Annotated in this window: 105 protein-coding genes and 1 tRNA gene (1 of these 106 running past the window's edge); 47 read left to right on the top strand and 59 right to left on the bottom strand. The window is 60.0% G+C overall.

Translation table 11 applies throughout. The features are described 5' to 3' along the window. Positions 1–148: 148 nt before the first annotated feature. The gene (locus HDE77_RS01920; protein WP_255482480.1) at positions 149–1,315 is read right to left on the bottom strand and encodes a serine kinase; all 1,167 of its coding nucleotides are present in this window, start codon (positions 1,313–1,315) and stop codon (positions 149–151) included. A 130-nt stretch (positions 1,316–1,445) separates the two neighbouring features. Between HDE77_RS01920 and HDE77_RS01915 the strand changes: the two genes are divergently transcribed. The 4 genes from HDE77_RS01915 (at position 1,446) to HDE77_RS01900 (ending at position 5,934) form a co-directional block, all read left to right on the top strand. Beyond that, positions 1,446–2,960, top strand: coding sequence for a radical SAM protein (locus tag HDE77_RS01915; protein ID WP_184415440.1), 1,515 nt, complete (start codon positions 1,446–1,448; stop codon positions 2,958–2,960). Beyond that, positions 2,935–4,158: a nucleotidyltransferase family protein gene (locus tag HDE77_RS01910; protein WP_184415439.1), complete on the top strand. Its 1,224-nt coding sequence runs from the start codon at positions 2,935–2,937 to the stop codon at positions 4,156–4,158. Before HDE77_RS01915 ends, HDE77_RS01910 begins: the two co-directional genes overlap by 26 nt. Positions 4,159–4,226: 68 nt before the next feature. Then, positions 4,227–5,009, top strand: a complete 783-nt coding sequence (locus tag HDE77_RS01905; protein WP_343206037.1) for a class I SAM-dependent methyltransferase — start codon at positions 4,227–4,229, stop codon at positions 5,007–5,009. 79 nt (positions 5,010–5,088) lie between these two features. Beyond that, positions 5,089–5,934 carry a flavin reductase gene (locus HDE77_RS01900; RefSeq protein ID WP_343206036.1) on the top strand — a complete coding sequence of 282 codons (846 nt, stop codon included), beginning with the start codon at positions 5,089–5,091 and terminating at the stop codon, positions 5,932–5,934. A 126-nt stretch (positions 5,935–6,060) separates the two neighbouring features. Here HDE77_RS01900 and HDE77_RS01895 read toward each other — a convergent pair whose 3' ends face one another. The 22 genes from HDE77_RS01895 to HDE77_RS01790 all read right to left on the bottom strand — a co-directional run bounded on the left by HDE77_RS01895 (position 6,061) and on the right by HDE77_RS01790 (position 29,676). After that, positions 6,061–7,179, bottom strand: a complete 1,119-nt coding sequence (locus tag HDE77_RS01895; protein WP_184415438.1) for a T6SS immunity protein Tli4 family protein — start codon at positions 7,177–7,179, stop codon at positions 6,061–6,063. Between the two features lie 32 nt (positions 7,180–7,211). After that, positions 7,212–8,222 carry a T6SS immunity protein Tli4 family protein gene (locus HDE77_RS01890; protein ID WP_184415437.1) on the bottom strand — a complete coding sequence of 337 codons (1,011 nt, stop codon included), beginning with the start codon at positions 8,220–8,222 and terminating at the stop codon, positions 7,212–7,214. Positions 8,223–8,360: 138 nt separating this feature from the next. Further along, positions 8,361–9,440 (bottom strand): T6SS immunity protein Tli4 family protein, encoded by a 1,080-nt coding sequence (locus tag HDE77_RS01885; RefSeq protein ID WP_184415436.1) that lies wholly within the window; start codon positions 9,438–9,440, stop codon positions 8,361–8,363. 32 nt (positions 9,441–9,472) lie between these two features. Further along, positions 9,473–10,294 (bottom strand): hypothetical protein, encoded by an 822-nt coding sequence (locus HDE77_RS01880; RefSeq protein ID WP_184415435.1) that lies wholly within the window; start codon positions 10,292–10,294, stop codon positions 9,473–9,475. Then, positions 10,291–10,659, bottom strand: a complete 369-nt coding sequence (locus HDE77_RS01875) for a hypothetical protein (protein WP_184415434.1) — start codon at positions 10,657–10,659, stop codon at positions 10,291–10,293. Before HDE77_RS01875 ends, HDE77_RS01880 begins: the two co-directional genes overlap by 4 nt. Positions 10,660–10,714: 55 nt before the next feature. Beyond that, positions 10,715–13,201 carry a type VI secretion system Vgr family protein gene (vgrG, locus tag HDE77_RS01870; protein ID WP_184415433.1) on the bottom strand — a complete coding sequence of 829 codons (2,487 nt, stop codon included), beginning with the start codon at positions 13,199–13,201 and terminating at the stop codon, positions 10,715–10,717. A 221-nt stretch (positions 13,202–13,422) separates the two neighbouring features. Next, entirely contained in the window at positions 13,423–14,523 is a 1,101-nt protein-coding gene (locus tag HDE77_RS01865; RefSeq protein ID WP_184415432.1) for an acyltransferase, read from the bottom strand. Further along, a complete protein-coding gene (locus HDE77_RS01860; protein WP_184415431.1) occupies positions 14,504–15,640 on the bottom strand; it encodes a glycosyltransferase family 4 protein in 1,137 nt (378 codons plus the stop codon). Before HDE77_RS01860 ends, HDE77_RS01865 begins: the two co-directional genes overlap by 20 nt. Next, on the bottom strand, positions 15,637–16,770 hold the full coding sequence (locus HDE77_RS01855; RefSeq protein WP_184415430.1) for a glycosyltransferase family 4 protein: 1,134 nt from the start codon (positions 16,768–16,770) through the stop codon (positions 15,637–15,639). The genes HDE77_RS01860 and HDE77_RS01855 overlap by 4 nt, the downstream gene beginning before the upstream one ends. A gap of 2 nt (positions 16,771–16,772) precedes the next feature. Beyond that, positions 16,773–18,284, bottom strand: a complete 1,512-nt coding sequence (locus HDE77_RS01850; protein ID WP_184415429.1) for a radical SAM protein — start codon at positions 18,282–18,284, stop codon at positions 16,773–16,775. Between the two features lie 24 nt (positions 18,285–18,308). Then, on the bottom strand, positions 18,309–19,013 hold the full coding sequence (locus tag HDE77_RS01845; protein WP_184415428.1) for a class I SAM-dependent methyltransferase: 705 nt from the start codon (positions 19,011–19,013) through the stop codon (positions 18,309–18,311). After that, positions 19,013–20,245, bottom strand: a complete 1,233-nt coding sequence (locus HDE77_RS01840) for an amidohydrolase family protein (RefSeq protein WP_184415427.1) — start codon at positions 20,243–20,245, stop codon at positions 19,013–19,015. Before HDE77_RS01840 ends, HDE77_RS01845 begins: the two co-directional genes overlap by 1 nt. Before the next feature lie 4 nt (positions 20,246–20,249). Then, positions 20,250–21,053 (bottom strand): class I SAM-dependent methyltransferase, encoded by an 804-nt coding sequence (locus tag HDE77_RS01835; RefSeq protein ID WP_255482479.1) that lies wholly within the window; start codon positions 21,051–21,053, stop codon positions 20,250–20,252. A 300-nt stretch (positions 21,054–21,353) separates the two neighbouring features. After that, complete coding sequence (locus HDE77_RS01830; RefSeq protein WP_184415425.1) at positions 21,354–22,175, bottom strand: Wzz/FepE/Etk N-terminal domain-containing protein; 822 nt, start codon at positions 22,173–22,175, stop codon at positions 21,354–21,356. A 10-nt stretch (positions 22,176–22,185) separates the two neighbouring features. Continuing rightward, positions 22,186–23,376 carry a hypothetical protein gene (locus tag HDE77_RS01825; RefSeq protein WP_184415598.1) on the bottom strand — a complete coding sequence of 397 codons (1,191 nt, stop codon included), beginning with the start codon at positions 23,374–23,376 and terminating at the stop codon, positions 22,186–22,188. Positions 23,377–23,384: 8 nt separating this feature from the next. Further along, on the bottom strand, positions 23,385–24,332 hold the full coding sequence (locus HDE77_RS01820; RefSeq protein ID WP_184415597.1) for a glycosyltransferase: 948 nt from the start codon (positions 24,330–24,332) through the stop codon (positions 23,385–23,387). A gap of 2 nt (positions 24,333–24,334) precedes the next feature. After that, positions 24,335–25,585 (bottom strand): O-antigen translocase, encoded by a 1,251-nt coding sequence (locus HDE77_RS01815; protein WP_184415424.1) that lies wholly within the window; start codon positions 25,583–25,585, stop codon positions 24,335–24,337. Continuing rightward, positions 25,582–26,694, bottom strand: coding sequence for a DegT/DnrJ/EryC1/StrS family aminotransferase (locus HDE77_RS01810; protein WP_184415423.1), 1,113 nt, complete (start codon positions 26,692–26,694; stop codon positions 25,582–25,584). Before HDE77_RS01810 ends, HDE77_RS01815 begins: the two co-directional genes overlap by 4 nt. Before the next feature lie 14 nt (positions 26,695–26,708). Continuing rightward, positions 26,709–27,641, bottom strand: a complete 933-nt coding sequence (locus HDE77_RS01805; RefSeq protein WP_184415422.1) for a GNAT family N-acetyltransferase — start codon at positions 27,639–27,641, stop codon at positions 26,709–26,711. Further along, positions 27,628–28,581, bottom strand: a complete 954-nt coding sequence (locus HDE77_RS01800) for a hypothetical protein (RefSeq protein WP_184415421.1) — start codon at positions 28,579–28,581, stop codon at positions 27,628–27,630. Before HDE77_RS01800 ends, HDE77_RS01805 begins: the two co-directional genes overlap by 14 nt. Positions 28,582–28,588: 7 nt before the next feature. Further along, positions 28,589–29,254, bottom strand: coding sequence for an acetyltransferase (locus tag HDE77_RS01795; protein ID WP_184415420.1), 666 nt, complete (start codon positions 29,252–29,254; stop codon positions 28,589–28,591). Beyond that, entirely contained in the window at positions 29,239–29,676 is a 438-nt protein-coding gene (locus tag HDE77_RS01790; RefSeq protein ID WP_184415419.1) for an FdtA/QdtA family cupin domain-containing protein, read from the bottom strand. Before HDE77_RS01790 ends, HDE77_RS01795 begins: the two co-directional genes overlap by 16 nt. A gap of 337 nt (positions 29,677–30,013) precedes the next feature. On the opposite strand from HDE77_RS01790, the gene HDE77_RS01785 reads away from it, so the two are divergent. From HDE77_RS01785 to HDE77_RS01745, 9 genes are all read left to right on the top strand, one after another. Further along, positions 30,014–31,219: a DmsE family decaheme c-type cytochrome gene (locus HDE77_RS01785; RefSeq protein ID WP_255482478.1), complete on the top strand. Its 1,206-nt coding sequence runs from the start codon at positions 30,014–30,016 to the stop codon at positions 31,217–31,219. 25 nt (positions 31,220–31,244) lie between these two features. After that, positions 31,245–33,878 carry an MtrB/PioB family outer membrane beta-barrel protein gene (locus HDE77_RS01780; RefSeq protein ID WP_184415418.1) on the top strand — a complete coding sequence of 878 codons (2,634 nt, stop codon included), beginning with the start codon at positions 31,245–31,247 and terminating at the stop codon, positions 33,876–33,878. 13 nt (positions 33,879–33,891) lie between these two features. Continuing rightward, the gene (locus HDE77_RS01775) at positions 33,892–34,599 is read left to right on the top strand and encodes a c-type cytochrome (protein ID WP_184415417.1); all 708 of its coding nucleotides are present in this window, start codon (positions 33,892–33,894) and stop codon (positions 34,597–34,599) included. Between the two features lie 373 nt (positions 34,600–34,972). Next, positions 34,973–35,809: a hypothetical protein gene (locus HDE77_RS01770; RefSeq protein ID WP_255482477.1), complete on the top strand. Its 837-nt coding sequence runs from the start codon at positions 34,973–34,975 to the stop codon at positions 35,807–35,809. Between the two features lie 77 nt (positions 35,810–35,886). Next, positions 35,887–36,471 (top strand): sigma-70 family RNA polymerase sigma factor, encoded by a 585-nt coding sequence (locus tag HDE77_RS01765; protein ID WP_184415416.1) that lies wholly within the window; start codon positions 35,887–35,889, stop codon positions 36,469–36,471. After that, the gene (locus tag HDE77_RS01760) at positions 36,468–37,103 is read left to right on the top strand and encodes a zf-HC2 domain-containing protein (RefSeq protein ID WP_184415415.1); all 636 of its coding nucleotides are present in this window, start codon (positions 36,468–36,470) and stop codon (positions 37,101–37,103) included. Before HDE77_RS01765 ends, HDE77_RS01760 begins: the two co-directional genes overlap by 4 nt. Beyond that, positions 37,100–38,404, top strand: a complete 1,305-nt coding sequence (locus HDE77_RS01755) for a S8 family serine peptidase (RefSeq protein ID WP_184415414.1) — start codon at positions 37,100–37,102, stop codon at positions 38,402–38,404. The genes HDE77_RS01760 and HDE77_RS01755 overlap by 4 nt, the downstream gene beginning before the upstream one ends. Positions 38,405–38,535: 131 nt before the next feature. After that, positions 38,536–39,480, top strand: a complete 945-nt coding sequence (gene folE2, locus HDE77_RS01750; RefSeq protein WP_184415413.1) for a GTP cyclohydrolase FolE2 — start codon at positions 38,536–38,538, stop codon at positions 39,478–39,480. A 127-nt stretch (positions 39,481–39,607) separates the two neighbouring features. Then, positions 39,608–40,273: an SGNH/GDSL hydrolase family protein gene (locus HDE77_RS01745; protein ID WP_184415412.1), complete on the top strand. Its 666-nt coding sequence runs from the start codon at positions 39,608–39,610 to the stop codon at positions 40,271–40,273. A gap of 107 nt (positions 40,274–40,380) precedes the next feature. On the opposite strand, the gene HDE77_RS01740 is transcribed toward HDE77_RS01745, so the two are convergent. After that, positions 40,381–41,841: a cyclic nucleotide-binding domain-containing protein gene (locus HDE77_RS01740; protein WP_184415411.1), complete on the bottom strand. Its 1,461-nt coding sequence runs from the start codon at positions 41,839–41,841 to the stop codon at positions 40,381–40,383. Positions 41,842–42,478: 637 nt separating this feature from the next. On the opposite strand from HDE77_RS01740, the gene HDE77_RS01735 reads away from it, so the two are divergent. Beyond that, positions 42,479–44,389, top strand: a complete 1,911-nt coding sequence (locus tag HDE77_RS01735) for an AI-2E family transporter (RefSeq protein WP_184415410.1) — start codon at positions 42,479–42,481, stop codon at positions 44,387–44,389. 7 nt (positions 44,390–44,396) lie between these two features. On the opposite strand, the gene HDE77_RS01730 is transcribed toward HDE77_RS01735, so the two are convergent. Together HDE77_RS01730 and HDE77_RS01725 are read right to left on the bottom strand one after the other, a co-directional pair. Beyond that, a complete protein-coding gene (locus tag HDE77_RS01730) occupies positions 44,397–45,173 on the bottom strand; it encodes an SDR family oxidoreductase (protein WP_184415409.1) in 777 nt (258 codons plus the stop codon). 54 nt (positions 45,174–45,227) lie between these two features. Further along, a complete protein-coding gene (locus HDE77_RS01725) occupies positions 45,228–46,268 on the bottom strand; it encodes a LysR family transcriptional regulator (protein ID WP_184415408.1) in 1,041 nt (346 codons plus the stop codon). 271 nt (positions 46,269–46,539) lie between these two features. Between HDE77_RS01725 and HDE77_RS01720 the strand changes: the two genes are divergently transcribed. The 3 genes from HDE77_RS01720 (at position 46,540) to HDE77_RS01710 (ending at position 48,540) form a co-directional block, all read left to right on the top strand. Continuing rightward, the gene (locus HDE77_RS01720; RefSeq protein ID WP_184415407.1) at positions 46,540–47,019 is read left to right on the top strand and encodes a carboxymuconolactone decarboxylase family protein; all 480 of its coding nucleotides are present in this window, start codon (positions 46,540–46,542) and stop codon (positions 47,017–47,019) included. Between the two features lie 85 nt (positions 47,020–47,104). Continuing rightward, positions 47,105–47,530, top strand: coding sequence for a cupin domain-containing protein (locus HDE77_RS01715; protein WP_184415406.1), 426 nt, complete (start codon positions 47,105–47,107; stop codon positions 47,528–47,530). 110 nt (positions 47,531–47,640) lie between these two features. Further along, positions 47,641–48,540 (top strand): RNA polymerase sigma-70 factor, encoded by a 900-nt coding sequence (locus HDE77_RS01710; protein ID WP_184415405.1) that lies wholly within the window; start codon positions 47,641–47,643, stop codon positions 48,538–48,540. A gap of 180 nt (positions 48,541–48,720) precedes the next feature. Here HDE77_RS01710 and HDE77_RS01705 read toward each other — a convergent pair whose 3' ends face one another. Next, positions 48,721–50,019, bottom strand: a complete 1,299-nt coding sequence (locus HDE77_RS01705) for a PAS domain-containing sensor histidine kinase (protein WP_184415404.1) — start codon at positions 50,017–50,019, stop codon at positions 48,721–48,723. Between the two features lie 81 nt (positions 50,020–50,100). Between HDE77_RS01705 and HDE77_RS01700 the strand changes: the two genes are divergently transcribed. Then, positions 50,101–50,469 carry a response regulator gene (locus tag HDE77_RS01700; RefSeq protein WP_184415403.1) on the top strand — a complete coding sequence of 123 codons (369 nt, stop codon included), beginning with the start codon at positions 50,101–50,103 and terminating at the stop codon, positions 50,467–50,469. A gap of 234 nt (positions 50,470–50,703) precedes the next feature. On the opposite strand, the gene HDE77_RS01695 is transcribed toward HDE77_RS01700, so the two are convergent. Further along, positions 50,704–51,732, bottom strand: coding sequence for a phospholipase D-like domain-containing protein (locus HDE77_RS01695; RefSeq protein ID WP_184415402.1), 1,029 nt, complete (start codon positions 51,730–51,732; stop codon positions 50,704–50,706). Positions 51,733–52,129: 397 nt separating this feature from the next. Beyond that, on the bottom strand, positions 52,130–52,573 hold the full coding sequence (locus HDE77_RS01690) for a polyhydroxyalkanoate granule-associated phasin (protein ID WP_184415401.1): 444 nt from the start codon (positions 52,571–52,573) through the stop codon (positions 52,130–52,132). Between the two features lie 173 nt (positions 52,574–52,746). Between HDE77_RS01690 and HDE77_RS01685 the strand changes: the two genes are divergently transcribed. Further along, a complete protein-coding gene (locus HDE77_RS01685) occupies positions 52,747–53,853 on the top strand; it encodes a hypothetical protein (RefSeq protein ID WP_184415400.1) in 1,107 nt (368 codons plus the stop codon). A gap of 5 nt (positions 53,854–53,858) precedes the next feature. On the opposite strand, the gene HDE77_RS01680 is transcribed toward HDE77_RS01685, so the two are convergent. Then, positions 53,859–54,320 (bottom strand): hypothetical protein, encoded by a 462-nt coding sequence (locus tag HDE77_RS01680; RefSeq protein ID WP_184415399.1) that lies wholly within the window; start codon positions 54,318–54,320, stop codon positions 53,859–53,861. Between the two features lie 145 nt (positions 54,321–54,465). Here HDE77_RS01680 and HDE77_RS01675 point away from each other — a divergent pair, with 145 nt between their 5' ends. Continuing rightward, positions 54,466–54,927, top strand: coding sequence for a hypothetical protein (locus HDE77_RS01675; RefSeq protein ID WP_184415398.1), 462 nt, complete (start codon positions 54,466–54,468; stop codon positions 54,925–54,927). Here HDE77_RS01675 and HDE77_RS01670 read toward each other — a convergent pair. Both HDE77_RS01670 and HDE77_RS01665 read right to left on the bottom strand, forming a co-directional pair. Beyond that, positions 54,924–57,752 carry a TonB-dependent receptor gene (locus HDE77_RS01670; RefSeq protein WP_184415397.1) on the bottom strand — a complete coding sequence of 943 codons (2,829 nt, stop codon included), beginning with the start codon at positions 57,750–57,752 and terminating at the stop codon, positions 54,924–54,926. The two genes, HDE77_RS01675 and HDE77_RS01670, sit on opposite strands and share 4 nt — an antisense overlap. 268 nt (positions 57,753–58,020) lie before the next feature. Beyond that, positions 58,021–60,426 (bottom strand): GH92 family glycosyl hydrolase, encoded by a 2,406-nt coding sequence (locus HDE77_RS01665; protein ID WP_343206035.1) that lies wholly within the window; start codon positions 60,424–60,426, stop codon positions 58,021–58,023. Positions 60,427–61,200: 774 nt separating this feature from the next. Between HDE77_RS01665 and HDE77_RS01660 the strand changes: the two genes are divergently transcribed. The 9 genes from HDE77_RS01660 to HDE77_RS01620 all read left to right on the top strand — a co-directional run bounded on the left by HDE77_RS01660 (position 61,201) and on the right by HDE77_RS01620 (position 71,024). Beyond that, positions 61,201–61,656: a VOC family protein gene (locus tag HDE77_RS01660; protein ID WP_184415396.1), complete on the top strand. Its 456-nt coding sequence runs from the start codon at positions 61,201–61,203 to the stop codon at positions 61,654–61,656. Between the two features lie 288 nt (positions 61,657–61,944). Further along, positions 61,945–63,513: a DHA2 family efflux MFS transporter permease subunit gene (locus HDE77_RS01655; protein ID WP_184415395.1), complete on the top strand. Its 1,569-nt coding sequence runs from the start codon at positions 61,945–61,947 to the stop codon at positions 63,511–63,513. Positions 63,514–63,594: 81 nt separating this feature from the next. Further along, a complete protein-coding gene (locus HDE77_RS01650) occupies positions 63,595–63,945 on the top strand; it encodes a hypothetical protein (RefSeq protein ID WP_184415394.1) in 351 nt (116 codons plus the stop codon). Between the two features lie 59 nt (positions 63,946–64,004). Further along, a complete protein-coding gene (locus HDE77_RS01645) occupies positions 64,005–65,489 on the top strand; it encodes an efflux transporter outer membrane subunit (RefSeq protein ID WP_184415393.1) in 1,485 nt (494 codons plus the stop codon). A gap of 10 nt (positions 65,490–65,499) precedes the next feature. Continuing rightward, positions 65,500–66,687, top strand: a complete 1,188-nt coding sequence (locus HDE77_RS01640) for an efflux RND transporter periplasmic adaptor subunit (protein WP_184415392.1) — start codon at positions 65,500–65,502, stop codon at positions 66,685–66,687. A 296-nt stretch (positions 66,688–66,983) separates the two neighbouring features. Next, positions 66,984–67,163: a hypothetical protein gene (locus HDE77_RS01635; protein WP_184415391.1), complete on the top strand. Its 180-nt coding sequence runs from the start codon at positions 66,984–66,986 to the stop codon at positions 67,161–67,163. 11 nt (positions 67,164–67,174) lie between these two features. Then, positions 67,175–67,675 carry a TolC family protein gene (locus HDE77_RS01630; protein WP_184415390.1) on the top strand — a complete coding sequence of 167 codons (501 nt, stop codon included), beginning with the start codon at positions 67,175–67,177 and terminating at the stop codon, positions 67,673–67,675. A 415-nt stretch (positions 67,676–68,090) separates the two neighbouring features. Continuing rightward, positions 68,091–70,190, top strand: coding sequence for a TonB-dependent receptor (locus HDE77_RS01625; protein ID WP_255482476.1), 2,100 nt, complete (start codon positions 68,091–68,093; stop codon positions 70,188–70,190). Between the two features lie 552 nt (positions 70,191–70,742). Beyond that, entirely contained in the window at positions 70,743–71,024 is a 282-nt protein-coding gene (locus HDE77_RS01620; RefSeq protein ID WP_184415389.1) for a hypothetical protein, read from the top strand. Positions 71,025–71,095: 71 nt separating this feature from the next. Here the strand turns inward: HDE77_RS01620 and HDE77_RS01615 are convergent, their stop codons facing one another. Further along, positions 71,096–71,335 (bottom strand): hypothetical protein, encoded by a 240-nt coding sequence (locus tag HDE77_RS01615; RefSeq protein WP_184415388.1) that lies wholly within the window; start codon positions 71,333–71,335, stop codon positions 71,096–71,098. A gap of 209 nt (positions 71,336–71,544) precedes the next feature. Here HDE77_RS01615 and HDE77_RS01610 point away from each other — a divergent pair, with 209 nt between their 5' ends. Continuing rightward, positions 71,545–72,867, top strand: a complete 1,323-nt coding sequence (locus HDE77_RS01610; RefSeq protein ID WP_221444072.1) for a DUF4157 domain-containing protein — start codon at positions 71,545–71,547, stop codon at positions 72,865–72,867. 541 nt (positions 72,868–73,408) lie between these two features. On the opposite strand, the gene HDE77_RS01605 is transcribed toward HDE77_RS01610, so the two are convergent. Continuing rightward, the gene (locus HDE77_RS01605; RefSeq protein ID WP_184415386.1) at positions 73,409–75,043 is read right to left on the bottom strand and encodes an oleate hydratase; all 1,635 of its coding nucleotides are present in this window, start codon (positions 75,041–75,043) and stop codon (positions 73,409–73,411) included. Positions 75,044–75,597: 554 nt separating this feature from the next. On the opposite strand from HDE77_RS01605, the gene HDE77_RS01600 reads away from it, so the two are divergent. Together HDE77_RS01600 and HDE77_RS01595 are read left to right on the top strand one after the other, a co-directional pair. Further along, a complete protein-coding gene (locus HDE77_RS01600) occupies positions 75,598–76,581 on the top strand; it encodes a zinc-dependent alcohol dehydrogenase family protein (RefSeq protein WP_184415385.1) in 984 nt (327 codons plus the stop codon). A 127-nt stretch (positions 76,582–76,708) separates the two neighbouring features. Then, the gene (locus HDE77_RS01595; RefSeq protein ID WP_255482475.1) at positions 76,709–77,416 is read left to right on the top strand and encodes a Crp/Fnr family transcriptional regulator; all 708 of its coding nucleotides are present in this window, start codon (positions 76,709–76,711) and stop codon (positions 77,414–77,416) included. A gap of 49 nt (positions 77,417–77,465) precedes the next feature. Here the strand turns inward: HDE77_RS01595 and HDE77_RS01590 are convergent, their stop codons facing one another. Further along, on the bottom strand, positions 77,466–77,699 hold the full coding sequence (locus tag HDE77_RS01590) for a hypothetical protein (RefSeq protein WP_184415614.1): 234 nt from the start codon (positions 77,697–77,699) through the stop codon (positions 77,466–77,468). A 33-nt stretch (positions 77,700–77,732) separates the two neighbouring features. On the opposite strand from HDE77_RS01590, the gene HDE77_RS01585 reads away from it, so the two are divergent. Further along, positions 77,733–78,590 (top strand): HAD-IC family P-type ATPase, encoded by an 858-nt coding sequence (locus HDE77_RS01585; RefSeq protein WP_221444071.1) that lies wholly within the window; start codon positions 77,733–77,735, stop codon positions 78,588–78,590. 155 nt (positions 78,591–78,745) lie between these two features. Here the strand turns inward: HDE77_RS01585 and HDE77_RS01580 are convergent, their stop codons facing one another. Then, positions 78,746–78,958: a hypothetical protein gene (locus tag HDE77_RS01580; RefSeq protein WP_184415383.1), complete on the bottom strand. Its 213-nt coding sequence runs from the start codon at positions 78,956–78,958 to the stop codon at positions 78,746–78,748. A gap of 188 nt (positions 78,959–79,146) precedes the next feature. Between HDE77_RS01580 and HDE77_RS01575 the strand changes: the two genes are divergently transcribed. Both HDE77_RS01575 and HDE77_RS01570 read left to right on the top strand, forming a co-directional pair. Next, positions 79,147–80,028: a Crp/Fnr family transcriptional regulator gene (locus HDE77_RS01575; protein WP_343206034.1), complete on the top strand. Its 882-nt coding sequence runs from the start codon at positions 79,147–79,149 to the stop codon at positions 80,026–80,028. Between the two features lie 51 nt (positions 80,029–80,079). Then, on the top strand, positions 80,080–81,393 hold the full coding sequence (locus tag HDE77_RS01570) for a glucoamylase family protein (RefSeq protein WP_184415382.1): 1,314 nt from the start codon (positions 80,080–80,082) through the stop codon (positions 81,391–81,393). A gap of 38 nt (positions 81,394–81,431) precedes the next feature. On the opposite strand, the gene HDE77_RS01565 is transcribed toward HDE77_RS01570, so the two are convergent. From HDE77_RS01565 to HDE77_RS01515, 11 genes are read right to left on the bottom strand one after another with little or no spacing between them, the layout of a single operon-like run. Then, on the bottom strand, positions 81,432–82,364 hold the full coding sequence (locus tag HDE77_RS01565) for a F0F1 ATP synthase subunit gamma (protein WP_184415381.1): 933 nt from the start codon (positions 82,362–82,364) through the stop codon (positions 81,432–81,434). After that, positions 82,361–83,926 carry an alternate F1F0 ATPase, F1 subunit alpha gene (locus HDE77_RS01560; protein WP_184415380.1) on the bottom strand — a complete coding sequence of 522 codons (1,566 nt, stop codon included), beginning with the start codon at positions 83,924–83,926 and terminating at the stop codon, positions 82,361–82,363. Before HDE77_RS01560 ends, HDE77_RS01565 begins: the two co-directional genes overlap by 4 nt. Continuing rightward, the gene (locus HDE77_RS01555; protein WP_184415379.1) at positions 83,923–84,741 is read right to left on the bottom strand and encodes a F0F1 ATP synthase subunit delta; all 819 of its coding nucleotides are present in this window, start codon (positions 84,739–84,741) and stop codon (positions 83,923–83,925) included. Before HDE77_RS01555 ends, HDE77_RS01560 begins: the two co-directional genes overlap by 4 nt. 3 nt (positions 84,742–84,744) lie before the next feature. Further along, positions 84,745–85,026, bottom strand: coding sequence for a F0F1 ATP synthase subunit C (locus HDE77_RS01550; RefSeq protein WP_184415378.1), 282 nt, complete (start codon positions 85,024–85,026; stop codon positions 84,745–84,747). Positions 85,027–85,056: 30 nt separating this feature from the next. Then, positions 85,057–85,764: a F0F1 ATP synthase subunit A gene (locus HDE77_RS01545; RefSeq protein WP_184415377.1), complete on the bottom strand. Its 708-nt coding sequence runs from the start codon at positions 85,762–85,764 to the stop codon at positions 85,057–85,059. After that, positions 85,761–86,069: an ATP synthase subunit I gene (locus HDE77_RS01540; protein ID WP_184415376.1), complete on the bottom strand. Its 309-nt coding sequence runs from the start codon at positions 86,067–86,069 to the stop codon at positions 85,761–85,763. The genes HDE77_RS01545 and HDE77_RS01540 overlap by 4 nt, the downstream gene beginning before the upstream one ends. Beyond that, positions 86,062–86,400 carry an AtpZ/AtpI family protein gene (locus tag HDE77_RS01535; protein ID WP_184415375.1) on the bottom strand — a complete coding sequence of 113 codons (339 nt, stop codon included), beginning with the start codon at positions 86,398–86,400 and terminating at the stop codon, positions 86,062–86,064. Before HDE77_RS01535 ends, HDE77_RS01540 begins: the two co-directional genes overlap by 8 nt. Next, positions 86,390–86,770 (bottom strand): F0F1 ATP synthase subunit epsilon, encoded by a 381-nt coding sequence (locus HDE77_RS01530; protein ID WP_221444069.1) that lies wholly within the window; start codon positions 86,768–86,770, stop codon positions 86,390–86,392. The genes HDE77_RS01535 and HDE77_RS01530 overlap by 11 nt, the downstream gene beginning before the upstream one ends. Position 86,771: 1 nt before the next feature. Next, positions 86,772–88,262: a F0F1 ATP synthase subunit beta gene (gene atpD / locus HDE77_RS01525; RefSeq protein ID WP_184415373.1), complete on the bottom strand. Its 1,491-nt coding sequence runs from the start codon at positions 88,260–88,262 to the stop codon at positions 86,772–86,774. Positions 88,263–88,271: 9 nt separating this feature from the next. Next, positions 88,272–90,692 (bottom strand): phosphoketolase family protein, encoded by a 2,421-nt coding sequence (locus tag HDE77_RS01520; RefSeq protein ID WP_343206046.1) that lies wholly within the window; start codon positions 90,690–90,692, stop codon positions 88,272–88,274. Next, complete coding sequence (locus tag HDE77_RS01515) at positions 90,682–91,875, bottom strand: acetate/propionate family kinase (protein WP_184415371.1); 1,194 nt, start codon at positions 91,873–91,875, stop codon at positions 90,682–90,684. The genes HDE77_RS01520 and HDE77_RS01515 overlap by 11 nt, the downstream gene beginning before the upstream one ends. 540 nt (positions 91,876–92,415) lie before the next feature. Between HDE77_RS01515 and HDE77_RS01510 the strand changes: the two genes are divergently transcribed. Beyond that, positions 92,416–92,982 carry a GNAT family N-acetyltransferase gene (locus HDE77_RS01510; protein ID WP_184415370.1) on the top strand — a complete coding sequence of 189 codons (567 nt, stop codon included), beginning with the start codon at positions 92,416–92,418 and terminating at the stop codon, positions 92,980–92,982. A 108-nt stretch (positions 92,983–93,090) separates the two neighbouring features. Next, the gene (locus HDE77_RS01505) at positions 93,091–93,483 is read left to right on the top strand and encodes a hypothetical protein (RefSeq protein ID WP_184415369.1); all 393 of its coding nucleotides are present in this window, start codon (positions 93,091–93,093) and stop codon (positions 93,481–93,483) included. A 411-nt stretch (positions 93,484–93,894) separates the two neighbouring features. Here the strand turns inward: HDE77_RS01505 and HDE77_RS01500 are convergent, their stop codons facing one another. Next, the gene (locus tag HDE77_RS01500; protein ID WP_184415590.1) at positions 93,895–94,290 is read right to left on the bottom strand and encodes a helix-turn-helix domain-containing protein; all 396 of its coding nucleotides are present in this window, start codon (positions 94,288–94,290) and stop codon (positions 93,895–93,897) included. Between the two features lie 28 nt (positions 94,291–94,318). On the opposite strand from HDE77_RS01500, the gene HDE77_RS01495 reads away from it, so the two are divergent. From HDE77_RS01495 to HDE77_RS01475, 5 genes are all read left to right on the top strand, one after another. Continuing rightward, positions 94,319–94,942: an NAD(P)H-dependent oxidoreductase gene (locus tag HDE77_RS01495; protein WP_221444068.1), complete on the top strand. Its 624-nt coding sequence runs from the start codon at positions 94,319–94,321 to the stop codon at positions 94,940–94,942. 258 nt (positions 94,943–95,200) lie between these two features. Further along, positions 95,201–95,863 (top strand): class III extradiol ring-cleavage dioxygenase, encoded by a 663-nt coding sequence (locus HDE77_RS01490; RefSeq protein ID WP_221444067.1) that lies wholly within the window; start codon positions 95,201–95,203, stop codon positions 95,861–95,863. A gap of 84 nt (positions 95,864–95,947) precedes the next feature. Beyond that, positions 95,948–96,856 (top strand): SDR family NAD(P)-dependent oxidoreductase, encoded by a 909-nt coding sequence (locus HDE77_RS01485; protein WP_184415368.1) that lies wholly within the window; start codon positions 95,948–95,950, stop codon positions 96,854–96,856. Between the two features lie 641 nt (positions 96,857–97,497). Then, a complete protein-coding gene (locus HDE77_RS01480; protein ID WP_221444066.1) occupies positions 97,498–98,052 on the top strand; it encodes a TetR family transcriptional regulator in 555 nt (184 codons plus the stop codon). Positions 98,053–98,114: 62 nt separating this feature from the next. Beyond that, positions 98,115–99,584 carry an FAD-dependent monooxygenase gene (locus HDE77_RS01475; protein ID WP_184415367.1) on the top strand — a complete coding sequence of 490 codons (1,470 nt, stop codon included), beginning with the start codon at positions 98,115–98,117 and terminating at the stop codon, positions 99,582–99,584. Between the two features lie 136 nt (positions 99,585–99,720). Here the strand turns inward: HDE77_RS01475 and HDE77_RS01470 are convergent, their stop codons facing one another. The 4 genes from HDE77_RS01470 to tpiA all read right to left on the bottom strand — a co-directional run bounded on the left by HDE77_RS01470 (position 99,721) and on the right by tpiA (position 101,675). Beyond that, a complete protein-coding gene (locus HDE77_RS01470) occupies positions 99,721–100,029 on the bottom strand; it encodes a hypothetical protein (protein WP_184415366.1) in 309 nt (102 codons plus the stop codon). Between the two features lie 340 nt (positions 100,030–100,369). Continuing rightward, positions 100,370–100,454, bottom strand: a tRNA-Leu gene (locus HDE77_RS01465). 48 nt (positions 100,455–100,502) lie between these two features. Beyond that, positions 100,503–100,901 carry a preprotein translocase subunit SecG gene (gene secG, locus HDE77_RS01460; RefSeq protein WP_184415365.1) on the bottom strand — a complete coding sequence of 133 codons (399 nt, stop codon included), beginning with the start codon at positions 100,899–100,901 and terminating at the stop codon, positions 100,503–100,505. 24 nt (positions 100,902–100,925) lie between these two features. Next, the gene (gene tpiA, locus HDE77_RS01455) at positions 100,926–101,675 is read right to left on the bottom strand and encodes a triose-phosphate isomerase (RefSeq protein ID WP_184415364.1); all 750 of its coding nucleotides are present in this window, start codon (positions 101,673–101,675) and stop codon (positions 100,926–100,928) included. 124 nt (positions 101,676–101,799) lie between these two features. On the opposite strand from tpiA, the gene HDE77_RS01450 reads away from it, so the two are divergent. Next, positions 101,800–102,624, top strand: coding sequence for an SDR family oxidoreductase (locus HDE77_RS01450; RefSeq protein ID WP_184415363.1), 825 nt, complete (start codon positions 101,800–101,802; stop codon positions 102,622–102,624). 198 nt (positions 102,625–102,822) lie between these two features. Here the strand turns inward: HDE77_RS01450 and HDE77_RS01445 are convergent, their stop codons facing one another. The 4 genes from HDE77_RS01445 to orn form a co-directional block, all read right to left on the bottom strand. Then, positions 102,823–103,755 (bottom strand): isopenicillin N synthase family oxygenase, encoded by a 933-nt coding sequence (locus HDE77_RS01445; protein ID WP_184415362.1) that lies wholly within the window; start codon positions 103,753–103,755, stop codon positions 102,823–102,825. After that, on the bottom strand, positions 103,752–105,119 hold the full coding sequence (glmM, locus tag HDE77_RS01440; RefSeq protein ID WP_184415361.1) for a phosphoglucosamine mutase: 1,368 nt from the start codon (positions 105,117–105,119) through the stop codon (positions 103,752–103,754). Before glmM ends, HDE77_RS01445 begins: the two co-directional genes overlap by 4 nt. Before the next feature lie 251 nt (positions 105,120–105,370). Further along, positions 105,371–106,279, bottom strand: coding sequence for a dihydropteroate synthase (gene folP, locus HDE77_RS01435; protein WP_184415360.1), 909 nt, complete (start codon positions 106,277–106,279; stop codon positions 105,371–105,373). 81 nt (positions 106,280–106,360) lie between these two features. Then, positions 106,361–106,930 carry an oligoribonuclease gene (orn, locus tag HDE77_RS01430; RefSeq protein ID WP_184415359.1) on the bottom strand — a complete coding sequence of 190 codons (570 nt, stop codon included), beginning with the start codon at positions 106,928–106,930 and terminating at the stop codon, positions 106,361–106,363. A 104-nt stretch (positions 106,931–107,034) separates the two neighbouring features. Between orn and sbcB the strand changes: the two genes are divergently transcribed. Continuing rightward, on the top strand, positions 107,035–108,483 hold the full coding sequence (sbcB, locus tag HDE77_RS01425; RefSeq protein WP_184415358.1) for an exodeoxyribonuclease I: 1,449 nt from the start codon (positions 107,035–107,037) through the stop codon (positions 108,481–108,483). A 268-nt stretch (positions 108,484–108,751) separates the two neighbouring features. Further along, complete coding sequence (locus HDE77_RS01420) at positions 108,752–109,438, top strand: DUF2461 domain-containing protein (RefSeq protein ID WP_184415357.1); 687 nt, start codon at positions 108,752–108,754, stop codon at positions 109,436–109,438. Between the two features lie 19 nt (positions 109,439–109,457). Here HDE77_RS01420 and HDE77_RS01415 read toward each other — a convergent pair whose 3' ends face one another. Beyond that, positions 109,458–110,762 (bottom strand): MFS transporter, encoded by a 1,305-nt coding sequence (locus tag HDE77_RS01415; protein WP_184415356.1) that lies wholly within the window; start codon positions 110,760–110,762, stop codon positions 109,458–109,460. A 212-nt stretch (positions 110,763–110,974) separates the two neighbouring features. Between HDE77_RS01415 and aqpZ the strand changes: the two genes are divergently transcribed. Continuing rightward, a complete protein-coding gene (gene aqpZ / locus HDE77_RS01410) occupies positions 110,975–111,676 on the top strand; it encodes an aquaporin Z (protein WP_255482474.1) in 702 nt (233 codons plus the stop codon). A gap of 35 nt (positions 111,677–111,711) precedes the next feature. On the opposite strand, the gene epmA is transcribed toward aqpZ, so the two are convergent. Both epmA and ligA read right to left on the bottom strand, forming a co-directional pair. Continuing rightward, positions 111,712–112,665 (bottom strand): EF-P lysine aminoacylase EpmA, encoded by a 954-nt coding sequence (gene epmA, locus HDE77_RS01405; protein ID WP_184415355.1) that lies wholly within the window; start codon positions 112,663–112,665, stop codon positions 111,712–111,714. After that, positions 112,665–115,073, bottom strand: a complete 2,409-nt coding sequence (ligA, locus tag HDE77_RS01400; RefSeq protein WP_184415354.1) for an NAD-dependent DNA ligase LigA — start codon at positions 115,071–115,073, stop codon at positions 112,665–112,667. The genes epmA and ligA overlap by 1 nt, the downstream gene beginning before the upstream one ends. 130 nt (positions 115,074–115,203) lie before the next feature. On the opposite strand from ligA, the gene HDE77_RS01395 reads away from it, so the two are divergent. Continuing rightward, positions 115,204–115,343, top strand: the 5' portion of a protein-coding gene (locus HDE77_RS01395; protein WP_184415353.1) for a phosphatase PAP2 family protein. Its footprint extends 487 nt past the window's final position; the window shows 140 of its 627 coding nt (coding positions 1–140); the start codon lies at positions 115,204–115,206; its stop codon lies beyond the right edge, outside the window.

The following is a 115,343-nucleotide window of genomic DNA, read 5'->3' as shown; positions in this document are numbered from 1 at the left end:
CCAGATGCTTCGCCACCGACTTGCCAATCGTTACCTGTCCGATGCGATATGACGATCCGGACCATCAGCCGCGAACGACGCCTTACCGCAAAAGGTCCCTGCTCCAGGGTGGCATGCCCCAATGTGACATGGGTCGCGATCGGCTGCATCAGTCGAGCAGCCAGCGCAGCGCATCGACAGAGTCCCGTGGATGACGCCCCCGGCGCAGCAGGTGAACGCCCTGCTGCGTCAGCCGCTCTACGAAACGATGCCAGCCTGGCTGTCCGGCCGCATACAACTGGTCCGCGAACAGCCGGGCGGCGATTTCGTCCGCAGGGACCGGGCCCAACAGGACATCGGGACCTTCGGCCGCCTCGCTGGAAACGAACACCGCGCCAACCAGCTCCAATGGAGCCGCCGCGAGCCGGCCACGCTCCTGGCGCAAATCGACTTCGAACTTCTCGACCCCACTGCGGCGACGGATCACGGGGGCCTGGCTGATCCAGCGTCGGGTCTCCTCGTCGTCGACGAAACGCAGTGCATCGGCCTGCACGTGCAGGTAATTGGCGACGCCGGTGGCGAGCAGGCTCTCGGGCTGCACGAAGACGGCATCTTCGGCCAGAAAATCCAGACCCTGCAGCAGGCTGTGCAAGGCCAGTGTCGATTTCCCTGAGCCGCTGGCTCCCAGCAACAGGATGCCGCGTCCCTGTCGGCCGACGCAGGCCCCATGCAGGGGAACCAGGCCCAGTCCGCGCGTCGCCAGGGTGAAAACGGCAAATTCGATGAGCTCGTAGCGCAGATAGTAAGGGTGATCGAGCATGTCCTGCGAGGCCACCACCAATGCGCGTTGCTGTTCGGGCGCCAGCACCACGTAGTTCGACGCATCCATCACGCCGCAGAGCAAGCCAGCGCCAGATTGCACCCGCACAGGTGGCGGCTCGGCGGCGTGCGGCGAAATCTGTCGCGGCAGCAGGCGCAGTTCGATACGAAACTCTGGCGCGATCATCGGCAGTTGATGTGACGGCAGGTCGGCGTAAGCGGCCTCGACCAGATCCAATAGCGCCTCGCTGCTGCTTTCGAAGCAGAAGAGTCCGCCCAGGATCTGCCGGCTCATCGAGAAGTGATGGCTGGATCGCTCGCAAAAAGGATCCGCCACTGCGTCGCTAACGCTGGCGCGAAAGCCAAGGCCATTATCTTCGGTCAAAAGTTTCAGCCGTCTTGATTGCACAGCGCAGCACTGCACGAAGCCCCATAGGTTGACCAGTGAGTGCGGATCAAGCGGGAAATGGTTGCGCTTGCGCAACTGGCGCAAGCGATCCAAAAGATTTTGCCGCATGACGCAACCGAAGCTTCGCGCCTTGGCACTTACGTCCAAGCAGCATTGAACGCTGGAGCCGGCACGCCGGCAGCGCGGACGCCGATGCGTCGCCGCAGTTTGTCCCCATGGCTTACGAGGCCCCTTCGAGATGCTAAAGATTCAGGTCGGCCACTCTTATTTCCTGAGTTACGACCGGAAACAGTGGGAACGCGGCAAGCCCTATCCTCCGCTCGCCACGATCCAGGTCGCTGCACTCCTCAGGCAGATGGGACATGAGGTCGCACTATTCGACGCGATGCTTGCCGAAGGCGTTGAGGACTATGCAGGCTCTCTGCAAACCGCTGCGCCCGATGTGGTTGTGATCTACGAGGACAACTTCAACTACCTGACCAAGATGTGCCTCGGCCGCATGCGCGAAGCGGCTTGCCAGATGATTGCCGAGGCGCACGCTGACGGCGCCCGCGTGATTGTTGCAGGCTCGGACGCTTCCGACCATCCGGATGCCTTTCTCTCGGCGGGTGCCGATGCCGTGCTGATCGGCGAAGGCATTGCGGCCCTGATCGAATTGACCAAGCGGCTGGAACGCGATTCGGCTATCGACACACTGGACTGGGTACACGGGATTGCCGGCGTCGCCACGCTGGCGGGCGGGCAGACGCAGCTGACCCGCGTTGGCGTGATGCCGCCGGATCCACGATTGATTGGCCATCCCGCATGGGATCTTGTCGATATCGAACGCTACCGCACGATGTGGCTTGAACGGCACGGCTACTTCAGTCTCAACATGGCGGCGTCGCGTGGCTGTCCGTTCCGCTGCAACTGGTGCGCCAAGCCGATCTGGGGCAACCACTACAACCAGCGCAGTGCGCAGGACGTGGCCGCAGAGATGACGTATCTGAAGCAGATGTTCAAGCCTGATCACATCTGGCTGGCGGACGACATCTTCGGCTTCCACGTCGACTGGGTGACAGAGTTCGGCACGCGTCTTGGCGCGGACGACGGATCGGTCCCGTTCACCATTCAAACCCGCGCCGACCTGATCAGCGAGCGGATGGCCACCGCACTTGAACATGCCGGGTGCGCGGAGGCCTGGATAGGTGCCGAGAGCGGCAGTCAGCGCGTGCTGGACTCGATGAACAAGGGCACAAAAGTCCCCGACCTTGTCGCCGCCCGGGTACGGCTGGGGGAGCACGGCATCCGCGTGGGCTTCTTCATCCAGCTGGGCTATCTGGGCGAGCAGCTGGACGATTTGTTGGCGACCCGCGAGCTCATCGCGCAGGCCGTTCCCGATGACATCGGCGTCAGCGTTTCGTATCCGCTGCCAGGCACGAAATTCTACGAGCAGGTCAAGGCACAGCTTGGCGCAAAAACGCACTGGCAGGACAGTGGCGATCTGGCCATGATGTTCCGCGGCGCCTACGACTCGGACTTCTACCGCCGTGTGCGCGACCTGCTGCATGAACAGGTCACGTTGCAGCAATCGAAGGCCGCCGAGCCACCGGAGCGTTACGGCAAAGCCCATTCGGCGCTCGATGCGCGATGGGATGCGCTGGTCGCCAGCGAGCATGCGCACCGTAGCAAAGACGCCACCGCGCCACCGCCCACGACGACGCTAGACGATGCCCAGACGGCCCGCCATGTTGCCACCGCTCAAAATCGTTAGGGCCGGCCTGCGCCGCACCACCGAAGCGCTCGCCGCGGAGCTGGCGCTGGCACGACCGAACGGGGCGACGCCGCAGTGGAGCGATCTGGAATGGCAGCTGGCGTCGGCCGCTGCCGCCGCGCACGGCGTGTCTCCCCTGCTCTGCACATTCTCCACTTGGGAAAATCCCGAGTGGAGGTTGTTCCTCACCACTCAGCGCGCACACGTCGAGCATCGCCATCAACGTATTGCTGCGTTGCTGGAGCGCATTGACGCCGACGCCCGCGCGGCTGGGTTGGCGATCGTTCCGCTTAAGGGTTCTGCGCTGCATGCCGTGGGAATCTACGTGCCGGGTGACCGTCCGATGGCCGACATCGACCTGCTGGTCCGCGAGGACGATGCCGCGCGGGCGGGCGAGCTACTGCTGAATCTCGGCTATGTGGAATCGTTCGTCGCATGGAAACATCGTGTCTTCAAGCCGGCGATGGGGGAACCCGTCGGGGGGCTGGGTGAGCACCGCGACACACCAGTCAATATCGAGCTGCATACGCGCATCCAGGAACGGCTACCGGTATCGGCGATCGACATCACCGAGCGCATCTATCCGCAGCAGCCCACGCCCGGCCTGAATCCCTATCCGTCGAACGGCGCCTTGATGAACCACCTGCTGCTGCACTCGGCGGGCAACATCTGTGGTCGCAGCCTGCGCCTGTTGCACCTCAACGACATCGCGTTGCTCGCCCAGCGCATGACCACTGCCGACTGGGACGTCTTGTGGGATGAACATGCCGCCGACTCTCCCTGGTGGGCGTTACCGCCCCTCCGTCTGCTCGCACGCTATTACCCGAGCGCTATCCCCGACGCGGTGCTCAACCGACTTGAGCACGAATGCCACCCTCTGTTGCGGACGATTTCGCGGCATCAGACGCTGACCCAGGTTTCGAGCTCGGAACTTTGGTTGCACGCGCTCGCAGGCATTGAATGGTCCCGCTCGCTTGGCGAAGTGGTGGAGTACGTCAGGAATCGTGTCAGGCCACCGCAAGAAGCCATCAAGGAGCGTGCCGACATGGTGCGGACACAGTTATGGCTGCAGGGACAAATCTGGGTCAAACAAAAGCAGGGCCGGCGCATCCTGACCTTGCTCACCCAACAAGTGCCACGGCTCGATACTCTGTACGCGGTGCGCGCTGCCTTGGAACTCCCGGCTTCCGCGACTTAGCAGCGGCCCGCCAATGATTAGGTTCGCATCGGGGGAGAGATCAGCGACAGACGCGCGGTGCCCTTGTCGTGCCGCCGAGAATCTATCGCAGCCATGCATCCGGCCGCGCCCAACACTGCGGAAGCAGCAACGCCTGGCTCCGTTTCGTTTTCGGACAAGTAATTGAAAGTTGTGCACGTAAGACATCAGACAGCGAGCTTCCCAGCAAGGTAATCGACGACGTGCATACCGGAGAGCAGTACCACAACTTCATCCTTTCCTCGCGGCGAAACCGACGGGTGCGCGACAGGTTTCAGAAGATCGCGCTGGATCTATTGCCCGAAGGAGCCGACGTGCTCGATTTTGGTGCTGGAACCGGGATCGATGCGAAGGCCTATGCCGCCAAGGGACACCCGACTTTCGTCTATGAGCCGTCCACAGCGATGTGCGAATACCTGGCGCAGTACTGCCGCGACGAAATCGCCCGTAAAACCATGATCACGGTTACCTCGCCGCTCACCTGCAAGGTTCAGGCAGTCACGGCCAACTTTGCAGTCCTGAACCATTTCGCGGATCACACCCTGCTTTTTGAAGAGCTGTCGCACGTGGTCCACCAGGGCGGTTTTGTCCTGGCCAACATGCTCAATCCGTATTACCTCGGCGATGCGCGTTACAGCTGGTGGCGGTCAAACGTGATGAACCTTTTGCGCCGCGGTCATTACGCCATCGAAAGTGAAAGCCGCATCCATCGTTTTGCGCCACGCGTCGTGACGCGAGCAGCAGCGCCACACTTCCGGCTGGAACGCCTCATTCCGCGTGGCTTCGGACTGGCCTCCGATCCTTATATGTTTTTGCTATTTCGGCGGACCTGAGATGTGGAAGGACTGGGTAAGGCCGTTCATACGCCCACTGCCGCAATGGTCGACAGTTGCCGTTGCTCCCGGACAGCAGGTGGTCACTGCCACCTTGCATGGGGATGGCAAATCGATGGATGTCACGGAGGACCACACCGTGGCCTCGCTCGTACCGCTCATGATCGCGACCAGTCTCGATGCCGGCCAACGTCCGGTGCTCCAGTACCGCGAAAGCGCTACGGGCAAGCTGCTGGGCGTTTTGCGACTGACTCGGTCGGCGTCAGTCACTACCGAAAAGGCAACGATCACCCTCTACTACGTCACGGCCGGGGAACACCACTGTCTCGGCCAGCCGCTGCGCGCGTGGAGCACGCGGCTTCAAAACCGCGTCATGCTGAAAAATCGCGCACCGCACCACTTCTCCCCGGAGCCTGCCGCGGTACAGCAACTCATGATCGCGTACTTGTGTCCGCGGCCGACCATCCTTGTCTCTGTTGCCGCGCCAGGCCACCAGAATATCTTCCCGATGGATTTGATCGGCCCACTGGAGCGGAGCGGACTCTTTTCCCTCGCGCTACGCAGCACCAGCATTTCCGTGCCCATCATGCGCGAAACACGCAAGGTTGCGCTGTCCAGCATCCCTGCGACGATGAAGGCAGTCGTCTACAAGCTCGCCGAACAGCACAAGCACCCACTAGCGGACTGGAATGCACTTCCGTTTCCTGTGCGACCGTCGCGGGAATTTGGCATTACTGTCCCCGCTTCAGCGTTGCGCATTCAGGAATTGGACATCGTGCATAGTCAGGAAGTCGGCTCGCACACGTTGTTCATTGGCCGCATCGTTTCTGAAGAAAACCTGGCAGAAGGCACCCAGCTGCATCACACCGCAGGCTTTCATCAAGCGTATCGTCGGCGAAAGGGCGTGCCGTTCGCGGAGGTCTAGCCCGCGTAGCGCGCGAGCGGCGACAACCAACCCTGCCTGACCGGCAAACCACTGAGGCGTTCGTCTTCCGCGTTTACGATCGCATCAATCACGGCTCTCATCTCCGAGTCGTGTCTGCGCGATTCGTCAGAAGCCGTTCGGCCGAGGACGCAAGGTGTCGGTGATGGCATCCCATAGGGCTACGGCCTCCCCTTCGGTGAGCGAGGCTTTGGCTATCGGTGGCGGGCTGTCCAACGGGATGGAGCCGGGCGGACGCTTGTCGGAGGTGCCTATGCGATCACCATTTCGAAAGTCGATATTGAGCAACGGCGTCTTGGCGCTACCGATCCTGCTATTGGCTTCCAGCGTGAACATGTGGCCTTTGACATGGTCGTCGGTATTGGCCTCCATTAACCACTCATCGAAAGCAAGTCCGTCATGCGATTGGCGCTTGCCCTTCCGTAGCGTGTGGCCATCGGCAATGCGCAAATTCGCATCGATATCCTTGCCGCGATCAAGCAGCGTATTTTCCGAAACCAGATTGCTGTTGTTGTGGATCGATATCGACACATCCGGCATGTCCGTGAACACGTAGCTCATATCGAGGTTTTCTTCGTCGGTCGCTGGGCCTTGCACGAAGCCTCCGTGAAAGCACAGGCCCTGATCGCTCGGCATCTCGTTGTCGGCTCGGCCGCGTATGCGCGCGAATACATCCAACAGGAGTGCTTGCATTTGCGGGACATTCGTACCTATCGCCTTGTACTGCTCGTCAAGGTTATCTGCTGAGTAGCTGACATCACGTGCCTTGATCCACATCTTGATGGCATATCCATCTCGCCAAGCATGGAGCTCCAGAGTTCGACCTGCGTTCACCAGTGCGTTGTCATCCGCCCGGTTAAAAATGCCGCCCATAGCTCCACGTAAAGGCACAATTTCCTTAAGCGACGGCTGATCGGGCTGACCATCAAGATGCGCCGCGCGCAGCTCGGCTTCACGCTGCTCATAACGCCACCGGAACAGTGATTCGTTCAGGGGCGCCACTTCGATGTTCACACCCTGCGCCTTCAGACCGCCCCAGCCGCTAGGCACCATGCCCGCAGGTAGATCAATCAGGTAGCGCCCGATGCAACGTGGCGTCATCGCGTGAGTGAGGGTTTGCATGATGGCCTGTTCCTGGGGCGTGAGCGGGGGAAGTGAGGGCTGACAGCCGGCGACGCCTAGCGTCAGTGTTGCGCAGACGAAGAGGCTTCTTGGAAGTCGTTTCATCGCTTGCCACCCACGATCACGCCGCATGTCCCTCAAAACCCCTTTGGCCGAGGACGCAAGGTGTCGGTAATGGCATTCCATAGGGCGACGGCCTCCCCTTCGCTCAACGAGGATTTCGCTAGCGGCGGTGGACTGTCCAACGGCAAGGAGCCGGGAGGGCGTTTGTCGGGGGTGCCGATGCGCTGACCGTTATGAAAGTCGATATTGAGGAGCGGCGTCTGGGCGCTGCCGATCTTGCTGTTGACCTCCAGCGAGAATAAATGGCCTTTGACATGGTCGTCGGTATTTCCTGCCAGAAGCCACTCCTCGAAAGCGAGTCCGCCATGCGATTTGCGCTCGCCTTTCCGCAGCGTGTGGCCATTGGCGTCCCGCACATTGGCCTCGACACTTTTGCTCCGGTCGAGCAGCGTATCGTCCGAAACAATATTGCTATTGTTGTGGATCGATAGCGATACATCCGGCATGTCCGTAAATACGTAGCTCATGTCGAGGTTTTCTTCATCAGTAGCGGTGCCTTGCAGGAAGCCTCCGTAAAAGCACAAGCCCTGATCGCTCGGCATCTCGTTGTCGGCTCGGCCGCGTATGCGCGCGAATACGTCCAGAAGGAGTGCCTGCTTTTGCGGGACGTCGGTGCCGATCTGAGCTGATAAGAGATCATCCTTATATTCGGGATACCTGCTATCAGCGGCGTTTACACACATCTTGATGGCGTAGCCATCTCGCCAGGCGTGCAACTCAAGGGTGCGTGATCCGTTGGCCCCCCCATTTTCGGAGCGATTAAAAATTCCCCCAATCGCGCCACGAAGCGGAATGATTTCCTTGAGTACCGGCTGATCAGGGTGCGCATCGAGATGCGCCGCGCGCAACTCGGCTTCACGCTGCTCATAACGCCACCGGAACAGTGATTCGTTCAGGGGCGCCACTTCGATGTTCACACCCTGCGCCTTCAGACCGCCCCAGCCGCTCGGCACCATGCCCGCAGGTAGATCAATCAGGTAGCGCCCGATGCAACGTGGCGTCATGGCGTGAGTGAGGGTTTGCATGGTGGCCTGTTCCTGGGGCGTGAGCGGGGGGAGTGAGGGCTGACAGCCGGCGACGCCAAGCATCAGCGCCAACAAACTAAAGCTGCCTCCCGTCAACGGCCTGATCGATCGCCATACGCCATTGCACCTACCCATCGCTCAAAACCCATTCGGTCGAGGAAGCAAGGTGTCGGTGATGGCATCCCATAACGCCACGGCTTCCCCTTCGGTGAGTGAGGCTTTGGCTAGCGGTGGCGGGCTGTCCAACGGCAAGGAGCCGGGCGGGCGCTTGTCGGGCGGGCTGAATCGCTGGCCGTTTTGAAAATCGATATTGAGGAGCGGCGTCTGGGCGCTGCCGATCTTGCTGTTGGCTTCCAGCGTGAACATGTGGCCTTTGACATGGTCGTCGGTATTGGCCTCCATTAACCACTCATCGAAAGCAAGTCCGTCATGCGATTGGCGCTTGCCCTTGCGTAGCGTGTGGCCATCGGCAATGCGCAAATTCGCATCGATGTCCTTGCCGCGATCAAGCAGCGTATTTTCCGAAACAAGATTGCTATTGTTGTGGATCGATATCGACACATCCGGCATGTCCGTGAACACATAGTCCATATCGAGGTTTTCTTCGTCGGTCGCGGGGCCTTGCACGAAGCCTCCGTGAAAGCACAGACCCTGTTCGCTCGGAATCTCGTTGTCGGCTCGGCCGCGTATGCGCGCGAATACATCCAGCAGGAGTGCTTGCTTTTGCGGGAGGTCTCTCCCGACCTCTGCTGCCCATTTTTCGTTCTTGTATTCGGGATACAAGTTGTCAAATGCATTGATCCACATCTTGATCGCGTAGCCATCGCGCCAGGCATGCAACTCCAAGGTCCGCGACCCGTTGGTCCCTCCGGTTTCGGAGCGATTAAAACCCCCCCCAATAGCGCCACGAAGCGGAATGATTTCCTTGAGTACCGGCTGATCAGGGTGCGCATCGAGATGCGCCGTGCGCAACTCGGCTTCACGCTGCTCATAACGCCACCGGAATAGTGATTCGTTCAGGGGCGCCACTTCGATGTTCACACCCTGCGCCTTCAGACCGCCCCAGCCGCTCGGCACCATGCCCGCAGGTAGATCAATCAGGTATCGCCCGATGCAACGTGGCGTCATGGCGTGAGTGAGGGTTTGCATGGTGGCCTGTTCCTGGGGCGTGAGCGGGGGGAGTGTGGGCTGACAGCCGGCAATGCCCAGCATCAGCATGGCGCTGGCAAGAAGAGCTTTCATGCGTCCTTTCATAAGTCGGGATACGCCATGGCGGTGCCTTTGACGGCCTGCGCGATCTTGACGATGGCACGCAGGGTGAAGTGCTTGGCGGGCTCGCATTCGCGGTAGGCCGGCTCGTGACCGCAAACCACCTGCAGCAATGAGCGCACGTGCCGCTCGGGCGCCATGCCCGAACGCTGGGGCACGGTGCCATCACCCGCCTCGTCGGGGTCGCTGATGGTGTAGCCCTGGTTGACACCTTTTTTCCAGCCGGGCCCTTGCACGGGTGTGGCCACGGTGCGCGTGGTGCTGATCTCGCTAGGGTCGAGGGCCGTCGCCTGCCAGGGGTCGGTGGTGCGGTGACCGGTGAGCTTGGCTTCACCCCAGCGCGAACCGCCCTGCCAGGTGACATTGCCATAGGCAAGATGCCCTGCATCGGCGCCATAGAACGCATGGGTGTTGGTGTGATATTTGCCAGCGGTGTCCTGATGAAAGATCTTTACCTTCTCATTCATCATCGTTGCGTAAGTCTTCCAATCCTGATCGATCTGCGCCTGCCTCTTGGCGGGATCACTTTCCGTATTCAGCGGATTGATCAGCTGGTCATCAATCAGGCTCCACCACCCGCCGCGTACAGTGTAGATCTCGTTGTAAGGGTCGTTGTGCTGCGGTAACGCCGGCACCCAGTTGCCGCCGTCCTGTTGAATCTTCAACCAGCCGTTGCCGTGCTCCGGTGTGGGCAGCAGCTGCAAGGGGCCGGGGGCACCCGACATGACGGCGGTGTTTGCAGCGGCGTTGGCCCCCAGTATTCCACTGGTGACGACGTCGCTCGCCCATACCTTCGGGCTCACGAGACCGCCTGGCCTTTCCGTACCGGACTTGATGCGCCGATAGGTAGCAGGCCGCCGTCATCGACGGTCATGGCTTGCGGGTTCAAATTTTGCTTGCGGTACGCAGCATCCTTCGTAAACCAAGGCAATGCACTGGTCTTGGTATCCATGCGCCATTTGACACTTTTATCCTTTATGCCCTTGAGATTGCTCCCCATCACCCCGGGCACAAAGATCACCGGGATCACCCGCAGGGAGACCATCATGCAGATGCCCACCGAGCTATCCGGTGGCGAGGTCACGGTGTGCCACTGGGGATTGCCGTAACGGTCGTAGCTCACGGGAATGTGGCGATCGGGCGCGTATTTCTCGTCGGTGTTTGTCATGGGGTGGGTTGGCCTGTTCGAGTCGATGGCGGGTGTTGCATGCGTGCCTGTGTGCCTAGGGGTCCAGAAGCAGATGCATGCCTTCCACCCAGAGGCTTTTTTGCAAGCCGGTATTTCCGTCGCCATCGGTCGTGTCCCGGATAACACTCTTGTCCGGGCGCACCAAGGCGAATTTCTGATGGCGCATGGGCGCGCCGTCATACGGCCATCGCAAACTCAGTTGCTCGTCGAAGGTGGCGTGTTTCCATGTATTCATGGCCCCTGCCAGCGAACTGGGCCCCTGACGGCTGAACGCAACCGACTTGATAGTCCGCTCGCCACGCGTTCCCTCTTCGATCCCGGTCGATTTCATGAGCAGGTACGAGCCGCCACACTTCAGCAGCAACTCATCCTTAGCTTCGATCACGACGCGTCCGTTGGCGCTGGTAATCGTCACGTTCTGGTCTGCCAGCAGACGCATCTCGTCGCTCTGTGCCTGTATCTCGACCTTGCCTTTGGCCGCGAACAGCTTGATGCCGAGTTTCTGCGCGAACACGGATACCGCTTCGCCAGCCGCCACCGTGAACCGCTTGAGCACGCTGACATCGGCGTGGCCGCCCGCGGTGGCGATCAGGTTCTCCTTGGCACTCAGTTGCAGATCGGCGCCCGAGGCCAGCGCCATACCTGCCGGCGCACTGACCAGGAGGCCGGCCTTGCGGAGTTCCATCAGCGTGTCGTTGAGCAGCGCTTTCTGCCGGCCGTAGTCGGCGGCGACCGCCTGCGCTTCGCTTTGCTGCAGGGCCTGCTCCAGCAAGCCTTGCGCCGCCTGCATGTCCAACTGCTTGCCGCCCGCGTTGAGCTGGTCGTCGGCGCTGATGAACAATCCCTTGCCGCCGCGGATCGCGCCGTGCCCCGAGCTACGCAGCTCGAAGCCTTCGCCGCGGGGCTGCTTCTTGTTGTCCACCAGGTGGCCGAGGTTGAGCTGGCTCTTGCCGGAGTGCTCGGTCGACAGCTTGATGTGTTCCTGGCCCTTCCAGTCCTCCATGCGCAACTTGTTGTTGCTCTGCGTGCGGATGACGTTGCGTGAGAGCCAGCGGTCCTGGTTGGTGACCAGGTCGATGGCCTGGCTGTGGTGGTGGAACTGGGCGATGTAGGGTTTGTTTGGGTCGCCGTCGCGAAAGGCGATGACCGCCTCGGCACCATCCAGTGCCGGGAAGTGGAAGCCAGTCTGCAGGCTGCCGGCGAACGGTTTGGCCAGGCGCAGCGGTACGCTCTCGCCGCCGGGATTCCACGTGTCGAAGTCGAAGTCGCAGTCGAAGCGGACCGTGTAGTAGCCCTGCACGGTCAGGTACGCGTAGGTGTACTGGCCTGGGGAGGTGACGCGTGCGCTCAGTGTGCCGGGGATTTTCGGCCAGTGGGCTTCATCCAGTTTCAGCCGGAAGCGCCGGTCGGACGGGATGGCCGTGTAGTGGTTGCGGTAGCTCGCGTCGCGCGCGCCGCGGTGGGTCACGGCCACGATCAACTGGCCGTTCGGGGCGTCGGCCAGCGCTGTGTCCATGCGCAGGATGCGCGCCGGGCAGAGTTCCAGCACGCTGCTCTCGCCCTCGTACTGCACCTGCCAGGCAACGGCCGCCTCGTGGCGCAGCTGCGCTTCCCACGCTGCGCCGGACGCATCCAGGTGATGGGTGCCGTAGACGTACGGCTGGCCGTAGGTAGTGACGTCTTTACTCGCGACGTTGGCCTCGGCGCGCAGCCGCTCGTAGGCCTGCTCCGGGTTGTAGTCGGCTACCGCAAACGAGGCCGGTACGGTTTGCGCATGCGTCTGCAGGGCGAATACCGACGCTTCGCCGCTTTGCAGCCCGGCCACTTCGCGGTACGGCACGGTCAGTGCCGGCTTATAGAGGTAGTGATCGATGTCGTCGGCAAACACCACCACGTCGCCGAACTCGCCCGGGATGATGGTGCTGTAGATACCTTCCTGCTGCATCAGCAGGTGGATGTACGGCCAGTCGGCGAGCTGGTACTGGAAGCGGAACGCGTGCGTCGGATAGGTGCGGCGCAGCGTGAACGAAAACTGGTGGCCCTTGAAGCCGTGGCGGCGCAGGATCGCTTCGATGATCTGCGGTGCGCTCTGCTGCTGGTAGATGCGGCTGCTGCGCGTGAGGCTGAGTCGTGCGATGTGCGCCTCGACCACGATGCGGTACGCGCTGAAGTCCCGCGTCGTCTTGATCTGCGAGAAGCCGGTGATGCAGCCGCTGAACGTGCGGGGTGCGGTCATGGCCGAACTATCGATCAACGCATCGGCAACGGCCGGCGCGATCGTGAAGCGGGCATCGCGCCCCAGGTAGTCCTCGCGCGCCAGCGCCTCGGGATGGGTCAGCTCGATCACGATGCGATACGGCTCGCCCATCCGCTCCACCGCCTCGAACGACACTACCGACAACGCCTTCGCGTTGGCCGGGCCGGTGACGTCGAGGAAATACGATTGCCGGCCGGGCGCGTTCGCAAGGAGCGGCGTCAATGCTCCCGTGTGTACCGACGCATCCTTGGTCGAATCGCTCATGGCTCTCATCCTTGGGAACGTGCGCCCGATCCATCGGGCCTGGGTGTTCGTTGCTCAGTCGCGAGGCCTTCGAGCAACTAACGCCCTATAGCCATAGATAGCGATTGTGGCAAAGCTCCACTCTAGCCACTTTTTATTTCGACGTGAATTGCAGCGCTGCGTGTTACTGCAAAATTTTATTTTGCTACCAGCGATTGCAATTTAAATGCGTAGGCGCTTTCCTACGCGATTCCCGCAACGCCTTGCACGTGCGTAGGCAACGTGTCGCCGCGCCGCAACCTCTTGCGCAAACGAATGAAGGGGCGTTCGATCAGGAAATAAGATGTGAGCGCTGCGAAAAAAGCGAGCAGCATGTTTTGCGGAAACGCATTTACCCACGCGTCGGATCGGTGATTGAAGAACGGCGATTGCCACAGATACAGCGAGTAGCTCAGCACGCCGAGAAAGACCACGGGTTTCCAGTTGAGGAAACGCCCAGCCAAGGAACTCGCATGACGCGTGCTCGACTCGAGCAGCAACGCGATGCACACGTTCATCAGCGGCGACCCCAGCAGGATCACCATGGTGTGGCTGCCCATGCGATTGATCAGCAACACCAGCGGTACTGCCAGCGCCAGCCATGGACTGGCGGTCAGGCGCAGGTACCACGTGCGGGTCAGCAACCATGGCCGCAGCAGCGCCAAGGCACAACCCGCGGCCAGGTAGTCGAACGTTGCAGGAAAGCTCGTCGACATCCCATTGAGCGCATGCGGATCGACATGGAAAATCCATTCGCGAATAGCCACGCGCACCAACGGACCCGTGAAAATCGCCGCGACGGCGACGATCAGCGCGCGACGTTCCCGCAAGAGCAGAAGCGTCAGCGGCCACAGTAGATAAAACTGCTCTTCGACGGACAACGACCACAGATGCCCGAACGCCAAGCCGCGGTTTTGCTCGAAGTTGATCGTGTAAGTGAGGGCGTAGACAAAATCCCGGCCCGTCAGATGTACTGCACCCAGCAACACCGCGATGGCCATGACCAGAATGAACGCATAGAACGCGGGGAAGATGCGCACTATCCGACGCAAGTAGAACCGCTTCAGCGAGATGCCCCCCGTCAATTCGCGCTCGCTCATAAGCAACGAGGTGATCAGAAATCCGGAGATCACGAAAAACACCAGCACGCCGAGATGGGCGACATCACCGCACCAACGGCCGTATTCCGCGATTGAAACGGGAAAATTCCGCGTGCCACAGAGGTGTCCGTAGGCCACCATCAGGATCGAGATCGCCCGGCAGCCGTCCAGTGACGGAATGCGCCTAGCCGTCAAGTTCGACATGCTTGCTCTGCCCTGCCACGAAAAGGGAATGCTGCGGATACAAAGCCTGAAATGCCTGCGCGGTGTAGTCGGCATCCTCCAGCATGGCGAGGCGCTGCGCCTCCCTGGCCAGTCGCAGCCGAAGTCCCTCATTGGTAAGTACTTCGCCGATGGCGTTCGCCAACTCCTCCCAGTCCCTGACGGGCACGGCCAGGGCCGCTGAAGGCGACCATTCCTTGAAATGCCCGACCGCTGTACCAACCGCAGGCACGCCAGCCACCGCGGCTTCCAGCAAGACCAGCGGGCCAGCCTCGTGCAACGAAGACATCACCAGCAGATCGGCGGCCTCCATCATCGGGCGCAATTCACGCTGCGTCTTGAATCCATGAAAGCGCACGTGGCGCTCCAATCCGAGCTGGTCGGCCAGTCGTTGCATCTCACCCTGCAGCGTGTCCTCGCCGACGATGTCCATTTCAAATTCGAGCCCCATGTCGACCAGGGCGGCCAGCGCCCGCAGTAGGGTCGGCTGGTCCTTGACGCGGTTGAGGCTGCCGACGTGGATCAGCCGCGCCGGCTTCGCGCTGCGCTCGCGCGGCGCGAGCGGCGGCCATGCCTGCAGGTCGACGCCGAGCGGCAAACGCCGCGCCTTGAGGCCGAGCGCCTGCAGTGAATCGATGATCGGCGTACTGGCCGCTGTGATGGAATCGGCGCCACGCAGCACGCATGCCTCGCGCAAGCGCCCTTTCCAGGTCCGTCGTCCGCCGTAGTCGATTTCGTGCAACGCGACGAGCTCACCGCCGGCCACATGCACCAGGCTCGGCAACCACAGCAGCTTCGCCGCGACCACGGCCACCAGACTGCAGGGACCGGCGAAGATCGCGTGAACCAGACCGAACGGCGCATGGCGATGCTCGGTGCGGATCGCTGCGATCGCACGCAGTCGGGTCCAGGGGTCGCCGATGTTATGGATCGTGGCGCCGGCGAGCTCCCAGCGACCCGCGACGGCTTCCTGATGCAGCGCGAAGACATGCACTTCATGCGCTCGTGCCAGCCGCTCGATCAGGGCCAGCAGCACCGGGATCACCCGGAACTCACCGCTGCGATCGACGCCACCGGGAACCACGAGCGCGATCTTCACGATGCCCTCCGTTGCCGATCGCCGTGAACTTGCGCATACGCGTCGGCCCAACGGCGGCCCACCGCGGCGAATGACAGTGCAGCGTCAAAATGGGCGCGTACCTGCTGCGACGACGGCCTGCTGGCTGCGAGATCGACCAGCGCCTCGGCCAGTCGCGTTGCATCACCGCACGGCCACAACTTGCCGACACGGCCGTTGTCGGTCAGTGCGCGAAACGATGGAATATCCGTGACTACTGGCACCGCACCGCAAGCCAGCGCCTCCAGAAGTGCATAGCCGGAACCTTCGTGGTGGCTGCCCGAGACGAACACATCCGCCGATTGCATCAAGGCCTCGACATGCGTGTGCGCCACCTTGCCCAACAGGTGTACCCGTCCGCGGAGCTGCGGATCCTGTTCGATGCGCTGTTCCACCTCGTCGAACAGCGGTGCACTGCCGAAGGCACACCAAAGCTGCAGGTCAGGCAGTTCCGACGCAGCCCGGGCCACACCGTCGAGCACGGTCAGCGGGTCTTTGCCGGGACTCAGGTGTCCCACCCAGAGGACACAGGGATCACCGTACAGCCCAGTCTCGACGCGGGCATCGGCGCGATTGCCCGGAGCGAAGCGGCTGCTGGATTCGGGGATGGCGAACAGCCGCAGCTGCGGCCCGAACAAACCGGCGGCGCTGAATGGCTGCGCCTGTTCGAGCGCAGTGAAGGCCACGCCCGAAACGGCCGCATACCAGCGCCGCCACCGCGGCCGTCGCCACCAGCGCGGCGGCCGGCTGGCGTGGTCCTGAACAAGGATCGGAAGTTGCGGCAGGCATTGCGATACGGCAAATGCATCCCCGACAAAGTCGAGACCGTTCGCGTGCAGGACATCGGCCTTGATGTCGGCGAGCAGACGGGCGAAACGGCGACCGCGGCCCGCCGCCCCGAGTCCTCTGATATCGATGAAGTGGTAATCGATGCCATTTCGCGTCAGCACGTCATCGCGCGCCGACGCCTGGACCACCGTGACCCGGGTTCCGCCACTGGCAGCTACTTCAGCGATGTCCACCAGCGAATGCCATCGCTCGAGAACCTCGTCATGCGCGAGGCCCGCTGGTGCTTGCAGGAAGTTGATCTGCGCCACGTGCAAGGCCGCCATCGCTACGCGCCCGTGATTTGCGGCTTGCGCAGTTGCACGAAACGGTTGGCGATGTTGAGTTCCCACGGATGGTTGTAGCGCCGGTGGCGATAGCGCCACGATGCCATCGCGCTCATGCCGCGCTTGGCCCAATGCGGAGCACGCTGGTCCTGCACGGTAGGAAAGCGGCAACGCAGCACGGTAACGAAATCGTAGATGCGCTTGCGCAGTTTATCGGTGAGCCAGGGCGCATCGGCGTGGCAGGCATAGTCCACCCATTTACGCTCCGTCCATTCGTCCGGCGTCGAGGGAAACACCACCAGCTCACCATTCACGTCGAGCAACGGCATCGATTCACGCTTGCCGCGATCTTTTTCGTGCTTGCTGCCCTCCGGCAAGGGCGTGTAGATATAGGTGATGATTTCCGAGGCGGGATTGATGCGCTTCAATTCGCGGATGAACTCGAATGTCAGCTCGGTTTCCTGTTCGGTATTGACCGGTGGCGCCAGCATGAAGGAGAACTCGGGGATGACCCCATGGCGCTGACACAGCTCGGCCACGGCCAGTGTTTGATCCGGGCGCGTGCCTTTACGGATTTCCTTGAGCATCGCGCCGCTCGGCGACTCGGCCCCGATATACGCCATGCGTAGTTTGCTTTTACGCACCAGCTCCCAGGTGCTTTCGGAAAGATTGAGCAGCGCATCCGCGCGCGCAAAGCACCACCAGGGCATTTCCAGTTTGGCCATGATCTTGAGCATCGGGATCATGTCCTTCTCGCGATCAAAAAAATTGTGATCGTAGAAAAGGATGGAGTCGGCGCCCAGTTCGTACTTCAGATAGCTCAGCTCGCGCTCAAGGCGTTCGGTCGGCGGCAGCGAAGTCGCTCCGCCAAACATGGCCGCCACGCCGCAGAACGTGCAGCGGAAGCGACACCCGATCGACGCCTGGTGCGCCGCCGTGCGGTGCCCAAGAAAGGTCTTGCCAAGATACTTGTCCGGGTTGCCCACCTTTTCATACGGCAGCACCAATGCGGCGTCGTCGCGATGGAAGCTGCGACTGGGGTTGTGCACTATCTCGCCATGGCGGCGCCAGGACACGCCACCGATCTTTGCCAGCGCATCGTCACCGCCGCCGCGGCCCAGCGCGGAAACCAGCTCAACAAGGCTCTCATCACCCTGCCCGCGTACTGCGTAGTCCACATAGGGCGCCGCCAGCGTGGTGTCGGTATACAGCGTTGGGAAGTAACCGCCCCAGATGATCGACATCGACGGATACCGCTCGCGGATCGCCTTGGACACGGCGATCGCCGGTGCTACCTGCGGACCGCCCATGATGCCAATGCCGACACTGTCGAAGTGCTGTTTCCCGGCGGCGGCCAAGGTCGCGCTCACCAGATCCCGATCGATGTTGCCATCGACGATATGGCTGTCACCGAAGCGATCCAGCGTCGCCGCCAGGTTGAGCAACGCCAGCGGAAAACGCGGATTCGTGGTGACGGTCGGGTTGACCAGCAGCGTGTTTGGACGGTAAGTCATAGGACGTCTTCAGGTACTCGTGGATCAGGCCAGGCGCCGCAGCTGGAACACCAGCGCTACCGGCACTTCCAGCGCCATGCGGTCGAAGCGCGCGCCGGCCGGGATATCGGCCGGATCGAGCATGGGTTCCAGTACCCGCTCGATCTGCAAGCCGAGCGTCGCGCAGGCGGCATGCCAATCGCTGTAGAGGTGCTGCGTATGCCGCACCGCGTAGCGCTGGTTGCCGAACTTGAAATCTCGCAGCCAGCCAAGCGCATGCCCGATCGGATGTACGTCGCTGCACAACAACACGCCGCCGGGTCGGGTCACCCGGCGCTGCTCGGCCAGCGCCTGTTGCAGATGCTCGAGGTGTCCAACGACCAGGCCGCAGATCGTCAGATCGGCCAGTGCATCCTGCATCGGCAAAGCCGCCAGACTCCCCTGCACCAGCTCGATCTTGGCGTCGGCGTCGGGTGGCAATGCGCTCAACTCCGCACCGGCCCGTTGCAGCATCTCCGGCGAAAGATCCACGCCGGTCACACGAGTCGCGCCACGTCGCAGTGCATGCAACATGTAGCGTCCACTGCCACAACCGACGTCGAGCACGGTTTGACCCTTCAGCGTGGCCGGCATCAGTCCGAGCATGGCGCGCTCTTCGGCTTGCATGACAGGATTGTGTGCATACGCCGGATAACTACGTGCCCACAACGCGTAAGCCTCCGCAGGATTGAGAGTCGATGGGCGTGACATCAGTAGCTCCGCGCTTCAATGCCCAGATCACGTTCGCGCGCGTTCCGGTCAGCGATCAGTTCGAGCCCGGGTTCGAGCGCGACCAACGCTGGTTCGGCCAGCGTTCTGGCCAGCAACTTCGGCTTACCGTCCAACGTCACCGGCACGGCTTCCATGCCGGCGGCGGCAAACCAGTCGGCAAAATCGGTATCGGCAATACAGGGGACGCCGTTGCGCACCACGGCGCGGATCTGGCTGCGTTCAATGTCAACCAGACTGCGTTCCTTATCGCCACCCCGGTCCTCGACAATCACCAGGTCTGCAGGTACGCCCGGGGCGAGACTGCCGCGCGCAGGCAGACGCAGGATGCGGGCAGCCTGCGTCGTGACCAGCTCCAATATTTGCTTGGGACTGAGCTCGCCGCGCGCCGCGACCCCACGCATTTCCTTGAGCAGGTCGCGCGCACCGCTGAGCCGTGAGTCGCTGCCCAGCGCAAGCCGGCCAGCCGCAAACAGGCGCCGCGGATCGAGCGACCGCCCAAGCAGGGCATGGTTGCTGGTCGGACACCAGACCACCGCGGCATCGCTGGCGATCACACGATCGATGTCCTGCTTGAGCAGGCCCACGCCATGGACCAGCACGCTGTTGGCGGCCAGACATCCGAGTCGGTCGAGCTCGGACAATTCTGCTTGCGCGATCGCATCGGTGCCCTCGGCCAGATGGATCATCCAGGGATGCTCGGTGGGCGTGGCAGCAAAGCTCTCTTGCACCGACGGACCGTAGCCTGGCCATCCCAGCGCGTAACTCCAGCCGTAGTCGCGCAGCAGTGCGATCGGAAAATTCATGGAGTCGAGCGTGGCATGCCATGGGTCGTGATGCGCCACGCAGGTGGTACCGGCGAGCAAGTTCTTCAGCGCACCATGCCGCAGCCGCAACTCCTTCGGCACCTTCAGCGCGGCGATGACGGCAGGGTCCTCGAAATGCGCCTGAAAGGCAGCAATCCAGGCGTAACTATTGGGAAAGGGTTTATCGCTTTTCAGCGGCGGAATGGCGTTCACGTGCAAATGCTCGTGCGCGTTGATCAACCCGGGGAAGATCAGATGGTCGCGAACATCGACCCGATAAGCCCGTGCGGCCAGCGATGAGCCGATCCGCCCTGCCCTGATCGGTAACGGCGCACGCGAGGTGCCGTCAGGGGTCACCGTGACCGCGCGGCACAAGCTGAGATCCACCGCTGCCTGAAGAATATCCATGAGCTCAGCGCCGTTGCATCACGATGAGAAAATGATCACCCATACCGCGCAGTAGCGGCAGGCCGCCCAAGCGATCGTCGAGTCGACCCAGACGCTCGCACCAGTTGCGATGGCGTCGGTAGTAGTCGACCAGATAAGGCGGCGGCATGAACAAGCTCAGCGCACGATAGCTCTCCAGTGAAAAGTGTTCGGCGAAGGCTGCGTAGAACTCGCGTGGCAGGTAGTAATAGGTCCAGATCGTATGGCGATTCATGCCGACCGCCGTCGCGCCTCGCGCAGCCCGCACGCCAGCCCGTTTGAAGCGACCGCGCAGTGCGTAATGCCCCAGCTCCCACGGGCAGATTCGCCCCATCACCGAAAAAACCAGCCTGCCGCCGGGGCGCAGCAAGCGAGCGCATTCGTCCGCCACCGCACGAAGGTCCGGCGCGCAGTTCAGGGGGCCGAAGTTCGAGTAGATACCATCGAACTTGCCGTCGAGCTGATCGAGTTGCTGGACGCCTAGATGCGCGGCCGTTACACGAGACCCCAGGGCGGCAGCTGCAACACGGGACCTCGTACGCTCGACCATCTGTGGCGACCAGTCGGTGGCGACGACATGGAAACCCCGCCTTGCGAATTCGAGGGCATCGATGCCCGTACCGCAACCCAGGTCGAGCAGGCGAGCTCCCGCCGGAAGCTGGCTATGCACGGTATCCCACAGGGTAAGCCGCATGCGCTGAATCAGCTCGTTATTGCCTCGCGGACCGTCATAGTCGGCGGCAACACTGTCGAAGGCACGCTGCGTATCGAGCAGTTGCGCTTCGTCCAAGGGTGCATTTCGTCCGCGCTGATGAACGTTCCGCGCGGGCAGCGCGTGGACCTCAGTTTCAAGCTTGTGCTGCCCATCCATATCAATCTCCGTTCCAGCGCAAAACAACTTCATCAATCTTCAGAACCAAGGCATTCGCAGGCCGGTTCGAGACACCCGTCCTGCCACTCGGATCGGCCTATCAGGTAAGTGCCTTTGCGGCCCGTTTTGGTTGAATGGAACCTGCGTGGATACCTATCTGCGTAGCGCCAGCCGTGACCTGGATGTGCGCCCTCTTTCCAATGGCAACACCAGCCTGCCCTACGCTTGACGCCGTGCAACACTTCTCGTGGTGGCTGCGAATAGCCCCAGGACAATACCCAGCAAGAGGCCTATACCCCACATCAACGCCGGATTGGGGAACGCCTGTCTATCGGGTACATAGACCGGCCACGGCAGCGACGTTTCATAGGTGTAGGTAGGGCTGAGACGATCGATGAGATCGCTTCTCGCCTCCTGCAACTTGCGGATTTCTTCGTCCTTGCTGGCGAGCGAAACACTTGCAAGACTCTTGCTTGCCGCATCGCCCTTGTTCTCCGGGGCAAGGATCTGCAGCAACCGGCTGCGATCAGCCAAGGCGCTTTGCAGATCAGCCTGGATCTCGTCAAGACGCGCACGGGCCAACTTCAACGGCACCTCGTCGAAGTGCTGATGGACAGCGTGCAGTTCGACGACCGTTGCCGTGGCAAATTGGCGCGCTTGCTGTGGCGAGTGTGCCCGTACGCTCAACCGGATGAGCGGGCCCGCATACGGGAGAGGATCCAGTTTCAAGCTACCGCGGTAAAGCTGGGCTTCCGGCGAATCCGGTGAAAGACCGATCCCTTTCAAAACGTCGTTTTGAAATGGCACGAGTTGCAGGCGCTCGAGGACACGCTGAAGCGGCTCGGTCTTTTGATCCTGGCCTGACGGCACCTGCCCAACCTGGCCGATCAGGATCCAGGCAGTTGCTTCCCATTGGCGCTTCACCAGATGCGTGAAGGCATAGGTGCAAGCCAGGGTCACGATCAGCACCGCAGCGAACCATTTCCACTCACGGAACAACGTCCGCCAGAGGTCGATCAAGTAGATTTCATCTTGTTCCATGGTTCTGTACTCACTGGAAAGAATGTGGAGACATGGTTTGCAAGGGCATCGCGGAGGCATCGCCCCGCCCGTTGCCTATCGGCTTTCGCCACTTCCTGTTCGGCAGCCATGCCGCGAGTACCTGCATCAAAAGACACAGGCCGATGAAGCCAACGTTCGTCCACGTAAAGGCCTGTGGCGCAAAGGGCGACATGACGCACACGTAGGAAACGCGCAGGAAAATCAGGAATGAAAACAGCGGAACGGTTGGGCAAAGGCGCCGCACGCTCCACCGAAGCAAGCCGTACAAAACGAACACCGCAGCCACCGCAGCCACCGGACCCCACGCCAGCAGGAAGGGAAAGAACTCCGTGCCCACATTGATCGTCGGTGCGTCCAGCGGAATATCCGTCCCGGCTGTCGCGACGGATCCACTCATGGGGATCACCTGATTGATGAGAAAGCTGGCGTTCGAGTAATGCTTGGCCAGCATGGCGCTGAAGTTGTATGGCCCAGCGCTCCCATAAAGAAGCAGCCACTTGATGCCCACCGGCGAAGCCCGGTACATGGCACTGAAGGGGAGCGTGATCTGATCCAGTGGACCGGACCGAAGGATGCCGAGGATCGAGAAAATGCTGGTGCCCGCGAGCGCGAGGAAACCAACGCTTTTCCACGGCAGAGGTCTTGTCTCGTCCCGTCGCAACAAGATGACGAGCGCAAAAGAAAACACCGAGGCAAACAGTCTGTTCCGGTCGATCACCAGTACGGGAAACAAAAAGCCAATGGCTATAAGCATGTTGCGAAGCCACCTGCTCCTGACACAGAGCAGTGCGATCGGGGGAAGCACCCAGCAGATATCGGAAATGTGTCGGATGTGCTCACGACCACCTTCCATCGAAGCATAGGCCGAGGGTTTGTCAAACAGTGGAATGGGAAAGAACGTGAGATCGATCACGCAGAAGAGAACGATCAGACCTGCAAAACCCAGTGCAACGAATGAATCGCGGGTACCGGCGTAATGACGTGCACGGAATCGCGCAGCCTCGGGGATCCTGACTCTCGCGTGCACGTCCAGCAACACCACGGCCAATGCGGTCACGGCCAATAGAAGCAAGCCTTCGATGTAATCGGCAGGAAGATCGTACGTGAGCAAGGTCAGCCCGCACGCAAGCAGAATCGGTAGCGCGAGATAGGTTGAGGGAAGACACAGCAATCCTTTCATGTGGCTGTTCATACGGCCTCCGCACCGGGGCTTGCGGATACAGGTCGGACCTTTGCCAGAATTACCAGCGATACATAGGCCAGCATGTGCAGTACCAGCGGCAAAAACTGTCTCTGCAGGAACGAAATCTTGGCCCCGATGTAATGCGACTGCGCCCTGAGCAGGGTCCGATAGGGCTCATCAAAAAGACATGCCCGACGCAGCGCAACCTGCCTCGACTCGGCAAGATTGATCACACGGGTCGCCGTATGTCGTGTCGCGCTGAGGTTTTTTCCGTGGACGCGGTACGCGCAGACACTGACGTCGATGAAGCCAAGCGCACCACGGGCTGCCAGCCGAAGAAACAGATCCCAGTCTTCGATGCGCAGGCCTTCGCTCCAGCGATCGACGGTATCGAGTGCGCTCCTTCGCATCAGGGCGACCGGTCCACCAATGGCCCAGTGGCTGATCACGGCACGCCGGATGCCATCATCGGATCGATAGAGATTTTTGTTCGCCCCGTGCAGACCGTGCATACCGCTGTCATGCACCTTGTTCCCGTCTTGATCGACGACAACTGAATCACCGATCACGGCCCCCTTGTTCGGATGCTCCAGCAGATAGCGAACCTGGGCATCCAGACCTCCGGGCAACAAATAGTCATCGCTGGCGCCCGGCCGCAGGAACTCTCCATTCGCACGCGCCACCAGTTCGTTCAAGGTCGCAGCAACTCCCCTGTTCTCCCGGCGCACGTATTCGATCGGCAGATCCATGCAATGTATTGCTACCCAATCAGCAATCATCCTGGCGGTGTCGTCGGTCGACCCGTCGTCGATAATAATGAGTTCCTTGGCCGGATACGGATCTTCCAGCACGCTGTCCAGGCAGCGCTGCACAAAGCGCTCGTGGTTGAACGCAGGGACAAGCACGGATACCAGCGGCATCGCCGCTTCGTTTTTCGATACGTCGAAGGTCATCGTCATAACCCTTCCAGGTAACGTCGCACGACCAGCACATTGAATGCGAGGTAGATGAGATAGTTGATGGTGAATGCGTACATCGCGCCGACCAGGCCGAAGTGCGCTGTAAGCACATAGACCAGCACCAGATAGCTGGCCGCAAACACGCACTCGGATATCACGAACAGCCGCGTCATGGCCTTGGCCAACATGACGTAGGACAGAACGAAGGACGCGATCTTGATGACATCGCCTGCCAACTGCGGTCCGTACAATGCATTGGCGGATGCGAAATCCGCACTGAACAGCAGGCGCGTCACCCAGCCTCTCAAGACATAGACCACGGCCGCCAGTGCAACGACCGCGGGCATAAGGTAGCGATAGGCATTGCGCAGTTCGAGCACCAGGGATGCGCGCTGATGCGTCGACGCCAGCTTGGGCAAATAGTAGATGTTTATCGCTGTGGTGAGAAACAGCAGATAGGCATCCGATACCTTGCTCACGGCCTGCCAATAACCGACCTTTTCCCAGCCAAACTGCAGCGCGAGATGATCGCGCACTGCGATATTGATCAAGGGGGGCAGCAAGGCGGAGCTGAGTGTCATCACCGAAAAAGCCGTGAGACGCAAGGTCATTTCGCGGTCGAAATGCATCCTCAGCATGCTGCGCTGGAAGTATGGGCTACGCCACCAAACCGGCACACCGACAAAAAGGCACAGCACCTGGCCCAGGACCAAAGCCAGCAGCGCTCCGTACAGATGCAGCCAGCGCGAAAGCCAGAGCACCAGCACAATGCTGAAAGCCGATCCCAGCACCTGGATGAAGGCAAGCCGACGCACGTCCATGAAGCCGTTGATCACGGCGAGGATATAGTTGACCAGAGCAATGCCGAGTTGAGCGACGGCGAGTACACGAATCAGGCTTTCATAACCCGGGTCACCCAGAAGCCAGAGCGCAATTGGCCGACTGAACAACAGCGCGACTGCGCCCATCAGGCACGATGCACAGAGCGCATACCAGAGTGCCGCGGCAAGCAGACGCGACAATTTTTGCGCGTCGTGCCGGTATTCGGCGACGTACTTCACAACGCCTGCGCTGATGCCGCCACCGGCAAGCACGGCCAGCAACGACATGAGGCTCATGAACTGGCCCAGTTTGCCTACACCCGTGGGCCCGGCAAACCATGCCACCAGCTTGATCACGACCAGACCCGCGAGCAACCGCGCAGCTGTGGCGATGGTGGTATAGAAACTGGTGCGAACGATGCTCATGCGGGGCACTCAAACGCCTGGCAGACTTCGATCACTCGCTCGACCGCGGCGTCGTACAGCGTCGGCCCCATCGGAAGGCTCAGCACTTCATCGTGCAATTGTTCCGTCAGCGGCAAGTGGGCGTCCCGCAGGCTGGCATAGGCCGGTTGCCGGTGCGGCGGCACCGGGTAGTGCACCTGGCTCTGAATACCATGCGCCTGCAAATGCTGTTGCAAGGCGTCGCGGCGAGTGCAGCGAACCACGAACAGATGCCAGACGTGCTGTTCCTCGCGCGCCAGATCCGGTAACTGGATGTGCGGATGACGGATGCCATTACGATAGCGCCGCGCCACGCGACGGCGCCATGCGATGTCCTCATCGAGATACTTCAGCTTCACTCGCAACATGGCAGCCTGCATCTCGTCGAGTCGCGAATTGAGGCCCTGGAACAAGTGACGGTACTTCACGTCGGAACCGTAGTTGCGCAAGGCCGCGATCCGTTCCGCCAGCATGGTGTCGTCGGTCACCACGGCACCGCCGTCGCCCAGCGCCCCAAGATTCTTGGCGGGGAAAAAACTGAAGGCCGCCGCATCTCCGAAGGCACCGGCCTTGCGTCCGTCGCTCATCGCTCCATGCGCCTGCGCCGCGTCTTCGATCAGGAGCAGGTTGTGCCGCCGGGCCAGCGCAGTCAATGCGGGCATATCGGCCAGCTGACCGTAAAGGTGTACCGCCATGATCGCACGCGTTCGTGGTCCGATAGCCGCCTCCACGCCAGCCGGATCCATGTTGAAAGTGACCGGATCGGGTTCCACCGGGACCGGCACGAGACGGTTTTCGGAGATCGCTAGAAAGCTAGCAATGAAGGTGTTGCCCGGCACGATGACCTCGTCACCTTCTTCAATGGCGCCGAGTTCCTTGTAAGCGCGCAGGATCAGCGAGAGTGCGTCCAGCCCATTACCCACGCCCACCGCATGACGTAGGCCACAATATCCGGCGAACTCACGCTCGAAAGCCGCGACTTCATCGCCGAGCACATACCAGCCTGAGTCGATCACCCGCGCGGCAGCCGCCTTCAGCTCGTCGGCATACCGCGCATTGACCTCCTTGAGGCTGAGGAAAGGGACGTCCATCAGTGCGATCTCCATCAAAGCGGCCATTCGTAGAAATCGTGCACAACGGCACGGGCGCCGAAATATTCCTTTTGTGCGATCAGGCCGCTGTTGAGTACTCGCCCCTCCTGTTCGGTCGAGATGCCGAAACTGAAATAAGTCCGGTCCGCATAGATGCCGCCGATCAGTTCCGCCAACAGAAAACTAAGCGCATCCAACCGCCGCCCCTCCTCCGATGCGGCCATGTATTGGGTGTGCACGACCTTGCCGAAATCGTAGACAAGCACACCGGCCAGCAAGACATCCTCGCGGTGGGCTTCGTGCAGCACGATCTGCTGTGGAAATCGCGTTTGCAGCAGGCGCAACTCCGCCAGGCTGTGGGTCGGCACGGCGTCGTGCTTGCCCAGCACCTCCGACAGCAATCCGTGAAAAGCCGCCGGATCGGCGCCGGCCTGCCATTGGATGCCGGCCCTCCCGGCCTTGTCGATGGAATGCCTGCGCCCCTGCGTGAAATGAAATGTTTCCTGCAAGGCGATGACCGAGGAAAGATCGCGACGCTTCAGTTGCGCGCCAAGCCGATGCAAGGCAAACAGATCCTCTTCGGCGGGATAGGCATGAAACACATGCGGCACCGCTTTGTAGATGACGCGTTCCACGCCGAGCGCGCGATAGTGGCTGCCAATCTGCTCAAACACCGCAAGCGTCGCTTCGGCGCGCAAGGCTTGCGCCATTATCAGTCCGGCATAGGTAAGGCCGCCGTGGCTGATCACCAGGTTCTCGCGAATATTCGCGGGGAAGACCGCCACGACCTCGCCTTTGCGCTCGACCATCAGCGACCGGTCGACGAAGCGGCTCGCGTGGTAATCCATGTAGCCACGTCGATGCAGCAGGTTGCCGTTGCGGGAGCACTCGACCAGTGCATCCCAGTCGTTTGCGTCGGCCTCGGCGTAGGGCCTAACCGTGAACATTCGTATCACCGTCGAAGCCATCGAAGCCGACCTCGGCCACGCCGAATCCATCGTGCCCCATGTCGTTGCCGTTGTAGAACATCAGCAGCTTGTCGCGTCGGCGGATCAGCGCGGGATAACAGATGACCCGCGAATCCCAGCCACTGGCGGACAGCGTCATACCCAGCGCCTCGTCGTGGCGCTCCCATCGGATACCGTCGTCGCTATACGCCACGCCGGGAAAGTATTCGCCGGTGACATTTCCTCGAGTGAAGTACATGACGTACTTGCCGCCGAACCGATACACGCGCGGCCGGCCGATTCGATACTCGCTGCCGCGGGGTAGCAGGCAGACATGGTCGTTGCGCGGTATGTCACTCAGATCGCCCGTCTCCACATAGCGGATGTGGTAACGCGGAAAAGGTTGGTCACCGATGGTTTCCCAATCGTCGCCAACGGCATACCAGATGCGCCAGCGGCCGTTTTCGTAGATGACCGAATGCACCGCACCGATGGTGCTGCGACCGGGCGCGCGATCCAGGATCGGCGTTTCCTGCACGCGCCGGAAATGATCGCCGCCATCGGTGGAAACAGCCAGACCGGTAAACGCCAGGAACTTGGCCTTGGCCACACGCTGGAAACCGACATAGAACAAATGCAGGCCGCCCGGCGCATCGACGATATCGCCCAGGATCACGCCATTGTCGTCGAAGCAGCCGCCCCGTCCGATATCGAGCACCGGTTCGGCGCTGACGCGCACGATAGCCTCAGGGTTGTCCGCCCGCACGTCGACGTAGCCGATGCGGCTGACACCATCGGCATCGCGAAAACCCGCATAGACACGGATGAGCTCATCGTCGATGCGATACGGAGTCGGCGTAAGCGCCGAATGACGCATCCAGCCGCCCACGCCATGTCGCGCGGTTTCGAATACCAGCCCTTGCTTGGTCCATTCGAACATGCGCCCTTCAAAGCCTCACTTCGAGGCTGGATCTGTTCGGCACTGCGTGGGCCGGCGAACCGACGTAGACTCGCCCCGGCTCGGTGTCACGCGTGACCAGCGCGCCGGAGCCGATGACATTGTCAGGCGCCACCTTCACGTGATCGTTGAACGTGGAGTTCACACCGATGAAGCTGTTCTCGCCGATTTCGCAATAGCCGGAGATGACCGCGTGCGAGGCGACAAACACGTTGTCGTGCACGACCGTGCGATGCCCTACGTGATTGCCGCTCCAGAGAACGCAGTTGTTGCCGATGCGCACGAACGGCTGGATAACGTTGCCTTCGAAAATGAAGCAGTTTTCGCCCAGCTCGGCATTGCGCCACACGAAAGCGCGCGTGCTGACATAGGTGGCGAGCCGGTAGCCCCTGCGCTTCATATCCAGGTAAAAGCGCGTGCGCAGGCGATTGAGCTGACTGGACGGGATAGCCACAAACACGTCGACATCGGCCGGCGGGTAATGTGTCTCCAACGTCTCGTAGGCCACCACGGGACGATCCGCCAGCGTCGGCTGCGCGAGATATTCGCGCTCGACACTGAAAGCCACCACGTCATAATCGCTATCGTGTTCGAAGTATTCGCAGGCGATCTGCGCGAACTCGCCCGCTCCGATCAGGACTAGCCGCTTTGACATGCTGCCATGTCCTCCAGCCGCATGGAGCCGCTGACCTCGCGCAGGAAATCGGCGTAGTCGGTGATGTAATCGCTCTGATCGTACAGCTGGTCTGCCAGCACCATCAGCACGCAATCGTCGCTGAAATCGTATAGCTCGCGCCACACCATGCGACCGAGCATCAGTCCTTGCGACGGATCGTTGAGCACGACCTCGGCAGCTCCGCTGCCGTCATCCAGCAAAAAGGTGACGGAGCCCCGCACCGCTACCGCCAGTTGATGGAGATGACGGTGTGCGTGCTTACCCCGATGCACGTCATTCTGCGTGGCGAATATGTAATACACGCGCCGGATGACGAAGGGTACGTTGCGATTCTCTTCCAATGCGATGAGCATGCCGCGGTTGTCACCATGCCTCTGCAGCTGGACTCGTTCGATTTCCATGTTTTAGGCCTGGCCGTAGATTCTTGGAATGCGCCCCACGTGTTTGAGTGCCAGGTCGGCATGGAAAGGTTGCGCCGGATTCTGCAACGGCAGAAGCGCCGACTGCGCCTCGGATGAGAGGCAGCCCGCTTTCGCCGAAGTTGGGCGCGATAGTCGCGTCCATGACTTCTCGGTCTGCGCCTTCGAAACGCGTGAGCATCGGCAAGCAGGTAGCCGAACCCGATCCACTTGGGATGCAACCTTTCATGACCTAACTGGCACCCAGATGGACTGGGCTCCACAGCATCAAGCGCGCGAGCCTCGCTACGTAGGTACGAAAGCAAGCCATGGAGGATGCATGGGGATCGGCTGGATGGCGGCAACGCGCAAACGTATCCTGGACAGGAATAGAGCTCGTCGAGCGACGGGTGTGATTGCCCTGTCGCTGATGGTGCTGCTCGCGGTGATGACCACTCTTGGTGGCGTGTTGCTGTGGTCGTCAAGCGTGCATGCACAGCAAAGCGACAGCGCGAACGCCGGCCAGCCTCCCACTCATCAACCGTCCGCTCCCCTGACCGAAAGTGACATCGCACGTATGCTGCCACCCACCGACATGGATGCCGGGACATCGGTGCACAGCGACATGCGCACGAGCGCGTTCGACGAAGGCCACGCCACGCCGTTCGACGGGGCGTCGATTCCGCAGAACCCACTGGCGCCGAACGCAGATCCGATCGGCGCGAAGAGCTGCGTCGCCTGCCACACGCTGGAAGACACCCAGGCTTCGCACAGCCTGCACGTGGCCTCGTTCCGCGCTAGTGGTAGTGCAAGCGCTGGACCGCAAGGCTCTTGCGAGACCTGTCATGGCCCCGGCTCGGAGCACGCGAAGAACGCCGCGGCCCCGGGCCTGATCATCGCCTTCACTCATGATTCCAAGACCCCCGCCGAAACCCAGACGCACGTCTGTCTGAGCTGCCACGTCGGCGGCGCGCGGCAGCACTGGCTCGGCTCGGTGCACCAGGAGCGCGGGGTGTTGTGCACCGACTGCCACAACCCGATGGCTCGCTTGTCGGCCGAAGGCGTTCTGGCGAACGAATCGATCAACCAGGTGTGCGCGACTTGCCACCAGGATATCCGCGCCCAGTTCAACCGCCGTTCGCACATGCCGCTGCCGGAAGGACAAATCTCCTGCGTTGACTGCCACAACCCGCACGGCAGCATCACCAAGCCGCTGCTGAAGACCGACAGCGTCAACGAGACCTGCCAAACCTGTCATGCCGAGAAGCGCGGTCCGTTCCTGTTCGAACACGCACCGGTGGCTGAGAACTGCCTCAACTGCCACACCCCGCACGGCTCGAACCAGGAAAACCTGCTGGTGCTGCCGATGCCGATGCTGTGTCAGCAGTGCCACACGAACAACAACCACCCCAACGATCTGCTGACGCGTCAGAACCTGCGCAACGGACTGGCGCCGGACGAGCGCGTGATGGGTCGCAGCTGCCTGACCTGCCACAGCAACATCCACGGCTCGAACAACCCCAACGGCGCGATGTTCCACCAGTGACCCGCCATCGGCGAGGGGCGGAGAGATGCTGAAGCGTAAACCTCTAACTGCGCTGCTGGGCCTGACACTTGGCCTGGTCGGCCCGTTGCCGCTGCTGGCGCAGACCGATGCCAGCGACAGTCAACGCGTCGGCAACATGCAGTTCGGCAACAGCCTCGATCCCACCGGCTGGGGAGCGTTCGCCACTCCGGATCCAGCCGGCATGTCCTACCTGCATCCCAACCAGATGCGGACACCGACCGGTGCGCTCTATCCCTATCCCCACCAGATACCTGACGCGGCCCCGCTGGGCACGGGAGACTGGGTCTATTCTGGACTGGTCGAATTCGGCTACATGCATGCCAGCGGCGACCGCAACGACGAATTCTTCCAGATGTATTCGGACTGGAAGAACGGCCCCGTGTTGAGCATGCTTGCGTTCTCTGCGCTGAACCAGAAGACCGGCCAGTACGTCGACTTTCGCGGCAGCCGGATCAGCAGCCAGGACCAGTACTACCGCCTGCGCGCCGGCAGCTACGGCGACTACCATATCGAGGCGTTTTATCGGGACATCCCGCACACCCTGAGTACGACGGCTTATCCGCTGTGGAATGGTGTGGGTTCCACTGATCTGACCCTTCCCAATGGTCTCGCCACCGGCGCTACACCGGCCCAGGTGCAGGCCGTAGAGGCGAACCGGCCACGCCAGACTTTGGGGGTAACGCGCCAGAGCGAGGGTGTCAGCTGGGAAAGCGCGCTGACCACAAACTGGATCGGCTACGCCGGCGTTACCAACGAGCACAAAACGGGTGACCGCGATTGGGGCGGCCCGGAATATCTGAGCTATTTCTTCACAACTCCGGGGCCCGGAGGCTTGGGCACGCCGAGCATTCCGGGCACCTCCGGCGGCCAGTACGACACCGTGCGGCCGGTCGATTTCACCACTACCGACGTCAACCTTGGCCTGCGCAACAAGGGCGGCGCCTCGGGCTGGCTGTTCAACTTCACCATGACCGGCTCGTTCTTCCGCGACAACAAGAGCACGCTGGACTACGCCATACCGTTTGCCGTGACACCGGGCTCCAACTCGGTGATCACCGGCGGCACCTGGTCGCTGGAGCCGGACAACAACTACTACAACGTGAAACTCGAGGCCTCGCATCCGCTGCCGTTCTGGCACGGCCAGTTTTCCATCTCGGCGGCCTACAGCACCATGCGGCAAAACGATGCGTTGCAGGCGCCGCTCAGTCCAATGTATTGCCCGACCGGACAGTTCATCGGCACGACCGGCATCTCCTGCGCGAACTGGAACACCACGGCCGCGCTATCACAGCAGGATGGCGATGCGCGCATCGATACCGGTCTGCTCAACCTGCGCCTGGATTTTCGTCCCACCGCGAAGTTCAGCTGGCACTTCAACTTTCGCCAGCGCGATGAAGACAATATGACGCGCTACACCGCGTACAACCCGTTGACCGGGCAGTACGGCTATGTTCCCGAGAACGGCGCAGAGCCGCTTGCAACCGGGGGAGAGAGCGAACTGTTCCAGCCCGGCAGTCCCCTCTACCAGTCGAACTTCGCGCAGATCGCCAGCATTCCCTTCATCTACGACGACCGCAAGACCGAGCTGGGTGGCAGCTACCGGATCAACCAGAACAACACGCTGAGCGCGAGCTACCTGCTCGACTATGAGACGCCGCGCCCGCGCGAACGCACCTATATCAACGACCAGCACCTCAAGCTGGGCTGGGATACCAAGTCGTTCGGCGACGCCACCTTGCGTTTCAGCTATGAATATCAGAAGCGCACAGGCGGCCCCTACAACTCCAATCCGTACCTCGACGCGTATTCGCCCTCCCAGCCGGGGTACGTGCTGCCTGTGAATGGCTATACCGCGTTCACCGTCGCGCAGATGTACATGTACGACATGAGCAACCTCGACGCGAGCAAGCTCAAGGCGATCCTGACCCAGCCGCTGGGAACCACGGCCACCTTCACCGCGACGCTGTACGGCAACCGCCTTCACTACGGGGCGGATATCGGGAGGCAGTCCTACGACACCACCGGCGCCGACTTCTCCTGGGACTGGGAGCCGACGGCAACAACCTCGATGAGCGCGCATGCGGGCATCGAATCGACCCGGCTCAAGCAGGGCAACGTCAATGACAACGAGGCGCTGACCTTTTCCTCGCCGGAACAGACCGATGCGCAATTCGGCGGTCCGTTTTTCCCGTTTGCCAATTTCTGGACGGCGACGGACAACGAGCGCGACATCGATGCCGGCGCGCATTTCAATCACGTCTTCTCGCCGCGCGTGAAGTTCGATCTCAGCTACGACTACACCTATTCGCGTGGGCTCAACAGCTACAACTACGCCAGCCTGGGGGCGATTTCCTCGGTGTATCTGCCGATCCTGACCGCAGCGGATATCGGCAACAGTTTCCCTACCAACGTCTATCGCATGCAGACGCTCACCGGGAATCTGAATCTGACGCTGACTCAGAGAGTGGACTTGCGCCTGTATGGCAAATACGAGATGGGCAACTACGCCGACTGGAACTACGCCGGCTTCGACATACCTGCCGATCTGGTCGTCGGTAACCGCGTCTACACCGAGTTGGGGCCGATGCCGAACTGGCATGTCTTGTTGGTGGGTGTCTTCATGACCGTGAAACTCTGAGGGGAATACCGCGATGTCTTCCCTGCACCGTTCTCTTCATCTGCTGACAGCCGCCATGCTGTGGCTGCCGATGTTTCCCGCCGCCGCCGCTGAGGGCGCTTCGGCGCCTAGGCCGGCAGCATGGACCGACCTGCGCCAGCAACAGCCGATCACCGGTGATGCTCCTGCCGGCCAGGCCAAATCCGTTGTCTGCGCGGCCTGCCACGGGCCACACGGCGTGGCCATCGCGCCAAACTTTCCGAACCTGGCCGGGCAGTCGGCGACCTATCTCTATGTGCAATTGAAGACGCTCAAGAACGGCCAGCGCAAGGACCCGATCATGAGTGGACAGGCCGCCGCGCTGAGCGACGCAGACATGCGCAACCTGGCCACCTATTACGCCTCGCTCCCGGCCAAACCCGCCGGACTGGCCGATGCCACCTCCCGCGGCGGAGAGCTCTTTCTTGGCGGCGACCCAGCCCAGGGCGTGCCACCCTGCCAAGGTTGCCATGGCCCGACGGGAGAAGGACCGCGGGTGTACCCCAGCGACGCGCCACAGCCACCCTGGTCGACTTTCCCGCGACTGCACGGCCAATCCGCGATCTACGTGACCAAGGCGCTGGGCGATTTCAGCAGCGGCGCACGTAGCGGCACCAGCAACGCACTGATCATGCACGGCGTAGCGAAGACGCTAAGCGATGCGGACATCCAGGCGCTGTCGGCCTACATCGCGACTCAGTGAGCAGACAACAACTCCAAGAGCGGGCCAGCAGCGGCCGCTTCAGCAACCCCGCAAGGATCAGGAATGCAGTCCCACGCCGCGCTGAGGCAAGCGTCGCCCATGCCCGTGGAACCGTTGCGCGGGCAGTTTTCTAACCCTGCAATGCGCCCAGAATGAAGCGCCCTCTGGCCGCCCCTGTGCAGCCTACCCCGGGTACACTCCAGCTAGAACTGCGTCGTGCCCGTATCGGCTCGAATCGCGCTGCCGGATCCATTGAGCGTGGCTAGTAACCTCGTGACCACGGTCAACGAATTGAAATCCAGGGCAAGCTCACTTCACGTGACTCTGCCTGCTCCCACGGCGCGGTTTCGCGCGTCATAAACAGGTAAGCGCCATGGTGGAGCATCACCCTCCCCGGTTCAAAGTCAGGCCGCGTCGTCACCGTGCCCGGCTGCATCATTCTGACCGCGGCATTCCGGGGGTTACTGTCACCCGCGTCCACCTTGGCATCATGTCAGTGGCCGTTGCGGCATGTCTTTCCACCCCTATTCATGCCCAATCGACAACCTTCAACGGAGCCGCAGCACTTAGCTCGGGGCTGTTTGACCGGGGTCAGGCGATTACCGGCAATACACCCATCTTGCAGGGAGCGGTCTCCTTGACTTCGGCGACGGGCTGGTCGCTGGGTCTGTCGGGGAGCACCGAGCTACGCTCACCGGGCCGCCTTGTAGAAGCCCTCGTTCAGGCATCCCGCGACTGGTCGCTTTCCAGCGACTGGCAGATGCAAGCGAGCGTGCTTTACTACCGATATCCAGGCGAAAACGGCTCAAGAGCCTCTGATCGAGCCGAAGCGGGGATCCACTGGACCTATCGGGATGTGTTGACCGTTGGTCTGTCGGCCATCGACTCCCTGGGCGCCAGGGAGCACCAGCTGAGTGGCGCCACCGATCTCAGTTTCCATTGGCCATTGGCGTGGCATTTCTCGCTTTCCGCCGGGGTCGGTGTGTCCCAACCCATCCCTGCACCCTATACCCGGTACCGCAACGGTTACTCGAGCTATCGCGACTCCGACCACTCGGGCCTTCACGGCTATGGCCATGCAGGGCTATTGTGGAGCAATGGTCCCTGGCAGGTCGAACTCGATCGCATCATGGCCGACCCCGCAACGCAGCGGCAATGGGCCGCCATGAACGCCTCGCCCTGGGTCGCGACGATTTCACGGTCCTTTTGATTCAGGGGCAACCTTTTTGGGTCGATCCGGTACTTACGTAGCGAACCAGCCGTAATCCGATGGCCTGTGCCGAAGCTATGAACCAAGACGATATCGATGCTGACGTTACCGACCGCATGCTGCTCCAGCGCATGTCGACGGGTGATCGCGCCGCTCTGAACGTGCTCTACCGTGGTTACCACGGCAGGCTGGCCCGCTTCCTGTCCCGATTGACGCGGCGCCCCGACATCATCGATGAAGTCATCAACGACTGTTTCTGGATCGCCTGGCAGAAAGCAGGCAACTTCCATGGAGACTCCCGTGTTTCCACGTGGCTCATGGGGATTGCCTATCGATGCGGACTGAAGGCACTACGGCAACACGGTGACGAGCCGGTCGAAAATACCGATCTTTTGGAACAGCTCACCCCCGACGATGACATGGATGAGGATCGTGAGTTGCGCGACTGGTTGAGCAAGGGTCTCGATCACCTGTCCGCCGATCAACGCGTCGTGATCGAGTTGGTCTACGGCGTGGGTCACACCCTGGACGATGTTGCCGTCATCATGCAGTGCCCCGTAGGCACCGTGAAGGCACGCCTGTTCCACGCACGAGTCAAACTTCGCAACGTACTTCCGGCGTTGGCTGGAGATTCGCCCAAGCAAAAGGAGAACGCACCATGACGTTCCCAAAGAGTTCCGGCAGAGACTGCGTCCGGGCCTGGGAGGCGATGCCGTGGGTACTGCAGAACAGTGCCACGCAAGAAGAGAGCGAATGGCTGGAAGGTCATCTGGCGCACTGCGAATCGTGTCGTACGGAGTTTGCACAGCAACGTCGTTTGCAGCTTGCCATGTCGTTGCCCACGGATGTTTCAATCGATGCGAATACGGGATTGAAGCGTTTGTTGAATCGCCTGGACGCGCCTGATATCCAGGAAGCGCCTCGTCGTTCACGATCGGGAAACTGGCTGAACCGGGCGCTGGTTGCCGTCGTGCTGATCCAGGCTCTCAGTATCGGTGCGTTGGGTGTGAAGTTGTGGTCGTCCAGTGGCACCCCGACGTATCGCACACTCAGTCAGGAGGCTGCACCTTCAGCTCCAGGCGCGATCCGTGTCGTGCCTGATACAGCCATGACGATGGCCGACTGGAACGCATTGCTGCACACCCTTCGGTTGCAGGTGGTGGGCGGCCCCAATGATGTGGGTGCCTATACCGTCGCACCCGCGGGCCCTGCTTCAACGACGCCACATGCCTTGCAACAACTGCGCGCCACACGAGGCATCCGCCTGGCGGAGCCCATCACCGCCACACCATGAAAGTTGGCTTCCTCATTCTTGTCGCAACCGTGGCGGTTTTGAGCGCGTGCGCGTCCTCGCATCCAAAGACGCCCTCGGATAATCAGGCCAATAACAACCTCACATCGAGCGCCAACGTGTCCTCCATGGATAGCGAGCGTGACATTGTGCTGGCGGTGGCCAACCCGCTTGAGTCACCCGGGACGCATGCCGGCACCAGCTTGTTGGGTTATGTCCCGTCCGGGCACTACGGTGCGGGCCAGCGTGCGGTTTCCACTCTGGCTTCGTTGACGCAGAGTTACGGATTGCATGAGGTTACCGGGTGGCCCATCAAGGCCCTCGGCTTGTACTGCGTCGTGCTGGCGCCACCTCCCGGCATGACACGGGAAGCCTTGCTCAAAGCACTCGGCAATGACAAACGAGTACAACTTGCACAACCGCTGCAGAGTTATTCCGTATACGCAGACGGGTCCCCGCAGACGCGTCACTACAACGATCCCTATGTGAGTCTCCAACGCGGCTTCGTGGAAACGGATGCCGCCCTCGCACAGAACCTCAGTCAAGGAAGCGGGGTTCAGATAGCGGTCGTTGATACGGGCGTCGACATGGCTCACCTGGATCTTCAAGGGCGCATTCGCGACATTCACAACATGGTTGATGACAGCGACTCGACCTTCAACCGCGATCGTCATGGTACCGAAGTCGCAGGTATCATCGCTGCCAATGCCGACAATCATCAAGGGATCGTGGGGATAGCTCCGAAGTCCCTGCTCAGCGTTTACAAGGCCTGCTGGTACCCGCCGACTCCCAATGCCGGCGCACGCTGCAATACCTTCTCACTAGCCAAGGCTCTGGCGGGAATCATTGACTCGGATGCCCGCATTATCAACATGAGCCTGGGCGGCCCGGCAGATCCGTTACTCAATATGCTACTTGCCAAGCTGACGAGCGAAGGCCGCATCGTGATCACAGCCATGCCGCCGGATGGCGCCGTCGACGGATTCCCCGACAATGCACCCGGAGTCATTGTCGTTCGCGTCAGTGAAACTTCGGCAGCACCACCCGGTGTTCTGAGCGCGCCAGGCAATGACATCCTGACCACCCAGCCCGGTGGTGGATATGACTTCACTTCCGGATCGTCGATGGCTGCCGCGCATGTGAGCGGCATTGTTGCTTTATTGGTGTCGCTCGCACCAACGCTGGATGTACGCACCATCCATGATCTCTTGCTACGCAGCAGCAGAGTCTCCAACGGAATGCTTCAAGTAAACGCAGCATCGGCAGTGTCGGCACTGCGCAGCACACACAGAGCCACCCCCTGAATTGAATGACGCGCTCTATGTTGATGCCTCGTAGTGCTGCAGAAGCGAAAACCCCCTCTCCAGCCATACCTTCTGCAGGCGCGTCCGAGAACGCTGCCCTACATGCCAGCCTATTAAATCGGGACTACATAGTGAAACGCATCGATGACACCATGGGCCTGATGCCCGATGTAGCTATCCAGGCACATCCGTATCTGGGTGCTGCGTTGGACTGGGTAGGTATGGATGGCATTGAAATGTCCGTCCGGTTTGACGCTGGCGATGGCGACGTCCAGCGCTCCAGCGCCAAAGTCGGCGCCTTCGTCAATCTTGCTCATCAGGATCGGCGTGGCATCCACATGTCGCGCCTGTATCTGCTGATGGACGAGTATCTGAGTGCAAGGACAATCAGTGCGTCGATGCTTGGGTACTTGTTGCGCGCCGTCCTGGAATCGCACAAGGACCTGGCCGATCGCGCACGCATCAGCATTCGCTTCGATCAGCTCATACGTCGCCCCGCACTTCGCAGTGAACACAGTGGTTGGCGTGCCTACCCGGTCTCGATCGAGGCCAGTCTGTGTGCCAATGGCTTCCGCCTGGATCTGGGTACGGACGTGGTGTACTCCTCCACCTGCCCTGCTTCGGCGGCATTGTCGCGTCAGCTTATCCAGGAACAATTCAGCAAGGATTTCGAGGCAACCAAGCCGCTGGATCATGCTGCCGTGCTGACGTGGCTAGGCAGCGAGAAAGGTATCGTCGCCACGCCACATGCACAGCGCAGTATCGCGCGACTGCGGGTACGTTACGTCGACGGTGCGCCGCTGAACCTGATTGCCTTGCTTGATCGCGTCGAGTCGTCGCTGGGCACGCCGGTGCAAACTGCCGTGAAGCGTATTGACGAGCAGGCATTTGCACTGGCCAATGGCAGCAACCTGATGTTCTGCGAAGACGCCGCGCGCCGAATCCAACGCGCGCTCGATGCCGATGACAGCATTGCAGATTTTCAGGTTCGCCTTGAACATCAGGAAAGCCTGCACCCGCATGACGCCGTTGCCCATGTGAGCAAGCATACGGGCGCGGCCAGTATTGCCGGTTGATCGATTGGTATCGAAGCATCGGCACGGTCGACGTCGATCGTTCCAGATATATCGCGATGGTGATATCGGTTTCGCAATCTGCGTGTCCGCGGTAACCTCGGGGCTCAACCGAACCCGAGGTGGAACGATGAAGCGATGGATCCTGCTTTTGCTTGCCCTGCTGCCGTTGCTGGCACATGCGAGAGAAAACAACCACTCGCAGTGGAATCCGGAAATCGCCGCATTCGTGGCAGCCGATCAGCAGCACCTTCCTCCACCGGGTTCGATCTTGTTCATCGGAAGTTCGTCAATCCAGCACTGGAAATCGCTGGCCGCGGATTTCCCGGAACTGAGTGTCATCAATCGCGGTTTCGGCGGTTCCGAGATCAACGATTCCACTTTTTTTGCCAATAGCATCGTCGCGCCGTACCACGCGCGGGCCATCGTCATGTACGCAGGTGACAACGACCTGCAGGATGGCGGTAGCCCTGAACAGGTGCGCGACGATTTCGCCGCATTCGTGCGCAAGGCTCGCGCCGTCAATCCTGACGTACCGATCGCCTTCATCGCGATCAAGCCGAGTGTGGCGCGTGCGGTACTCCTGCCGAAGATCCATCAAGCCAATGCGTTGGTCCGTGCGTATGCCGCGACACAACATGGCGTGACATATCTGGACGTATTTACCCCGATGCTCGGAAAAAACGGCGGTCCACAGCCCGACCTGTTCGGGGATGACGGCCTGCACATGAACCGCAAGGGTTATCTGCTATGGATCAGTGTCATCAAGCCCTGGGTGGATGCGGTGCCGCGCTGAGTTGCTCCTCTTGTTTCGATAGCGCATTCACTTTCCATACGTCGGAAGCTCGACCGAAAGCGTTATTCAGAACTTGCATGACATGTGCGCGAGCGTAAGGGCCGCAATCAACGAATGCGTAAAAAGTGACGTATGCGCTGGATTAGCGGTTCATTCGATTCATGCATCGACGCCGCATATGTTGCAATCTTTCGCTGGATAAGATTTTGGCTTGCTTGCACCGCTTTCTCAAAATTGCCGGCGAGGTTCTCATCGCCCTTGATCAAAGGAATGAGTGCCTCAGATGACAGGGCGTAAACCAGGCAATGCGCCCTCGCCGTGGCCGTCACCGAATACGCCTCACCCGTAACCAAGGCAACCTCGCCGAGGGATTCACCTGCCCCGAGGTATCCAAGGGAGAGCGCCTCGCCTTGCGCATGCTCAGTACTTACTTCAAGAAGCCCGAAGGCGATCATGAACAAGCTGGCATCGCTGTCCCCCTGCTTGAAAAGGATTTGGCCGGGCTCGAGATGCCTGGCTACAACTGACTTTGCCAGGCTGCGAATCAGATCGCCGCTCAAGCAAGCGAATAGAGGTGTCGCCAACAACATCTGATCAGGAGTGACAAAGCTCTTCTCGGGACCGTCGTTGACTTGATCAGGCGATCGTTGCGGCGGGGTCAGCAAATTTGAGAACTGCAGTTGCCTGTGGATATTCTCAAACAGTTGACTCTTCGCCGCACCGATCTGACTCGGCGTGGAGACAAAGAAAGAGAGGGTGTATGTCATTCTTTTTGCGCCGATGTGAGCTATGCCGATCGATGCCTTGGGATCTTGAAGTACCAAGGGGCATAGCAGTGCTGCTTGACGCAGCAACTCGAGTATTTGTTCGGGCGCTATCGCATTGGCGCATGTCACGGAGACAGAACCCGATCGACGAGGAGTAGGACGACTTCGATTGACCATTTGAGACTTGGCAACAAGGGTATTGGGAACGATCGCGATGTCCCCGGTATCCGTCTGGATATGGATGGATCTCCAATTCACTTCGATGACCTGGCCTGAGGTTTTTCCATCCAGCTCGATATCATCACCAAGGCCAAAGGGCGACTCTATGTCGACAGCGATGCCCGAAAACACGTCCGAAAGCGTGTTCTGGAGTGCCAGGCCGAGAACGATCGCAAGCACCCCGGAGGTCGCGAGCAAGCCTTTGACAGGAACGTCAAAAACTGAATTGAGTACGATGAAGCCTGTGACAAGAAAGATGGCTGCCGCCGAAAGATCGGAAAACAACTTTGACTGACGCGACGAACGATGCCGCCACGACAACAGCCGCGGCAAGTAGACAATCAGGCGGGCACAAAGTATCCACCAGGCCGTCAATAGAATGGCAAGCAGATCTACGGCTTGTGGCGTGATACCGGCAGGACGCGAGAGTGGGCTTATTGCTCCCTCAAAAAGCAGGCCGGACACAACGAGAAATGCTATCGCATCAAAAAGGCAGCGCTGCCACATGCCGCCCCTACGAATAACGATCGCTCCCACGATCAAGCACACCAACACCAGAATCTGCGTGAGTTCCGGGAGCATCTGCTTTGTCCACCTCTTGCTGTGGATATGGATCTACGGCGTCACCTACGGTCATACCGACTGAGTTCGGAACCGTCCACGTTTTTGGAAGACTCCCAGCTCGCTGGCCTCAAGCCACTCGTGAAATTACAGGAAAGTGACATGGGCCCCTCACACTGCCCGAAACTCAGGCGCCATTAACGGTCAAACTTCCGCAGACAGCGGAGCGACCCCAACGGGGTTGGAGCAACTGGCCTGGACAACGTTCCTATTTCAACTCGTAGAAGCCTTTGGCGACTCCCTGAACAATAGGTAAGAACACCCGAGTGGTCTTGGACGAAAATGCTCGGCACAAAAGGGATTAGACACCAAACCACCCGCTTTTTGGAACTTTCCTCGACCCTTGGTAGCACTAACATCTGCGATGGCATGACATGGATTTTGTCCATACCATTGGCATGGCGAACTCCAGGAAGAAGTCCCCGCCGAGTGGCCGAATTTCATGGACGGCAAGTTTGAGTGAGTGCAATTTCAAGGGGGCGGCTTTGAAGGTCGAAGATAGGGCGGTCGAGAGGGGGCTAAAGGGGTATCGTGCTTCTAGCATTCGTTCGGTTAAAGATCGCGTCAATGCAAACCACTCAGGGTGAGGAGTTACCGCATGGCTTCCGATTCTGATCCCCTGCCGATCACCTCGGCCAGAGATCGTGGGATCACGATTGTTGCCAGTGCCACTGTGCTCGCGTTGCTGTACTTCGGGAGAGAAGTGCTGGTCCCGATCACCCTCGCACTCATCCTGAGCCTGCTGGTGGCCCCATTGATTCGCGGGTTGCGCCGCATCGGGTTGGGCCATACGCCGTCCGTGCTGATCGCCGTGCTTGCGCTCGCCGTGTTCCTGGTGGGACTGACGACCGTGATCGGCTCGCAGGTCGTGCACCTGGCCAGGAGCCTTCCGCAATACGAGGCAACGATCAACGCCAAAGCCAAGACGCTCCACAGCATGACCATCGGGCGCCTGGAATTGATGCAGGGTGAAGCCGGCAAGGTCATCAGCCAGTTCAGCGATCGGAGCAATGACCTGCCCGCGGCACCTGCCGATGCTCAACGGCCGCTGGCTTCTCCGACCGGCATCATTCCGGTCGAGGTGCATGCACCACCCGCGGGTCCGATAGCGGTGATCGCGCGGATCTTCACATCGATCTGGGTGCCACTGGAGACCGCTGGCATCGTGCTGGTCGTCTTGCTGTTTGTCCTGTTTGAGCACGAGGCCTTGCGGGATCGCTTCATCCGCCTCGCCGGTGGCACGGATCTGCGCGCAACGACGGCAGCGATCAATGACGCCGGCGAGCGCCTGTCCCGATTCTTCGTCTCGCAGTTCGCGGTCAACTTTGGCGTGGGGGTGGTGATCTGGGTGGGGTTGGCGATCATTGGCCTCCCCAACGCACCACTATGGGCCGCCATCACAGCCGTTCTGCGGTTTGTGCCCTACGTCGGCGTCTGGATCGCAGCAGTTCTTGCCACCATCCTCGCCGCGGCGGTCGGCCCGAGCTGGTCGCTGACGCTTATGACCCTGAGCCTGTATGTCGTGGTCGAGACCATCGCCTCGCAACTGGTGGAGCCACAGTTATATGGACACACCACGGGGTTGTCACCGCTGGCGGTGGTGGTCGCCGCGATCTTCTGGAGCTGGTTGTGGGGGCCGGTCGGGTTGATCGTATCGACACCACTGACCCTGTGCCTGGTGGTCGCCGGTCGCCATGTCAGGGCACTGAACCTGTTGGAGATCCTGCTGGGCGATACGCCGGCATTGACGATGCCGCAGCGGTTTTACCAGCGCGTGCTCTCGGGCGATTCCGACGAGATCATCGCCGAGGCGCGCATTTTCCTGAAACGCAAATCGTTCGCCGCCTATTGCGATGCTGTGCTGCTACCCGCCGTTCAGCTCGCCCGCATCGATCTGAACCAGGGCGCCATCAGCCCAAGCCAGCAAGTGAAGGTCCGCAGCGCGATCGTGAGGGTCATCGATGCGCTTGGCAGCGAGACGCGCAAACGATCCGGCTGGAATCGTCGCGTTTCTGTCCTCGACAATTCCAGCCTCGGTTACCTACTTCGCCAACAACGCATGGACACAAGCGGCCGCTGGCAGGGGCCGCTTGCGGTAGCCCCGGGGTCCATCGTGCTGTGCGTGGGTCTGGGCGCTACCGGTGATGACCTGGTCACCGAGATTTTTGTCCGCATCCTGCGCGACCTGAATATCGATGGGCGCCACGTGACACTCGAAGACATCGACGCCTTTCAGGCCGAGCCTCCGCCAGAAGCCACGCCGAACAGCGTTTCAATGGTCTACATCGTCAGTGTCGCTCCGGCCAGAGACCGTCGGGACCGTTGCGATTCCATGGCGATGGAGATGCGCCGCCGGCTTCCCGAGGTGTGCATCATCGCCGTACTTCTCCCGGAACTGCTTAAAGCATCGGAGCCCGTCGCGGTCAGCGCCGACGTCAATCAGTTGGTGAACTCGTTCGAAGAAGCTGCGCAACACGCCATTGCCCGGTTTCCCCGCGCCAGCCAGTAATCGAGCTTTACGCCGCCGCTCCGCGACTGGCGAACGTCGAGCGACCGAACCAGGCCTGGAAGTTCTGCACGCCCAGCCGCGCGCCGTCGCCCGGCAGCAAAGTGTCCCGCTCCAGCACGGCACCGAAGTAAGGCGCCTTCGGATCCGCGACGACCTTGCGCGGATCCCCTATGGCGGTGAGAAAGCGCTGGACCAGTTCCGCCAATGGGGCCTTCTCGGGGCCGGCAATTTCCACCGTGCCGTTGACCGCCGCGCCGAGCGCATAGTCGGTGAGCGCATCGGCGACGTCGTCCGAGGCGATCGGCTGCATCAGCCCGGTCGAAAGGTGGATCATCTTCCCCTGCCCGCTGTCGCCGGCGATGCCATTGAGGAACTCGAAGAACTGCGTGGAATGCACGATGGTGTACGGGACGCCAGCGGCGCGTATCAGCTTTTCCTGGGCCATCTTGGCGCGGATGTATCCGCTCGCCGCAAATGCGGGACGACCCGTGCCCACCACCGACAGGGCCACATGATGCTTCACGCCTGCCTTCTTCTCCGCGGCGGCCAGGTTGCGTCCCGACGTATCGAAGAAGTCCAGCGCGGCCTGATCCTCGAACGAAGGAGAATTGGACACGTCCACCAGCACGTCCGCGCCCTCCATCGCTTCGTCCAGGCCTTCGCCGGTGAGGGCGTTTACGCCTGAGGACGGTGCCGCTGGAACCACCTCGTGGCCGCGTTTGCGCAGGCGTTCGACGACTTTGCTGCCGATGAGTCCGGTACCACCGATGACAACGATTTTCATGAGAGACCTCCGCTTTGGATTGGCGCCAGAGGCGCGTAGTGAATTCATGCCGGGTCAGGCGATACCCGCCGCAAATGGTTCCCGCGTCTCGCGCGGAATCGCCGTTGGCATTGGGATCAGCCCAGTTGCGCACCGCAGGTCCAGGGCGCGCACGGCACTACTCATGTAGTCGATGAACACACGGACCCGCGCGGGCAGCTGCAGTCGACTCAGATAGCAAACGTAGTGCCCGCGATCGTCGGGCGCGTATGGCGCCAGGCACGCCACCAACCGGCCGGCGCGCAGATGCTCGCAGACCTGATAGCCCGCCATCTGAGCGATGCCCTGGCCATCCAGCACGGCCTGCAGCACCAGCTCGTTGTCGTTGAACGACCAGGTGGACGCCGGCAGGAATTTCTGAGTCCGGCCGCCGACCTTGAACTCCCATTCGAAGATCCTGCCCGATGCCGTGCGGAAATTGATGCAGCTGTGCCCGGCCAGCTCTTCCAGCTGCCGCGGCAGCCCATGGATGCGCCGATACGCTGGCGAGGCGCAAACCAGCATCGGCATCGGAATCAGCTGCTTGGCAATCAACCGACTGTCGTCCAGGTGCTCGTCGCGAAAGGCCACGTCGATCCGATCCGCGGTGAAGTCCGCAGTGCGATCGTCAAGCAGCAGGTCGACGGCGATATCCGGATAGCGAGCGCGAAAGCCATTGAGCAGCGGCGCCACGATGCGACGCCCGAACCCTACCGCCGCGCTGATCCGCAGCTGCCCGCGCGGCGGTCCTTCGCGCAGATCGCGCATGTCCTCCATGGCGTGGACGATCCTCTCCACGCCCGGATGGCAGTTTCGGTAAAACAGTTCGCCCTCGCGAGTCAGCGTGGTGCTTCGGGTGGTGCGCAGGAATAGCCGCGTACCCAGCTGTGCCTCGAGCTTCTGCACGCTGCGGCTGACTGCCGAGCGGCCGATGCCGAGGCGATCCCCTGCGCGAGCGAAACTGCCTTCGGTTGCCACCGCGATAAACGCCACCACGCCAGCGTAACTTGCGGAAAAGCTCGCAGCGAGAGCGTCGCTGTTCTCACAATGGGGTTGCTCAAGGCGATCGATGGTCATCTGTCAGGCACCAGAAAAATAGCGGCTTCGCGTGGCGTGGCGAAGCGATGCAAACGCCGGCGTCGGCCGGCCCATATCTGATAGACGTTTCGGTAACGGCGCCCGTGACATGGTCGGCGCACTGGTGCGCGAAGGGCAACACAGTGAGCCCGTTGGCGCGTCTACCGGACGCGTCACCTCGAACCTATGGTGGGCCCTGTCACGCCATCGAGCGCGAGCGGGTACCTCAGCCGATCTGAGGCATGGCCATACGCCTGCGGAGGATTCCCCCATGACTCAACGAGTCGACTATCAGCAGCAAGCACCCGAGCTCTTCAACAAGCTCGGCGCGTTCAACATGGCGGCAAAGCGCGGCAGCATCGAGGAATCGATCTGCAACCTCGTCGAGATCCGCGCGTCGCAGATCAACGGGTGCACCTTCTGCCTGGACATGCACATCAAGCAGGCCACGATCAGCGGCGAGCGTCCGCTGCGCGTGTATCACTTGTCGGCCTGGCACGATTCCACGCTGTTCTCCCCCCGCGAGCGCGCCGCCCTGGCCTGGACCGAGGCGCTGACCCAGTTGTCGCCGCAGGGCGTTTCCGACGAGGTCTACCAGCAGGTGCGCAAGGAGTTTTCGGAGAAGGAAATCACCGACCTCAGCTATGTCGTGGCGGCGATCAACGCCTGGAACCGTATCAATGTCGGCTTCAGGAGTGTCCCCGGCGTGCTCGACAAGGCGTATGGACTCGACAAGGCAGGGCTGGCCTGAATCCCGACCGGCGCGGCGGCGCCGCGCTGGTTGCACCTTCAACGATCCGGCCTCGGTGACGCGGGCCATTCTCGAGGAAATACTCATGCGCATGTTCAAGACGTTTGGACTGCTGTTTCTACTTGCCTCCGGTGCGGCTGTCGCGCAGCCGACCGATCAGGCTTCTGCTGCATCGATCTCACCGATGGCGCAGGTCTCGGAGCTGATGACCAAGGCCCTCAGTGACTATCCCGGCAAGGAAGGCAAGTTGATCCTGGTCACCTATCCACCCGGCTCGGTCGATCCGGTTCATCGCCACGATGCCGATGCCTTCGTCTACGTGCTTGAAGGTTCCATCGTGATGGCCCTCAAGGGCGGCAAGGAAGTGACACTGGGGCCGGGACAGACCTTCTACGAAGGGCCGGACGACGTCCACACCGTCGGCCGCAATGCCAGCCGCACCAAGCCGGCCAAGTTCCTGGTGTTTCTGCTGAAGGACCAGAACAAGCCGGTACTGATCCCGGTGCACTGAGCTTGTCGCTGGACCGCTTCGTGCCGCCGCCAGGCCAAGGCTCGATGCCACCATCCGGCATCGATCGGCGTAGGCTGTCACAACCACGCCGGCACAAACGTCTTTCCCTCATGGACGCTGCCACCGCCACCTTCCACGATCTGCGCCCGAGGCTGAAGGGCATCGCGTACCGCATGCTCGGCTCCGTATCGGAGTCCGAAGATATCGTGCAGGACGTCTGGCTGCGTTGGCACGACGCGGACACGGACAGTGTCAACAACGCCGAGGCGTGGCTGGTGGCGACCACCACCCGGATCTCGATCGATCGCCTGCGTTCGGCCAAGGCGCGGCGGGAGGAGTACGTGGGCATCTGGCTACCGGAGCCCGTACTCACCGAGTGGCCCGCTACGCCCGAGGATATCGAGGAGCTCTCCAACGAGGTTTCCGTCGCCTTCCTCACCGTGCTCGAACGCCTGACCCCCGAGGCTCGCGCCGCCTTCTTGCTACGCGAAGTGTTCGACGTGGATTACAGCGAGCTGGCTGAGACCCTCGGGAAGAGCGAGGCCGCCTGCCGCCAGATCGTGCACCGGGCCAAGGCGCAGCTGCGCGAGGAGCGCCCTCGGCGCGCGGTGCCCGGCCAGGCCCACCAGAAGCTGATGCGGCGCTTTGCCGAGGTCCTCGCGCACGGCGACTTCGCCGGCATGAAGTCGATGCTGGCCGACACTGCCGTACTACTGGGGGACGGTGGCGGTCATGTCACCAGCTTCTCCAAGCCGATGGTCGGCGGGGCACGCATCGCTCAGCTACTCTTTGCCGCCAACCTGCGCTACAAGGATGCGCTGCGCGTTGAGCTGGTGATGATCAACGGCCAGTACGCTGTGCTGCGCTACATTCACGGCGAACTGGAATCCGCCCAGTCCTACGAAAGCGACGGCAAGCACATCACCCGCGTCCACGTGCAGCGCAACCCTGAAAAACTGGCCAGGCTAGTGGCGGCCATCGCACAACGCCGGGGCCAGCCGGCAACCTGACGCGTCGAGGACGCCCTTGCCGCGCGATGGGTGCCGACGCGGCCCAGCACCTGCACCTCGCCACACAATCAATGCGAAATGCTCCGCACGCGAAGCCTCAGGAATGCTGCGGGATTACACGAGTGCGTTTCATTGAAGCGAAAGCGCGGCCACGCTGGTTGCAAGCACCTGGGCTCAAATCTACGAGGCAAGACAGGCATCGGCTGTTCGTTGCAGCTCTCGTTCGACATTCAGCGGGAATGCCAATGTCATGGTGGTACCTGCCCCGAGTTCGGTATGCACATCGACAAAGCCGCCCGATTGGCGCATGAATCCATAGATTTGCGCCAACCCAAGACCTGTGCCCTGTCCCGCTGTCTTCGTCGTGAAGTAGGGCTCGAACAAGCGCTCCCTGGTCTCGGCGTCCATGCCCGTACCACGATCCGCGACTGACAAAGTCACGTAGACACCCGCCTCACGTAACGAGCTGGCCCCGTCTTCATCCACTCCGAGATGGCCAAACGATATGACGATGTCGCCTTGGCCGCCGCAAGCATCTCGAGCATTGATGCAAAGGTTCATGACTGCCTGCTCAATACCATGGCGGTCGGCGAGTGTCGGGAATCGCTCGCACGTATCTTCAAGCTTCAGATGTATGCCAGACCCGAGGCTGTGACTGGCAAAATCGATGATATCCGTGACAACCGCCTGAAGTTCGACGGCCTCGGACTGGAATCGGTGGACACGGACAAAGGCCATCAGACGTTTGGCGAGAATGACGGCATGGCGCGCGCCTTCCATGCTGTACCCGAGGAAACGCCGCTGGTCGTGTGCAAGGCGGTCGGATTGGTCAAGCACGGCACTCAGGCCACCGATGATCGTCTGCAGCATGTTGTTGAAGTCGTGCGCAATGCCAGCGACAAGCTGACCGATCGCTTCATTTTTTTGCGCCTGATGCGAGAGCTGCTCGGCCAACGCCTGCGCGGCGGCAGCGATGTCCAATCGCTGCTGCAACATCGACTCGCGCTGAATCCCTTGTTCCCTCGCCGCATTGACGACGGTCAGTTTTGCCTGAAGGCTTTGGTTGATTGTTTCGAGCGCCTCGTCCACACGCAGGCGTTCAGTCACGTCGCGACTTACAACCAGTGCACTGTCCGGACGACCCTCGGCATCCAGCGCGGGGCTGATGGCAACAAACCACCAGCGCTCCTCGCCCTTCAATGTAGGGCACATGGCGGTGAACTGGCTGGGCTGCCCAACGAACGCCGCTTTCAGCGCAAGCTCGAGGCGATGATGTGACGACTTGGGCCAGAGAGCGATCCACACTCGTCCGATGATTTCATCGGGACTATCCAACTGCAACAGCACACAGCCGCTTTGGTTGATCGAAGTTATCCTGCCACCAACGTCCACCTCCTGGACGCAGTCGGGCGACGACTCGACGATGTATCGATAGTGGTCAAGATTCTTCATGCAGGCCTCGTCGAGTTGCGGCAGCATAGCTGCATGGTGTGAAGGTCTCGTCACGGGGCGTTAACACCCATGAAGCCAAGGTCGCCGTTTGGCGTTGTTGGAATCTCCATGAAATTGCTGTCCCCCAAGTTCATCCTCCTGGCTGAGGATGACGCTAACGTGCGGGAGATCAGCACACTCATCCTTGAAGCAGAAGGCCATCACGTGGAAGGCGTGGCCAATGGATCGGTGGCGCTTGAAAGGTTGCTGCGGGACATGTCATTCGATCTTTTGTTCAGTGACATCTCGATGCCCGGCGGCATTGACGGCATACAGCTCGCGAGACGCTCTCACGGCGTGTTTCCAGCACTGCAAATCATCCTGGCCTCAGGCCATGCGAGAGGAAGTTTTCCTGACTTCCCCGAAGGCTTGCGATTTCTCCCGAAGCCTTATGACCGCCAGTCGTTACTGGCTGCGGTGAGCGAAGCATTCCAGTAGAGCGCTGAACTCGCCGACTCTTCCGAGTGGCCAGCTTCTATCATTGCGTTACATGGATTGTCATGCGACTTGGGCGAGCTCGAGATCCTTCAGGCACAAAAGAACGGCTTTTACGCAGGTTTCTGTGCGCTACAGGTTATGAGTTGAACGCTGGGACAGAAAGCACTTTGCCGAAACACACCCGGGAATGTGCCGAAGCGCATGATGCCAGGCACCACGCGCTTCGGCGAAACGTTACGATTTGGTCCAGGGCGTACCACCGGCATAGTCACTGCTGAGCGTGGCATTGAGCTGGGTCAGGATGGCTGAGGTAGTCGTGATCAGGCCGAGTTCCCGGTTCTCCGTCAGAGAGGCCGAGGAGAAGTTCTCCGAGCCAAGGAAAGCCTTCGCGGTCGAGGTACCGAAATCGGCCACGATCACCTTGGCATGCACGTAAAACCCCGTAGCGGTATCCGGATAGGTGCTGATTTTCACACCAGCTTTTGTGAGAGCCTCGAATTCACTCTCGTAATCGTTGTCGTCGTTGGTCATGCAGACCGTCACCTTGACCCCGCGCTTGGCAGCATTCTCCAGTGCGGTGACGATGGTGCTGTAGCTCATCTCCTCGTTCTCGATCAGCAGGCTGTCCTTCGCTCCGTTGATCACATTGACCAGATCGGTCTTGGACACGGTCGGGCTCCACACCAGGTCATCACCGACCGGCGGCGTGATCGTCTGAGCCTTGAAGTCGGCGTTGAAGGTGCTTTCAATCGCGGCGACATCGTTTGCATCGTTCTCGATCAGCGCGAAGTCGCGCGTAGTGCTGTAGTAACGGCTGGTCAGGTTGAGCGTCATCACCGCACTGGTGGCGTCGTCAATGGTGATGGTCTTCTGATGCGTGGCGGCGTATTTGGTCCATGCCCAGACCACGCTCACGCCGCAGCCCTTCAGCTGGGTGTAGGCCGCCTGGTTGTTGCTCATTTCGAGGTTCTGATCGAGGATCACGCGCACAGCGATGCCGTTCGCAGCGGCCGTGCAGAGCAGGCCCGAAGCCTGTGTATCGACCAGTTCGTACATCGTCATGTCGATGCTGGACTTGGCCGACTGGATCAGGTTGTAGATGGGCGTCATGCCCTGGTCTGGCTCGATGACCAGCGTCTGGGTGACGGCGGCGGTCGCTTCACTGGCGAGAGCCTGCGCGGCAATGCCAAAACTGCCGACGCAGAATACGGAGGCGAAAAGTGCAGCCTTGACTGCAACGGATAACCCGCAACGAACTTTCATGTTTAAGTCCCTTTGATATGGAAAACAGATGAGACGCGAGTCCATGCGATTCGTGGTCACCGCCCTTCCTGAGCAGCTTCCGGCTGTCCAACCTATCCAGTGCCCCCCTGCAGCAGGCGCATGACGCCACAGCCCTGCGCGATTGGAACGTGGGTATGTGACGCTGGTTTTTCCGTTATGCGGTGCAGGTTTCTACGTTTAGAATCCGTACACGCTGAAAGCACGATCGGCGCGTAGATCCCCTCGCATCCGCCCATAAAAAAATGAGAAGCCCCGACATGCGGGGCCTCTCAAAGACGCGGCTGCGAGTCACGCGCCTGGCGGTGCAGCCAGCAATCGATCCAACGCCGACAAGCGCTGTTCAGTCGGTGCGTTGAGCACCATAATGACCAACGGGCTACGGACCCTTACGTAGTCGTTTGGCATTGCTGGTCGCGCGACGGTGATAGGGACCCATCCCTGCTTTTGCCACCTTGGCGGAGGTCGTTGCTATCTCGGTCAGGTCGATCCCCAAATTCATGCGCCCTGGCTTGCCACCCAACATCATCGAAGTGGCATTGCTTATTATCTGATCCATGCCCTTGATCATCGCTCGTTGGTAGGCTGCCGCCATGGAAGCTCCCATGGCCTCCATGGATTCACTGGCAGCGTCGGCTTTTTCTTGCACCATGCGTTTCATTTCGCGTTGATCCGAAGCCACCGGATTAGGCCCCATTGTGGCCATCCGTTGCGTGCGCTTGGCGATGACCTCACTGGATGCACCATACATTTCGGCGGATCGTGCGGCTAAATCCAACCAGATCGAAAACAGGTTGACGGTATGACGGATGCGACGTGGCATAAGAAGACTCGCAGCGAATGGCGATGGGTGTATGACAGATTCAAAGTGAGCCTTCGGTGAGAGCGTCTTGCGCGGACATTCCTGAACCACCCTCCTTCGCGGCTTCTGTCACACCCGTGGACTACACTCACCACCTTCGTATCGCAGGCTTCGTCAATATGGACTCGATAGGCTTGGCAGTCAGGTCCGGGGAACTTGCCGCACTACGTCTGTTCGATATCGCCTATACCATCGATCTAACGCACGCCGAGTCCCTTTGGGCGATGCGTGAAAGCGGCAAGGTCAGCCGGGCCCAACTGACCAGCACGCCGCCCAAGGCGCTCAACTTCGGCGTGGCGCCCTTGCAGCTGGCGCTGGGATCGACCCTGCTGACGTTAGGCAACCGCGAAGTGACCGCCGAACTATCAGTGCGACTGTATGACTTCGGTGTAGCTGCCTTGGCCGCACGGGTGGCTGTAGCTGACCTGACGTGGGACGCATTCGTTGCCGATTTCGATGCGCTGGACCGTGCCGTCGGGCCGACGTCCACCACGTTCTGGACGAACCTGCTCGCTCGTGTTTGCGAGGTCATCTTGCCTGCGCTCGATCGCCCCGCGGTGGATACCTCGCTCGATGAGGACTATCTCATCGGGACAGTGCACGCATTCAGCGAGCCACTGGATGCGGCGGAGTTGCGCAATCGCGTGGACCTCGCTGCGCTTCTGTCGGGTGAGAAGCGCGCCCTGTCCGCGGCATCCAACCGGGAGCTCCTCGCGCGCAGCTTCTCCTACTACGCGGACGACATGGTTATCCTCACCTGGGATAGGGCTTTCATCTACGAGCCGCGGCGTGACACCGACGTGGCTGATGTCATCGAAGTGGCGAATGCCCAGCTGGTCGAGTTTCGATACTACGACACGTTGCTCGACGATGAACTTCCGCGCATGTACGACCGCGTGGAAAACGCACACGGTGCCATGTCGCTGTTTGCTTCACGCCGATTCGCGCACCTCGCGCGGCGCCTGTACACGCTGGTGGCCGAGGTCACTGAGCTTACCGAGCGAGTGGATAACGCCCTGCAGGTGACCGAGGACGTTTACCTGGCCCGGGTGTATAGCACGGCGCTCGGACTATTTCGTGTTCCGGCACTCGGCGAGTCGGTCGACCGGAAACTCGCGATCATCCGCGATACCTATGCCGCGCTGTATGAGGAAGCGTCGAGCCGTCGCACCGAATTGCTTGAGATTTCAGTGGTCCTGCTGATCATGCTGGAAATCGTGTTGATGGTGTTCAGGAGATAGCCGCTTTATTCAAGGTCACCCAGATCCTTCTGCAACAGTTCGCCGTCCTCTTTGTTGGAGACCAAGGCTGCTTGCTCCTTCGCTAGCAACACCTGCTCTGCGGCTTTGCTGAGATTGCCGGCAATCTTCGCTGCCCTGGCCATGGCTTCATAGGCATAACCAAGGAGGAATGGATCTTGCCCAATGCTGTATTGAAGACAAACTTCCGCGTGATTCCTTGCCTCTGCGGCGTTTCCGAGTAGCGCTTGAATTCGCGACGCCTGCCAATAACCAACCGACAGCCGTCTAGGCTCGCAGTCGGGGCGATTCAGCCAGTGATAGATTGACGCCTGGCTGAGCACGACCATCATCCGATCGTCTTCCGCAGTGCGTTCGGGTTTGTCGATAAGGTCCCAGGCTGCGTTGAAACAGTGCGCTGCAAAATATTTGTGCGCAGCTACGATATCGAAAGAAGGACTGGTGGACATGCACTCCTCCGCGCTACAAGAGCGATCTATCTCAGGCCCAACGCCCAAGTTAACGCACCGCCAGGCGCACTCCAGCAGTCGCCACTACACTGGATGATCGCGTGGAATGCCTGGACTGGGCAAATTGTCATCGACACGAACAAAGGTGCCAAAGCAAGCCTTCACCGCAGGCTTACACAAAAATCTGCCGTCCCTAAAGACTAGCGTACACGCCAATCTTGCCCTGCGTAGCGATCCGCTCCTCACGCCACATCAGATCTCTCTGGACATAGCTCAAGATCGCACGCTGCGAGCAGAGGCATATCGCGAGTGGTTCCGTGCCGGAGTCAAGGACAACGATTTCGCGATATTCGCCAGCACGCTAAACAGCCGCGCCCGTCGGGGAGTCGCCGATTCCAGGCAATGGCAGAGTAAACACCAGAACGATCCGTCATCGCGCGACAGCAGGGGCGGCCGCAACGCCAACGAGCGGGTGAAAGCCGGGCCCGCGAAACTCAACCACCTCCGGCATCTTTTCGGCACCCCTTTTCGGCACCAGAAAATCCCGAAATGGCGGCGTGCCATCCATCCAGCACGCCGCCAATGTCTTTGGCGCCTTGCGAACTAATTAATCCCCAGGTCGAAGCCGACATCAAGGAAGACCGAACGCCCCAATGCGTTGTAGTCCCCTTCGTCGTAATACGGCCAGTTGTCGTTGGTGTTATCGGTCGGCGGACGTTTGTTGAAGAGGTTGTTGGCCGTCAGCGCCACCGTGATCTTGGGTGTGACCTTGTAGCGCAGGCTGCCGTTGAAGGTCAGCCATGGCCCGATATTCTGCTGCGTGCCGATGGCGTTCCAGGTGCTTCCATCGCGAATGGCGTAAAGGGTCGTACTCCACTTGCCGATATCCCAGGTGACCGTGCCACTGACTCGACTCTTGAACTCATCCGAATTGGAACAGCACAAGTAGTTGGTGACCGGGTCACCCGCTTTCTCCTGAAAGGTGTGTACGAGTTCGTCGTAGTAGTCGAGACCGAAAGAAAACGTGCCCAGGCGGCCGGCCGGCAGTCGATATTTCAAGGCTGACTGGATGCCGGTCTGATATTCGGAGGCAACGTTGATCGGATAGGTGCTTACCTGCTGGATGCCGCCCGGATTGACCGGGCTTGAAGCGGGCAATCGCGAAACCTCACCGATCACTTGCTGGCAGGTGGGCGAGCCAATGTCATACGACGTCTGTCCATTCTCCGATTTCCCCAGGCGGCAATTGGCCTCCGCCTGCAGAATCTCGTCCGCGCTCAGCGTCTCCACTTCGTTGCTGATGCGGAAGGCGCTGTAGTCGACCGACCAGCTCAATCGGTTGTCCAGCGTGGACCAGACAAAGCCGTACGTAAGCGTCTTGGCGGTAATGTCCTTCAAGTCTGGATTACCGGACGACACCGCAAGAATGGATTGGTCTCCCACCGGGCAGTTACTGTAGGTCGATGCGTTGTAGCCGGCCTGGCGACACTGGTAATAGTCGGTCGCGCCCGAATACCCGCTGCTGTGTGCCGAGAACAGATAGAACATGTCTGGCGCGCGGAACGCTGTCGCATAGCTTCCGCGAATCAGCAGCGTGTCGAAAGGACGATATTCCAGGCCGAGCTTGTAGGTTGGCCGACCATGCTCACCGCCGCCGTAGAGATATTTGTCGTATCGGGTGGACACATCCGCCGTGAGCTTCTGGAGCAGCGGTATCTTCATTTCCCCGCCGATGGCGGTTTGTTCACTGGCGCCAGAGGCCGTGGTGCTGCCGGTGACGCCCAGGAAATAACCCTGAGCCGCCAACGGGCTGGCGGAGGCATTGGAGAAGCGCTGATTGCTGGTCTGCGCGATCACCGCCGCGCCGACGTCGCCCGCCGGCATGGAGAACAGATCCGTCGTGTTCGCCGTAATCGTTTCGTTTTGCGTCCACGATACGGATGTCGCCCGGTTGTCCGCGGTGAACTGGCTGTACAGCCCCGGCGTCAGCGGCTGATACAGCCGGCCCAAATTCGGCGCATAGATCGGATAGCCATTCGCATCGGTGCCCAACGACGGCCCCAGATAGTAATCATTGGCGCCGTTGTTGGTCAGAAAATCGAGCGTCTCGCGCACGACGCTGGATTGCGACCGGTTGTAGTAGGCATCGTAGTTCCAGTCCGAATTTCCTATTTGACCGCGTGCGCCGATGCTGATGTTGTAGGTTCGGGTGAATATCTGCTGCTGCCCTGCTTCCGAGCCGATCTCTTCGGGCGCGAAGATGCGTTGCCACTCCTCGTATTGTCCAGCGGTCTGGTTGTAGAACGTCTGGTTCCAGGACGGGCTGCCACCGACGTAAGTCGGGTTGCTGTAGCTGTACAGGATGTCCGAATACAATTCGGTGTGATCGTTCAGGTGATAGCGCAGGAACAAGGACCCATTGGCATCGGTTTCCTGATTCGACAGCGTGGCATTGCTGACGTTGTCCGGGCTGCCGCAGTAGTAGCCGTGGTCCGCACGGTAACTGTAGGACGTGCTGTTGTTGTAGAGATAACTGAGTGGCGAGCATGCTGCCGCACCTGGGTCGATGTAGGTGTTGGTGGTCGAATTCAGGCGCAGGAAGGTACGCGAGTTCACGCGCCCCGACGGATCGGGATCATCATTCAAGGAGCTGATGTAGCTGCGCTGGTAAGCCCAGATCGGGTCTTCCTTGGAAATCTGTATTCCGCCGCTTATGTCGAGGTCGCCCCACTGGTGGCCCGAACTCAGCTGTAACCGCTTGCTCGCACCACCGCCGTCCGAATAGTCGCCATAGCGCAGATCGAGGTGCGTACCTTCGATGTGATCCTTCAGCACGATATTCACAACGCCAGCAATAGCGGCCGAGCCGTAGATCGATGATTGGCCGCCAGTCAGCACGTCGATGTGATCGATCAGGCCGACGGGAATATTCGCGATATCGGTGATGTTCGTATTGCCGTTATAGGCCAATGGGTAGCTGGCCATCGGCCGGCCGTTGAGCAAGGTCAGCGTGAAATCAGGACTGAGGCCAAACAGACTGATGGTCTTGGCAGCCGGCGTGAATCCCCCGGTGGATTGGGGATCCTGGACCGAGCCATTCGAGACGGTCAACGAACGCAGGGCATCATAGGTATCGACGAATCCCTGTTTCTCGATGTCCTTGGCGGTCACCGTAGTCACCGGCGACGCGCCTTCGATCTGTGCCTGTGGGATGAGTGATCCGGTTACCTGCACGACCTGAAGCTTCTTGGCCTCACTTTTCTTTTTGTCGTCGGATTTTTCGGATTTTCCATCTGCAGGCGGTGTCAATGGCGTTGCCTGGGTGTCTCCTGCCTGCGTCTGCGGCGATCCGGTAGCACTCTGGGCAATCGCCTGATTAATGGAAAAGGCCAGCAGCGTGATAGCGACTGCGCCTATCAATTTAGGCTTCATATACGTTGTTTCTCCCTCACAAAGTTGTCAGTCGCCCGCACTACTAAGGACGACATGAGCCATGCACCTGCCCTCTTGCATGCCGCGTCGAAACGACATCGCTACAGTCCAGGACCTGTATCCCCTCCCCCACCAGAAGCCATCCGACAATCGTTGATCGATGGCTTTCGTCCGATGCAGCAACTTCTCTTCGCGGGCTCATCGGCAAGCCCCGTATTTAGATCGATCTAACTTTTTGGCAAAAAGCTCCCGTAGCCTTTAGCTGAGCTCAGGATCCCGCTGGCGGAAATGATGGTGGTGCGTTCGCGCCATCACTTCCCCAATGCGTATCTGCTGTCGATTGCAAGTCAAAGCGGAGATGCCCGCCATGCTCGGCAAAATTGGACTGCAGCCAGGGGCTGACATGTGGCTGATCGTTTACCCACATGGCATGGACATAGGGATGATCGACCGCCGCATTCGGCGCATCGATCGTGACCTCGCCGTTCGCACGATGAATGACCGTATGCGTGAACAACGGGCTGCCGGTCACCAGCTCGGCTCGACCGGGAATTTCCGGATAGAGGCCCAGCGACGACCATACATACCAGGACGACATCTCGCCCAAATCGTCGTTGCCTGGAATACCGTCCGGCGCATTCTTCCACAGCGTATTGACGACCGCGCGCACGACTTGCTGGGCCTTGAACGGCTGGCCAACGAAGTCGTACAGCCAGGGCGTGGCGACGGATGGCTCGTTGTTCAATTCCGCGTGCAACGGACCGGCGTTGGTGAATGCCCAATGGCCAGTGTCATCATGGAAAAAGCGGTCCAGTCGGTCAGTCGCTTTAGACTTACCGCCCATTTTCTGGAATAAACCGTGGATGTCGAACGGAACCATCCAGACGTATACCGAAGCACTCCCCTCGACAAAGCCATCATCGCTAGCTGGCGAGAAGGCAGGCCATGATCCGTCGACATTGCGATCCTGGATGTAGCCACCTTGCGCGGTCGCCTTCGGGTTGAACAGGTTGCGCCAATATCCGGAACGCACGAGGAGCTGTCGTTCGTTACTACGATCACCGACATCCGCCGCCAACTGTGACAAGGCATAGTCGGCCGTCGCATCCTCCAGCGTTTCCGCGGCACCAGCCCATGCATGCGACTGCTTGGCGATGTAGTGGAGCTTCAACCACTGATCCAACGACGGCCGCTGGCCCACGCACTCGACATTGCAGCCGTCATCGGAGCCATCGTGCGCGGTAGGCACCGTAGCGGCTTTTAGCAGCGATGCATAGGCACCGTGCAGGTCGAAGTCCCTGCCACCGAAAGCGTAGATGTCGGCAAGCGCTGGCACCGCCGGGTCGCCGCTCATCACATGCGTGCCGCCGCTGTTATGCGTCCAGCGATCCCATTCGCCATCATTCTGCTGTGCCTGGTTATACAACGACTGTGCGATGTCGCTGCCGACCTTCGGCATCAACCATGTCACCAGTTGCAGGTGCGAGCGATAGATATCCCAGCCAGAAAAATTTGCATACTGCGCATCCTGATTGCTTTCGATGCGGTGGGTTTTCTGGTCGAAGCCGCGGTACTCGCCATTCACATCGCTGAAGACATTGGGATGCATCAGCACGTGATAGAGCGCGGTATAAAAAGTTGTACGCTGGTTGGCGTCGCCGCCGTCAACGGCGATGTGACCAAGCGCCTTGTTCCAGGCAGCGCGCGCGCGCTCATGCACCTGCGCCAAATCAGTACCCGCCGAAATTTCCGCTGCGAGATTGGCCCGCGCATTGTCCAGGCTGACGTACGAGATGCCGACACGAACCTGCACCGGCCCCTTGGACGGGTCAAAACCCAGCCATACACCAGAGCCCTTGCCCGACTCGGGAAACCCCTTGTCGCCGTACCCGGTGCCGCCGCTGGCCGACGTTGCCCCTGGCTGCAGCGTGCCGTCATGCCAGGCGCCGACCTGTGCAAAAGGCGCATCAAATGAAGCGACGTAGTAAAGCGTGTAATAGCTGCGCTGATCCGCCTTGGCGAGATAGCCGCAGAAATTGCCGCTGGTCACCGAGCCACTGACCGTACGCGCGCTCTTGTCGACTTGCACCGTCGCATCGCTGCTGCCGACCTCCGAATCCGATCCGCGAATCAACAGATTCGCCGGTTTGCCGCCTGGAAACGTGAAGCGGGCCATGCCGCTGTGCATGGCCGCACCGAGTTCGACACTGACGCCATTGGCAAGTCGAACCTGGTAGTCGCCTACCCTCGCCTGTTCGTCGGCGTGTGAAAAATCGCTGGCGTAGATCTTGTCCTGCAAATCCCGCGATGGCGACGACCCCACTGCCGCGGTGATCGGCATGAATGGAATATCGCCGCTGGCGCCCGCACAACCTGCGCCCGACAGATGGGTGAGGCTGAAACCGCGGATACGGCCAGCCTCGTACAAGTAACCGCTCGGCGATGCCGTATGCGTATGCTTGCCGCGGGTGTTCTCGGGGCTCCATTGCAGCATGCCAAAAGGCATCGTGACGCCGGGAAACGTGTTACCACCATTGCTGCTGCCGATCAGCGGATTGACCGAGTCGCTCGGCATGGCATCGCCTGCGGCGGTCGCGCTGACGCTCGTTATCGCGCACAGCACAGCACCCGTCATTACCGTCTTGAACAAGATCGTTAGCTTACGTGTGGTCACGAACGTGTCTCCCAGAGAATGCAACGCTAGTGCGTTTGAGCTGCGCCAGCTGCCGCCGTCGATATGAATTTAGATCGATCTAAATTTTCTGGCAAAAAAATTTGCCCATTCAGCCTCGCCCGCGATGGACTCACCCTTGAGTCGTTGCGGGCCCCCCAATCAATTTAGATCGATCTAAATTGATTGGCAAAAAAAAATGCCACTCCCACCGCCCCTGCCCTGGACTCACCCTCGAGCCACTGCAGGCGACGCAACATCATGCGCGGCCAAGACTCTACAACAACATTTCCACATAGCCTTCCTGCGCCGCAACATTGAGTCAAGGCATGAAATTTCACGGCGGCCGCATCGATCGCGCCAGTACGTCCACTCCCCTCCCGGAGGCCTGACGAGCGTTCACACCGAGTCACACGATGCCATACAGCACTCATTTGGCCATCCATCCACTTGGCTATCGGACACCGCCAACGCAGGTCAACGACGTCCGCCTCCGGTCTGAAACGGACCACCCACGTGTCGCAGGCAGGGACGGTGCTCTACGTAGTTTTACCAATTTGCGAGCCGTAGTTTGCCTGTCGAATCGTCTATCGCCTTCTGGTCTGATTGAGGAAGGAGCATAAGGGGCGACGGTCATGCGCAAGCATGGGTTGATTCCTTGTTCTTCTTCCCATTTTTCCGTGCGTGCTGACCTGTCACTCGTAGGCTTCTTAAGCCGCAGCGACCGGGATCGTCGCGAGTTGCATTTATGAGCACGGTATCGAAGTGGGGTGGTCAATGAACAGCGTACAAATCGAACAGAAGAGTTATGAAATGCCCCCGCGAGATGGGATCAGCGTCGCGCATTTTCTCACGGTAGCCGACATCGACCGATCGGCTCAATTCTATGAAAAGGTCTTTGATGGTCGCGTTCTAAGCAGAGGCGACGGCAAGGGCGCGCCTGGTTATATTCAGATCGCGAATACGTGGTTGCTTGTCAACGTCGGGGGCGGACCGACCCCCGACAAACCGTCCGTAACGCTCAGCACCCTCGCTGATCCGAACAAGATCAGCAGCTTCATGAATATCCGCGTCGCGGATATTCAAGCGTGCTACAAACTATGGAAAAGCCGGGGAGCCGAGTTCATCACGGAGCCGAAGGAAAAGTACGGCGAGACTCGCTGCTATATCCGCGATCCTGACGGTTATATTATCGAGGTCGGACAGAGCAAGCCGGACTTCACGTACGGTTAGTGCGCAGCTGGAATGGGGTACGGATCCAAACGCTCACGGATGTCGGCTTGGAACTGGCCCATTGGCGCGGACGATACAACACCGCTCACGCCACGCCCATATTCACCTCGATCCCATCAGGTCAATCATGCCTGCCTCGGGTCGAAAGCGGATTTTTGCAGCGTGCCATTCGCTCGTCCAACCTCCAACGCCTGTCCAAACGAGGCCTGCGTTTTTCAACTATTTATCTAACCAGGCAGTTGTCCGACCCGCCACGCGCTGCATTGTCACCTACATGGCCGCACGCCCATGGACCCACCCACTCCAGCCGCCGTCCCGGCCCCGGCCCCCTTAGCGGGTATCCGGTTTGCACTCGGCGCCTTTGCCGTTGCACTTGCCACGTTCATGAACGTGCTCGACTCCTCCATCGCCAACGTGGCCATTCCAACGCTGTCAGGCGATCTTGGCGTCTCCGTTGACGAAGGAACGTGGGTGATCACCGTGTTCTCGGCCGCCAACGCGGTGTCGATCCCCCTCACGGGCTGGCTCACTCAGCGCATGGGTCAGGTCAAGCTGTTCGTTGGAGCGATTCTGCTGTTCGTGATTGCGTCTGCGTTGTGTGGCATTGCACCCAATCTTTCCGTATTACTCGCGGCCCGCGTGCTACAGGGAGTGGCAGCGGGTCCACTGATACCGCTGTCGCAAGCGTTGCTGCTCTCCACGTTTCCAAAAGACAAGGGCGGCAGCGCGTTGTCGCTATGGGCGATGACAGCAACGGTCGGTCCCATCGTTGGCCCTGCTTTGGGTGGCTGGATCACCGATAGATATAGCTGGTCATGGATCTTCTACATCAACGTACCGGTAGGCCTGTTCGCTGCTGCGGTGGTGTGGTGGATTTATCGCGACCGTGAAACCCCCACTCGTCATTCGCCGATTGATACGGTTGGACTGCTCGCCCTGATCGGCTGGGTCGCTGCACTGCAGATCATGCTCGACAAAGGCAAAGATCTGGATTGGTTCAACTCGCCTGTCATCTGTGCGTTGGGAGTGTTTGCACTGATCGGCCTTGCGTTCTTCGTGATCTGGGAGGTAACCGAAGAGAAACCGATCGTCGATCTACGACTATTTGCCGGGCGCAACTTCCTCGGCGGCACGGTAGCGATCTCGGTCGCGTATGCAATCTTCTTCGCGAACCTGGTGATTCTGCCGCAGTGGATACAGGAGTATCTCGGTTATCGCGCCGTCGACGCAGGAATGGTTACTGCTCCGCTGGGCATTTTCGCCGTGATCCTTGCGCCGATGATGGGCATGATCATGATGAAGGTCGAAACACGCATATTGGCAACGCTAGCCTTCATCGGGTTCGCTGCTGTCTTCTTCCTGCGCGCGCAGTACACCACTGACATCGATCAATACACCCTGATCCTGCCAACGTTGCTGCAAGGCATTCCGACCGCCCTATTCTTCGTGCCATTGACGGCAATCATCCTGTCGGGTCTGCCGCCGGAAAAAATCCCCTCCGCTGCGGGCTTATCGAACTTCGTGCGCGTCTTCGCGGGTGCCGTTGGGACATCGCTGCTGGCCACCGGCTGGAACGACCGCACGATTCTGCATCACTCGCAACTTACCGAACAGGCAAATAGCTACAACCAGATCTTCACGGACTCGATCGTCCAGGCGCAGTCAACGCTCAAGGTCGGTGCATCCAATGCACTCGCCTTTATCGAGAACGGATTGAACGCACAGGCGGCCATGCTCGGTCTCAACGACATCTTTTGGATGTCCGCCATCATTTTTATTCTGATCATTCCACTGATCTGGATCACTCACCCAGGCAAGGATGCGGCAGCTGGCGCGGCGGGGGCTGGCGGTCACTGATGATTCGCCGACAGGAGTGTTGACCGAACGCGCAATAACGGATTGCCGCACCACGCATTCAACGGCTCCGAGGACTTCGACATGGAACATGACGCCGGGAAGACTTTTTCGAGGACGCACAGAATCGGCTTCATGTTGACGAAAGCGCGCAACATCGTGGATGCGGACATCGATGCTGGCGTCACGCTGCGCGATATTGCTGGCCGCCAAACGCGCCATATCCTCTGGATCAGTAACGGCATTGCTGCCGCTCGCTGCGAAATGTCGAGGCATCGCCGCGACAACGCGGCGCTACAAATGCGGGAAAAGCTCGAGACCAAGGGACAGCTGAATCGTTCCTGTAGTAGCACAGATCGCCGTGTCGTCGATCTGAAGTCAACGCTTCGCCTACTTGGCAAGTTCGACACCAACACCCATCGCCAACGCGCTTAGACCCGAAGCGCTTGCGGGTTCCATCTGATGGATCCACCCCACGTACTGAGAATAAGACCATGCATGTTCATCTGATTGCAGCAGCGGTCGGAATGACCCTCGCACTGGCGGGATGCGCCAGCAGCAGCGGCCTGCATCCTGACGGCACACCCATCAACCCCGACTCTGTCGCGGTTACGCGAACCATCGCAAGCGGCGAGGTGTCGCCCGCCGCATGGCCCAAGGCTGACTGGTGGACCGCGTTGGGCGACAGCCAACTCAATGCATTGATTGCCGAGGCCTTGCACGACAACCCTACCCTTGCTGAAGCCGACGCGCGCGCGCGCCAGGCACAGTCCGAAGCGTCGCAGGCCGATGCTGACCGCGAGCCGGTGGTAAACCTCGCGGGAAGCGTCACCGAAGTTCGGGTGCCCACAACGCTGCCCCCCATTGGCAAGGGCCACAACCGCACCGCAAAGTATGTCGACGCCAGTTTCAAATGGGATCTGGATCTTTGGGGTGGCGAGCGCGCTGCATGGGAGGCTGCTCTTGGACGGGAGCGCTCTACGGAAGTTGACTCACATGCGGCGCGTATCGAACTCTCCACGAACGTCGCTCGCGCATACGTGCAGCTCGGCTATGCCTACGCTCAGCAGGATGTCGCATCGGCTGAGCTCAAGCGTGCGGTGGACGTGCGCAAGCTGACACAGCAACGCGTTACCGCCGGCATCGACAGTCAAGTGCAGCTCAAGCAGAGCGATTCAGAGCTCGCCAGTGCACAGGGTCAAAAGGCGCGAGCGGATCGTGCTATCGATGCAGCGCAATCCGCGCTATCCGTGCTGTTGGGCAAAGGCCCTGATCGCGGTTTGGCGATCGCCCGCCCGCAGCTGTTGCCACCAGGCGCCTTGCTCATGCCATCGAATCTGCCGGTCGAACTGCTGGGGCATCGCGCCGACCTCGTCGCGGCGCGTTGGCGCGTTGAAGCGGCCGAGAAGGACATCGCAGCGGCCAAGACCCAATTCCTGCCCAACGTCAACATCAGCGCAATGGCGGGTCTCATCGCTCTCGGCGGCGGCAATCTCTTCACGGCGCAGTCCCGCTTCTACGACGCAGGCCCGGCGATCAGCCTGCCTATCTTTGATGGTGGTCGCCGCCGTGCGGACTTGAACGGCAAGGACGCGCAATACGATCTCGCCGTCGCGCAATACAACGCTACACTCGTACGTGCGGTCAACGAAGTGTGCGACGACGACGATGCGCTCGCCTCGGCGCAGGTGCAGATCGACGCGCAGCAGCGCGCACTCGATGCGGCCAACGATGCCTGGACGCTAGCGGAACAACGCTACAAAGCCGGCATTGGCAGCTATCTGGAAGCCCTCAGCGTACGTCAGCAACTGCTGATCGCCCAAGAGCGCATGGCCACGCTGCATGCCGAACAAACCGATGACTCCGTCCAAATCATTTGGGCGCTCGGTGGCGGCTATCGCCCAAGCCGGCCTGCTCCCGACGTGTCGAAAGTTGCCGCCGATGCGAACTCTTCTTCCCTCATTCATCATCGCTCTTGAGGCCGCCGTCATGCCTACTGAAGTCTCTCCACCTCCTGGCGAAACTACACAACCCAACAAGAAGAACCGTAGGTTCATGCTGCGCATCCTGGGTGCATGTGTCCTCGTGGGCGCCCTGGTTTTTGTTGTTTGGTATGTGCTGGAGAGTCGCTGGTACGAAAGTACGGATGACGCTTACGTCAACGGCAACATCGTGCAGATCACACCGCAGATTGTGGGCACCGTGGTCAGCATCGGTGCCGATGATGGTGATTTGGTAAACAAGGGTGACGTGCTGGTCAAGCTTGATAAGGCGGATGCGGATGTTGCGCTGGAGAATGCCGCCGCCAACCTTGCCAACACCGTGCGCAAGGTGCGCGGCCTGTACAGCACCGTGTCGGGTGCGCAGGCAGATGTGGCCGTGCGGCAGACCGCGCTGCAGAAGGCAAAGGCCGACTACGAACGTCGCGTCAACTTGGCCAGCTCCGGCGCTATCTCTGCTGAAGAGCTCTCGCATGCATTAGATGCACTAACGGCGGCTGAGAGCTCGCTCACGACGGCTGAGCAGCAACTGCTGACCAATAAGGTGTTGGTAGACGACACCGTTGTCACGTCTCATCCGGATGTCAAAGCCGCTGCCGCGCAATATCGTGCGGCCTACCTCTCTGAAGTTCGCACGACCATGGTGGCACCGGTGACCGGCTACGTTGCCAAACGCAGCGTGCAGGTCGGCCAACGCGTACAACCTGGGGCAGCTCTGATGGCTGTTGTGCCGTTGCACGAGATATGGATCGACGCCAACTTCAAGGAGACCCAACTTAATCACATGCGCATCGGCCAATCCGTAGAAGTGACTTCCGATGTCTATGGTCACTCGGTCAGGTACGGCGGCAGGGTGTTGGAACTCGGCGTGGGAACGGGCGGCGCGTTCGCGCTACTGCCCGCACAAAATGCTACCGGCAACTGGATCAAGATCGTGCAGCGCATTCCTGTGCGCGTGGTGTTCACTGACCCTCGGCAGCTGGACCAGCATCCGCTACGTGTCGGCATGTCTTTGGATACGAAAGTGGACCTGCACGACGAGAGCGGCCTGATGCTTGCCCAGAAGGCACCGACACAGCCCGCTTTTAGTACGGATGTCTATCAGCAGCAGTTGGCCAACGCCGACGGACAGGTCGCGCAGATCATTCGCACGAACATGGCGGGTAATGCGAAGTAAGTACGCCGGAGGGCCAACGCTGCCGACGGTGCATCCATGATCGGGACGGCTTGTCGATAAGCCCCTTCCCGGCCGATCGATGAACTGCAACAGGTCATGCCTCTTCTTCAGCTGCACATCCCGCTTCGGCTTCGTGCCGAAGCGCCTTAGGTAACCGATACGCAATCAATAGAGTATCCAGCCCTCTACGAGTGGGCGCGAGACTCGGTTATCCAGTATGCCAGCAGCAAGCGCCGCAAGGATCGTCTCGCTGCCATCGCAGCCGGCTGGTTTGCTGGTTCGCGCGAACCGGTGACATGGCCTACGCAAAGATGCGCGCGTTCGGCCAATTTGCCGCTCAGATTCGGCAGCAAGCAATCGTGATCACTTTTTCCGAAGTTTTCTACCTGCTTGCCATCGCGCTGCTGTTCTGTATTCCACTCGCGTTGCTGCTGAAGACACCCAGCTACGGGGCGCCGGCCGCGGCTGGTTACTAAGGATTCCAGTCATGTATAAAAGCCATTCAAGCGTCTCACGCGCCTTGTTTTTCGCGCTGCTCACCTCTCTCGCGGCCGCCGACCCCGGACACCTGGCGCACAAGAGCTCCCTCACCTGGCTTGGCGTGCCGTTTCTGCAATGGGACGTGTTTGACTTCGGGCGTACGCGCAGCAGCGTTCGTCAGGCCGAAGCGAGCCGCGACGAAGCCGACACCCGCTATGCGCAAACCGTGCTCGCCGCTTTGCAGGACGCCAACATTGCGTTATCCCGCTACGGTCACCAGCGCGAAAGCGTAACTCGCTTGCAGCAGATCGAAGCATCAGCCGATCGCTCCGCAACGTTGATGCGCCAACGTTACGGCGCGGGCGCATCCTCACTGATCGATCTGCTGGATACGCAACGCACGCAATTCTCCGCGCAGAAGATCCTTGTCGAAGGACGCGCCGATCTACTGAAAGATTTCGTCTCACTGCAGAAAAGCCTCGGTCTTGGCTGGGTTCAAGCTCGCTAAGGCCGCATGTGGTGGCACCATCATGACTGGCATGGCGCTGCTGGGTGGATCACGCGATGGATCGACAGCAAAGGGGCCGGAGGTAGTTAAACCACCGACCTCAGCAGCTACAGGTCGACGCGAGACGATCGCGACGTAAACAAACAGACGAAAGGTAGCGCCGGCGCTCCACTTAGGCACCTCAACCCGCTTTGCCGCCCCCTCCCTTTTCTTAAACTAATGAGGGGAGAGCTTCGGCGCGCTGGATGACACCACAGATATTTTCCAGGATTTGTCGGTTAGTGCTTGCTCAGCCCTTGGCCGTTCGTCGGTGCGGCTTGCGATATCCTTCGTCGTTGATGCCTGACTTGGCGGGATGATCTCAATGCGGCGTCTACCTACCTTCATGGTCGCACTGCTTTGCAGCAGCCTTCATATGGCACCAGCCGACGCCCAGGTCGCGGCGCCGACAGCAGATGAATCGCACGCCAAAGCCGTGACACTGCCGGCCGTACAGGTCAATGCAAGTCGCTTGAACATTCCGTCGTTCGACGTGCCTGCTTTGCTCAGTGTGGTGCGGGTCGCACCAGCCAACTCCGGTCAGCCGGGCGTGAATCTTTCCGAGTCGCTGATCGGCGTGCCCGGCATCCTGGCGCGTGATCGGCAGAACTATGCGCAGGATGAGCAGATCTCGATCCGCGGCTTCGGCGCTCGCGCCACCTTCGGCGTGCGCAGCGTCCGTCTGTATGTCGACGGCATTCCCGCTACGTTCCCCTATGGCCAGGGCCAGGTTTCGCATTTCAACTTCGACTCGGCCGAGCGGATCGAAGTGCTACGCGGTCCATTTTCGGTGCTCTATGGCAATGCCGCCGGCGGCGTAGTGCAGATATGGACTGCCGACGGCACCCCAACACCGCTGACCACCCTGGGCGTGAACGCCGGCAGCAATGACACATTCCGTTACAGCGCCGACACGCGGGGAGCATGGGGACCGGTCGACTACAACATTGCCGGGTCGGAGTTTCTCTCCGGCGGCTATCGTCAGCACAGTCGAGTGCAGCGCGAGTCAGACAACGCGAAGTTCGGTGTCGACCTGGGTGATCAGAAGGAACTGACCATCGTGGTGAACCGTCTGAACCAGCCTACCTCGCAAGACGAGCTCGGCCTTACCCGTGCGCAAGTCGATGCCGATCCACGGCAAGCCACGCCCGTCGCCACTCAGTTCAACACGCGCAAAAGCACCCAGCAGAATCAGATCGGCGCCATCTTCGACCAGCAATTGAACAGCGACAATCAGTTGCGCGCCATGGCGTATTTCGGTCAACGCAGCATCGTGCAGTATCAGGCAATTCCGGTGATCGTACAGCTCAATCCCCTGTCGCCTGGTGGCGTGGTTGCCGAAGATACCAACTATGGCGGCCTCGACTTGCGCTGGACGCACAGCGGCCAACTGGCCGACCGGGACTACGAATTTGTGCTGGGCGCTAGGGGAGACGAGCAACTTGAGCATCGCCTCGGCTACAACAATTTCGTGGGCAACACCCTGGGCGTGATGGGCGCACTGCGGCGAAATGAGGATGACAACGTCAATAGCGTCGACGAGTACGCGCAGTGGTACTGGCACTTTGCCGATCGGTGGTCGTTGCTGTTGGGTGCGCGGCATGATGACGTGCGCTTCAGCGAGCACGATATGTACATCACGCCGCTCAACCCGAACGACAGCGGCGGCGTGAATTATGAAGCGACCACGCCCGTGGCCGGGCTGGATTTCCGTCCGACTGAAGAGCTGCGGTTATATGCCAGCTACGGCAAAGGCTTCGAGACGCCAAGCTATGTCGAACTGGCCTATCGCAGCGATGGTTTTCCCGGCCTGGCCTTCGACCTGCGGCCGGCGCTAAGCCGTAATCTTGAGCTGGGGGGCAAGTGGCAGATCACTCAGGCGCTGGAGTTCGACGCCGCCGCGTTCCGGTCGGACACGCGCGACGAGCTGGCAGTCCAGACTAGCGAAGACGGCCGCACCACCTACCAGAATGTCGGCAATGCGCGTCGTCAGGGCGTCGAGTTTTCGTTGACTGGACAGCTTGGCAACGACTGGCATATCAGCGCCGCTTTCACCCATCTGCTGGCACGCTTCCGCAGCAATTTCTTTACCTGCCTCAGCACACCTTGCGCCGCTCCAACGATGCCAGTGCTCGCCGGTACGCGTATCCCGGGGGTGCCTGACAACTTTGGTTCGCTGCGGCTGCAGCACGGTGGCGACCTTGGCTGGCGCGAAGGCATGGACCTGACTGGCGTGAGCTCAGTCACCGTCAACGACACGGGGACGCAGCAGGCTGCCGGCTACGGCCTCATCGGCGTGGATACCAGCTACACGTTCGCCCTGCCTCAAAGTGCGCGGCTACAGCTCAGCGCACGTATCGACAACTTGGCTGATCGCCGCTACATCGGATCCGTGATTGTCGATGACAGCAATGGACGCTATTTCGAACCGGGTCCGGATCGCACCTATATGCTGGGCGCGCGACTGGCCTTCTAGACCCGCCGCCGGAAAACGAGGCGACCTCGGTCCCCAGTATTTTGGAGATTTGAATCCAATCACTGGGTCTGTGAACAAGGGGGCAGAGACAGGCTCATCGCTTCGGTTTCCGTCCCGCCGGCGTGGCTTCAAACGCGATGATTTCGCTACGGCGCACGAGCTTTCGACCACCGACAGCGAGCACAGAAATACGACCACGCGCCACCAAGCGAGCGATGGCCTGCCTGGTTGTCCCGCGGAGTCGGGCAGCTTCTGACTGGCTAACCCAGTCGTCCAGGTCGGTTGTCAATAAATTGGTTGGCATTGACAACACATATCCTTTAGTGTGTACGCTTGCATGATTGTATGCGGACTACTCAATGGCTGTCGTTGGCGTTGACTTATTTGAACCGGTTGTGAGGCTGCACAAAGGGGGCGGGCGCCGTCGGTCCGCGACTTTGAGCTCGTCTCTCATTGGCACAGATATGTAGGGCTTGCGAGCGCTAGCTATCCGAAAGTATTCGCAGAAGTGTTCGTTTCGACGATCGTTCAGCTCACAAGGAGTGATGTGCCATGGAAAAGAATCAGGTTACTGAGCTGTGCTATTACCTTCCCGAAGCAGCCCACGAACGGCTCTGCCATACACGTGAAGAGATCCGGCTACTGGCCGACCTCACTGCGCGCATCAGCGACGAAGCGGACCACCTCCAGCTCTCGCCCAGCGCCCTGGCCCGGTGCTTCGATCGTCTGGCCGACCAACTGGACTGCGCCTTGCACGAGAGTTTCTGGCCGTCGACGCGTGAACAGGCTAGGCAACCGAAGAGGGAGTCACCATTTCGCCGTCCGGATCAATAGCGGCAAGAGCAACCTAAATGTCGATTCACTGCGACAAGGCTCTCTTCAGCGCTTGTAATCAGGATGCGCGCTCATGTTCCGACCTCATCGAGCAACGCGGCGGGGGTCACGCCGAACGCATCGGCAATCTGGCTCGGCAACACCGACACGTCTAGCTGAGGTGCTGCCAGATGCACGTAATCGAAGGCTTTAGGTGCCAACTCGACGGGGGTGACGCGCAGATGCTTGTTCGGCGGATTAGGCGCCCGCATGGGGTCGTTATGGTTGATTGCGTCGCGATGGGCTGCATCTTTCGCAGCATCCTTCGGCATCGATCTTCCGATTGACTCCGGCTGCCACGCTCTCGATACTCAACGACGTGTGCCTTTAACCTTCGGAGGCGCCAATGCGACTTTTCTGTTCTGCGCGACGAGGCCCGCCGGGCCCGCTGGTGTCGAACGATGCGCGAAGCGTGGTTCGACCCGCCCGCGCGAGCCACTCGGCGGCGGCGGATCGGCCGCGACTTCAAGGCTCGAATGCCGTGTCAACTGCGGTGAAGACCGGTGTTGATTCATCATCGAAGCCGCTTGACGCATCGACGCGAGCATTCATGGAGCCGCGATTCGGTTGGGACTTTAGCAAGGTCAGAGTTCACACCGATTCATCGGCGTCGAGTACTGCTCAATCACTTCAAGCGCGCGCGTACACCATCGGCAATGACATCGTGTTCAACCAAGGTCAGTTTCATCCGACGAGCGCAGCTGGGCAATCGTTGCTGGCCCATGAGCTTGCCCACACGATGCAGCAGCAAGATGGCTCACGTGACGTTAGAAGCGTCGGCCGTATCGATGATCGAACCGAGCAGCAAGCGGATCACGCAGCCTGGCAGGCACTATCAAACCAGGGAATGAATACGCCACCAACGGTCGCGCGCGACGCCAGCGATGCACTTCGACGAACGCCGATTCACACGTGGGGTGGCGATTTTGATGTAGGCGAGAAAGGTTACACGGAGACCTTCCAGGAAGGGGCGCAGCAGCCTGGGCCCGACGCTGGCCGGAAAGAGAAGATCGTGAGGTCCGGCGCCTTGCTGCACTTGAAGTTTTCGCCGGACAAAAAGGTAGTAGATGCCCAGGAGATTGCCTTTGTTCAAGCCATAACATCGTTTCGCAACGATCAGCCGTTCTTCATAGGAAAAACCGAAGAGTCGCGATCTATTTCGCTTGGCGACCTTGGCGAAGGTTTGCACATCGATAGCTTCCGCACCGAGAAAAGCCCCTTTGTTACGCAACAACCGGGGGCGCACTTTTCGGATAAGAAGACCGAAACGACCTGCGATGCCGAGATGATCGATACCCCTGGGTTCCAGATCTGGGACAGCGATTCCGCCGAAATGACGGCAACTACTTCTGCGGTCGCGACTAAAGGAAGACAGGCGGGTGCGTTCTATGGCGCAGTTCGATGGGGGTGGACGCGTGCCGAAAAAAAGTCGCCGACAAAGATCGAAATGACGGCGACAACGTCACCGCTACCTGGCGGGACGCAGTTCAAGGCGATAGCAGGTCTCTGGGATGCTTCAAAGACTTCGGGAAATGAATCGACCGAGCACCTGCCCACGGTCGACGTGAAGTTCACGACGAAGCAAACGCGGGTCGTGCTGGATCCTGCAAAGCCGAAGGCGAGCGGCAGTTTTTATCTGGACATCAACACTGAGGTCCAAGTCACCGAAGTCAAGGATCCGAAAAATGCGGAATGGCAAAACGTCATCATTGCAAGCGGCAAGCACATTGGCGAGCGCGGCTGGGTTTCAGAGCCGCTGAGCGATATACCTGCGCCGGTTCCTAAATCGAAGTCGAAACCCTGATTCGGTGCCGCGCATCGCCTCGAGCTTTGGCGTCATGCCGGGACACTGAAAAGCGGCAGTTCACCCCGATGTCAGCTGTCGGGGAAGTCCTAAGATCGGTTTGGGTCGAAATCAGGCTCACGGCACCCGAGCACAACGAGGTGGCAATGCGTCGCGCATGAAATGTCGGCGAACAGAGCGAGCGTGAAGGCACGCCCACGCGCTGCATCCTTGGCCGCATGGAAGTACAAAAAGGGAATCGAGGCAGTTAAATCACCCTATCGGCAATCCGGCGGTCGGTTACTACTCTAAAACCTGCGTTTGCGCTCCGACTCCTGATTCCCACGGTCGGAAATAGGATGACCACAAGAAAACCGCGCACAAAAAAATCGCATTCGCGGGTTTCAGTGTGCTTCAGGTTATGAGGTCCCGAAACGATGTTGGTGCCAGAGGAGACCCTGCACCAATGCTATTCAATTGATTTACAAGAAGATAGCCGACAAAAAATTTCCACTTGTACCAAAATACATACCCAAAACGAAGCACTTCAGCGCCCTGCGGCCTATCTCTGTCCGTGCAAGGCCATGATGGCGTCGCCAAGGACTCGTGGATCGAATTTTCCTTTGTAAACGCTGGGCGGCTCACACTTCAGCTTAAGAAGTGCGTAAACCGCCGTTTGCGCAGAGCGGATCGAATATTCGACAGTGAACACGACATCATCAGGCAACTCGCAAAACTGACCGATGGCGGCGAAATTTCTCGTGCCTTGGGGAACGACCTGTGGTCGATCACCTCGCTCACGACGAAGGAACTGGCTGGTGATAAACGGCATCATGCAGGGTATGCAGATACAGCTCTCCAGAATTCCAGGCGTATCCGCCGTGGCATGCAGATGACCCAGCAGCTCCGTCATGATTTCGCGACCGCTGCAGGCTGACATTGGCTTTTTGACGAAGTCACCTGGCGTGTCAACTGACAGACCGTAGCCCCAAAACACACTGACTCCCTCAGGCTGGCCAATGAAGTGCGGCTGGTATGGAATGACGATTGATAACAACCATTTCGAGTCGGGAAAGGTAATCAGACCACCCTCCCCCGGCACGTTGCCGGTAAGGTCGCGCACAATCCGTAGAAAAGTGGGATCGCGCAAGGTGGTGGTGAATGAAACCCATTTGGACTCGTCGATATGGTCGGAAAATGTCGATGGACTACCGAATTCAGAGCCGTTCTCGGCGAGATTTTTCCAAAGTGTCCAGGCGCCACCGTCGGCCTTGCCGTTGAGCACGGGTGCGCAATCCATGCTGCCGAGGCTGGATGCTTCAGTCATTGAACCCAAGGTAACGAGAACAAAATCGTTGACACCGACTGCGATCTCGCCGGTCTTCCCTGCCCGCGCATAAACGATCTCGGCCACAAACTTCTCACCATTTTCCTGCAGTAATCCGAGATCAGTGACACGGGTGTTGAGCTCGAACTTGACGCCTCGTTGCTCGAGCCATTTGTGCAGCGGCCGGACCATCGAGTCGTACTGATTGAAGACCGTACGCATAATGCCCTTCAACTGACTGAAGCCAGCCACCATGTGAGAAAAGCGCACCAGATAGCGCTTGAACTCGACCGCGCTGTGCCACGGCTGAAAGGCGAATGTCGTGCACCACATGAGCCAGAAATTGGTTTTGAAGAAGCTTGCATCGAACTGATCGGCGATGCTGGCATTACCCAGCATCGCCTCAGGTTCAACGGCCAAACGTTCGATGGTCAGGATGTGCAGCTCACTGAGACCGAATTCAGGCGCGGTCTGCCTATGGCCATCGCGAACCAGCCGCGACTTGGAGCAGGTCTTCATCGTCTCATTCCAGCCGAAGATCTCCTGGGTGACGGTCTTGCTGGCGTCCAGGGTGGGAATTGAGGAAAACAAATCGTAAGTGCACAGATACTTGCTTTCGATCATTCGTCCGCCGCGCAGAACATAGCCCTGCTCAGGCGAGCCCGCACCGTCAAGGCTGCCACCAAGTTTGTCCAGCTCCTCAAGAATGGTGATGTTCTGACCAAGCATGTTGCCGTCACGAATCATGAAGGCCGCCGCCGCTAGCGACGCGGTGCCGCCACCGATTAGATAGACCTTCGCCGCATCTCGACTTTCACCTTCATGTGCCGGGTCGGGAGGATTTCCAGCAGCCTTTTCACGGCGATTCATGGGCGCGCCTCCCAGTGACGTCCTTGAGTTCCGTCATGTGATACTCCTTGAAATAATCGTACATATGATCATCACCTCGCCCGCCGCATTTCTCAGCGATCCCATGGCCTGAAATGGCTGCCGCGGATTTGAGTTTTCAAGATCACTCATTGAGGCGACAGCACTGGATGACATGAAAGGGCCGCGGCATGCAGTGTGCGGAACAGCACCGGGGCGAGGCCAAGCTGAGGGATTTCCTTTCTTATTCCTTGCGAGCCGATGACATGGAGATAGGTGTCGGCACGCTCGTGAACACTCAGGCCATAACTGCGAAATTCGCACCGGCCGCCGCGTTGGCAGGCCATCATGCTCATAGTTATATCAATACAGTGCGCGTGCTGCGAAGCGTGCGTCTGTGCGCTATCGCACGCAGAACTGGATTGTACAAACGCTAAATCGACGACGTTCGCAGTGCGATATGTGACGTGTTCTCTGTGTGCTGTATCGAACAGACACTCTGATGAAACTGAAGCAACGTAGCAGCAGGGGCACCTGCCAGAATGACGGAGACGACCATGCATGCGATGGTGCTGAAGATGCTGGGTCAGCCGCTGGAGTGGACTGAGCTTCCTGATCGGTCCCCAGGAAAAGGTGAGATCCGCGTTCATGTGCTTGCCTGCGGCGTGTGCCGCACCGACTTGCACTTGCTCGATGGCGAGCTGCCCAATCCACAAGTGCCGATCATCCCAGGCCATGAAATCGTCGGTCGGATCGACATGCTTGGACCCGGTGTTGAAGGGCTTCGGGTCGGCGAGCGTGTGGGCATCCCCTGGCTGGGGCACACCTGCGGAGTCTGTCCCTACTGCATGGCCGCCCGCGAAAATCTTTGTGACCGACCTCTCTTCACGGGCTATACGCGCGACGGTGGGTTTGCGACCTCAACGATCGCCGATGCACGCTATGCGTTCCCACTCGGCGAGTTGGGCAGTGATGTGTCGCTCGCTCCACTACTTTGCGCTGGCCTCATCGGTTGGCGGTCACTGATGATCGCTGGTGACGGAAAGAGACTGGGGCTCTACGGCTTCGGCGCCGCAGCCCACATTCTGGCCCAGGTCGCGCGATGGGAAGGGCGATCGGTGCTCGCGTTCACGCGTCCAGGAGATATAGCCACTCAAGCCTTTGCCCGACGTCTCGGCGCGACATGGGCCGGTGGATCCGATGAGATGCCGCCCGAACCGCTCGACACCGCGATTATCTTTGCAACCGCTGGCGATCTCGTCCCGCTTGCCTTGAAAGCGGTACGTAAAGGCGGCCGCGTCGTCTGTGCCGGCATTCATATGAGCGACATCCCGAGCTTCCCGTATGGACTGCTGTGGGAAGAGCGCCAACTCCTGTCGGTCGCCAATCTCACGCGGCAGGATGGACTCGATTTTTTGCGATTGGTGCCGGACATCGGCATTGTGACTACGACAACGACCTACCAGCTGACGCAGGCAAACCAGGCGCTCGCCGACCTTCGTGCTGGCAAGTTTGAGGGCGCTGCCGTCTTGGTGCCCTGATCGTTATTGGTCTGCATAAGTGTCTTAGCGAACAGACCATCGAGCAGACGTCGCTCACACTGTCGCATCGGGAACACGCGCCGCTCGTGAGCCATGCTCGGCGCTACTCATGCCGCAGGATCCATTCTTGGCAGCCACAGCACCAGCGCGTGTCGTCAATCGCCTGATCGAGGGCCTCCCGCGCAGGGAGCGCCAATGGATGCTGGAACACTGCGAGCTGGTGGAACAGGATGTCGGTGACATTCTGTGCGAATCCGATCAGTCTCTTCGATACGTCTACTTTCCGCTCACAGGATTTATCTCGCTGGTAACCACGCCGCAGGATCATCAGCCACTGGAAATGGGATTGATTGGCAACGAGGGTATGCTCGGCGGAACGCTGGTGCTGGGGATTTCCACGATTCCTCTGCGCGCGGTGGTACGCGGTGCAGGGGTCCTGTTACGGATGACATCCGTGCAGTTACGGCGGCAATTGCACCGCAGTCCAGCACTGCGTCAGGCACTTCAACGCTACCTGTACGTGCTGATGGCACAACTGTCGCAACTCGCCGTATGCACCCATTTCCACGAGATCGAGCCACGATTGGCACGCTGGCTGCTGATGACGCACGACCGAGCCCATGCTGACCACTTCCATCTCACTCATGAGCAACTCGCCAATATGCTCGGGGTACGCCGAAGCGGCATAAGTGTCGCTGCCGGCGCATTTAGGCGAAGAAAGCTTATCCGCTATACCCGGGGCGAGATACATATCCTCGACCGAAAGGGACTTGAGGCTACCGCATGCGAATGCTATGACGCCTTAATCGAAGACTACGCGAAGCTTTTGGCGTAGACCAACTTATCCAGGGTACTACCCGCGAGCATGACGGATAGGCAGCTGACTAATCATCGTACGGTGGCGCATCCTTCACTGCCTGCCGGGTCAGGTCGACCGTGACAGTGTGGTCGAGCCAACTCACTTCCAGGATCGATCGCGGCTCGATGAGTACTTGATGGTCGGCCCACCCATTGTTGGTCTGCACGACCATGTATCGGATGGCCCAACTTTCCTCATCAACGAGCATGCCGCGCACGTGGCCGATATCGCCATCGATCGCGTCGATGTGGAAGTTCACCACAGCCTTGCAGCTACGCAGATTGGGATCATCTTGCAGGTCCGAGCCGACCTCAAGCATCCGCCGTTGATCGCGCTCGGCTTCGGGGACAAGTACAAACTCGTCAAGGCATTCCAGAAGGGCGGACATATCGTCGGCATGTGCGGTGACGGTGCCAACGACGCGCCCGCGCTGCGCCAGGCGCAGATCGGCATCGCTGTTTCGACGGCAACCGATGTCGCCAAATCGGCTGCCGGAATGGTGCTGACCAAATCGGGCCTCGCTGGGATCGTCGCCTCGGTCAAGGAAGGCCGCGTAATCTTCCAGCGCATCCTGACCTACACGCTGAACTCCATTACAAAGAAGATCGTGCAGGTGCTGTTCCTGGCCGTTGGCCTGATCATGACCGGACATGCGATCCTCACGCCCATGCCCATGGTGCTCATCATGATCACCGGTGACTTTCTCGGCATGTCACTGACGACCAAAAACGTGCGACCGTCACCCACGCCAAACGCGTGGAAGATCGGCCAGCTGACGATTGCCGGCGTCAGCATGGGTATCGACGAGTTGGTCTTTTGCGCATCCACTCTGGCCTTTGGCCTGTATCCCAGGCACTTCGACATGGACACGCTGCGGACGCTGACGTTCGTCGTGATCGTATTCGGCAATCAGGCGACGACTTATACCAATCGCGAACGTCGGCGCTTGTGGTCAACCCGTCCGAGTTCATGGCTCATTGCATCATCCGTTGGCGATGTCTTGATGGCCTCGACATTGGCCATCGCGGGAATCACCATGAAGCCCCTCCCCGTCTCGATGGTCGTTGGCACGCTCGTCGCTGCCTGCGTTTTCGCCGTCATCCTGGACTCGGTGAAGGTTCCAGTGTTTCGTCGTCTCGGGATCACCTGACGCGATCGCTCCCGCGCCTGTGGACGCCACAGTCTGACAAGCCCAGCTCGATCTGGGAGCAAATATCAAAGTCGCTCCGCGCGAAAATTCGAATCCGGACCAGTTCGTTATCTACGACCCAGCGTCGGTTCGCCCCGAATGAGAAACACATGCCGCTACTTCAGCTCATCTCCACCGCCCCATCCCAGCTTTACGCCATGAATGTCTATTTCCTGCTGCACGGCAGTTAACGCTGCCTGGAGGGTAGCGAGTTCTCGCAATGCATCGGGGGTGGGTGAACCTTTCGCGGCAGCCAAAGCTTCAACAGCGTTAAGACGAGAAGCCTCAAGACTTGCTCGAAGCGTATGCACAGGGTGCGGTGTTTTCATCGCGGGCTCCTTAGCCGTAGCGGCGGTCAAAAGCAGGAGGTCGATCATCTGACGTGGATACCTCCTCCAAACAATGCGCGTGGTGGAGACTGCCTGTTTGTGTGCTGTCGTACCCAACGGTCCTCCGACAGATCCACCATGGAATCATGCACGGGTGTGCGCTCGCTCCTTGTGAAGATCGTGACTATGTGGCGCAGACCGCCTGGCTGGCTGCGGCCCCCCCCCCCCCCGCACTCGACGCCGTACACACAGCCTCAACGCAGCGTGTGCCTATGCTTGCCACATGTAAACGAGCGACGGTTGCTGCGCTTTTCACGATACATGCGGGCTTGATCAAGCTCGGGAGCGCCATGCCGAATAGTCATAAGCCCCAGCAAAACCATTTGTTCCTTGCGTTGCCCACGGAAGCACGTGAGCGTGTATTCCCTCACCTTGAACTGGTGCAGATGCCACTGGGCCACGTCTTGTACGAGTCTGGAAACACCCTGCAGCACGTCTATTTTCCAACCGACGCCATCATTTCACTGCTGTACGTGATGGAAGATGGCGCATCGGCTGAGATCGCCGTGGTCGGCAATGAAGGCATGGTCGGCGTGGCGCTATTCATGGGTGGGGAAACCACGCCCAATCGTGCCGTGGTGCAGAGCGGTGGCTATGCCTACCGCCTCAGGGGAAAATTGCTGAAAGAGGAATTCAGTCTCTCTGGAGCATTGCAACACATGCTGTTGCGTTACACGCAGGCCCTTTTGACACAGATGGCGCAAACCGCGGTATGCAATCGCCATCATTCGGTTGATCAGCAGCTGTGCCGCTGGCTGCTGATGAGCCTGGACCGTCTGCCTTCCAACAAGCTCATCATGACCCAGGACCTTATTGCGAACATGCTGGGTGTAAGGCGGGAAGGCGTCACGCAAGCTGCCGGAAAACTTCAAGCCCAAGGCTTGATCACGTACCGCCGAGGGCACATCACCGTGCTTGACCGACCTGGACTGGAGCAAGCCTGTTGCGAGTGTTATGCCGTGGTGAAGCGCGAATTCGATCGCCTTCTGCCCGACATGGTCGCGAGTTGAGTCCTGTCTGGAATCAGTGCTCACCTGATGACACCAGAACCTGGGATTCGAATGAACCAGCCTCCTGAGAGCGTTGATCAGAAGCTCCAGAACATCCAGCAAAAAGCCTTCAGCTATTTTCGGCGTGAGTTCAATCCGGTCAATGGCCTGATTATCGACAAAACAGCACCAGACGGCGGCACATCGGGTTGGCCGGCAAGTATCGCAGCGGTAGGCTTTGCACTGGCGTCCTATCCGGTGGCGGTGGTCCGCGCGTTTCTTCCACGTCTTGAAGCAGTCCAACGGACGCTGACGACGTTGCGATTCTTTTCGCAGAGTGCTCAGGGGCCCGAGCCCGATGCAACCGGATATCGAGGCTTTTACTATCACTTTCTCGATATGCAGACCGGACGGCGCGCCTGGCAATGCGAGCTGTCGATCATCGATACTTCGCTATTGCTGGCCGGCATGCTCACGTGCGCAAGGTTCTTCGATGGAAACACGCCAGAAGAAAGCGAGATCCGATCGATCGCCGATGCTCTCTATCGTCGCGTGGAGTGGGACTGGGCGCTGGATAGCGATTCGACGGTAAGCATGGGATGGCGACCCGAGAGTGGCTTTCTAGGACCCTGCTGGAAAGGCTACAACGAAGCACTGTTGCTATATCTGCTAGCGCTAGGATCGCCTACGCATCCAATTTCTGCAGGCAGCTATCGAGTCTGGATGTCTGGCTATCAGTGGAAGCAGATCTATGGGCAGGAATATCTGTATGCCGGAGCCCTGTTTACACACCAGTTCCCCCACATCTGGGTCGATTTCCGCGGCATCCAGGATGCATTCATGCGCGACAAAGGCATCGACTATTTCGAAAATAGCCGCCGCGCAACCTATGTCCAGCGCCAGTACGCCATCGCCAATCCGCTCGGTTTCGCCGGGTATGGCCCCAACTGCTGGGGTCTCACCGCCTGCCAGGGTCCGGGACCGGATACTGTGCTGATTGACGGCATTGAGCGCCAGTTCTTCAACTATGTGGCACGCGGCGCGCCTTACGGTCCCGACGACGGCACGATCTCACCATCGACCGTGGTCGCGTCATTGCCGTTTGCACCTGAAATCGTGTTGCCGGCAATCGATCATTTTGTCGACGAACTCCAACTGCATGACGTGAATCCCTACGGCTTCAGGGCGACGATCAACCCGACCTACCACACAAAGGGAAACGGCATCGCCGGTTGGATATCGCATTGGCACTATGGCATCAATCAGGGACCCGCCCTGCTGATGGTCGAAAATCACCGAAGCGGTTTGCTATGGAAGTTGATGCGCGAATGCCCCTACCTCATTCGAGGGCTCAAGCGTGCGGGTTTCAGCGGTGGTTGGCTTTGAAGCCCGACGAGTTCCGAGGATCAGCCTGATCAGGTTCATCAAGTTCGGCGTGTGCCCGTATCGATTGCCCGGTCCGATGAAACGGTACTTTTTTTCGACAAGGCCTCGTAGCCAGAGATCACATCAAACAGCTCTTCGTCGATGGATTCCTGTCGTATGCGATGAAACTTGCCGTTCAGGTCTTCCAGAATTTCCTCAATGTTCTTTTCAGCACGTTGCATCGCCGCTAGACGGCTGGCGTTCTCGCTGGCGAGAGACTCCGCGCACGCCTGAAAAAGCAAGACAAACAGGTACTCTCGGATCAAAGCCTGGAGCGTCGGGACATTGCCTCCGATGACCTGAGGCAAATTCTTCGTCGGCCATGGAAGTCGTGCAAACGCAGCTTCCCATGTTCGATCCAGCGGAAGCAGCCGCCTGTTAACGGGCTCGTAAATAGCCCCGGCTTTTGGACGGTTATGGAAAACGTAGACTTCATCGATCTTCCCCTGCTCAAGTGCGGCCTCGATTTCGACAAGGATCTGGCCGACAAGTGGGGTTATGCCGTTGACGGACGCTGGAACGGACAAGACAACAACAAGGCTGGGGTCGATATCCGTCATGAGTGATTGAATGCGCTCCCCCACTGCCCACATTTTCTTTGTCTTGCCGGGTAACTTCCTGAGCACGTTCTGCGCGGACTCCATCAAGACCTCGTTGAATCCACCGACGAGGCCCTGGTCGGACCCAAAAATAACCGCGCCTATCTTGCATACCGCTGCTTTTTGATCAGCAGTGACCGGTGCCGGATTACCCTCGCGAAGGCATGCTGACAATCCAAGCTCCACTGTGCGGTAGTAGTCATCCAACGATTCCACGGCCTTCTCGTATTGTCCAATGCTTGAGGCGGCCAAGGCTTTCATCGAACGGACCACGCCTTCCAGATCGCCAGCGCTGGCAATTTTTCGAGCTAAAGCCTGCAGGTTTCCGCTCATGTTGCAGAGTTAGGGTCGTGTTTGGCCTCAGGCGGCGTCTGGAATGGCGCAAGCGCACGAGTCACGACTTCCAGAATTGCCTTGCGGTCGGCATCACTTTGCTTGTCGGCTGTAGATAGTCGTTCTATCACGTCCGCCGGAATATCGGCTGCAGCCTTCCGCAGTGCCTGCTCTGCGTCGTTCACTCTTTCAAGTGACACCTTGTCGAACAGACCTTCAGTTAGCGCCAGAAGCATGGCGATCTGCTCAAGTAGAGATACCGGTTGGGATTCCGATTGTTTAAGGCACGCGCGAATGCGCCGCCCATGATCGATAGACTGGCGAGTGGATTCGTCCAGACGGGTACCAAACTTGGCAAATGCTTCCAATTCCTCAAACTGCGCATAAGCAAGCTTGATATTGCCGGCTACCGCACGATACGCAGCGCGCTGCGCGGCTCCGCCCACTCGCGAAACGGACTTGCCGACATCGACGGCGGGAAGAACACCTAGTTCAAACAAAACCGGTGAAAGATATATCTGCCCGTCAGTAATCGAGATGAGATTGGTCGGGATGTAAGCAGAGATGTCCTGCGCTTCCGTTTCAACGATGGGAAGTGCAGTGAGCGACCCACTGCCGCGTTCCTGGCCAAGATGCGTTGCCCGTTCCAGCATCCGTGAATGAATATAGAAGATGTCGCCGGGGAACGCTTCGCGACCGGGTGGACGACGAAGCAGAAGAGAAAGCTCACGATAGGCACGGGCATGTTGCGTCAGGTCGTCGAAAACGATCAGTACATCACGCCCCTTCTCCATGAAGTATTCTGCAATGCTCGTCGCCGCGTAAGGCGTGATGTAGACGAGGCCTGGCGCTTCGTTACCTTCGGCGACCACGACCACGGTGTAGTCCATGGCGCCCTTTTCGCTCAGGTTGGCCACGACCTTGGCCACCGCAGAGGCGCGCTGACCTATCGCGCAGTAAATGCAAAGTACGTTTTGTCCTCGCTGGTTCAGGATAGTGTCGATGGCGATGGCCGTTTTCCCTGTCTGGCGGTCTCCCAGAATCAACTCGCGCTGACCGCGCCCGATCGGAATAAGCGCATCAACAACCTTCAGCCCGGTCTGCAACGGTACGGTGACTGGCGCGCGATCCATGATCGCAGGAGCAGCGCGCTCGACCGGCAGACGCTGGTCAGTAGCGGGCACACCTTTACCGTCGAGCGGCCGGCCCAACGGATCGATCACGCGACCGAGTAGCGCCTCCCCCACCGCCACGTCCATGACGCGTCCGGTGCGGGCGACTTCATCGCCTGCGCGCAACGCCGCATATTCGCCGAGCAAAATGACGCCGATCTCGTCCTCATCCACATTGAATGCAATGCCAAGCAGGCCACCGGGAAACTGCAGCAACTCCTCATAGCCCACGCCGGGAAGGCCTGAAACCGTCGCAATGCCCGTGGATACATTGGTGACAAATCCCACTTCTCGCAGCGTCAGCTGCGGCGTAAAAGCTGTCCGCGCACGACTGATGCTCTCGAACGCCCGGTCGAATACACTCTGCAAGCTTTCAGGTCCGACGCTCATGAGCTCTTGGCGACGGGTATGGCCACCGTCTTGGTCTGAGGCGTTGCCGCAAACTTTGTCTGCTGATTCAGATCTTCGTCGGACTCTTTTCTCAACGAAGCAAGGTAACTGGCGATAGTCCACCCAACTTTTTGCCCCCCAGCGGTGAACTCGATCCCTGCGATCTGCTCCGGCGCGGTGTCGAATCGAAGCCCAATCGTGGTGGCGAAGGTGTCGTTGAGTGCTTTTTTTATCGTAGCCTGTTGCTCGGCTGGCAGGTCGAATGCACTGCGAACGACAGCTGGATCGGACGATGCCGTGAGCGCAGCTGTCAATGTCTTCTTCGTATTGTTGTCCATCTCGCCCAGGCGACGAACAAAGACTTCTGCAAGGCGTTCTTCCAAGCTTGCCGTGGAGAGATCCGCCAATGCTTTTCGTGCGATGGCAAAGACTTCATCCTGGGTCCGCCGACAGATGGCCTGATTGAGGTCGTGGGTCTCGGCGATGAGCGCTTCCTGCCGCCGCTCACTCAAAGCATCTGCTGCCTTGCGTGCCTCATCAACCAGCCGTTGACCCTCAGCTTTTGCCTCGTCGTTGGCTTTGCTGAGAAGCGCGCCACGCTGTTCATCAAATGCCTTGTTCTTGCTCTGAAATTCGTCATGCTCCTTTTGTGCCTCACTCTTTTTCAAATCGGCATCGGCGAGTTCTGAAGCAATCCGCTTCTCCCGGGCATCGATGGCGTTGAGGATGGGGTGATAGAGAAAGCGCTTCAACAACCACACCAGGACCAAAAAGTTCAGCGCCTGGGCCACGACGGTGAACCAGTCGATGAGCATGGCTTACTTTCCTCCAGCTTGGGCGATGAAGTGGCTCCAGAATGGATTGGCAAAGATCAGAATCATCGAGACGACGAAGCAGTAAATTGCTGTCGACTCGATCATCGCCAAGCCGACGAACAAGGTCCGCGTGATCGTGGCTGAAGCATCCGGCTGCTGCGCCAGCGAAGTCATCGCCGTGGCAACTGCCCGACCTTCGCCAAGTGCCGGGCCCATGCAACCGAAACCTGTCGTCAGTCCGGCGGTGACGATTGATGCGACGGCGATAAGCATGCTGCTGTCCATGGGAGATCCTTTGTCGGTAATGCTGCACTTTCAAGGCTTGGGTGCGGGCTCAGCCTTTGGGCTATGTTTCGTCTTGCGGACGACGGTAGCGGCCGCAATGTAAACGGCCGCGAGAATGCTGAAGATGTAGGCCTGCACCATCCCGGTGAGCAAACCGAGCGCGGTCATGACGATCGGAAATAGATACGGAGTAATCGTGAGCAAAATGGCAATGATCATCGCCCCGCTCATCATGTTGCCGAACAAGCGGACCGCCAGGGCTAGTGTTCGGGAAATCTCGCTGATGATGTTGAACGGCAGCATGATCGGTGTCGGCTCCACATAGGTCCTGAGATAGCCGAGAAAGCCCAGCTGACGCATGCCGAATAGCGGCACCGCGATGAACACACACAGCGCCAGCGCCGCTGTGGTCGAAAGTGAACCCGTCGGCGGCATATAGCCGGGAATCACGGTGCAAAGACTGGCCGTGGCTACAAACAGGAACAGCGTGCCAAGAAAGCCGAGATATTTCTCTGGGTGACTCAGACCGACCTCTTTGATCTGTTCACCGATGCCGGTAACGATGATCTCCAGCGCGGCTTGCCAACGTGAAACTTCTCCGTCAGTCGCAAGCTTGCGGGTGATGAGCTTGGCGCCAAGCGACATCGCCAGCATCAGGGCCCAGGTCGTGACCATCGTTCCATTGAGTTTGACAAAACCGTACTGCCAAAAGATCTGCTGATCGGAAGTGAGGTTCACAGCGCACCTCCCGTGAGCCGTTTCGCCGTCTTTTCGCGGGGCACGGCGATGAATCGAGTCACCACGATGCGCGAGACGAGGAATCCAACCATGCAAGCTACCAAACCCTGCCAACCGCCTTGCAGCGCGATATAAAATCCAGTGACAGTGACCGTGGTCCGTAGCAGGAAGCTACCCAGGATCAGCATTGCCGGCTGCGGAGATGCAAGGCCCCTATGGATCGTCCACCAAAGGCCGCCGAAGAAAAACGCCCCGAGCAGAACACCTGCAAGCAGTGCCAGGGTGAGGCTGAAGACTTCACTCATCATCGTCCTCCGAGTCGTCGTGCATGGCCTTGTCTTCCTGTGCTATCCAGTGCCAGGCGTTGGCGCAACCGACGACCAATCCGGCGACCAGCAGCGCAAGCGTCCAGGAATGTGCGCCCGGGTGACGCTTGTCCCACCACAGGCCGAGCATCGCGCCGAGGATTGTTGGCACCGCGACCGACCAACCGATAAGTCCGAACATGCCCAAGCCAAACCAGACACCTTGTTTGGCATGGCGCTGCACTCGTAGCTTTCGCGCAGCCTTTGCGGCAACCTCCGCGCTGAAGCGCGTCTCCTGGCTCGATGCTGAACTTTTGAGTTCATCGTTCATGTTGGAATTCCGCAAAGCGGCTGATAAGCCCGCTCTCCATTTTGGCTACCGCAACGCGTACATCCCGCTCCTGTTCGTCGACAGTCAGGAACTCGCGTTTCACGGCATCATGCAGTTCGGCAAGACTCGGGCCGCCGATGGCTCGTCGGACGGATACGTACACATCCGCGCCCGCTTTGGCCAGCACCCCCTCATCGACGGCGAGGTAAACGGTTCCGTCCGCTTCCGTTACATAGATCAGAATTCCGGGGACGAGTGCTGCGACGCAATCGAGGCGGTGAGGCAGGATGCCGAATGAGCCGTCTCGCGTTTCGGCGACGACACGTGACACTTCGGCCTTCTCAAGGAAGACGCCGTAAGGAAGCAGCACTCTAAGTTTCATGAGCGTTGGCCGGTTCGCTCTTGGGTTGCGGATCAGGCTTGGATTCCGGTGCGGAGCCTGGTTTCCTGGCCTCGCCAATGGCACCGATCATGTAAAGCGCGCTTTCCGGATAGTCCTTGAACTCATCGCGCAGAATGCGTTCGCAGCCATCCAGAGAATCTTGCAGGCTGACAAGCTTTCCCTTGACGCCGCTGAATTGCTCCGTGGCAAAAAACGGTTGCGTCAGAAATCGTTCCAGTCGTCGCGCGCGCGCAACGACCTTACGGTCCTGCGGCGAAAGCTGCTCCAGGCCAAGCATGGCGACGACATCCTTGAGGTCGTCGTATTGCGCGAGGGTCCGCCGGATATCCTGGGCCAGCTTGTAATGCCGATCGCCAACAATGCCGGGTGTGGCCATTTTTGAATTGGACTGCAGTAGGTCAATGGCGGGATAAAGGCCTTCGCTCGCCCGCTTGCGCGACAACACGATCGACGCGGAGAGATGCGAAAACACATGCACCGCCGCCGGATCAGTCAGATCGTCCGCCGGTACATACACCGCCTGAATCGACGTAATGGCGCCGGCTTGGGTATTGGCAATGCGCTCTTCCAACCCCGAAAGCTCAGTGCTCATGGTCGGTTGATAGCCAAGACGAGACGGCATCTGACCCATCAAGCCAGACACTTCCATGCCGGCCTGGATGAAACGAAAGATGTTGTCGATCAGCAACAGGACATCGCGATGCTCGTCGTCGCGGAAGTACTCCGCCATCGTCAGTGCTGCAGCCCCCACCCGAAATCGGCTGCCGGGTGGCTCATTCATCTGGCCAAAGACCATCACCATGTTTGGCAGCACACCGGCGGCCTTCATGTCGCGATAGAGTTCCTCGCCCTCGCGGCAACGTTCTCCAATGCCGCAGAAAATGCTCACCCCTTGCTGGTGCCCAACCATGTTGTGAATCATCTCGGTGAGCAGTACGGTTTTGCCGACGCCTGCGCCACCGAACAAACCCGCCTTGCCACCCCGCTCCAACGGCACCAGGACATCGATGGCCTTGATACCTGTCTCGAAGATCTCGGACTTCGTGGAACGTTCGGACAACGACGGTGGAGCTCGATGAACGGAGCGCCATTGGATATCCGACGGCGCCGGCAGGTGGTCTATGGCATGGCCGAACACATCGAACATTCGGGAAATGATCTGCTTGCCAACGGGCGCCCGCAAAGGGCCGCCCGTGTCTTCTACCAGCATTCCCCGAGCCAGTCCCTGCGTCGGCGTCAAGGCAATGCCCCGCACGCGGCACGCATCGAGGTGAGCCATCACTTCGATGACGATCTGTCCCGACTCGCCGACACGAAGCAACGAATTGATAGCCGGCAGGCAGTGATCGAAGCGGACATCGACTACGCTGCCACGCACCGAGACGACCGCCCCATGATTCGTTGCGGCGGCTTGATCGCTCAACGGCTTTTCGCTGGCCTGGGGGAGCAAGGTGGGCATGTGAACTATTCAACCTCCCCACTTTTCTGCAGAGCGGGCTTGATCCAGCCACTTCCAGTTTCGAATCTCAGGCAAGTCCTGGCCGTGCTTGTCGATGTAATGCTTGTGCTCGATCAATTTGTCGCGCATCTGCTGCTTGAGGTAGGCCCCCTTCGATCCCAGGTGCGGCAGACGATCGATGACGTCCTGTACGAGATGAAAGCGATCCAGGTCGTTCTGCACGCGCATGTCAAAAGCCGTCGTTATCGTGCCCTCTTCCTTGTAGCCGCGGACGTGCAGGTTGCGGTTGGTGCGGCGGTACGTCAGCCGATGGACCAGCCACGGGTAGCCGTGAAACGCAAAGATGATGTGCTTGTCTTCAGTGAACAACGAGTCATAGTCCTTGTCGCTCAATCCGTGAGGATGCTCTGAACAGGATTGCAGCTTCATCAGATCGACGACGTTGACGACGCGAATCTTCAGATCGGGGAGATGCTCACGCAAGATGGAAACGGCGGCGAGAACCTCCAACGTGGGTGTGTCACCACAACAACCAAACACTACGTCCGGCTCGGAATCCTGATCGTTGCTCGCCCATTGCCAGATACCGATACCTTCGGTGCAATGAAGGACTGCGGCTTCCATCGTCAGCCATTGCGGGAGTGCGTGCTTGCCGGCCACCACCACGTTGACATAGTTTCGACTGCGCAGGCAGTGATCGATGACTGACAGTAGACAGTTCGCATCGGGCGGAAGGTACGCGCGCACGATGTCCGCTTTCTTGTTAATCACATGATCGAGAAAGCCGGGGTCTTGATGAGTAAAGCCGTTGTGATCTTGTTGCCACACGTGTGAGGCAAGCAGATAGTTCAACGACGCAATGGGGCGACGCCATGGCAATTCCTTGGTGACCTTTAGCCACTTGGCGTGCTGACTGAACATCGAGTCGACGATGCGGATGAACGCCTCGTAGCTGTTGAACAGACCGTGCCGACCGGTCAGCAGATAGCCTTCCAGCCAGCCCTCGCACTGGTGCTCGCTGAGCATCGAGTCAAGCACCCGACCGGTGGGCTCGAGGAATTCATCGTTATCCTGCTTGCGCGCATCCCACTGGCGATCAGTCACTTCAAACACCGCGCCCAGGAGATTGGAGAGCGTTTCATCGGGGCCGAACAGGCGAAAATTGCGCTGATCCTGATTGAGCTTGGCTACGTCGCGCAGAAACTTGCCCAGCACCATGGTGTCCTGGGCATCAGTGGCCCCGGGCGAAGTTACATTAACCGCATGGTCGCGGAAGTCCGGCATGTGCAGATCACGCAACAGCAAGCCGCCGTTGGCGTGCCGATTGGCGCCCATGCGCCGATCTCCCTTCGGCGCCAACTCAGCCAATTCCGGTATGAGGCAGCCATTTTCGTCGAACAGCTCCTCGGCCTTGTAACTCTTCATCCAGCTTTCAAGTAACTCAACATGGTCGGGATGCGCGGCATCCACCAGCAACGGTACCTGGTGCGACCGAAAGGTGCCCTCGATTTGCAGGCCGTCGACAATTTTCGGACCCGTCCAACCCTTCGGCGACCTGAGCACGATCATCGGCCAACGTGGTCGAGCGGTATCACTCTCGTCCCGCGCGTGCTTCTGGATGTTCCGGATGTCGTCCATGGCCTTGTCCAATGTGCTGGCCATGAGCTCGTGCATCTTGTCCGGCTCATCGCCCTCCACAAAGTGAGGCGTCCAGCCACTGCCCCGGAAAAACTGATCGAGCTCGTCATGCTCGATGCGCGCCAGCACCGTCGGGTTGCTGATCTTGTAGCCATTGAGGTGCAGGATCGGCAGCACGACACCGTCAGTGATCGGATCAAGCAGTTTGTTGGATTGCCATGCAGTCGCCAATGGCCCCGTTTCCGCCTCACCATCGCCGATGACACAGGCGACGATCAGGCCGGGATTGTCGAACGCAGCGCCAAAGGCGTGGCTCAGCGAGTACCCCAGCTCACCGCCTTCGTGAATCGAGCCCGGCGTCGTGGGGGCCACATGACTGGATATTCCCCCTGGAAACGAGAATTGCTTGAATAGTTTTTTCAGTCCAGCTTCGTCCTGGGTGAGATCGGGATAAATCTCGCTCCAGGTGCCTTCGAGATAGACATTCCCTACAACGGCGGGTCCGCCATGACCGGGGCCCGCAATGTAAAACATGTCCAGGTCATACTCTTTGATGATCCGGTTCAGATGCACATAAATGAAATTCTGGCCAGGGGTCGTTCCCCAATGGCTAACCACCAACGGCTTCACATGTTCCAGTGTCAGTGGCTCGCGCAGGAGTGGATTGTCGTAGAGATAGATCTGACCGACCGACACATAATTAGCAGCACGCCAATACGCGTCCACCTTGTGAAGCATTTCCGCTGTCAACGTGGCATTTTTCATGGTCTGGTTTTCCGCATTAGCCGAGATGGAGGACGCGAATGACAGATTTCGCGATCATGAGTTCTTCGTCGGTGCGTATGACACGCACCTTGACGCGCCCGGCATCGGACGAAATCACCGATGCGTGCTGTGCGTTGCGTTGGAGGTCCACCTCGACACCTAGAAAGCCGAGGCCATCACAGATCCGCTCCCGCACGATCGAGGCGTTCTCTCCGATGCCCCCAGCGAACGCCAGCGTATCCAGCCCACCCAAGACGGCCGCGAATGCGCCAATCCATTTCTTGGCCTGGTAACAAAACAGCGCGACCGCCTCAGCTGCCCGCACGTCGTGCGTCTCATGATCGAGCAGGTCACGCATGTCCGAACTGGTTTCCGAGACGCCAAGCAAACCGGATCGGCTTGTGACCATCGTGTTGAATTGCGCCGCGCTCATTGCCTCAGTGCGTGCCAGATACCCGACCAGCCCGGGGTCGAGGTCACCGCAACGCGTACTCATGGGCAATCCGGAGGTCGGAGTGAATCCCATGCTGGTATCCGCGGCTTTGCCGTGGAGGACCGCCGCCATGCTGGCACCATTGCCGAGGTGAGCGAGGATCACGCGACCCGTGGTCGCCGCGGGATCACCGAGGCGGGTCAGCTCCTCCATCAGGAATGCATACGACAGACCGTGAAATCCATATCGACGCACACCCTGCGCCTCGTACCGCCGAGGGATTGGCAATAGCTTGGCCACGCGTGGCATGTCGCCATGGAAGGCCGTATCGAAACACGCCACTTGCGGTAAATCAGGAAACCGGCGACGAACCACTTCGGTCAACAGAAGCTCTTCTGGAAGATGCTCGGGATCGAAAGGAATGAGGCGCCGTACGTCCTCGATCAATTCATCGGTGATCAACTGTGGCTCGCTATACTTCGGCCCTCCCTGCACCACGCGATGCCCTACCGCGGCCAAGACCTCAGAGCGTGGCCGTTGCTGGATCCAGTCCATCAGGATATCCACGGCAATCGCGTGATCTGGCGCCGCCACCGTCCGCGAAAAGCAGTCCACCGCGCTCAAGTCTTTTACCCAAAAAGTGGCCTGGGGCTGGCCGATCCGATCAATGCCACCCTCCAGCACCCGACACAGCAAATGACTGGATTCGAACAGCGCAAACTTGATGCTCGACGATCCTCCATTAATGGTCAGGATGCGTGGTTTAGCAGTTGCCATGGATGACTCCTTCGAGTGGATGATCTTCTCTTCCTGCCGCCCGCTCTGTACGTTGCCGCACACTGGGCGGTGGAAGCACCCTGAGCTCTGCACATCAACGACTGTCACGTGATATGCAATGTGAAATAGGCCATCACAGATACCAGTAGCGCATCGTCATCGATGCGAATGCCGGACACGCAACCATCGAGTGCTTTCTTCATCGCTCAGGTGATCTGCAACGCATGCTCCAGCGCCAGTCCCACTCGGGATCATTTGCAGTCCGCAACGAAAGAGTTCGTCCCGGGCGTTGGAGTTCGCGCTGAGTGCGACAGCGCACAGACGGCCAACCCCCAAACGCGCAACGTACTGACGTGCTTACTGCTTGGGTTCTGCCCATCGTTTTGTGGTGGCCACTGCAGCCATGAGTTGGACGTTTGCCATAGCAGTTCCTGTTGAGCCTGATCGAACCGCTGGTGATACAAGACTGGAAGAACGATGGTCTTGGGTGTCCGCCAGTCGTCGACAGCACCACGCTTGGCCCCAGACGGAGATCGCATCATGTCTGCCATTCCTACTGAACATCTTCCAAACAAGGCTCCCTTTGCCGAGATCGAAGGCGATCATTGGATGGAGAAGCTGAAGGACGGCAGTCATGTATTGCTGCGGCCGATTCGTCCCGAAGATCGGGAGCGTGAACGCAAATTCATCGAAAGTCTGTCGTCTGAAGCATGCCATTTCCGCTTTCTCGGCGAAATTCGTGAGGCGAGTCCGAAGCTGCTCGACCAAATGGTGAACGTCGACTATCAAAACAGCATGGCCTTCATCGCGCTGGTGCACGACAACGGGGTGCTGCGCGAGGTAGGCGTGAGCCGGTACAGCGCTTCGGGAGACGACAAGCATTGCGAGTGTGCAGTGACCGTTGCTGACGATTGGCAACATCGGGGCCTCGGCGTGGCATTGATGCGTCATCTCATCGACTTGGCGCGCCGAAACGGCTTCCGCCAGATGTTTTCGATGGATTCGTCAGCCAACGAGCCGATGCGTGAGTTAGCGCACTACCTAGGTTTCCAGTGCACGCGCGATCCCGAAGATTCCACACAGGTTATTCATACCCTCGATTTGTGATTCAAATTTCTGAAAGATTTTGGGCGATCTCCAAAGCAACCCACGTCGAACGGCGTCATCTAGGGCGCGGGTCCAGCTTTCCTACTCCCGACTGCCACTGACGACCTGTTGGGGGAAAAGAAATGGGGGCTCGGCCCTACGGCGGTGGTGCTCAAACAATCCCACGGGTTCACGTATGGGTTTCTGATCAACCAGATTTGGTCAATCGCCAGCATGAAAAGCGATCTCAATCGTGGGCCGGTGAGTAGCACCTACTTTCAACCCTTTTTTCACTACACAACACCCACGGCCTGGACGTACGGCGTCGATCTCGAGTCAAGCTACGATGGGCACGCGCATGAAGCCCGCGTACCGATAAATTTGTCCGTGGGGAAACTCATGAAATTTGGCAAGTTGCCGGTCAGCTTCACAGGCAGCGTACGCTATTGGCTGGCCGGCAACGATACTGCCCCTCAAGGTTGGGGATATCGCTTCGTCGTCACATTCCTATTCCCCAAATAGTATTGTGCGCGAAAAACGGGGGCCACAGTGCACTTCCATCGAGAAGCCCGTGCTTAGGTCCCAAGTCTTCCAACATTCCTTACTGAGCCATAGGTCAGCCGTTGAACGACTCGGCAACCGCCAGCCACAAAAAAAAATTTCTGTTATGCGGGTTTTAGCCTGCTTCAGGCAATGAGGCTATGAAACTATCGAATGGTGCAAGAGGTGGACCCAAACGTCGAAGGTAATCAGGTCAATCTACATCTGGCTCGGGCGTTGGCCGTTAAATAACGATCTCGTCGTATCAAAGGACCGACGCATGATGCGAACCAGTCGAAGCCCCTCTACCGTCAATAGCCAGCCCTGAACGTCCGAAAGGCGCGTCTTTGGCTCGATCGTGCTGAGCGCAAAGAGTGACATCCTTGCATCCTATCAATCGTTCGCGCGAACGTGCGCGTAAGTCGAACGTGCCTCCGTTATCTGGTCGGAGTGAGTCGCGACCCACTGCGCAAGCGCCCGGACCGGGCGCAGGAAATCCTTTCCCAGGTCTGTAAGTGCGTACTCGACCTGCGGTGGTCTAACGGGGGTCACGGTCCGTTTCACCAAACCATTTTCCTCGAGTTCCTTTAGCGTTTGGGTCAGCATTTTTTGACTGATCTCCCCAACGTCTCTGCGAAGCGCATTGAACCGACGCGGCCCGCGACCCAGTGTTCGGATCACCAGCACCGTCCACTTATCGCAGATCCGCGCGAGCATTCGGCTGATGTGTTCGCAAGCAGCGGGATCCTTGTGTTCACCTGGTTTCGAAATGGTGCCTTCTTGTGCCATCACGGGAATCCTCCTAGGCTGGTTTCTCTTGGTAACTACCATACAGGACGAAACCATGACTGATAAGCCCCGCATTGCCCTCATCATCGGCTCCACCCGCCCGACGAGGTTCGCTGACAAGCCAGCCCAATGGATGCTGAAACAAGCCCAGGCGCGCCAGGACATGGAGGTGGAGGTGATCGATCTGCGCGATCATCCGCTGCCTTTCTTCGCCGAGGTCGCATCAAATCTGCGCGTTCCCAGCAAAGATCCCGAAGCCATCCGGTGGCAGCAAACCATCGGCCAGTACGACGGCTATATCTTCGTCGTTGCTGAATACAATCACTCGATTACCAGTGCACTCAAGAACGCGCTGGATCAAGCCTACAAAGAGTGGAATCGCAAGCCTTTCACCGCGATCGGCTATGGAAGCGTGGGCGCAGGACGCGCCATTGAGCACCTGCGAGGGATCGGCGTTGAATTGCAGATGGTCGCCACCCGCGGCGCAGTCCACATTGGCGGCAGCGACTTCATGGCCGTATTCCCCATGGGTGGCAACAAGCCTATCGAGGATATCGAGGCTGGGCTATTGCCTTCGGCCACGGCCGCCCTCGACGACCTGGTCTGGTGGGCCAAGGCGACGATGGCCGCGCGAGCAGCAGCTGCTGCTTAACCACCCCTCAGGCGGGCCGCGCCCTACGCCGGCCCGCGAATCTCATGACGGGCGTTTAGCTCGATGAGTGAAACCGCTAAGAGAAGCTGCAATGAGTATCGATCAACTCCCCACCTATTTCCTGAGCCATGGCGGCGGCCCCTGGTCCTTCGTCGAAGAGCCCAGGCGCCAGAATTACGCCAACCTCGAGCAGTCTTTGATCGCGTTGAGGCCTGAGCTGCAAAGCCCGGTTCGGGCGGTGCTGATCATTTCCGGCCATTGGGAAGAACGCGGCTTCGCCATCTCTTCCGCCGCCAAACCGGGCATGCTCTTCGACTACGGGGTTTCCCAGACTACCTCTATCGCATCAGCTACGCGGCCCCAGGATCACCCGATGTTGCCGCCCGAGTCCGCGATCTGCTGGCAGCGGGTGGCATGCCCGTCCGATTGGATGGTGAACGTGGCTACGACCACGGCACGTTCAGTCTCATGAAGGTGTTGGCACCGAACGAGAACGTGCCGATCGTCCAGCTCTCGCTTGACGTCGGCATGGACCCGGCAGTGCACCTTCAGGTGGGTCGCCTGCTTGCTCCACTGCGCCGGGAGGGCGTGCTGATCATCGGCAGCGGATTCAGTTATCACAACTTCGCCATTCGTGACGCGCGCGCCGCGCCCATATCCCAGCACTTCGATGCGTGGTTGCAACATGTGCTCGTGGAATCGGAACCCGCCGAACGCACCGAACTACTGATTCGATGGGAAGACGCGCCTTATGCCCGCGACGCACATGCACGCGAGGATCATCTGATCCCGCTCATGGTGGCGGTCGGAGCGGCAGAGGACGAGCCAGGCGCCTGCGTCTATCACGAAACGGCTTTTATGCGGTTTGTCACGGCGTCGAGCTTTCGCTTTGGGAGCCCTCTCAGTGGCGCCGCCGTGTGAGTGTTGCCTGGAAAGCGCTGATCGCCATGGCAAGCCAAACGCCAGCACTCACGTCGTAACGCAAGCCAAAGGATGTCACCCTTCATGAAGTCAACAAACCCCGCCAACTGGATCCTGGTCACCGGCACGTCGACTGGATTCGGCCACGCCACAACCTTTACGCTGGCAGAAAACGGTTACCGAGTCCTGGCCGCGGTGCGAAAGCAGGAAGACATCGAATCGCTCCTGGCCGAGGCGGAGACACGTCGCGTTGTGGGATCCGTTGAGCCGATCATTCTGGATGTGACGGACGCCGGCCAGATTTCGGCGGCAGTGGAAATTGTCAGGGCCAAAATCGCGGCCGGAGGCAGGCTCCACGCCATCGTTCACAATGCGGGCGCGCAATGGGCCGGGCCAATCGAGACAATGCCACTGACTGAGTGGCGATCCCAATTCGACGTGCTTTTCTTCGGCCCCATTGCTCTTACCCAGCAGCTCCTTCCACACCTTCGCGCCTCACGCGGGCGAGTTATCAACGTGACCTCCATCGGCGGGATCATGCCGGGGCCGATGATTGCCGCCTATCAAGCGGCGAAGGCCGCGTTCGAGGCAGTGAGCGACTCGATGCGGATTGAGTTCTCTCCATTCGGCGTTCATGTCTCCGCCATCGCTCCCGGCTCCATTTCCACGCCGATGCTCAACCGGTCCTCCGACCAGCTCAACAGGCTCGCGGATGCCCTGCCGAAAAGCCTTCAGCCCGTCTATGCGGATGCCCTACGTGCGTTCGCGAAGACTGTCGCGTCCGCCCAGAGATTTTCAACCTCTCCGGCGAAGGCATCGCTGACGATCCTCCGAGCTGTGACAGCGCCCCGTCCCCGAACCCGTTACCTGATCGGGACGGACGCGAAGCTCTCCGCGTTCCTCAAGCACAATCTTCCCGACCGTTGGATGGATGCGCTTATCTTCCGGCTGGTTGGTCTGCCGCGGCGGGTAAAGCACCACGCGGGTGAGTAGAAAATCCAACCACACAGGGGCGGACGAAACCGCACCGTCTTGGGGTGAAACCGACAACTCACTTCGTGTTCGATGGAAGAATTGCGATCAAAGGTGGGCGTAGCGAAAGTGAGTTGTCAGCTCACCGCTGCTATACCGCGCTCGGCCCTTTTGAATCCGCAGATTGTCCAGACGGAGATTCAGTGCGTTGCCGTCAGCAAACCTCACATGCTCACCGTGACTTGCTTCGGCGAGCAGGCGCGCAATGCGCAACTTCGTTCTGCGTCGCCAGCCCGTTCCCGAAAGAGAAAGATGTGGGGTTGCCACGCACCGACAAGCGACAAGGCCCCTCCTCCTAGGCTGCAGGTTTTATCCAGATCGCCGGCCTGAGGGCCTTGCTGCGCCTCGTCGGTCAGACCGGTCTTTCCTTCTAGGCTGCGTGTTTTACCCTCCCGCTGGATCAGCGCAGGTGGAGAGATTTTCCTTGGTCCAACAATGGCGCTTGGGCGTGTCTTCTATCTAAGCTCGCGGTTTTACCCGGCTCACTAGGCAGTGGCGACACCCTGGAAGCCTTCTTATATCGATATGTTGGTCTTATCCGGGCACTTGACACGACGAACTGGCAGAGTCAGAATTTGGTATGTCTACCAACCAATTCGCCAATGAAGCCGGAATCTGCCATGCAGGATCGTAGGGAAATCATCATCGAGGCGGGCCTTGCTACGTTGCGGGAGCACGGCTTCGTCGGTTTCACGCAGCCCAGAGTGGCCCAGCTTGCGGGACTGCGCCAGAGTCATCTCACGTACTACTATCCCACTCGTCTGGATTTGCTCACGGCTGTTGCTCGTGCTGCGATCGACCGGCAGCTTGGCGCGGCTGACAAAGTATTGGGTGGGACCACGAGGCAAGTCGCGCAAGCGATGTCGAAGACGGTGGTCCACCATGAGGACACGCGAGTCATGATGGCTCTAGCGCAGGCCGCCGATCAGGAAGCCCCTCTACGGGAATTATTCCGCGAGCTAGCGGACGCCATCGTTGGGCGATCCAGCCAGTTCTTGAAAAGCCTGAACAACGAATCGACGGTGGAAGACGCCCGTCTATTGCACGCCTTACTGGTTGGACTGGCGGTGGTGGACCTGGCGACGGGACGGCCGGATGGTGCCAAACGCACGACCGCAGTGCTCGATCGCGCACTGAAGCTACTTTTGAGTTCATAAAACGGCAGTGGCCGCATCAGCGCCGCGCGCCCAGACACCCCTATCAAATTCGGAGAAATGACATGACAAAGACCGTGCTTATTGTTGGCGCCGGCCCAGTGGGCCTGACTGCGGCTACCGAGCTAGCTCGCTATGGCATACCTGTGCGCATCGTGGATAAGGCGCCCCAACGGACAGATAAATCCAAGGCGTTGGTATTGTGGAGCCGAACCTTGGAGCTGCTTGATCGCGGCGGCGGCTCCGCTCCATTCGTTGACGCAGGGTTCAAAGTGCATGCGGTCAACGTAGTCGCCCGGGCCGGGGAGCTGATGGGGCGAGTCACGCTGGACTCGGTGGATGGCCCCTATCCTTACGCCTTGATGCTTCCCCAATCGGAAACCGAGCGCCTGCTTGAGGAGCGCTTACTCGCTCTTGGCGTCACCGTCGAGCGCAATGTGGAAGTGACCAGCCTCACCAATAGCGACACAAATGTGCAGGCCGTGCTGCGTCATCCTGATGCGTCGGAAGAGACTGTATCGGCTGACTGGTTGCTCGGTTGCGATGGAGCACATAGTCTCGTGCGCAGTACTGTTGGCACGGAGTTCGCTGGCGAGACGATGCTGAGCGACTGGATGTTGGCGGACATCCATATGAGTGGCTATCCCTATCCCGACACCGAGGTGGCCGTCTATTGGCATCGTGATGGCGTCTTTGTGATCTTTCCGATTTCGCCGGGCCGCTACCGTCTCATTGCCGACTTGCCGATGACATCCAGCGAGCGCCCACCGACTCCGACGATGGAAAAGGTGCAAGCGCTTGTGGATCAGCGCGGTCCAAAAGGGATGGTTGTATCCGATCCGATTTGGCTCGCAGGCTTCAGAATTAACGGCCGTAAGGTTTCGGACTATCGTTCAGGTCGAATGTTCCTCTTGGGCGATGCCGCGCATATCCACAGTCCAGCGGGCGGCCAGGGCATGAATACCGGCATGCAAGATGCTTTCAATCTGGCGTGGAAGCTCGCCATGGTGATCAAAGGCACATGCGGCGATAAAGTGCTGGACAGCTACAGCCCAGAGCGCAGCAAAGTGGGCGAACAGGTTCTCAAGGATGCAGGCAGGTTGACGGCCATGGGTGCGGCGAAGAATCCGCTGGCCCAATATGCCCGCAATATAGTGAGCCACTTCGTGTTGGGAATTGCCTCAGTCCGGGAAAAAATTGCAGACGGCATGGCAGAGGTCGCCATTGGCTATCCTGATAGCCCATTGAACGGCCCCGCACTTCGAGGCGCAAATGGCCCGAAACCAGGTGAACGCGTCATGCCTGTCAGCGGCCAATCATTCGTTGGAGCTGGCGATGCACCACGGTTTGCGCTTTTCGCGGAGCCAAGCCAGTCGGTTACCGATTTGCTACATAGGTACGACGTGCTGCTTGACCCTGAGTTGCGGTCGCCTTTGATCGCAGGCGGAATGACTCTGGTGCGCCCTGATGGTTATGTCGCTTGCTCAGGTAAAACCGCGGAAGACGTCGCCAACTATCTCAATGGACTCCGCTAGGCTAGCCGCAGCTTCTCCCTTAACCGTGAGGCAGTGATTCCAGCAGACGAAAACGGTGCCGATGACGCGCTTGATACTCGCGCCATCGAGCATCATTTTCGTTCATCTATATTCCCTGGTGTACGCTAGGCGGACATCACCTCGCTAGATTGCCGACAAGCGCGCGTCGCCTTGCCCGGCGCCTACGGGCATAAGCAATAAGGCGGTAAAGCTTGCGCAAAGCAGCTTCAATGATGAGCAGAACTATGAAGGCGACAAGAGCACCAGCTAGATAGAATGCGCCCACAAATAGTTGAAAAGGCCACGTTCGAGCATAGGGATCGATCGACGGCGGCCCGGCTAGAAATGCAACCGTGCGCAGGTAGTCCCAAGCCAGGAACGAAGCGAGCAGGATGCCGAGCTGTACCAAACATGCATTTGTGAATCCGTTCTTGCCGCGGAACATAAGCTCGTGATCCTTACTACCTAATATATGGACCCAAGGGTCCGGCTATACATCCCTGCTCACGTTCGGAAGGCCTGACGCAATGCCCTGATTGACCGGGAGCTTAGGCGGACGTCACCTCGCTAGATTGCCGACAAGCGCGCGTCCCGACAATACATGTCTGGACACCCTGACGGGCTCGCGGGCGAAAATTGTGGGGGACCCGTGTGCAATCCGTGGGGAGCGCGCCAATTCTCACTTTGCAAAAACGACTAAGGCCACTCTTTCGAATGGCCTTAGTCGTTGTTTCTACTAAATTTAACAGGTCGACGATTTAAGCTAAAATGTTAAATTTTCGTTATGGTGCCCAAGAGGGGACTCGAACCCCTACGACTTACGTCGCTACCACCTCAAGGTAGTGCGTCTACCAGTTCCGCCACCTGGGCAGGTGTGTTGCGTGTTGCTGTGTTGCGTATTGCTCAATTAGGTCCGGCTTAGTTCTTCTTGACCGGCTGTGCGGGCGGTACGGTGTTGGTTGCGGCTGGAACGGCCGTCGGCACTTCTGAAGCGGCCGGCGCGGCCGGCTTCGTGGTCTGGATCGCTGGCTTGGCGGTGAGGCCCGACATGACGCCGAGATCAGTGGCCTTGGCATGCGACTGACCGTTGGCGTGCAGATAGATGCCCATGCCGAGGCTCAGCAGGAAGAACAGCGAAGCCAGGATGCCGGTGGCACGGGTCAGGAACGTGGCTGAACCACGCGCACCGAACACCGTCGCCGAGGCGCCGCTGCCGAAGCCGGAGCCGGCATCGGCGCCCGCGCCGTTCTGCAGCAGGATCAGCACGATCATTGCTGCAGCGATCAGGATGTAAAACACGCTGAAAATGACGAACATGATTTTCTTTATGAGCCTGTGCGCTTAGTGCGCCGCGGCGCAGATTCCAAGGAAGTCGGATGCGGTCAGAGAGGCCCCACCGACCAGCCCTCCGTCCACGTCCGCCTGCGCGAACAATTCAGCGGCGTTGGCCGCTTTGACGCTACCGCCGTAAAGCAGTCGAGTCAGCCGGGCAATGATAACATCTTCTTTTTCCAGTTGGCTACGAATGAACGCATGGTGCTCTTGCACCAGCGACGGCGTGGCCATGAGGCCGGTACCGATTGCCCATATGGGTTCATAGGCGATCGCCGCCGTATCGAAGCTGGCAATGCCGTTCAGGTCCAACACGGCCTTTAGCTGACGTGCGATGACCGCCTCGGCCTCGCCCGCGTCATGCTGCGCCCGCGTCTCGCCCACACAGAGAATCGGGGTGAGGCCACCAGCCTTGGCGGCGGCAAACTTGCGGGCGACCAGCTCATCGCTCTCACCGTGATAGTGGCGGCGTTCGCAGTGGCCGACCAGTACCCAGCGCGCGCCGACATCCACCAGCATGGCGGCGGACACTTCGCCCGTATAGGCACCCTGCCCTTCGTGCTCGCTGACATCCTGCGCGCCGAAGCCCAGGCCGGAGTCGGCATGCTGCCGGACCAGCTCGGAAATGTAGGGAAACGGGGGAAACACGGCTACATCAATGGAGGCCGGTTTGGCGGCGGCAATCTCGTTCACCAGGGCCGTGGCCATGGAACGACTGCCGTGCATCTTCCAGTTGCCGGCGACAAATTTCTTGCGCATGGTCTGCTTCCGCTGCAATCAAAGCGCAAGCTTACCGATGGGTTGCGGCGTCGGCAAACGGCCCACTACTGGCGCCTGCGCGTCCGCCTGGTCAAGAATGGCCATCCGCCAACAGGAATGACCCATGTCGCCCACCCGTCCACTCAGTCTGATCACCGGTGCCTCGGCCGGCATTGGCGCCGCATTTGCGCGGCAGCTCGCCACGCTCGGCCACGATCTGGTGCTCACGGCGCGGCGGGTTGACCGACTGGAAGCGCTGGCCATTGAGTTGCGCGAACGGCATGGCGTGGCTGTGACAGTGCTGCCGAACGACCTCGCCGACCCCTGCGCACCGCAGGCTTTGTGCGATGCATTGCAGCAGCGCGATCTTCACGTGGACTGGCTGATCAACAATGCCGGCTACGGCGTGCCTGGCTCGTTCGTGGCGAATGACTGGAAAACCCATGCGGCGTTTCTGCAGGTGTTGCTGACGGCGCCGACCGAGCTGATCTGGCTGCTGCTGCCCGGCATGCGCAAACGCGGCTATGGGCGGATCATCAATGTGGCATCGCTGGCCGGGCATGTTCCGGGCCCGGCCGGACACACGCTGTATGCCGCGTCCAAGGCCTACATGATCAAGTTTTCGCAGTCGCTGGCGCTGGAGAACAGCGCGGTGGGGGTGAATGTCAGCGCCTTGTGCCCGGGTTTCACCTGGTCGGAGTTCCATGACGTCACCGGCACCCGCGACAAGATGGATCAGATGCCGGCCTTCATGTGGCTCACTGCGGAAGAAGTGGTGAACCAGGGTATTGCGGCGGTTGAACGTGGCCAGGCGGTGTATATCCCCGGCCGTGTCAATCGGACGATCAAGACGATTGTTCAGCTGATGCCGGATCGGTTGGCGATGTGGCTTTCGGCGCGGGAATCGAAGCGCTATCGGAATGCGGATGAGGGACAGGTTTCTGAATAGGTTGGGATGAGGGTTGGCGATGCCCAACGCTGTGGCTGCGGGAGTGTTGGGCATCGCTGGCGCTCACCCCAACCTACGTGTGCTCCGCCCCTGCCTGCAGGGGGAGGTTGGGAGGGGGTGGCTTTTGACGTTGAGGTCGAGAGCAAGAGCGACCCACCCCAGCCCTCCCCTGCATGCAGGGGAGGGAGCAGTGCCGGATCAGATCAGCTTGATCTCGCGCAGCCGCTGCATCAGGTATTCGTGGGAGGTGATTGAGGTGTCGTAGCGGCTCGGGTTGTCGGGCGTGATGCATTCGGGCACGGGGTCGAGCACGACGTCCGGATTCGGATGCAGGAAGTACGGCACTGAATAGCGTGGTTTGCGCGCGTTCGCGTTCTGCGGATTGACGACGCGGTGCGAGGTGGACGGGTACACGTGGTTGGTCAGCCGTTGCAACATGTCGCCGATGTTCACCACGATGGCGTCGCCTTCGGTGGTGATCGGCAGCCACTCGCCCTCGCTCAGTACTTCCAGGCCTTCGGCGCTCGCGCCGACCAGCAGGGTGATGAAGTTGATGTCCTCGTGTGCGCCGGCGCGCACGTTCGGGATGTTTTCCTGGGTGATCGGCGGGTAATGGATAGGCCGCAGGATGGAGTTGCCCTGATCCGTCTTGTCGTCGAAGTAGTGCTCGGGCAAGCCCACATGCAGGGCCAGCGCGCGCAGCACGCGCGTACCGAGCTGATCCAGCGCCTCGAACAGACCATAGCCGCAGGGCTTGAAGTCCGGTACTTCGCTGGGCCACAGGTTTGGCGGCATCACGTCGGCGAACTTCGAGTCGCGCGGAATCTCGCGACCGATGTGCCAGAACTCCTTGAGGTCCGCGAACTGGCTGTCCTTGGCGGTCTCCACCTTGAACGGCGTGTACCCGCGCGCACCCCCGCTGCCGGGCACGTGGTACTTCATCTTGGTTTCGGTGGGCAGCGCGAAGAAACGCTGGAACGCATCATAGGAACCGTCGATCAGTTCGCGCGGGATGCCATGACCACTGATGCAGCAAAAACCGAACTCGCGATACGCAGCGCCCAACTCGGCGACAAATGCGTCGCGGTCACTGTGGTAACGACGGATGTCTAGGGTAGGAACCTGTTTCACAATGCCTCAGCAGAATGTGTCTTGGCTGCCGATTTTACGACGTCGGCGAGCCAGCCTGCCAACTGCTGTACTTCTGCTGCGTCGGCCGCCTCGACGGTAACGCGCACCAGCGGCTCGGTACCGGAGGCCCGCAACACAACCCGGCCACGACCCTGCAAAACTCGCTCCACCTCGGCCAGCGCCTGTTGTACCTCGGTGCCGGACAGCGCTTCGCGGGCGCCGTTGGCGCGCACGTTCAACATGACTTGCGGCAGTTTTTTCAGACCTTTGCGCGCAGCGGCCAGGTCCTGCCCGGACAAGGCCAACGCCTCCAGTACGGCGAGCGCAGCCACAATGCCGTCGCCGGTGGTGGCGCGATCCAGGCACAGTATGTGGCCCGAGGTCTCGCCACCCAGGATGCCGCCATGCTCCCTGAGCAGCTGCATCACATAGCGATCGCCTACATTGGCGCGCACCAGGGGCACGCCCAATTCCGCCAATGCCAGTTGCAGGCCATAGTTGCTCATCAAGGTGCCGACTACCGGTTGCTTGAGCAGTCCTTGCGCGAGCAGGTTGCGGGCCAGCACGTAGAGGATGTCATCACCGTCGGCGACCGCGCCATTGTGGTCGACCAGCATCAGCCGGTCGCCATCGCCATCGAACGCCATACCGATGTCGGCAGCATGCGCCAGTACGGCATCCTGCAGCGCCTGCGGATGCGTCGAGCCGACATTGCTATTGATATTGAAACCGTCCGGCTTGTCGCCGATGGCGATCACCTCGGCACCCAGCTCGGAGAACACCTTGGGGGCGACCTGGTAGGTCGCGCCGTGCGCGCAATCGAGCACGATCTTGAGGCCGCGCAGGGTGAAGTCTTCCGGGACGGTGGCTTTGCAGAACTCGGCGTAACGCGCCACCGCGTCACCGATGCGAGTGGCCTTGCCCAGTTCTTCGGACGGCACCGTGACAAAGTCCGCGTCCACTTCCAGCTCGATCGCGAGCTCGACCGCATCCAGGAGCTTTTCGCCGTTCGCGGAAAAGAACTTGATGCCGTTGTCCTGGTGCGGGTTGTGCGACGCGCTGATCACGATGCCGGCGCTGGCGCGCATCGAGCGGGTCAAAAACGCGACCGCTGGCGTCGGCATCGGGCCGAGCAAGCCGACGTCGGCGCCCGCGGCGACCAGGCCAGCTTCCAGCGCGGATTCGAACATGTAGCCGGAGACGCGGGTGTCCTTGCCGATCAGCACCAGTGGGCGATCATTGCCAGCGCGAGCGAGCACGCTGCCCACGGCACGCCCCAGTCGCAACATGAAATCCGCGCTGATCGGCCATTCACCGACTGGGCCACGAATGCCGTCTGTGCCGAAATATTTTCGTTGAGTCATGGCGTCTTGCATTCCCGAAGGGGTTTTCTTGTTGTTGCGGCGGCAGCATAGCGCCACCTCGAATAACCTGTTAACCCGTCGTCATCCCTGCATTGGCAGGGAACCCCAGCTCGTCATCCCTGCGAAGACGGGGACCCAGTGCTTCAAGTTCTTGAAGATCAATGGCGCTGGGTTGACCAGCTTCGCTGTTGAAAAGCGCCTCTGCCTTCGCAGGAATGACGGGCAGCGGCTTTCGAGGCGCACTAAAGAGTTCAATCGTCGTCTGGCCAGCGTGGTGTGGCGGTTTTTTCGTTGCGCTTTGGCACCACGTCGACGGCATGCACGGCCTGCCATACGGCCAGCGCGTCCACCGTAGCGGCCACGTCATGTACGCGCACCATGCGTGCACCGCGCTGAACGGCGATCAGCGCTGCGGCCGCCGAACCTGCGGCGCGTGCGGCCGGGTCGGACTTGCCGGTCAGTGTGCCGATCATCGACTTGCGCGACAGGCCGGCATACACGCCGCTGCCCAAGTTGCTGAAACGATCCAGCCCAGACAGCAGTGCCAGGTTGTGTTCCAGCGTTTTGCCGAAGCCGAAGCCGGGATCGAGCATCACCTTGCGCCGATCCATGCCAGCCATCTCGCAGGCGAACAGCCTGTCCGTCAGAAAGCGATGCACTTCGCCGACCACATCGTCGTACTGGGGATCGACCTGCATGCTGCGCGGCTCGCCCTGCATGTGCACCAGGCACACCGGCACGCCCAGTTCGGCGGCGGCGTCCAATGCGCCGTCGTGGCGCAACGCCCAGACGTCATTGATCATGCCGGCGCCAGCGGCCACCGCAGCGCGCATCACTTGCGGCTTGGATGTGTCGATGGCGATCGGCAGCGTCGTGCGTGCGATCAACTGCTCGATGACGGGCAGCACGCGGCGCAATTCCTCTTCGACCGATACATCGGCCGCACCGGGGCGGGTGGATTCGCCGCCGACATCGAGCATGTCGGCGCCCTCCTCCGCCATGCGCAAACCGTGCGCCACCGCCGCTTCCACGCTGTCGTGATGACCATCGGCGGAGAACGAATCCGGGGTGAGATTGAGGATCCCCACGACGCGTGGACGGTCAAGCCGCAGCGGGCGCCCGGCGCAGTTCAGTACCGTCGCAAACAGATCGATCGACATACTCAAACCCTCAATGACTCGACACCGGACTCACTCGAAACCTGAGGGTTGCGGCATTTCACGCAACCCATGAGGGCAACCTCATACCTCGATGCCACCGCCGCCAAGCTCACCCATGTAGCGACGGTAGTAGCGCAGCTCCTCGATCGAGTCGCGGATGTCCGATAGCGCGGTATGTGCGGATTCCTTGCCGAAATTCTTCGCAATGTTTGGTGCCCAGCGCCGGGCCAGCTCCTTGAGCGTGGACACATCGAGGTTGCGGTAATGGAAATAACGTTCCAGTCGCGGCATCTGCCGATACATGAAACGCCGATCCTGGCAGATCGAATTGCCGCACATCGGCGACTTGCCCGGTGCCACCCACGCACGCAGAAACTCGACGGTGGCCTGCTCAGCCATGCCGTGATCGGTTTCCGAAATCAGCACCTGTCGCCACAAACCGGACTTGTGGTGCTGGTTGCTATTCCAGCTGTCCATCGACTCAAGGCGGTCGATTTCGTGGCGGATTGCGAATACCGGGCCCTCGGCCAGCACGTTCAGGTGCTTGTCGGTGACGACCGTGGCGATCTCCAGGATCGAGTCGTTATCAGTATCTAGGCCGGTCATCTCCAGATCGATCCAGATCAGGTTGTCATCGTTGGCTTGGCTCATGGACACTCCTTGGGTACCCAAGTTTATCAGTCTTGCCGGGAATGCCCATGTGAGTGCGGGTTTTGGCCATGCGATGATGGGGAGCCTGTCCCAATGACTCCCGCATGCAGACCTTCTTCTGGCACGATTACGAGACCCTCGGCACCGACCCGCGACGCGACCGGCCCGTGCAGTTTGCCGGCATTCGCACCACGCTGGAGCTGGAAATCATCGGGGAGCCGGTGATGTTCTACGGCAAGCCGCCGCTGGAAATGCCGCCGCAGCCCGATGCCTGCATGGTTACCGGCATCACCCCGCAACTGGCCGAACGTGAAGGCGTCATTGAAGCCGAGTTTGCGGCCCGTGTGCATGAACAGCTGGCCGAACCAGGCACCTGTGGTGTCGGCTACAACTCGTTACGCTTTGACGACGAGTTCACACGGCAGATGCTGTACCGCAACTTCTACGAGCCGTACGGTCGGGAGTGGGAAAACGGCAATTCGCGCTGGGACCTGATCGACCTGGTGCGCATGTGCCAGGCCCTGCGGCCCGAAGGCATCGTCTGGCCGACCCGTGAGGACGGCCTGCCCAGCTTCAAACTGGAGCATCTGGCCAGCGCCAACCAGCTCAAGCAGGAGCGCGCCCACGATGCCTTGTCCGATGTCTATGCGCTGATCGACCTGGCCGGGCTGATCCGCGTGCGCCAGCCGCGGCTGTGGGACTGGTATTACAACTTGCGCCGCAAGCAGAAGGTGTTCGAGCTGCTCGACGTGGTGAACATGACGCCGATGGTGCATGTGTCCTCGCGCTATCCGGCCAGTCGCCATTGCCTGGCCGTGATCGCCCCGCTGGCTGCGCACCCCAGCCGTGCGGGCGAAGTGATCGTGTATGACCTGGCCAGCGACCCCTCCGAGTGGTTGGCACTGGACGAAGACGACATCGCCGACCGCATTTTCACGACGCGTGCCGATTTGCCCGAAGGGGTCGAACGCATCCCGTTACGCACCGTGCGAGCCAACCATGCGCCGGCGCTGGCACCGTTGTCGGTGCTGCAGGGTGCGGATCTGAATCGGCTGCAGGTGGATCTGGATCGCTGCGTGGCCCATCGCGATGTCCTGCATGCGGTGGAGGGACTGGCGGAAAAACTGCGGCGCGTGTTTCAGCGCGCGGGCGAACTGCCGCCGCCGGAGGACCCCGAGTTGGCGCTGTATGGCGGCGGCTTCCTGCCCGATGCCGACAAGAAGCTGCTGGCCCAGGTGCGTGCCACGCCGCCGGCCGCGTTGGGCCAGCGTACGTTTCCGTTTCGCGACCCGCGGTATCCGGAGCTGTTGTTCCGCTACCGCGCACGCAACTGGCTGGATTCGCTGGATGCCGAAGAGCGCGAGCGCTGGGGTGCGTTTTGTCGGGATAGGTTGACCCGGCCAACGGCGCTCACCAGCCTTACCCTTGACGACTACTTTGCGCGCCTCACCGAGCTGCGCAGCGACCCACTCGCGCAAGGCAAGCAGGCCCTGCTCGACCAACTGCAGTCCTGGGGGGAAGAGCTGGCCAACAACCTTGATATCCACTCGTAGGTTGGGATGAGCGCTCGGCGAACCCCAACAGTGCGTCGACGACCATGTTGGGCATCGCTGTGCTCACCCCAACCTACATTCGACGCTGACCCACACCCCGTAGGTTGGGGTGAGCGCAGCGATGCCCAACATGCCGCCGACCGCCAAGTTGTGCTTCGGGCAGCTCCTGCGGCCTGCCTTCGGCCCATTCGCTATGCGAATGTTCGCTTCGACATCCAGCCTTCGCAGGCTCACTCCCATCTTCGCCTACTTCGAGATCCGATCTGTCATGTCAAAAGCCTATTTCTCGCCCGCCACGTTCCGCTTCCTGCGTGCGCTTGATCGCAACAACAGCCGCGAGTGGTTTGCCGAGCACAAGGATGATTACGAGCGCCGCGTGCGCGAACCGTTCCTTGAATTGATCACCGACATGCAGGCTCCGCTGACGAAGATCAGCCCGCACTACCGTGCCGATGCGCGCAAGAACGGTGGCTCGCTGTTTCGCATTTATCGCGACACGCGCTTCTCCAACAACAAGCTGCCGTACAAGCCGTGGCAGGGCTCACGCTTCTTCCATGAGCGGCGGCATGAAATCCCGGCACCGTCCTTTTACGTGCATATCCAACCCGGCGACTGCTTTGCCGGCGGTGGCATGTGGCATCCGGAGCCGGATGCGTTGAAGCATATTCGTGGCTTCATCTCCGACAACCCGGCCGCCTGGAAGCGCGCCACGCAGAGCAAAGCATTCCGCGAGCACCTCACGTTCTGGGGCGAATCGCTGAGCCGTCCGCCGCGGGGCTTCGACCCCGCGCATGAGCTGATCGAGGATATCAAGCGCAAGGATTTCGCGGTCGGCGAAAACTTCGATGAGGCACTCGCCTGCTCGACTGAACTGCTGCCGTGGGTCGTGGCAACGTTCAAGCGTGCCTCACCACTGGTCGACTATCTGTGTGCGGCACAGGAGCTGGAGTTCTAGTCCTCACTCCAGACAAGCGTCATTGCCTGGAGCGGCGCATCGACCAGATCGCGGCACCGATCCCGATCAACGCCGTCATCGCCACATAGTGCGCTGGTGCCAGTACGCCAAAGCGCTGCACCAGCAATCCGATCAGCGGCGGCGTGAGGCCGCCGAACAGCGCATAGGCGATGTTGTACGAGAACGATAGCCCGGAGAATCGTACCGCTGGCGGGAACGCGACCACCATCAGCGCCGGCACCACCCCGACCACGCCGACACTGAAGCCAGCCAACGCATACAACGCGACGAAATGCGCGGCGCCGGCTTGCAGGTCCAGATACAGCGCATAGCTGCCGAGCAGCAGCCCGATCGCGCCAAGCAGCAGCGTGCGCGCATAGCCGAGGCGATCAGCCAGCCAGCCGTAAAACAGACAACCCAGCCCCAGCGCGAACGAGGCCACGCTGTTACCGAGGAACGCCCGCGTCGGCTCGATGTGGAAGTCCAACTGCACCCGTGATGGCGTCAACAGGATGATCACCACGATCGCGGCCGTGAGCATCCAGGTCACCGACATCGACAGCAGCACGCTGGGCAAATGCCGCTGCAGCACCTGTTTCAAAGGCAATCCGGAAACCAGTTCGCGACGCGCATGCATCGCTTCGAACACCGGTGTTTCGCTAAGCCAGCGGCGCAGCCAAACCGCGAAAAAGCCGAAGACACCGCCAACCAGGAACGGCAGCCGCCAACCCCAGGCGAGCACCTCGGCCGGAGCAAGTCCGCGGTTGATGGCGGCAGCCACCAGCGAGCCAATCAAGATGCCCACGGTGAGCCCGGAGGTAAGGCTGGCGCAGGCAAAGCCAATCCGCTGCGGCGGCACGTGTTCGGCCACGAACACCCATGCACCCGGCACTTCGCCACCTACCGCGATGCCCTGCACGATCCGCAATAGCAGCAACAGCAATGGCGCGAGCATGCCGATCTGCGCGTACACCGGCAGCAGGCCGATGCCCAGCGTGGGCAGCGCCATCAGGAACACGCTGAGGGTGAACATCTTCTTGCGCCCCAGCGTGTCGCCGTAGTGCGCCATCACCACGCCACCGAGCGGGCGCGCCAGGTAACCGGCCGCGAAAATGCCATACAACTGCAGCTGCCCCAGCCAGGTGGGAGTGTCCTTGGGAAAGAACAGATGGCCCAGCGGGATCGTGAAGAATACAAACACCACGAAGTCGTAGAACTCCAGCGCCCCGCCGAGCGCGGCAAGCGCCAACGTGCGCACATCGCGGCGGTCCAGCGCTCGCTCGGACAAGCGGGAGTTTGAGAGTTCAGTAGCGGCAAGAGTCATCGAACGAACCTGTCCAGGCGCAGCCAAGTGGCCCGGCAACATAACACCAGCAGCGCCGCGCCCTCAAAGGCCCGTGCGGTTCACTTCGTGCAGGATTGGGCAAGTCAGGAAAATGGCGTATCGTTTCGACCAGCCAGGCTCTGGATGTCGGCACTGCATTGACGCGCGCCGTGGGAGCTGCAAAGTCTTTATCAACACAAGGAGAGTAGTAGATGAGCATGAGCAAGCGGTTGGCTGCCGAATTTTTCGGCACGTTCTGGCTGGTCACGGGAGGCTGCGGCAGCGCGGTGCTGGCGGCGGCGTTCCCGGATCTTGGTATCGGCTTTGCGGGCGTGGCGCTGGCCTTCGGCCTCACCGTGGTGACGATGGTGTATGCGGTAGGCCACATTTCCGGTGGCCACTTCAACCCGGCTGTGACCGTGGGTCTGTGTGCCGGCGGCCGCTTCCCGGCAAGGGATGTGATTCCGTACGTCGTGGTGCAGGTGGTCGGCGCGATCGCGGCGGCGGCCGTCTTGTATGTCATTGCCAGCGGCAAGGCCGGCTTCGACGCCAGTGCCAGCGGCTTCGCCTCGAACGGGTTTGGCGCGCATTCGCCGGGCGGCTACTCGATGCATGCCGCGATCGTGTGCGAACTGGTGATGACCGCGTTCTTCCTGATCGTGATCCATGGCGCCACCGACAAGCGTGCACCGGCCGGTTTCGCGGGCATTGCGATCGGTCTCACGCTGACCCTGATCCACCTGATCAGCATCCCGGTCACCAACACTTCGGTAAACCCGGCACGCTCCACTGGCGTGGCGCTGTTTCAGGGCGGTTGGGCGATCGAACAACTATGGTTGTTCTGGCTGGTGCCGTTGATCGGTGGTGCGATCGGCGGGCTGATTTACCGCCATCTGCTGGAAACGCGCGACTGATGAAACAAAGCCCCGCCGAATGGCGGGGCCTTGTTTCACGCTTCGGAAAACGGAAACGCCAGCACGTCGGCGATCGCGTCGGTGTCACTCAGGCACATCAGCAGACGCTCCACGCCCATGGCCACGCCCGCACAATCAGGCATCGCATCGAGCACGGCGAGCAAGGCTTCGTCGATCGGAATTTCACGCTGTCCCCGCGCACGGCGCACCGCATTGTCGCGCTCGAACCGCTCACGCTGCTCCGCCGCATCGTTCAACTCGTGATAGCCGTTGGCCAGCTCATACGGCCCCAGATACAACTCGAAGCGTTCGGCCAAGGGGGTTTCACCGGGACGGATCTTCGCCAGCGCGCACTGGCTGGCGGGGTAGTCGTGGATCACCGTAATGCGATTGCGCGGAAACGCGGGTTGCAGCCGGTGAGTGATCAGCAGGTCCAACCAGTCATCGCGGGTCAGCCCGGCCGGATCGATGTTCTGATCGACCAACAGCGCCTGCAAGTCGTCGATTGGCGCATGCAGCGGATCGATGCCGAGCTCGTCCAGAAAAAACTGTCGGTAGTTCTCGATCAGCACTTCGGCCCGGCGTCCCTGCATCGCCAGCGCGGACTCCACCAGTGTGATGGCGTCCTCCATCAGTCGGCGGTGATCCCAGCCGACGCGATACCATTCCAGCATGCTGAATTCGGGATTGTGCCGCCCCCCGGCCTCTCCATTGCGGAACACACGGCCCAGCTCGTAGCAGTCGCCGATACCAGCAGCCAGCAGGCGCTTGAGTGGATATTCCGGCGATGTGCGCAGCCAACGCTCGCGCGCGCCGGCATCGACGTGACCATGGAACAAGGTATGGAAACTTTCGATGTTCGGGTCGGTATTGCCGCTGGCCGAGAGCATCGGCGTCTCCACTTCCAGTACGTGACGCTCGGCGAAGAATGTGCGGATCAAGGTGTAGACCCACGCGCGCAACTGCAGCGATGCAAGCAACGTCGGCATCACGACGCTCCTTCGTGTTCGGCCAACAGTGCCAGCAGACGTGCTTCGTCCCACACTTCCACGCCAAGCTCCTGTGCCTTGTCGAGCTTGGAGCCGGCGGCTTCGCCGGCGACCACGAAGCTGGTCTTCTTCGACACCGAGCCAGACACCTTGGCACCGAGCGCTTCCAACCGCTCTTTTGCATCCTCACGACTGAGTGTCGACAACGTGCCCGTAAGCACGATCGTCTGCCCTTCCAAAGGTGCTGCGGTGACCTGCGCAGCGTGCGGAATGGCCGACAGCAGGCGCTGCATCGCCGCTTCGGCCTCATGCAGTGGGACAAGGTTCGCTTCGTCAGCAAGAAACGTCTGCAGGTTCGTCGCGGCAGCCGACGGCAGACCCGCGACAACCCAGTGGGTAGCGCCGGCGGCGATCAGTTTCGCCAGCGTGGGATAGTGTTCGGCAAGCAGCCGCGTACTCTTCGGGCCGAGCTTGCTGATCTTCACCATGTCCAGCAGCACGGCCAGATCCAGTCGCCCGCGCAACTTCGGTGATGGCGGCGCCTCGTCGCTGAAAACAATGCCGGTCGCAAGCAGCGCATCGACTACCCGCTGGTTGCCTTGCTGCGCAAAGAACGCGGCGATGGACGTGGCCACTTCGTCGCCGATATCGGGCAACACGCGCAATACCGGCGCCGGCGTGCTGCGCACAAAGTCGAGCCGGCCAAGCCATGCCGCCAACGTCTTCGCCGTGCTTTCACCGATATGCATGATGCCTAACGCAAACAGGAAGCGCGCCAGCGTCGTGTGCTTGCTGGCTGCAATGCCGTCGACCAGGTTTTCCGCCCATTTGGTGGCGATTTTGCCGGCCTTCACGGTTTCCGGAATGGTGCCGTCGCGCTCGTCGAAAGCTTGTTTCATCGCCACGAAACGCTCGACGGTAAGTCCGTAGAGATCGGCCGGCGTGTGAACGATGTCCGACTCGACCAGTGCTTCGGCAAAGCGCTCGCCGAGGCCTTCAATGTCCATCGCACGACGCGACGCGAAATGGATCAACGCCTCCTTGCGCTGAGCCGCGCATATCAGGCCACCAGAACAACGCCAGGCGGCGGCACCCTCTTCGCGCACCAGTGCAGAGCCACAAACCGGACAGACTGTCGGCATCTGCCAAGGATGAGTACCGGCCGGGCGACGCTCTTCGACCACCCGCACCACTTCCGGAATCACGTCGCCGGCCCGGCGCACGATCACGGTGTCACCGATGCGCACATCCAGCCGTGCAATCTGGTCGGCGTTGTGCAACGTCGCATAGGTGACCGTAACTCCGGCCACCTGCACCGGTTCCATCCGCGCACGTGGCGTCACTGCACCGGTGCGGCCGATCTGCACTTCGATATCGAGCAGTCGCGTCATCTCTTCCTGGGCCGGAAACTTGTGCGCGATCGCCCAGCGCGGCGCTCGCGAAACGAAGCCCATCTCGCGTTGACCGGCGTAGTCATCCAGCTTGTAGACCACGCCATCGATGTCGTACGGCAGCGAGTCGCGTTTCGCGCCTATGCGGCGGAAGTAGGCGAGCAGTCCATCGAATCCACGTGCTGTGCCCACTTCCGGTGACACCGGAAAGCCCCACTCGCGCAATTGCTGCAAGGTCTTGGAATGTGTCGGTGGCAGCTCGGCGCCTTCGACCACGCCCACCGCATAGGCAAAGAAGCTCAACCGACGTTTCGCCGTAATCGCCGGGTCGAGCTGGCGCAACGATCCGGCCGCGCCATTGCGCGGATTGGCCAGCGGCTTCTCGCCATGCTCGCGGGCGTACTCGTTGAACGTTTCGAAATCCTTGCGCAGCATGATCACCTCGCCGCGCACTTCCAGCACGGCTGGCCAGCCTTCACCGCGCAGGCGCAGCGGAATGGCGCGCACGGTACGCAGATTCGCCGTGACGTCTTCACCGGTTTCGCCGTCGCCACGTGTCGCGCCCTGCACGAACACGCCGTGTTCATAACGCAAGCTGATCGCCAGACCGTCGAGTTTGGGTTCCACCGAAAACACGGGCTCGCGTCGATCCAGCGTCTGCTCGATCCGCCGTTCAAACTCGGCGACCTCGCGGAAGCGGGTGCGATCGTCATCAGGCTGGCCTTCCTCAAGCGGTTGCTCGAACGCGTTGCCCAGCGACAGCATCGGAATCGCATGCCGCACTTCGGCAAAACCGCCGCGTGCCCGCGCACCTACCTTGCGCGTCGGCGAATCGTCCGAGGCCAGAGCCGGATGCTCGGCTTCCAGCGCTTCGAGCTCGCGCATCAGGCGATCGTAAGCGGCGTCGGTGATCTGTGGATCGTCGAGCACGTGATAACGGTGGTTGGCCTGCTCGATCTGTGTCCGCAGCGTGGTGATGCGGGCAACGACCCCGGCGGGGGCTGGGCGTTCGGTCATGCGGATCTCCTTCCTCCCCACAGTTTAGCGATACCCGCAAATTTCGGCCGGCCAGGTAAGCAAATCAAAAGCTGGTGGGCATAGGTTTCCTGATACATGCGGAGTCCACCCGCTGCGGGAGGACAGGTCGATGCGCGTATTGCGACATCTGGTAGTTCTGGCAGCCCTTGTCGCGTCCGGCACCGCGATGGCCAGTGGCGGTCCCTTCGGCATTGACCATGTTGTGGCTTATGACAACAGCGGCATCTGGAAGCGAAGCAACCAGAACAT

The organism is Rhodanobacter sp. MP7CTX1, assembly GCF_014205795.1.
Taxonomy (GTDB): Bacteria; Pseudomonadota; Gammaproteobacteria; order Xanthomonadales; family Rhodanobacteraceae; genus Rhodanobacter.
The sequence above is the reverse complement of the archived record's forward strand: the minus strand, read 5'-3'. Positions and strand labels throughout refer to the sequence as shown.

Coding starts and splice junctions, on each gene's coding strand:
- HDE77_RS01605 (WP_184415386.1), bottom strand. CDS start 75,043: ATGAATCGCCGTGAAAAGGCTGCTGGAAATCCTCCCGACCCGGCACAT.
- HDE77_RS01910 (WP_184415439.1), top strand. CDS start 2,935: ATGTTGCCACCGCTCAAAATCGTTAGGGCCGGCCTGCGCCGCACCACC.
- HDE77_RS01725 (WP_184415408.1), bottom strand. CDS start 46,268: ATGACCATCGATCGCCTTGAGCAACCCCATTGTGAGAACAGCGACGCT.
- HDE77_RS01480 (WP_221444066.1), top strand. CDS start 97,498: ATGAAGCCGGAATCTGCCATGCAGGATCGTAGGGAAATCATCATCGAG.
- HDE77_RS01550 (WP_184415378.1), bottom strand. CDS start 85,026: ATGGACAGCAGCATGCTTATCGCCGTCGCATCAATCGTCACCGCCGGA.
- HDE77_RS01740 (WP_184415411.1), bottom strand. CDS start 41,841: ATGCTCCCGGAACTCACGCAGATTCTGGTGTTGGTGTGCTTGATCGTG.
- HDE77_RS01790 (WP_184415419.1), bottom strand. CDS start 29,676: ATGGAAATCGAACGAGTCCAGCTGCAGAGGCATGGTGACAACCGCGGC.
- HDE77_RS01820 (WP_184415597.1), bottom strand. CDS start 24,332: ATGACCTTCGACGTATCGAAAAACGAAGCGGCGATGCCGCTGGTATCC.
- HDE77_RS01600 (WP_184415385.1), top strand. CDS start 75,598: ATGCATGCGATGGTGCTGAAGATGCTGGGTCAGCCGCTGGAGTGGACT.
- HDE77_RS01745 (WP_184415412.1), top strand. CDS start 39,608: ATGAAGCGATGGATCCTGCTTTTGCTTGCCCTGCTGCCGTTGCTGGCA.
- HDE77_RS01800 (WP_184415421.1), bottom strand. CDS start 28,581: ATGTTCGAATGGACCAAGCAAGGGCTGGTATTCGAAACCGCGCGACAT.
- HDE77_RS01640 (WP_184415392.1), top strand. CDS start 65,500: ATGCCTACTGAAGTCTCTCCACCTCCTGGCGAAACTACACAACCCAAC.
- HDE77_RS01645 (WP_184415393.1), top strand. CDS start 64,005: ATGCATGTTCATCTGATTGCAGCAGCGGTCGGAATGACCCTCGCACTG.
- aqpZ (WP_255482474.1), top strand. CDS start 110,975: ATGAGCATGAGCAAGCGGTTGGCTGCCGAATTTTTCGGCACGTTCTGG.
- HDE77_RS01670 (WP_184415397.1), bottom strand. CDS start 57,752: ATGAAGCCTAAATTGATAGGCGCAGTCGCTATCACGCTGCTGGCCTTT.
- HDE77_RS01920 (WP_255482480.1), bottom strand. CDS start 1,315: ATGCGGCAAAATCTTTTGGATCGCTTGCGCCAGTTGCGCAAGCGCAAC.
- HDE77_RS01890 (WP_184415437.1), bottom strand. CDS start 8,222: ATGCAAACCCTCACTCACGCCATGACGCCACGTTGCATCGGGCGCTAC.
- HDE77_RS01775 (WP_184415417.1), top strand. CDS start 33,892: ATGTCTTCCCTGCACCGTTCTCTTCATCTGCTGACAGCCGCCATGCTG.
- HDE77_RS01795 (WP_184415420.1), bottom strand. CDS start 29,254: ATGTCAAAGCGGCTAGTCCTGATCGGAGCGGGCGAGTTCGCGCAGATC.
- HDE77_RS01415 (WP_184415356.1), bottom strand. CDS start 110,762: ATGACTCTTGCCGCTACTGAACTCTCAAACTCCCGCTTGTCCGAGCGA.
- HDE77_RS01915 (WP_184415440.1), top strand. CDS start 1,446: ATGCTAAAGATTCAGGTCGGCCACTCTTATTTCCTGAGTTACGACCGG.
- HDE77_RS01660 (WP_184415396.1), top strand. CDS start 61,201: ATGAACAGCGTACAAATCGAACAGAAGAGTTATGAAATGCCCCCGCGA.
- sbcB (WP_184415358.1), top strand. CDS start 107,035: ATGCAGACCTTCTTCTGGCACGATTACGAGACCCTCGGCACCGACCCG.
- HDE77_RS01570 (WP_184415382.1), top strand. CDS start 80,080: ATGAACCAGCCTCCTGAGAGCGTTGATCAGAAGCTCCAGAACATCCAG.
- HDE77_RS01450 (WP_184415363.1), top strand. CDS start 101,800: ATGTCGCCCACCCGTCCACTCAGTCTGATCACCGGTGCCTCGGCCGGC.
- HDE77_RS01875 (WP_184415434.1), bottom strand. CDS start 10,659: ATGACAAACACCGACGAGAAATACGCGCCCGATCGCCACATTCCCGTG.
- HDE77_RS01825 (WP_184415598.1), bottom strand. CDS start 23,376: ATGAAAGGATTGCTGTGTCTTCCCTCAACCTATCTCGCGCTACCGATT.
- HDE77_RS01625 (WP_255482476.1), top strand. CDS start 68,091: ATGGCACCAGCCGACGCCCAGGTCGCGGCGCCGACAGCAGATGAATCG.
- HDE77_RS01650 (WP_184415394.1), top strand. CDS start 63,595: ATGGAACATGACGCCGGGAAGACTTTTTCGAGGACGCACAGAATCGGC.
- HDE77_RS01420 (WP_184415357.1), top strand. CDS start 108,752: ATGTCAAAAGCCTATTTCTCGCCCGCCACGTTCCGCTTCCTGCGTGCG.
- HDE77_RS01485 (WP_184415368.1), top strand. CDS start 95,948: ATGAAGTCAACAAACCCCGCCAACTGGATCCTGGTCACCGGCACGTCG.
- HDE77_RS01560 (WP_184415380.1), bottom strand. CDS start 83,926: ATGAGCGTCGGACCTGAAAGCTTGCAGAGTGTATTCGACCGGGCGTTC.
- HDE77_RS01840 (WP_184415427.1), bottom strand. CDS start 20,245: ATGGATATTCTTCAGGCAGCGGTGGATCTCAGCTTGTGCCGCGCGGTC.
- HDE77_RS01805 (WP_184415422.1), bottom strand. CDS start 27,641: ATGTTCACGGTTAGGCCCTACGCCGAGGCCGACGCAAACGACTGGGAT.
- HDE77_RS01680 (WP_184415399.1), bottom strand. CDS start 54,320: ATGTCCACCAGTCCTTCTTTCGATATCGTAGCTGCGCACAAATATTTT.
- HDE77_RS01635 (WP_184415391.1), top strand. CDS start 66,984: ATGGCCTACGCAAAGATGCGCGCGTTCGGCCAATTTGCCGCTCAGATT.
- HDE77_RS01470 (WP_184415366.1), bottom strand. CDS start 100,029: ATGTTCCGCGGCAAGAACGGATTCACAAATGCATGTTTGGTACAGCTC.
- HDE77_RS01885 (WP_184415436.1), bottom strand. CDS start 9,440: ATGCTGATGCTGGGCATTGCCGGCTGTCAGCCCACACTCCCCCCGCTC.
- HDE77_RS01855 (WP_184415430.1), bottom strand. CDS start 16,770: ATGGCGGCCTTGCACGTGGCGCAGATCAACTTCCTGCAAGCACCAGCG.
- HDE77_RS01695 (WP_184415402.1), bottom strand. CDS start 51,732: ATGAAAGTTCGTTGCGGGTTATCCGTTGCAGTCAAGGCTGCACTTTTC.
- HDE77_RS01475 (WP_184415367.1), top strand. CDS start 98,115: ATGACAAAGACCGTGCTTATTGTTGGCGCCGGCCCAGTGGGCCTGACT.
- HDE77_RS01515 (WP_184415371.1), bottom strand. CDS start 91,875: ATGGCAACTGCTAAACCACGCATCCTGACCATTAATGGAGGATCGTCG.
- HDE77_RS01720 (WP_184415407.1), top strand. CDS start 46,540: ATGACTCAACGAGTCGACTATCAGCAGCAAGCACCCGAGCTCTTCAAC.
- HDE77_RS01510 (WP_184415370.1), top strand. CDS start 92,416: ATGTCTGCCATTCCTACTGAACATCTTCCAAACAAGGCTCCCTTTGCC.
- vgrG (WP_184415433.1), bottom strand. CDS start 13,201: ATGAGCGATTCGACCAAGGATGCGTCGGTACACACGGGAGCATTGACG.
- HDE77_RS01620 (WP_184415389.1), top strand. CDS start 70,743: ATGGAAAAGAATCAGGTTACTGAGCTGTGCTATTACCTTCCCGAAGCA.
- HDE77_RS01735 (WP_184415410.1), top strand. CDS start 42,479: ATGGCTTCCGATTCTGATCCCCTGCCGATCACCTCGGCCAGAGATCGT.
- HDE77_RS01580 (WP_184415383.1), bottom strand. CDS start 78,958: ATGAAAACACCGCACCCTGTGCATACGCTTCGAGCAAGTCTTGAGGCT.
- HDE77_RS01815 (WP_184415424.1), bottom strand. CDS start 25,585: ATGAGCATCGTTCGCACCAGTTTCTATACCACCATCGCCACAGCTGCG.
- orn (WP_184415359.1), bottom strand. CDS start 106,930: ATGAGCCAAGCCAACGATGACAACCTGATCTGGATCGATCTGGAGATG.
- HDE77_RS01755 (WP_184415414.1), top strand. CDS start 37,100: ATGAAAGTTGGCTTCCTCATTCTTGTCGCAACCGTGGCGGTTTTGAGC.
- HDE77_RS01780 (WP_184415418.1), top strand. CDS start 31,245: ATGCTGAAGCGTAAACCTCTAACTGCGCTGCTGGGCCTGACACTTGGC.
- tpiA (WP_184415364.1), bottom strand. CDS start 101,675: ATGCGCAAGAAATTTGTCGCCGGCAACTGGAAGATGCACGGCAGTCGT.
- HDE77_RS01895 (WP_184415438.1), bottom strand. CDS start 7,179: ATGAAACGACTTCCAAGAAGCCTCTTCGTCTGCGCAACACTGACGCTA.
- HDE77_RS01715 (WP_184415406.1), top strand. CDS start 47,105: ATGCGCATGTTCAAGACGTTTGGACTGCTGTTTCTACTTGCCTCCGGT.
- HDE77_RS01565 (WP_184415381.1), bottom strand. CDS start 82,364: ATGAGCGGAAACCTGCAGGCTTTAGCTCGAAAAATTGCCAGCGCTGGC.
- HDE77_RS01810 (WP_184415423.1), bottom strand. CDS start 26,694: ATGGACGTCCCTTTCCTCAGCCTCAAGGAGGTCAATGCGCGGTATGCC.
- glmM (WP_184415361.1), bottom strand. CDS start 105,119: ATGACTCAACGAAAATATTTCGGCACAGACGGCATTCGTGGCCCAGTC.
- ligA (WP_184415354.1), bottom strand. CDS start 115,073: ATGACCGAACGCCCAGCCCCCGCCGGGGTCGTTGCCCGCATCACCACG.
- HDE77_RS01850 (WP_184415429.1), bottom strand. CDS start 18,284: ATGACTTACCGTCCAAACACGCTGCTGGTCAACCCGACCGTCACCACG.
- HDE77_RS01845 (WP_184415428.1), bottom strand. CDS start 19,013: ATGTCACGCCCATCGACTCTCAATCCTGCGGAGGCTTACGCGTTGTGG.
- HDE77_RS01710 (WP_184415405.1), top strand. CDS start 47,641: ATGGACGCTGCCACCGCCACCTTCCACGATCTGCGCCCGAGGCTGAAG.
- HDE77_RS01830 (WP_184415425.1), bottom strand. CDS start 22,175: ATGGAACAAGATGAAATCTACTTGATCGACCTCTGGCGGACGTTGTTC.
- HDE77_RS01555 (WP_184415379.1), bottom strand. CDS start 84,741: ATGCTCATCGACTGGTTCACCGTCGTGGCCCAGGCGCTGAACTTTTTG.
- HDE77_RS01785 (WP_255482478.1), top strand. CDS start 30,014: ATGGGGATCGGCTGGATGGCGGCAACGCGCAAACGTATCCTGGACAGG.
- HDE77_RS01615 (WP_184415388.1), bottom strand. CDS start 71,335: ATGCCGAAGGATGCTGCGAAAGATGCAGCCCATCGCGACGCAATCAAC.
- HDE77_RS01630 (WP_184415390.1), top strand. CDS start 67,175: ATGTATAAAAGCCATTCAAGCGTCTCACGCGCCTTGTTTTTCGCGCTG.
- HDE77_RS01760 (WP_184415415.1), top strand. CDS start 36,468: ATGACGTTCCCAAAGAGTTCCGGCAGAGACTGCGTCCGGGCCTGGGAG.
- HDE77_RS01770 (WP_255482477.1), top strand. CDS start 34,973: ATGGTGGAGCATCACCCTCCCCGGTTCAAAGTCAGGCCGCGTCGTCAC.
- HDE77_RS01500 (WP_184415590.1), bottom strand. CDS start 94,290: ATGGCACAAGAAGGCACCATTTCGAAACCAGGTGAACACAAGGATCCC.
- epmA (WP_184415355.1), bottom strand. CDS start 112,665: ATGCCGACGTTGCTTGCATCGCTGCAGTTGCGCGCGTGGGTCTACACC.
- HDE77_RS01535 (WP_184415375.1), bottom strand. CDS start 86,400: ATGAACGATGAACTCAAAAGTTCAGCATCGAGCCAGGAGACGCGCTTC.
- HDE77_RS01730 (WP_184415409.1), bottom strand. CDS start 45,173: ATGAAAATCGTTGTCATCGGTGGTACCGGACTCATCGGCAGCAAAGTC.
- HDE77_RS01865 (WP_184415432.1), bottom strand. CDS start 14,523: ATGTCGAACTTGACGGCTAGGCGCATTCCGTCACTGGACGGCTGCCGG.
- HDE77_RS01690 (WP_184415401.1), bottom strand. CDS start 52,573: ATGCCACGTCGCATCCGTCATACCGTCAACCTGTTTTCGATCTGGTTG.
- atpD (WP_184415373.1), bottom strand. CDS start 88,262: ATGCCCACCTTGCTCCCCCAGGCCAGCGAAAAGCCGTTGAGCGATCAA.
- HDE77_RS01655 (WP_184415395.1), top strand. CDS start 61,945: ATGGACCCACCCACTCCAGCCGCCGTCCCGGCCCCGGCCCCCTTAGCG.
- HDE77_RS01705 (WP_184415404.1), bottom strand. CDS start 50,019: ATGCTGCCGCAACTCGACGAGGCCTGCATGAAGAATCTTGACCACTAT.
- folP (WP_184415360.1), bottom strand. CDS start 106,279: ATGTCGATCGATCTGTTTGCGACGGTACTGAACTGCGCCGGGCGCCCG.
- secG (WP_184415365.1), bottom strand. CDS start 100,901: ATGTTCGTCATTTTCAGCGTGTTTTACATCCTGATCGCTGCAGCAATG.
- HDE77_RS01700 (WP_184415403.1), top strand. CDS start 50,101: ATGAAATTGCTGTCCCCCAAGTTCATCCTCCTGGCTGAGGATGACGCT.
- HDE77_RS01765 (WP_184415416.1), top strand. CDS start 35,887: ATGAACCAAGACGATATCGATGCTGACGTTACCGACCGCATGCTGCTC.
- HDE77_RS01540 (WP_184415376.1), bottom strand. CDS start 86,069: ATGAGTGAAGTCTTCAGCCTCACCCTGGCACTGCTTGCAGGTGTTCTG.